Consider the following 97,608-nt stretch of genomic DNA (forward strand, 5'->3'; position numbering starts at 1 on the left):
CCTGTGCGGCGATTTTACCAATCGGGCCACGCTGGCCCGCATGGCCGATCCGGACAACCTCGATTCGGGCCGCGGTTTCAGCGACGCCAAGAGCGGGCCGGACTTCTTCCCCTCGGGCGCATTGCTTGTCATCCCGCGCGACTGGCGGGCATTCGTGGACCAGGAACGGTTCACCACCACGGTCAACGACCAGCCGCGGCAGGACGCACGCGGCCGCGAAATGACCCTCGATTTCCGCGCGCTCGCCGAAAAGGCGCTGAGTGAACCGGACCAAGCGCGCTTCGTCTACCGTGAGGCAATGCACCGGCTGGCACCAGCGGGCCGCATTATGCCGGATATGGTGCTGATGTCAGGCACGGCAGAGGGCGTCATCTTCACCCCGCCGAGCCGGGCCGACATGATCGAAGGCGTGCTCGACTGGGCGCTGGGCGGCGGGCGGCTGGCCCTTCGCCATGCGGTCATCGAGCGCTTCATCGCCAACGAACGCAAATCAGGCCACTTTCTCCAGCCGGGCGACAGGGTCGGGTTCGCGTCGACCCACCTCGGCACAATCCACGTCGATGTGACGGGGGATTGAACCACCGCGCCATTGCGCCGGCCGCAAGACGCGCTAGACCTCCTGTCCATGAGCGAGCGCAAGCTGCAGGCCTGGCAGGCCGCCGGGCTGATTGACCGGGAAACCGCAACCCGCATCCGCGCGTGGGAAGCAGCGCACAGCCGCCCGCTCGGCCTGTGGGCGGCGATCGGCATCGGCGCACTGGCAATTGGCCTCGGGATCATTTCCGTCGTCGCCGCCAATTGGGAAGAGGTGCCCGGGACGCTCCGCCTCGCGCTCCATCTGTTGCTGATGGCCGGGCTGGGCGGCTTCCTAGCCCTGCGCGGCGATGCGCTGGAGCGTGACCATCCCTGGGAGCTGGAAGCCGCACTGTTCGTGCTCGCCATCCTCGGCATGGCCTTCTTCGGGCACATCGGGCAGGTTTACCAGACCAGTTCCCCGCTGTGGCAGCCGCTCGCCACCTGGCTGGCCCTGTTCGGCCCCTTGCTGCTGCTTCGCGGCCAGAGCTGGGCGACTGCGGCGCTGCTGTTCGGCACGATCCTGTACACGGTGTGGGACTATGCCGTGGCGGCAGGCCCCCGGCTGTTCGACGCTCAGCAGGCTGACGTGCTGCTGGTCGCACGCGTCGCGCTGGTCACTGCCCTGCCCGTGCTGCTGGCACCGCTGGGTGGCTGGATGCGCGGGCGCAGCACCCGACAATCCTTCTGGAAGCGGCTCGAGCAGCTTGGCCTTGCCTATGCCGTGGGCGGTGCCTCGCTGGTGACGATCATCGCCGGGGTCGAGCACTTCGGGGGCGGCCTTCTGGGTATCGCCGCCCAGAGCGAGCGGGGCGGCATCGCCCTGGTGGCCGGTGCACTGGTGGCCTGGGCACGGCCGGGGCGTTCCGGGCAAGCCGCCGGGCTGGTGCTGGCAGGAGCAGGGATCGTGTGCTTTCTCGCCTTCCTCCTGTCCGGCAGCCAGGCTGGTGCCGGAATCCTGTTCATGGCCCTGTGGGTGGGAATCGCGGCAGCCGCGCTCCATGCGGGCTGGCGCGGCGTATTCCAGCTCGCGGTTGCGGTCATCGCCCTGCGCCTGATCGTCCTGAGCTTCGAACTGGCGAGCGACCTGCTGACCAGCGGCTTCGGGCTGATCATGGCCGGCTTGCTGATCCTGGCCATTGCCTTTGCCGCAGTGCGGATCTCGCGCACCTTCGCCCCGCCGAAGGAGGACGAACAATGAGCCGCCGCCTCGCGTCGCTGCTTGCCCTCGCCCTCCCTATGGTGGGGCTGGCCGGGCTGTGGGCCTCGACCGACTACTGGCACCGGAAGGGGACCGACTGGCTTGTGCCGGTCGAGGGTTACGACCCCCGTGACCTTTTGCGCGGGCATTATGTCGAGTTCCGCTATGCCTGGCCCGGAGCGGAGGCGGTTAACGCATGGGAAACCGGGAGTACTGCGGAAGGTCCCGCGCCCGCCGGTTATCCCTTCGGCGGCTGCATTGACGGCGAAGCTCCGGAAATCGACCGGGTCGTTCGGCTGGGCAGTGAGGCAGAGCGCGCCGCCTGCCCGCAGGTCCTGGCTCCCGATCCGGCCACGCTGAACGGCTATCCCGATCTGCCGCGCAACGGCAGGCTCTACATTCCGCAGACCGCCGGGGCGCGGCTGGAAGCGCAACTGCGCAATCCCGACCTGCAGGGAATGATGCGGGTTCGCCTGCGAACGGACGGAACGGTCACACCGCTGGAACTGACCTTCGGCCCGCGTTCAACCGAAACTGGAATGGGCGCGGACGCCGGGGACCGCTAGCCTGGGCTTGTCTTACCGGTGCCCCGGATCGCTGCCGGCCGCAACGTCGGGCAGCGCCGCCTGATCCGCCCCGTCAGCCGGGCCGCCACGCAGGACGAAGCGGCGATCACAATAGCCGCAGTCGACGTACCCGTGCTCGTCTATCTGCAGCCAGACCTTGGGATGGCCCAGCGCCGCCGGGCGGAACCGGGCACCGCCGCGAATGGCGCTTGCCCCGTCGCAGCTGACGCGGGTGTGATCGACGAGGATGGTTTCGGGCGGCGGGATGGTCATGGACAGCCCCGTTAATCGCTCGGCCCCGTCTGTGCAATGCGCCTGCGCAGCATCATGCGATCAGAAATACTGCACGTCGATGTCGAAGGTGCCCGTATAGGTGCCCACTGCCTGACTTGCCCCGACGTTGAGCCTGCCACCGACGCGGAAGTAGAACAACCCGCTGGGATTGAGAATGCGGAAGCGGAAGCTGCGGACATTCTCCCGCACCACCAGCGTATCGGGCGTGCCATTGATATCCATCTGGTCGATCCGCATGGTCGCGCCGGTGGCATTGGTCACGGTCATCCGGCCAGACGGGGGTATGCGCACCCGCACCAGGCGGTTGAAACGCCCTGCGCCGACAAATTCGGCCGGCTGGCAGGCCCCGCTGTGAACGAGCCCGCCGGTCACCGCGCAGGTCGGCGTGACGGTGGGGTTCATCACAATGGTCCCCCCGCCAGCCGCGACGATGATGTTGCCGAAATCCATGTCTTCCGATTTTACGACGCTGAGGTCCTCGACCAGCACGGTGGTTGCCCCGACGGTGGTGGTTTCGGCGGCCCGTACGGCGCCCGGCACCGCCAGCACAGCAGCCAGCAAGCTGGCCAGCAGCAAGCAGGCAAGCGCGCAAAGCCCCCGGATCGGGGTAGCAGCCAGAAGCGATTTCGGTCCCATCGTGGCATGGCCTAGCCGGAGACCCCTGAAGGCCATCTCCCCGGGTTTGGTTAACGCGCCGGTCATTGTCTCCGTCAAGCATGGCCCCTTTACGCCACCACCCCTGCGGGCCTAGGGCTGCCAGACATGAGCCAGCCGCCCGCCATCAGGATCGACAACCTCGTCAAGCGTTATGCCCCGACCAAGGGGGCGGAGGCGAAGCTGGCGCTCAAGGGCGTGACCTTCGATGTGCCACAAGGCGGCATCTTCGGTCTGCTTGGCCCCAACGGGGCGGGCAAGTCGACCCTGATCAATATCCTTGCCGGGCTGGTCACCAAGACCAGCGGCACGGCTGAGATCTGGGGCTTCGACATTGACCGCGATCACCGCAACGCCAAACGCTCGATCGGGATCGTGCCGCAGGAAATCGTATTCGACCCATTCTTCACCCCGTTCGAGGTGCTGGAGAACCAGGGCGGGTTCTACGGCATCCCCAAGGCGCTGCGCCGCAGCGAGGAGCTGCTGCGCGCGGTCCATCTGGCGAACAAGCGCAATGCCTATGCCCGGGCGCTGTCGGGGGGGATGAAGCGGCGGCTGCTGATCGCCAAGGCGATGGTTCACAGCCCGCCGATCCTGGTGCTGGACGAGCCGACGGCCGGCGTCGATGTCGAGCTGCGCCGCCAGCTGTGGGAACTGGTCACCGAACTCAACGGCGAGGGCGTGACCGTGGTGCTGACCACCCATTACCTCGAAGAAGCCGAGCAGCTGTGTGACCGGATCGCGATCATCAACCACGGCGAGCTGATCGCGAACAAGCCGACCCGCGACCTGATCGACATGGCGCGCGAAAAGATCGTCCGGGTCACGGTCGACAAGGATCTGGCCGGTCCGCCGATGGAGCCGGGTTTCATCAAGGCCGAAGTGACCGAGCCGCGCACCCTGGAGGTGACCTACAACCGCGATGCGATGAGCGCCGGGCAGGTGCTCGCGCTGGTCCAGAGCCACGGCTACACCGTGGAAGACGTGACCACGCGCGAAGCGGACCTTGAGGATGTGTTCGTGCAGCTGACCGGCGGAGGCTAGGAACCGCTCAGCGCGGCGGGTGGCCCAGACCCGCATCACGGGTCGGGACGACAATCCACAGCCCGGGATGCTCTTCCTCAAGCACCTTCCTGCACCTGCTGCAACGCCCGACCGGACGGCCGTACATCGGCCTGACAGTGCTGCGATCCACCTGGTGCCGGCCCAGGGTACAACGAATACGACCGATGATCATCGGTTGCGACCTCCCGCTGATATGCCCTGTTGTGCTGACCGCTACCGTCCGGCGCTGACAGGGAAAGTGGCAGTGCGGCAAGGCGTTCTCTGCTTGCCGCCATGCGTTTGCAGCGGCATGACCGCGCCATGACCGAAGCAAACCACGACGTGCTCATCATCGGCTCTGGCGCAGCCGGGCTCACCGCCGCGCTGGCGCTGGCAGAAACGAAGCGCGTGCTGGTGCTGGCCAAGGGCGATCTGCGCTCCGGCAGCACCGCCTGGGCGCAGGGCGGGATCGCGGCGGTGCTCGATGCGGGCGACACGTTCGAGAACCACGTGCGCGACACCATGGTGGCAGGCGCCGGGCTCAACCGGCGCGAAACGGTCGAATTCGTCATCGAACGCGCGCCCGCCGCTATTGCCCGGCTGGTCGATCTTGGCGTCCCGTTCAATGCCGAAGGTGCCGACCTGCACCTGACCCGCGAGGGCGGCCATTCGCACCGCCGGATCGTCCATGTCGACGATGCGACCGGTTGGGCCGTGCAGGCCGCCCTGCTCAAGGCGGCAGAGGAAAACCCCAACGTTACCCTGCTGCCGGGGCGCGCCTGCATTGATCTGATCACCGGGCGGCACGGCGAGAAGTTCTCCGGCGACGGGCGGGTCTGGGGTGCCTATGCGCTCGACGAGGCGACCGGTCGGGTCGAAAAGCACCTCGCCCGCGCCACCGTGCTGGCCAGCGGCGGAGCGGGCCGGGTCTACCTGTTTTCCACCGCCCCGCGCGGTGCGACAGGCGACGGGATTGCCATGGCCTGGCGCGCCGGGGCCCGCGTATCAAACATGGAGATGATGCAGTTCCACCCGACCTGCCTCTACAACCTCGAGGTCAAGAACTTCCTCATCACCGAGGCCGTGCGCGGCGAAGGCGGGCACCTGCTCCACCCGGAAACCGGCCACCGTTTCATGGCCGACTATGACCCGGAGCGGATGGAGCTGGCCCCGCGTGATGTGGTCGCCCGCGCGATCGACGACCAGATCAAGCGCTTCGGCCTCGACTGTGTCCACCTCGACATCAGCCATCAGCCGCCGGAATTCGTCCGCGGGCATTTCCCGACGATCTATGAAAAGCTCCTCGGGCTCGGCATCGACATGACCCGCCAGCCGATCCCGGTCGTGCCCGCGCAGCACTATACCTGCGGCGGGGTGCTGGTCGATCTCGACGCGCGGACCGATCTGCCGGGCCTGTGGGGCGCGGGCGAATGCACCGAAAGCGGTCTCCACGGGGCCAACCGGCTCGCCTCCAACTCCCTGCTTGAATGCTTCGTGTTCGGCGAAGCGGCAGCGAAGGATATCCTCGCCCGCTGGAATGAACTCGGTGCCCCGCCCCCGATCCGCGAGTGGGACGAAAGCCGGGTCACCGATTCCGACGAAGAGGTCGTGATCAAGCAGACCTGGACCGAGATCCGCCGCTTCATGTGGAACTATGTCGGGATTGTCCGCACCACCAAGCGGCTGGAACGCGCCGCCCACCGCATCGCCCTGCTGCGGCGCGAGGTGCACGACTATTACAGCGCCTTCCGCGTCACCACCGACCTGATCGAGCTCAGAAACCTGATCGAGGCGGCCGACCTGATCGTGCAGAGCGCGCTACGCCGCCACGAGAGCCGCGGCCTGCACTACACGCTCGACTATCCGGAGACGCGGCCAGAAGCGCGCGATACGGTGCTGGTCCCTTGAAAATCGGCGCCGCTCTGCTCGCGGCTTGCGCCTTGACGTCCGTAAGCCCGGCATGGGCGCAAGACGATGGGGCCAATGAAATCATCGTCACCGCGCAGCGTTCCGGCGCGCCCATGTGGACGATCGACACCCCCGGGGGCGCGATCGTGCTGGTGGGGGAAATCCGTGCTGTGCCCAAGGCGACACCCTGGTTCCCTGACCGGCTGGAGGAAGCGACCGCCGGGGCGGACCGGGTGATCCTCGGCCTCAAGCCCAAGGTTTCGCCGGGGGACGTGTTCCGGATCCTGTTTGCCGGGGGCAGGATCACCAGATTGCCCAAGGACACCACTGCGGCGGACTATCTCGACCCGGTGCAAGCGCAGCGGCTTGCCGCGCTGGAGGCGAAGTACGACCAGGACTATGCCCGCTCCAGCTTCCTGATCACCGCGTTCGACCTTCTGGCCCGCCGGCTCGGCTTCAGCCGCGACACCGGCAAGGACGCCTCCGACGTGGTCGAGAAGGCTGCGCGGCGGGCCAAGGTTCCGGCCGAACCGGTCGGCACGATCCGGGGCGAGGACATGCTCGACAGCCTAGCCGAAGCACCACCGCAAGCGCATATCGCTTGCCTCGATGCCGCCATGACCGCGACCGAGACCGGGCCTGAGCTGATTGCCCGGCGCGGGGCGGGCTGGCGCGCCTCCGATGTGCCCGCCGTGATGGCCAACCCGCTGGAGCAGGCGCTGGGCCAGTGCTGGCCCTGGGCCGACCAGTCGGTCGGGGGAGAGCTGCGCGGCCAGTGGCTCGCGGCGATCGACCGCGCTGCGCAGGAAAGCGGCGTGACCCTGGCCGTTGCTCCGCTGCGGGTGCTGGCGGAAGACCAGGGCGTGCTCGACCAGCTCGAGGCCAAGGGGTTCGAAATTCGCGGGCCGGACTGGCGGCCCGTGCCGCCGGCAAGACCATCCGGAGCGACTGCGGACGACCCGATCGAAAAATAAGCCCACACAAAGCCGACAGGGAGAGACCATGCCTACTGCGACCGCCAACGGGATTACCATTCATTACGAAGACCACGGCAAGGCCGGTGACCCGGCGATCCTGCTGATCATGGGTTTCGGCGCGCAGCTGACCCTGTGGCCGATCGAGCTGGTCGAGGCGCTGGTGGGTCACGGGTTCCGGGTGATCCGCTATGACAACCGCGATATCGGTCTCAGCCACAAGTTCCACGGGGTGCGCGCGCCCGGCATCGTCAAGCTGACCCTGCTCGGCAAGCTCGGGATCAGGCCGAAGGTGCCCTATACCCTGGCCGACATGGCCGATGACGGGGCGGGCCTGCTGGATGCGCTGGAGATCGAGACCGCACACATCGTCGGCGGCAGCATGGGCGGGATGATCGCCCAGCATGTGGCGGCGCGCCATCCGCACAAGACCCGCTCGCTCACCACGATCTTCTCGACCACCGGCAACCCGAGGCTGCCCCCTGCGAAAAAGGAAGCGCTTGAGGTGCTGGTCAAGCGCCCGGCCAGCATGGACGAGGCGGTGCTGGTGGAGCACGGGATGCTGCTCGCCCGCACCATCGGCTCGCCCGGCTACCCGGCCCCGGAAGAGCGCCTGCGCGCCAATGTCACCGCCTCGGTCCGCCGCAGCGTCTATCCAGAAGGGCCGACCCGGCACCTCGCCGCGATCCTCGCCGATGGCGACCGGCGGGCGATGCTGGCCGGGATCACCGCGCCGACCCTGGTGCTGCACGGCGAGGCCGACCCCCTCGTGCCGGTCGAGGGCGGCCGTGACACCGCCGCCAGTATCCCCGGCGCGCGCATCCGCACCATACCCGGCTGGGGCCACGACCTGCCGCTGGACCTGGTGGACGAGCTCGCCAGCGAGATCGCCAAGCATGCCATGGCCACCGAGGCGAAATAGGTCTTGCAAACTCCCTCTTGGTGTATCATTCACATAATACACCAAGAGGGAGAGAAACAGTGCCGTATCGTTTTTCCGCCGCCGTGCTGCTTGCAACAGCCGCACTGGTTCCCAATGCCGCGATGGCCGTGCCCGACGGGTTCGCGCAGGACGTCGATGCCCTGATCGCCGCGACCGTCGATCAGTCCGGCCCCGGCGTCTCGGTGGTTGTCACCGAAGATGGGCAGGTCGTCTATCAAGGCGCGCGCGGCATGGCCCGGATCGCGGAAGGCCGCCCGGTCGCACCGGATACCCTGTTCCGCCTGGGCTCCATCACCAAGCAGTTTGCCGCAGCTGTTGTCATGCAACTGGCCGAAGAAGGCCGCTTGTCGCTGGACGATCCGCTGTCGAAATTCGTGCCCGACTACCCGGCCAGCGGCGCGTCGGTCACCGTTCGGCAATTGCTCAATCACACATCGGGGATTCCATCCTACACCAGCATGCCGGGCTGGATGAACGAGGCCAATCTCACCCGCCGATGGACGACGCAGGACATGATCGGCGAGTTCAGGGACCGGCCCCGCGATTTCGCTCCGGGCGAACGCTATCTGTACAACAACAGCGGCTACATCCTGGTGGGTGCGGTGATCGAGGCAGTCACCGGCAAATCGTGGGACGAGGCGGTGGCGGAACGGATTGCGGCCCCGCTCGGTCTGTCCACGATCGCCAGCTTTGCCGATGAAGCGACCCTGCCGGACATGGCGACAGGCTATACGCGCAGCGGCGACGGCAAGGCTGAGATTGCCGGCCCGATCGACGCCACTGTCCCTGCGGCAGCCGGGGCGCTGCGCGGCAACGTACTCGACCTCGCCCGCTGGGCCGATGCCTTGCATGGCGGCAAGGTGGTGGGAGGCGATTATTATCGCCAGATGATCGCCCCGACGGTGCTTAACGACGGCACAGAGGCCAAATACGGACTCGGCCTGGGTGTCGAGCCGGTTCGCGGCCGGCCTGCGATCGGCCACGGCGGCGGCATAAATGGCTTCAACACCGCGAGCGTCTACCTTCCCGGCGACGGCATCTTCGTGGCCGTGTTCAACAACACGGATTCGCCTGAAATTTCGAGCGACACGCTGATGGCGCGGATCGCGGCCATGGCCATCGGCGATCCGTTCGAGGAATTCAAAGCGGTTGCGCTGGATCTGGCTGCGATAGCGCCGCTGCTGGGCGAATACCGGATCGACGAAGCGCAGGCCCGCAAATTCTACGAGCGCGATGGCAAGCTCTACACCTTGCGCACCGGCGGCCGGGAATCAGAAGTGTTTCCCGCAGGCGGTGACCGGTTCTTCTACGCCCCTTACAATCCGACCTGGTTTGCCATCACCCGCGCCGATGACGGAACGCTGCGGATGGAAATGCACCATAACGGGGCCAACGAACCGGAAATCGCCCAATGGGCCGGAAAGGTCGAAGCCGCACCAGCCGTAGCCATCGCGCCGGACGTGCTGCAGAGCTATGCAGGAACCTATACGGGGCCAATCGGGACGTTGATCCTGTCCCTGGACAACTCTGGTACGCTCATCGCCCGGCTTGGTGGGCAGCCTGCCCTGCCGCTGGTGGCGCAGGGCCCGGCGCGGTTCGCGGTCACCGGGGTCGATGCCTTCGTCGAAATCGTGCTGGAGGGCGGCAAGGTGACCGGCGCGGTGATCGGCCAGGGCGGGCAGACGATCCCGTTTGCCCGCACAGCGGATGCCGGCGAACAGCCTTCTGATTGACCCGCCTACCCGCCGGAGAGGCGGCTACGCGCGAACATCTGACCTGCCGCGCCGCGAGAGCTGGTGCGGCAGGTCCGCCACCTTGAGCGGCGCACAAAAATTACCCGGCCCGATTCGATTGATTCAAAGCCCCGCAATACCCACTTTGCCCATATAAATTTTTGCCGGTTTTCATTTTGGGGCTTGCGCGGCGCGCCAGTCCAGCAAATCCGCCGCGTCGCTGCGTTGCACACAGCTAACACACCCCGCGCAGCGCCGCCCGCAACATGGTTAAACGTGCTTTACCCTCTTGCGCCAGAGTCCCGCCTGATTCAGTATCTAGTGGTTCGGATCGCGGGTACACCCACAAGATCGTGTTTTCCAAGGCGTACGATGCAAATCGTGTGGGGCGGGTGATTCGGTCGGAAAGGCAAGGCCGGGCGATCGGGCTGTGGACAGGCGGGGGAGAACTAATCCGCCGCCCGGACACCAAAAGATGCTAGGCGGAACGCATCCGCCGAGTCGAACACATGCGGAACACCAGGCGCCGGACCGGCGTCGTTCCCACAGGGCAAACAGGCGGGGCTAGGCAGCAATGGAATTCAGGACCGGAGACGAATCAGCGATGGGTCTCGACCAGACACAGACGACGGGGATCGAGCCCGGTGAGACAGCCGGCAGGCAGAAGGCCGCAGTGAGCATGGACACGCAAGATATGGGCAGCGCAGAGCTGGTCGCAGGCAAGGCCGCCGAGGCGCTCGCCGTAGCCATGGCCCAGGCCGCCACCGCCGATGCTGCCGCCAGTGACCGGGCGGGCGATTCGAAGAAGGTGATGGACCGCCGGTTCACCATCGTGGTTGACCATGCGCGCGACGCGAACCTCACCGAATTCGGCAAGGATACGCTGACGGACCGCTACCTGCTCCCCGGCGAAAGCTACCAGGACCTGTTCGCCCGCGTGGCCGATGCCTATGCCGACGACCAGGAGCACGCCCAGCGGCTCTATGACTACATCTCCAACCTGTGGTTCATGCCGGCCACCCCGGTGCTGTCGAACGGCGGCACCAATCGCGGCCTGCCGATTTCGTGCTATCTCAACTCGGTCGAGGACAGCCTCGAAGGCATCGTCGGCACCTGGAACGAGAACGTCTGGCTGGCCAGCCGCGGCGGCGGGATCGGCACTTACTGGGGCAATGTGCGCGGGATTGGCGAGCCGGTCGGCCTCAATGGCAAGACCAGCGGCATCATCCCGTTCGTGCGGGTGATGGATTCGCTCACGCTCGCCATTTCGCAGGGCTCGCTGCGGCGCGGCTCGGCAGCGGTCTATCTCGACATCAGCCACCCGGAGATCGAGGAGTTCCTCGAAGTCCGCAAGCCGAGCGGGGACTTCAACCGCAAGGCGCTGAACCTGCACCACGGCGTGCTGGTGACCGACGCCTTCATGGAAGCCGTCCGCAACGGCGAGGAGTTCGAGCTCAAGAGCCCGCGGGACGGCAGCGTGCGCGGCAAGGTCGATGCGCGCAGTCTGTTCCAGAAGCTGGTCGAAACCCGCCTCGCCACCGGTGAGCCCTACATCGTGTTCAACGACACGGTGAACCGGATGATGCCCAAGCACCACCGCGACCTGGGCCTCAAGGTCTCGACTTCCAACCTGTGCTCGGAAATCACCCTGCCCACCGGCCGCGACCACCTCGGCAACGATCGCACGGCGGTGTGCTGCCTCAGCTCGCTCAACCTCGAAAAGTGGGACGAGTGGGAAGGCAACAAGCTGTTCATCGAAGACGTCATGCGCTGCCTCGACAACGTGCTGCAGGACTATATCGACCGTGCCCCGCCGGAAATGGCCCGGGCCAAGTATTCCGCCAGCCGCGAGCGTTCGGTGGGCCTGGGCGTGATGGGCTTCCACTCGTTCCTCCAGGCCAAGGGCATCGGCTTTGAAAGCCCGATGGCCAAGGTATGGAACCTCAAGATGTTCAAGCACATCGCGGCCCGGGCCGACGAGGCGAGCATGATGCTGGCGAACGAGCGCGGCCCCTGCCCCGATGCCGAGGACATGGGCGTGATGCAGCGCTTTTCGTGCAAGATGGCGATCGCGCCGACTGCCTCGATCAGCATCATCTGCGGCGGCACCAGCGCCTGCATCGAGCCGATCCCGGCCAATATCTACACCCACAAGACGCTCTCGGGCAGCTTCGTGGTTAAGAACCCGTATCTGGAAAAGCTGCTGCGCGAGAAGTCCAAGGATTCGACCAACGTGTGGAACTCGATCCTGGAGAAGGGCGGCTCGGTCCAGCACCTCGATTTCCTCAGCCCTGAGGAAAAGGCCGTGTTCAAGACCAGCTTCGAGCTCGATCAGCGCTGGCTGCTCGAATTCGCGGCCGACCGCACGCCCTATATCGACCAGGCGCAGAGCCTGAACCTGTTCATCCCGGCCGATGTCGACAAGTGGGACCTGGCCATGCTCCACTTCCAGGCATGGGAGAAGGGCATCAAGAGCCTCTACTACCTGCGCTCCAAGAGCGTGCAGCGCGCCGGGTTCGCCGGCGGGGTGGAGGCTGACAACACCTCGGAAGCACCCAAGTTCGAGATCGAACAGACCGACTACGAGGAATGTCTGGCCTGCCAATAGGGGCCTGCCAGTAATGGTGCGTCCGCAATCGCCCGCCAGCCGTATACATTTTGCCTGATTTACGCCCGGAGTACGCCCGATGTCCCTTCTCGAAGCCCGCAAGACCTACAAGCCGTTCGAATATCCGTGGGCTTACGAGTTCTGGAAGCGGCAGCAGCAGATCCACTGGATGCCGGAAGAAGTGCCGCTGGGAGAGGATTGCCGCGACTGGGCGCAGAAGATCACCGAGAACGAGCGCAACCTGCTCACCCAGATCTTCCGCTTCTTCACCCAGGCCGATGTCGAGGTGCAGAACTGCTATCACGAGCATTACGGGCGGGTGTTCAAGCCCACCGAAGTGAAGATGATGCTGGCCGCCTTCTCCAACATGGAGACGGTCCACATCGCGGCCTATTCGCACCTGCTCGACACCATCGGGATGCCCGAAAGCGAATACAGCGCCTTCCTCGAATACGAGGAGATGAAGGACAAGCACGATTTCCTCCAGCAGTTCGGGGTCGATTCCGACGAGGATATCGCCCGCACGCTGGCGGTGTTCGGCGGGTTCACCGAAGGGCTGCAGCTGTTCGCCAGCTTCGCCATGCTGATGAACTTCCCGCGCTTCAACAAGATGAAGGGCATGGGCCAGATCGTCAGCTGGAGCGTGCGCGACGAGAGCCTGCACTGCGAAGGCATCGTGCGCCTGTTCCACGAATTCGTGCGCGAGCGCGATTGCCTGACCAAGGCGGTCAAGGAAGACATCATCGACATCTGCCAGAAGACGGTGCGGCTGGAAGATGCCTTCATCGACCTCGCCTTCGAGATGGGCCCGGTCAGCGGCATGAGCGCGAAGGAAATCAAGCGCTACATCCGCTACATCGCCGACTGGCGGCTGGGCCAGCTCGGCTTCCAGCCGATCTACATGGTGGAAGACCACCCCCTCCCCTGGCTCGCCCCGCTGCTTAACGGGGTGGAACACGCCAACTTCTTCGAAACCCGCGCGACCGAGTATTCGAAGGGCGCGACCAAGGGCAACTGGCAGGACGTGTGGTCCAGCTTCGACAACCGCCAGAAGGCCAAGATCGGCTCAGCCGCGAACCAGGCGGACGACGGTGCGGGCGAGCCGGATATGTTCGGCAATGCCGGTTCCGGGAGCGTGGCGGCGGAGTAGCTTCTGCCATGCCCAAAGTCTTCGACTGGAATGGATTTCGCTTCCACTTCTATTCCGACGAAGGCGATCCGCGCGAACCGGTGCACATTCACGTCCGCAAAGGTGCCGACAACGCCAAGTTCTGGCTGCACCCGCAGGCAACCCTCGCTTATAATCGGGGGTTTCCGGCACACGTGCTTTCGCAGCTTATCGGTGTTATAGAACAGCGCTCAGACGTGATCGAAAGGGCATGGAATGACCACTTTGACTGACGTTCAGGCCGCCTCGCCTGAGCCGTTGGCGGTCCGGTTCGACCAGCACAGTTTTTGGGTCGATCTTGCCGATGGCCGGACCTTGGGCATTCCGCTCGCCTGGTTCCCGCGCTTGCTTCACGGGACGGCGCAACAACGCGCGAGGGTAAGTCTCAGCCGCGTGGGCCTGCATTGGGAGGAACTCGACGAAGACATTTCCGTTGCCGGCCTGCTGGCGGGGCGCGGAGACATGACCAAGGTGCGGCTGACAGCAGCTTAGGAGTCAGCCCCCGTCCACCAGTTTCGAGCCGAAGCTTGCTCTGTCCGGCCCGTCACCGCCACCGTCCTTTCGGCACGGCATAACTGTCCACCCGACGTTCCGGAAGTTCGTGCCAGCTCACATTCACGGCCCATAGCTTCGGAAAGAAAAACAGCGAGGAATAGGGCAGTTTTGTATCGACCCATTCCGCCAGCACTTGCCACCCTCCTTCCTCCGGATGGGCGTCGGCGTAGGCGGGGATGACGATGCAGGCGGTTGCGCCCTTGCAGCCCTTTGCATCGAGCATGTCCCAGATATGTCCCGCCGCATTGGCCTCATTACTGGCGCAGTTGTACCCAGCCTTCCCTTCCGACTGCATCTGGTTGCCCAGCGCATTGACCGCTCGGCTCCGATAAGCACTGCGGATGTTGATCCGTCCCCACCGCTCCTGAATTGGCTCCAGCAATTCCTCGCACAGACGCTCGCCCACCTCGATCGCAAGATCCGGATCGTCGGGTACATTCATCAGCCCATGAAACTGCGCAATCTCCGAATGCAGCATGTCGCGCATAAAGAAATGCTTTGATAACCGCACGCGACCAAGCGCGTCGAGCGTACTGACGCTGGTGGGCTTGCGCATGATCTTAACTCCAAAGCTGTGCTCTATCCGGAAATATTCACTCAACCGCTCCCCTCACGCAAAGGATTTTGCGCAACGCCCGCCCCCAAGCGCGCCCTCAGCACCAGTCAATCCGCGCGCCGTTCCATTCCTCGGCCAGACCCTCATCCATCAGCACCGCGCCGAGGCTGGCCCCGCCCCGGTGCAGTTCGCGCAAAGTCCGGCCGTACTTGTCCGTTTCCGGCGTTCCCGGCGGGCGGACCAGGGTAAAGCTTCCTTCATTGAGCAGTTCGGTCAGGCGTGCGGTGGCCTGGTCGCCCAGCCTCGCCTCGTGCGCGCAGCCGGGTCGGCTGACCTCGGGCGTGTTGATGTCGGCCACGCGGATCTTGGTGCCCTGATACCAGATGGTGTCACCATCGACGACGCAGGTGATCCGCATCGAACCGCTGCATGGGCCGAACCGGGCACTCTCAGGCTCGTGCTGGCGCTCACCCGCGCGGGGCCCTCCTGCGGCCGCCTCCACACCGGGCGGCCCGTCCATCATCCACACCGCCGTGAATGCGGCAATCGGCAGGACGAACAGCGCCGGCCCCAGCCCGCGCGCGGCGGACAGCCAGCCATCGCGGGCGCCCTTGCCCCTGGATTTCGGGCCGGTGCGCTTGCGGCGGAAGGGAACAGGCTTGCCCATCGCGCCACCGTGCGCCCCCGATGGTCACGCCCGGTTAAGACGCCCACCGCCCCACTGCCAATCGGCGCTTCGCAATTGTGCAACCCTAAGGCACTATCGGCCAAACTGGGAGGCGCACCACAATGGACGACATGACACTCTGGATCGCGCTCGGCGTGGTCTTTGCAGCATTGGTCTTCGTCAGCCTCGCGCGCGCGAGGCGGGCGCAAACCCGGCGCAAGCAGGGCGACGGGGGCGGTGACGGCTCCATCGGCATCTACGGCAGCGACAGCCGCAAATCGGCTGACCACGATTCCGATGGCTGGGGTGGTAGCGACGGAGGGGGCGACGGCGGCGGAGGCGACTAGCGCCCGGCGCGCTCGACCCGCACCACCGCCCACGGTGTCAGCGCGAACAGCACCTGCCCGGCAAGGCCCCAGAGGCTGGGTGGGCGGCTCAGGCTTTTGGACCGCCGGAAGCCGGGGCTATGGCAGCGTCAGACCCCGGCGTCAGCCAGCACGGCGGCGCGCAGGTCCTCGATACCCAGGCCCTTCTCGGCGCTGGTCACGTGGATCTCGGGGAAGGCGGCGACGTGCTTGCGCGCGGCTTCGGCCACGCTGGCGGTGACCGCTTCCAGCTCGCTCGCCTTGATCTTGTCGGCCTTGGTCAGGACGATGCGATAGGTGACCGCTGCCTCATCGAGCATGGTCAGCATCTCCTCGTCGACCGGCTTGATGCCGTGGCGCGCGTCGATCAGCACCAGCGTGCGGACCAGCACGGCGCGGCCGCGCAGGTAGGTCTTGACCAGCGCCTTCCACTTCTCGACCACCTTGAGCGGGGCCTTGGCGAAGCCGTAGCCGGGCATGTCGACCAGCCGGAACAGGGTCGGCTCGCCCACTTCGAAGAAGTTCAGCTCCTGCGTCCGCCCCGGGGTAACCGAGGCGCGCGCGATCGAACGGCGCCCGGTCAGCGCATTGAGCAGCGAGCTCTTGCCGACATTGGAGCGGCCGCAGAAGGCGATCTCCGGCACGTCCGGGTCGGGCAGGAACTTGAGCTGCGGAGCGGACAGGAGGAAGTCCACCCGGCCGGAAAACAGCTTGCCCGCGCGGCGGGCCAGGGCGGCGCGGACCGCCCGGTCCGCGACCACTTCGGCAGCGTCTGTTTCACCCGATGGCCCGGTTTCCTCAGGCGTCACGCGGTTTCGCCCGGTCCTGGTCGGCCTTGTCCTTCTCCGCCTGCGCCTTCAGCTGGGGATGGCGCGAGTAGAGATAGCTCTGCTGCGCCAGTGTCAGCACGTTGGAGGTGACCCAGTAGATCAGCAGGCCGGCGGCGAACGGGGCCATCACGAACATCAGGATCCACGGCATGATGTTGAAGATCTGCTGCTGGATCGGGTCCATCGCGGTGGGGTTCATCTTGAAGGTCAGCCACATCGTCACGCCCAGCAGCACCGCCAGAATGCCGATGCCGAGGAAGCCCGGCGGGTCGAACGGCAGCAGGCCGAACAGGTTGAGGATCTTGGCCGGATCGGGCGACGAGAGGTCAGCGATGTAGAGGAACTTCTCGTGCCGCATCTCGATCGCCAGGATCAGCACCTTGTAAAGCGCGAAGAAGATCGGGATCTGGATCAGCAGCGGCAGGCAGCCGGCCAGCGGGTTGACGCCCTCTTTCTTGTAGAGCGCCATGATCTCCTGCTGCTGCTTCTGCTTGTCATCCTTGTAGCGTTCCTGGATCGCCTTCATCTTGGGCTGGACCGCCTTCATCCCGGCCATGCTGGCAAACTGCTTCTGCGCAATCGGGAACATCAGCCCGCGCACGATCAGGGTCAGCAGGATGATGGCGACACCGAAGTTGCCGGCGAAATCGTTGAGGATCCGCAGCAAGGCCAGCATCGGCTTCTCGAACCAGCGGAACCAGCCCCAGCTGATCGCCAGGCCGAACTGCGAGATGCCGCTGTCCTGATAGGCGTCGAGCACCACGCTTTCCTTGGCCCCGGCATAGAGCCGGGTGGTGCGCGTGGCGCTTTGCCCGGCCGCAACGGTGACCGGCTGGTAGATCACGTCAGCCCGGAACAGGCTGTTGCCGAGCGAGCGGAATTCGCCCGTGGTCTGCGCACCTTCCTGCGGCACGAGGGCGGAGAGCCAGTAGATGTCGGTAAAGCCGATCCAGTCGACCTGGCCCTCACCGGTGGCACGGCCGGTTTCTTCGACGTCATCGTAGTTGTAGTCGTAATTCACCGTGTCCGCGAACCCGCCGATCGGGCCGGAGTGAGCGATCCACTGGCTCGGGCTGGCGTTGCGGCTGGTGCGGTTGACGAGGGCGAAAGGCTGAACCACCGCCCCGCCTTCACCGGTGTTGGCGACGGTCTGCTCGACCGAGAGCAGATAGTTCTCGTCGATGTTGAAGCGGATCGACAGGGCGTGTCCGCCCGCCGTGGTGTGCGACAGGGTGACCGGCTTGCCGGGGGCCAGCGGGCCGCCGCTGGCCTGCCACACGGTATTCAGGCCGGTTGCCCGCATTCCATCGATCAGGAAGCCGAACTCGGCGAAGTGCTGGGCATCGGTGCCTTCGGGCGCGAACAGGCGGACCGGGCCGCTCCCGTCGTTCACGGTCTCACGGTAATCGGTCAGGGTCACGTCATCGATCCGCGCACCGACCGGGTTGATCGATCCGGCCAGCCGAGGGGCCGCGATCTTCACCCGCTCCGCTGCAACAAGCGAGCGGGCAAGATCGACCGGGCGGGCGGCGGGTGCCGCACCGCCGATGTCGGCGGCCCCGGCAACCGGCGTAGCAGTCGCAGGCCCAAGCGCTGTGCCATTGGCCACAGGGGCAGTTTGCGCCGGCTTGTCAGGTTGCGGATAGAAGTAGTTCATTCCGGCGTCCCAGCCGAGAATCAGCAGGCCGCACAGCACCACGGCGAGCAGGAGATTGCGCTGGTTTTCCAAGATGTCGTTCCGTATCCGTCCAGATCAGGTGTCTTATATAGGCACTACGGCACCGGATCAAAGCCGTGCCCGCCCCATGGGTGGCAGCGCATTATACGTTTCGCTGCCATCCATCCACCCTTGATTGCCCCGTACTTGCCCAGCGCCTCGATGGCGTATTGCGAGCAGGAAGGCGCAAAGCGGCAGGTCGGCGGCAGAATGCGCGAGGGGCCCCATTGCCACAGGCGCGCCACGAAGATCAGAACCTGCTTCATGGCCTGGCCCTCCGGTCAGGCCTGCGGCGCCGCGGCGGGTCGACCTTGCCGCTGGCGACACGGGCCAGCGCCTCGTCCAGTTCGGCGCGCAGCCGGGCAAAATCGCGCTCCACCCCGCCTTCGCGCCCGATCAGCACGTGGTCATGGTCAGGCAGGCCCTGCGCAGGCAGTGCCGCGCGCAGCAGTTCGCGAAAGCGCCGTTTCATCCGGTTGCGGACCACGGCATTGCCGATCTTCTTGGTCACCGTCACGCCAAACCGGGTGCCGCGCCCGCCGTTGGGCTGGGCGAGCAGCACGAATCCGGGCCGCGCCACGCGCAAACCCCGGTTGGCCGCGAGGAAATCGGCGCGTTTGCGCATGATGGAAAGCGGTGCGGTCACTCCGGCCAGATAGCCGGTCAGTGGCAAGGGCCCAACCGAAAACAAAAAACCCCCGTGCCGGGGGCATTGGCACGAGGGTTTCCTTGTAAGCGTTCGTCACGCTGTTCACGAAGCGGCCTTCGCGGAAGAAAGGGCAACAGGGGGGAACCCGACCTCCAACCGCTCCGTGGCCTGCAGATTAGGCCGGCTGCGCTTTCGCGCCAATGAACAACTCGCAGCACCTCGTCGCATCAAGGGGGCGGCGCAGCGCCCTTCCGTTCAGCCCGGGCGACGAGACGTGCGACGCGGATCCTTGTAGCTGAACGCGCTCTCCGCCACGGCCATGCCATAACGGTGATTCCGCAGACGGACGGTGGTGCGGTGATTCTGCGAATCGAGCGCCACCCAGTTGGCCAGTTCCAGCCCGCCGGGCGCACCGGCCTTGCGGATGAACACCAGGGTGATCACGCCAAACTCGGGCTTCTTGGTATCGCGCACCTCGACCGCAATAACGTCGGCATTGCCGGTGGGCACCAGCTTGCCATAGCGCTTCACATCCCGGTTGGGATCGAGCAGCGCGCCCAGCGGCGAGTTCTGGATCGGCCAGCGCTGGACCTGGTTCACTTCGTAGTCGACCAGGGTCATCGACTTGCCGTTCGAAACCAGCAGCAGGGGCACGCCCTTTGCGTACTGGAAGCGGATCTTGCCCGGGCGTTTCAGCGTCATCACCCCGGCGACGGTTTGCCCGCGCCGGTCAGTCTGGGTGAAATCGGCCTTCATGGTCGAAATGCCGCGCAGCGAGGCAACGACACGGTCAAGATCGCCCTGCTGCTGCGCCGCTGCAGGTGCGGTCGCACCGAGCATGAGCACGGCCGGGGCGGACACGGCAAGCGCGCCGGCAAATGCGGCACGCAAGGGTGTGGCGATGAGGGATTTCAAGATAGTCATGCTCCTTGCCTTAATGCTGGAGCATTGAACCGTCACTGAACTTGTACGGTTCCCGCCGTTCACGTTCGGCCTGCCGGAAAAGGCAGCTTACTTGATCTTGGCTTCCTTGAACTCGACGTGCTTGCGCGCGACCGGGTCATACTTGCGGAAGCTCATCTTCTCGGTGATGTTGCGCGGGTTCTTCTTGGTGACGTAGAAGAAGCCGGTATCGGCGGTGGAGACCAGCCGGATCTTGACGGTTGCGGGCTTCGCCATGGCGTTTTCCTAAAGTCCTGATGCGGCCGTGGCGGCCGGAAATGCGATAAGGGCGGCACGCGCTGAATTGCACACGAGCCACCCGGTCGGCGCAGCCCTTGGGCGATTCACCAGTGGAAGTCAAGGTGGCTCGGTGGCAAGGAAAGCCAGATTGGCCGCCCTAGTTGCCCACCCCCTGCACCGCGGCGCCCCATGCACCGCCGATCCATGCGCTCATGTCGGGATCGTCGCTGACCTTCCACGGCACACCGCCGCTGGTCATGAACAGCCGCTCCATCTCGGGTCGGGTGAACGGGCGTGAACCGAGGCGGCCGAACACCGCCATCTGGCCGCCGGTCTCGTCCACCCCGCGATCCCGGTCGAGGCCCTTGCTTAGCGCAATCGCCGGTCCCCTGGTCTTCGACCAGGCGATCAGTTCCGGCTTGGGCGCAGGGCTGAAACCGTAGAAGTTGCGCTGGGTGTCAGGGCTGGTCAGCTGGAGTACTTTGAGCCCGTTCCGCCCGTCCGCGACATAGGCAAACAGGGTGGCGTTGGTGCTGGCCACCACCACGTCTTCGGCATCGTTGAGCTGCCCGCCAAGCGTGACCTTCTGGTAGATCTTCGGGCTCTCGGGCCGGGTCACGTCAAGGATCACCAGACCTTCTCCCTTGGCCGCGACATAGGCGTAGGTGCGCGCGATGTAGATGCGGCGGGCATCGGCCAGCGGCACACTGGCCTGGGGCAGCGGCACGGGGTTGCGCAGCTGGGTCACGTCGAACAGCTTCACCCCTTCGGCATCCGACACCCACAGGTAACGGAACTGGATTGCACTGGCTCGCGCATCGCGCAGTTCGCGCACCGCCGCCAGCTGGGGTTTGAGCGGATCGCTCAGATCGACCACCACCAGGCCGCGGGCTGCGGTGATGTAGGCCACTTCGCCTGCCAAGTGGATGTGGCGCGCCCCGTTCAGCACGCCGTCCGGATTCCAGGTCACCGCCCGGCTGATCCGGTTGTTGCGGAATTCGCCGTCGGCAAAGGTGTTGACGTTGACCAGGATCAGGCCCTCTTCGGCATCGGTGACGGCGGCATAGTTGTAGATCGGCAGGAACGGCTGTTCCTGATTGGCCTCCTGCATGTCCGGCGTGTTGCGCAACGGGTTGATCGGCTGGTTGGTCGGCAAAGCCATGCAGGTGGCGTTGGCGCTGGGCACGTGGGCATCATGGCCCAGCTTGCTGAACGGCGCGGTAATGATCCGCTCCGACACGCCCTTGTTGGCGATCGAGGCGACATCGTAGACCCGGAAGCCCCCGCGCCCTTCGGCTGCGAACATGTATTCGCCGCGCAGCTGGAGGCAGCCGACCCGGTCCCGCGTGCCTTCGTGGAAATTGAGGAATTCCTCGAACGGCTTGCTCTCGCCTTCCATGTTTTCATCGAAGGTCTGGCCCCGCACGAAGCTGCCGAGCTCGCGCCCGTGCTCTTCCACGAACGCCTTCCAGTAATCGGGATAGGCATACTTGTGCAGGTACGAGCCCATCACTGCCTGCGGCTCGTCCCACTCGGTCACACGGATCGCCTCGAAGCCGCCTTCCTGGCCGGTCCAGGCATTGTAGCCGAGGAAATTCACGAAGTTCGTACCGAGCAGCATGACCTGGGCCATGATCGCGTTGTTGTCGTCCTTGGCCGAAAGGTGACAATCGGAGCAGGTCTTGGTCTCGGTCAGGCGCACGGTGTGCGGGAAGTGCGGCGCGAAGGCCTGGCTGGAGAAGCCGATCGCGGAGACCGGCGGCTGCTGGATGTAGATCCGTTCGCGGTTGATGTTGGTCGAGGAAAGTACCAGCGCCGAGGTCGAACGGACCGGGGCAATCTGGTTGCCCTTGGTGGTCTGGTGGCGGCCGAGCTGGAACATTTCGTCGCGCGCGACCTGCGGGTTGTAGGTTGCAAAATTGCGCGTCTCGCCGCCTTCGAAGTGGTGCAGCTTGGTCTTCCAGTTGGCTTCGATGGGCAGATGACAGCCGCCGCACGAGGTGGTCCAGGAGAGGTGGCAAGTGAAGCACGCCATCTCCTCGTCCTTGTGCGCCCGCTCATCCGGCTTGACCCCGGTGCCGAACTCGAACGCGCCGGTTTCCGCACCATCCTTGCTCATCAGCTTGGCCCGGGCCGACCTGGCATTGAAGCACGGCAAACGAGTGGAACTTTCCTCGGTCACACAAGGCGGCAGGTCGGTGTCGACACTGTCCCTCGTCAGGCTGACCTGCCATTCAAGCTCCGGATCGACGATCGACCGCTGGATCAGCGTGCGCCGCCCGCCGATGCCATAGGTCCATTCGAAACGGCGCTTGCCATCGGGGTTGCGCAGCAACGCCAGGTTGTTGCCCTTGGGCGGTGCGGCCGGGCCGCTGGTCAGCAGGGTGGGATAGGCATCGGCCGTGCCGTGGCAGTCCTTGCACCCGATCTCGATCGCATTGGCCACCTCGCCGTAGATCAGGCCGTTGCCATGGCTGTCCTGCGCGAAATGGCAGTCAGCGCACTGCATCCCGACTTCGGCATGGATGTCCATCATGTGCACGGTCTTGCCCGGATTGGTCCCGGGCGGGACGAACTTGCCTTCACCCTTCTTGCGCCACTTCTCGGGATCGTCAGGATCGACGATCTTGCCATAGGCGTCGAGCAGATTGCCCTCCCGGTCACGCTTGAAGATGCCGCGGAAGTTCCAGCCGTGGCCATGATAGTCGGCGAACTGGGTTTCCTTGAGCTCGGGGTTGAGGTCGTAGACATTGCGCAGGAAATCGAGATCGCCCCACAGCCCGCGCGCGGCCGCGCCTTCGGGGTTGCGGTCCAGCACGGCGAACTGTTCCGCGGCGCTGGGATAGCGGTGCTGCTTGTAGAGCCGCTGGTAATCTTCGTCCGACATGCCCGGCGGCCTGGGCGCCAGATTGTTCGGGCCCGGCCACATGAAGGGCGCATCGCTCTCGTAATCCCACATCGTGTAGCCGAGGTAGGAATTCAGGAAGATGTTGGGCTGGTGCATGTGGCAGTTCATGCACTGGGCCGTCGGGATCGAGCGGGTGAAGATATGGCGCAGCGGGTGGCCCTTCTCCTTCACCGGAGCTTCGCCGCCATGGCTGTCGTCCGCCCCATGGCTGCTTTCGCCGTGAGCATCATCGCCCGGCTGCCTGACCGCGCCGTGGCCATCATCGTGCTTTGGTTCGAGCTTGCCCGAAATGGTCGGATCGACCGTCACCGTCTGCCCGTCGCGCCCGTACTTGGCATAGACCGAGGAATGGCGGGGTTCACGGTCGTTGGCATAGACCACGTGGCAGGCGGCGCAGCCGGAATGGCGATAATCGCCCGGCTGGTCATTGGTGCCCATGAACCACATGAACGGATCGTTGAGGCGGGTCTTGTGGATGTTGAGCACCGGGATCGCCACCCGCAGGCCGGTGGCCATGCCGCGGTTGGATTGCTTGAGGTCAGGGCGGCCCGGTTCCTCCAGCCGCTGGATCAGGCCGGTCGGATTGGGCAGGCCGATTTCGGGGAACTGGGTGGCGATGTTGCGGCCGCCGCGCTCGAACACCCGGAACACGTCGCCCGGCGGAATCACCTGCCAGGCTGGAAGTGGATAGAGCTCGGCCAGCGCACCGCGTGCTTTCTGCGCCTCGGTCACTGTGCCGGCGGGATTGCCGGGGCTGACCAGCTTGGCCGCCTTGCCATCGCGGGTATAGGCTTCCCCGAAGACGTAGTTTTTGAAGGGCGCGATTCCGTTGTTGTAGGCCGCCCCGCCCCACAGCATCGCACCGGTCGCCATGATCGAACGTTCCGCCGCCTCGATCACCGGCATGTGGCACGCACCGCAGGATTCGCGCGCCACCCGGTAGTCGCTCGGATTGACGAAGCGGACAAACTCCGGTGCTTCCTTGTTGAGCAGGGTATAGGTCCGCTTGGGGTTGGCGGACGAGGGGAAATGCCAGCTGTCGGGATACTTGGGCAGCACGTGCGCCGCATCGCGCGCAGCTACATAGGCCGGGTCATCGTGCTCCAGTTCACTGTTGCCACGCACCGCAGCATCGCCCCCGTGGCAATCGACGCAGCCGAGCCGCACGGCCGGCGTGGCGTGCATGGTCGGCGCATCGGTCTTGACGTGGCACGAATAGCACCCGTCGGACTTGGCCATCATCTCCGCGACGGACTGCTGGGCCGGGGCATCGCCCGCACGGACACGGGTGTAATCCCGCTCGACCGACTTTTCCTTTTCGGCAGCGCGGCCCGCGTCACCCATCATCATGGCCCCGCCCGCCAGGACCAGGGCCATCCAGAAAGCGAAAAGGCGGATCATGCGCATCAGTAAGCCAATGTTACGTTGGCGAGGACGGAGTAGTACGTCTTGTCCTGGCCAAGGTTGTCAAACAGGTCGCGGAAGCCCTTGCCCGAAACGAGGGCCGCGCCGCTGAGGCGCAAAACGATGTTCTGGGTGGCCTTGGGCCGCCAGATCGCGGCCGCCGACAGATCCCAGCCGATGTCCCTGGGAATGCTGCCCTCGTTGCGCAGCGCCTGCAGCGTGGCGGTGTTTTCGAACCACAGGTGGTTGGCGTTGGCCGAAAGGCGGAACTGGGGCGTCAGATCGAAATCGGCCCCGGCCCCGACCAGAATCAGGCCGGGGTTGTTGAAGTTCGACTGGCCCTGCTCTTTCGACGAACGCAGCGAATTGAGGAGGCCGTTGCGCCCATTGACGCTGATCGCCCGCCCACCCCCGGCAAAGGGGATGGTCTGGCGAATCCAGTAGCTGGTGTCAGCTCCGGCGAAGACAGGGTTTTCGAATACGGCGTCGAACCCGGTTTCGACATTGTCGTAAGGATCGCCGTCACCACTGCCATAGGCTGCCGAGAGGCGGAACCGCTTCCAGTCATGGTCATAGCTCAACTCCGCTGCGCCGAAGAAGGCGCGGATTTCGGCCTTCCGGCTGGTGAAGAAGCTGTTCCGGTCTTCCCCCAGCGCCCCGTAGAGACTGGCGGTCAGGTTGATCCGGCCAATCCGGCCATCGGCATTGTAGCCCAGATAGACCACATCGTATTCGCGCCCGCGCAAATCACCCAGCAGAGCGGGCCGGATCGGGAAGCCGTTATCGTCGATCGCGACGTCGTTTTTCTCCCGGTTCATGTTGTAGGCAACCGTGATCTGGCTGGTCAGCGCGCGGATCAGGAAATCCTGCCGATAGACATTGGCGACGAACAGGAAGTCGTTGCGCGGGGCCTGCACCACGCTGTTGAGCCCGCTGTTGGTGTCCTTCTCCAGCCGCCAGAAGGCCGCGAGATTATACTGGAAGCGGTTGCTGTCACGCGTGCCGAAGAAGCGGATGCCAAGCTGGTTGTCATTGAACAGGAAGCCGCGGAAATCGGCCTGGAACGGCTGGATCCCGATCCGCATCGAATCGAAATCATAGCGGTCCGACACGTTGCGGAAATGGTAATCGAAGAACGCTTCCTGCACGCCGAGGAAATGGTCGGTGCGGTGGGTCGGCCTGGTCGGCTCGACGAACAGCACGCGCCGCTCCGGCACGTCCACATGGTTGATATTAAGCGCCAGCGTGACACGGTATTCCACGTCTGGCGGCTTGAACGCGGTATTGCCCTTGAGCAGCGCCGCGCCCAGGATGAAGGTCTGCGCCGCGACAATGCTGGCCGTGTTGCCGAACACGTCGAGCCGGTCCGGATCGGCAGTGGTCTGCACCCCGACCGGGGTTGGAAAGGTGCGCGGTTCGAACACGGTGTCGCTGATCGCGTTGACGACAAAGAACCAGTCCTTGCCCTTGATCGGCAGCCAGGGAACCTTGTCCGGGTTGATCGGCCGATCACCCTTGTAGGTGTTCTGGTTGTACGGATCCCACCACCGTTCCTTGACCAGGCCCAGGCTTTCGATCAGCCGCCAGCGGTCTGGCACCGGGATCTGGTCGGTGGGGAAGGCTTCGGGCGGGGGCGCGCGCACCGCCCCTTCGTTGGTCTGGGTAACCCGGTCAGGCAGTTCCTCGACATATCCGGGCCTGCGGCGACCATCGATCAGTTCGTTGTCCACTGCGGGCGGCTCGGGCGGTTCGACCACGACCGGCGGCGCTTCCGAGGCTGCGGGCGATTCCACGGCTGGCGGCAGTTCCTGCGGGCCAGCCTGGCTGGTTGCCAGGGCGAGCGTACTGGTCGACGCGCCGTGGGCAGCACCACCGAACGGGCCGAAAGCTTCGGCAAAGGTGGCGACGGGCGCAAGGGCAGTGACATCGCCCGGCAGCGCGGGCGGGCGGGCGAACCCGGCAAAGGCATATTCGAACCGCTCAGCTTCGGGAATCACCGGCGGCGGCACATCCTCGGCCATGGCCACGACCGGCAGCACCAGTGGCAGGATAAACGGGGCGACCACCTACAGCCCTTCGCACACGTTCTGTGCCGGATCGCCCAGGAACGGAGCGAATGGGCAGCTGATGTAACGCAGGCGCACCGACCGGCCGCCGACATTGACCACGATCCGGTCAGCCCGGATCTCTCTGGGCGCATTGCCCAGGCCGCCCGCCCTCAGCCCGCCGTTGTGTGCCCCCAGGAAGCTGACCATATCGTCCTGGTCGATCCCGTCACCCGACACCCCGATCCCCCCGACCAGCTGGTTGCCGCGATAGATCGGCACTGAGCCGGGGAAAATCTGGATGCCGTTCGCAATCCGGTTGTTCTGCGCAATGCCGCTGCACCGCTGCGGCGTGTCCGCCGAACCGCCGCTGGTGACGATATGGACGACGTGCTGGACTATGTTGTCGACAATCAGGTCGCTCTGCAGGCCGACCGCAAAGGGGCTGAAACGGGCAGACTGCTCGACCGAGAGCGGACCCGGGGCCTGCCCCACCTCGCCATCGGGGAAATAGGGGCGCGACAGGTTGCCGCCCGAACGGTCGGCAAAGGCAAATCCGCCGGTCAGCGCGGCGGGATCGCCAAGGAAGGTCCGCACACGCTGCACATAGGGCGCACTGCGTCCGAACGTGCCCAGTTGCGCCGCCGCCGTGGCGCTGGACAGGAACGTGGCCGTGCGGGCCTTCTGCAGGGACACGTCAGTTCCGAACATCGGCCCGTCTGGCGAGCGGACGATTCCCAGGATCGTGCCCTGCGAATCGACCAGGCTGATGGTCGCCTGCATCCGACTGTCGAGGGGTCGGCGGATCTGCGCCCGGGCGCGCGAGAGGACGGTGAAGGCTTCTTCGAGGATCGCCCTTGCCTCGGCCTGGGTCAGCGGCTGTGCCACGAACGCCGCGTCGGCCCCGCCACGGACCGGATAACGCCCGGCACCGGCACCATTGGTCAGCACATAGGCATCGGGCAGCGCGAATTCCGCACTGGTGCTGCGCCGCACACCGGAAGCTTCGCTGCCGTAGACAGTGCCGGCCCGGATCGTGCCATCGGTATAGCTGGTTACGGCAATCAGGCTGCCCAGTGGGCCGTTGACCGCGCCGAAATTCGATTGCAGGGGCCCCAGGTCGGACGGCACCATGTCGCTGTAGCGCAAGGTCGTCCCGTCTACCGGGATCCGGTCCGCCAGTATTTCGCCGGGCGGGGCAAACCCCTGCGATCCGGCCAGTGCGATGGCCTCCTCGCTGTCGACCTCAACATCGAGGATATTGGGGTCAAAGCCGTAGTCGCCATCGCTGACCACGCCGACTCCGCCGACCACGACACCGTTCTTGTAGAGCGGGAAACCGCCCGGATCGGCGGACAAGCCAAGCGGCGAACGCTTCGGCCCGATCAATGCCCCGGTGCCGCCCCCGGCGCTGAACCGCGCAGAGAGATCGGAACAGGGAAGCTGACTGAACTGCACCCCGAACAGCGGACCGCTCTCCAGCCCGACCGTGGTGGGCGCGGGCGGGAAATGCTCCTGCACGATCTGGCTGGCCGTGCGGCTGGAGAAGGCGTTGCCACTGCTCGACAGGTAGGCACCGGTTATCGCCTTGGCGATGGCGGCCGCTGCTGCCGGAACGTCGACGCCCTGCAGGCCGATCGCCTGCCCGCCCTGCGCAAAGCCGCCGATCTGGCGGGTGCTGACCCGGGTCGTCTGGGGGGAGCCGTTCATCCGGAACACCGCCAGCACATTGCCGACCCGATCGACCACCGCGATGGTGGCCGGCTGACCGCGCGTCTGCGCTTCGCCTGCCGCCTGCGCCAGCACCCGCTGGACCTCCGCGACCGACAGCGATTCCGGTGCCGGGTCGGCAAACAGGCGGCTGCTGGACGGGGGCGGCGGCGGCGGTACAGGCGGGCCGCCGTTGGGCGGCGGGGCACTGCCGCCACCGCCGCACCCGGCAACCGCCAGCGCCGCGGCCAGGATGACGACAGGTGCAGGCCGGTAGCCCATTACCGAAGCGCCCCGATCGCGTTTGTCGCCGCGCCGAGCGCCGAACGGAACTGCGCCGGGTTGTAGCTTTCCGGTGTGCGGACCGCACCGTAGGCCCGGTTGATGTTGGCGCGGATGCCGGTGGCTGCACCGGTGGTCACACGGCCATCGCGGACCATCGCGTTGAGCAGGGTATCGACCGCCATCACCGCCTGGGCAGAACCGGTGTAGTCCGTGAAGCGGGCGGTCAGGGTCCGGTCGGCAATCGCCTGCACTGCGGCGAAGGCATCGCCGCTGCCGAAGCTGCGCGCCGCCAGCGCGTCGGACAGGGCGGCGGCCTCGCCGCGCAGACGCTGGGCGGCGGCAGTCGCCTCGCCCCGGCCCTGGCCCATGGCGCGGTGGAAGTCCTTGCTGGCGGTCTCGAACTGCGCCGCGCGGCCCGGCACGAAGGCCTTGGCAATGGCCGAGAGCATGATGATGTTCTCGTCATTGTAGGGCGCCTGACCGAACGGGATCGGGCGGCCCGGGTTGGTTTCGAAAGTCAGCTTGCGCTGCGGCCCGTCGTTGATCGAACGATGGCAGCTGTGGCAATCGTAGAAGTAGTACTGCGGGAACACGCCTTCGGCCCCGAACCCGGGGCGGGCGAACAGGTCGGTCGAGCGGGCGACCGCTTCTGCCTGGCCTACCGCCCACAGGCGGACATTGTCGGTCTTGCCCTTGCGCGCAGCATAGTCACCATCCTCGTCATGGTGTTGCTGGAGGGCGGAGAACAGGTCGAGCTCGAACGAAACCCGCGGATGACCGGCCGCCATCATCGAATGGGTGACGAACTGGCCTGCGCCGGTGCTGCCGAAGTGGCAATCGAGACAGACCTTGGCGCGCACCTGCGGGCGCTCGAGCGGGACGAGGCCCGCAGCTATGTTTGCGGCATGGGTCGCAGGTTTGGCATAGTGCGACGCGAGCCAGCCGGACGACGGGCCGTGGCAGCTTTCGCAGCCGACTCCGTCGGAAATCTGGAAACGCGCGCCCTTGGCGCTGCCGGGTTCATAGGTGGCATGGCAGCCGAGGCAGGCCGGTGCCGAAGTCGCCGGGCCAAGGCCGAGGCTGTCCGCAATCTGCTTCCCGCGCGGGCTGGCGAGGACGGCAAAAGCGCGGCTGTGCGCGCCTGCCACGGAGGATGGTTCCTGCCAGGTGGCGATCTCGTCCTGCCGGACGACCGCGCCGTTGCCCTCTGCCCGGCCGTGACAGGTGGAACCGGCACAGCTTGCCACGCCTTCATAGCGCGCACCGGCACCCTGGGCCTGAATGGGCGATCCGGGCTGCACCAGCAGCGCGATGGCCGCAGCCAGAAGAAGCAACCAGCCAAAGCGGCGCGATCCCCCGCCACTTATTCCCCGTCTGGCCCGGTCGAACCGAGTGACCATATGCCTTCCCCGTTTCGCAGCGATGCCTGGCATCGCCACCGATTCCCGCCCCGCGGTTGCGAGGCCCCCTTCAGTGCGCGAACTCCCTTTTGGGGTAGTCCGCAGTGCGACCCGGTCCGGCGTGACTGCCGGGCAGGTAGTTTCAGCTCAGCGCCGCAGTCAGCAGCTCCAGCTGGTTGGTGCACCCCTTGTCGATCAGGGTGGCTGCCAAGTCTTCGGGCTCTTCCGGCACGGCGTCAAGCATCACGAACCGGATTTCGCTGGTCGTGCCGCCCTGCGTTGGTACAATCGTGTAGGTGCTGCCATCGGCCAGCGGCAACTGCGCCCCGTCCCACGCGATGTCCCGCGTATTTTCTGCGAAGGCCACCTCGACCGCTGCCGCTCCGGCAGAACTGCCCACCGTGAAGGTCGCGGGCAGTTCACCGCCCGGCCGCCACAGGCGGACCGCATCGGGACTGGCGATGCACATCGCGCCGGAGCGCGACACGTCGACATACCACAGGTTCGGGCTGCGCTCGGCCGCTGCCGGCGTGCCGGTGCCGCGCACGGCCCCGGTCCGCACCCGTTGGGCAGAGCGCTGGCGGGTGAGCACGGCAAAGGTCGATCGTTTGCTTTCGCCGGTGGCCGCAACGCGGTGCACGCCGGCACCCTTGATCACGCGGGTGCCTCCACCGGTCAGCACGGTCACCGTATCGCCGGCACGCAAGGTAATGGAGGAATTGTCATCCAGCTTCTTGCCTGCCGGAAACTGCGCGGCCGACGGGCCGCTCGAGGAAACCACCACGCCAGCCTGCGCCGCGCCGGCCAGTCCTGCGCCCGCCAGAGCCATGCCGATGGTAAACGTCCTAACCGAGAACATATGCGCTCCCTCCTCGGGTATCCTGTACCCTATCAAGCAGATTTGCCAAAGCCTTGTCCTGCGGATGGCGCGCCACGACCCCGGCTATCACCTGTTCCGCCTGCGGGCGGTCGTGATCCATCAGGATCGAAGCCTGGATCAAGGCTTTGCGATCCTCATCCGGAAAATCGGGGGCCGGTTCGAACAGATCGACCGGCTTTGCCCGCCCGCGCAGAATCACTGTACCCATCGGGCGCCACCAGTCCAAGGAACTTTTCTCCACGAACTCGCGGCTCGCCATCACGCTCGACTGGAGCGGCTTGTTGGCGGACTCGAGCCGGGCCGCCGTATTCATCGAATCGCCCAGCGCGGTGTACTGGATGCGGTTGTCCCCGCCGAAGTTCCCGACCACCGCCTCGCCGAAATGCAGCCCCACCCGGGTCTTGCCGATTTTCGGCAGGTTCGGGTCCATTGCCGCCACTTCGGCCCGAAAGGCTTCGCCTGCCTGCCACATTGCATAGCCGCAGCGGGCCGCACGCTCTCCATCGTCGGGCCTGGCGATCGGCGCGCCCCAGAACGCCACCACCGCATCGCCGATGAACTTGTCAATCACCCCGCCGTGATCGAGCACCACCTGGCTGAGCATTTCAAGATAGCGGTTGATCAGCAGCGCGACCATTTCCGGCTCGACTGCGTGGCTCATCTTGGTGAACCCTTCCAGATCGGAAAAGAGCACGAAGATCTGCTTCTTCTCCCCATGCAGAGCCAGCAGCTTGGGGTTGTCGATGATTTCCTGCGCCATTTCGCGCGGCAGGTACTTGCCCAGCGCCCCTTGCGCGAAATTGCGCTGCACCGCGCCTGACGCACGCGCCGCCGAAGTTACCGCCATGAAGGCGGCAATCCAGCCGAGCAGCCAGCCGACCGCCGGCACGCCATAGGTATCGGTTTGCTGGAACTGCATCACGAACGGCACCCCCAGCATGACCACGAACTGGACCGCCAGGAGCAGGTAAATCCGCCAGTTACCCCATTCGAGCAGACCGGTCAGGACCGCCATGACCACCACCAGCGCCGAAAGAACCCACAAGACCAGGGGCATTGGCCTGGGCAAGGCCTTGCCATCGAGCATCTGGGCAATGCTGGTGGCATGAAACTCGATCCCCGGGGGCAGGCTGGTGCCCATGGCCTGGGTCAGGGGCGTCGTCAGGCGATCAACGTCCACGATATCGCCGCCGATCAGGACATACCGACCCTCCACCTGCTCGGCGAGGGCCGCCGACAGTTCGGGAATGGCGGTGAGTTCAGGATCGGAGAAAGTGTCGATCGGCAGATAGGTGAACACCGGACGGGAGGGGTCTTCCGGCAGGCGGTAGCGCACCGCGCCCTGGTAGCCCGGCAAAGTCCGCGCGCCCTCGCCCGCAGCCTTGAGCATGGCCCGGCCAAGCAGGTCGGGCTGGCCCGCCACCTGCTCCGGCCAAAGGCGGGTGACGCCGAAGGAATCGCTCAATTTCACACTGCCGGGCACGGCCCTGCTGCCTTCCAGCTGCGCCAGGAAGGCCTTGAGATACTGCTCCTGCTCGTACTTGATATTGTCTTCGTTGGTGGCCGTATCGACATATCCCACCACCACCGGGGTCTGCATCGCGCGCAAGGTCGCGATCAGCTCCTCGTCCTCGGCCTGGGGCTGGTCGAACAGGATATCGATCCCGATGGCCTTGGCGCCCATCCCGTCAAGCGACTGGAGCGCCCGCGCGATAATGCCCCGATCCAGCGGCGACCGCTTGCCCGCATTGATCAAGGTCTGATCGGTGAAGACGACCATCACCACCCGGTTGTCCTGCGGCACATCGTTGCGATCCGCCTCGACGTAGCTGCGCGAATCGTACATCGCCCGCTCGGCATCGGCCACCCCGGGGATCACCCAGCCGAACCGGGCGATGGCCAGTGCCACCAGCACCAGCACGCCGGTGAGCGCCAGACGACGCGGCCCGGCCTCGCGCACATTGCGCCAGCCACGGACGATGAAATTCGGTGTGCGCTCGTCGCTCAATATCCGCTCTCCCAGCGGTTGCTGCGCGACCCGTCGTTATTTTTTCCCGCTGGCCGGACCTTGCGGAAAGCACCGCCTACAAGCAAGGGCAAAGGGCTATTGGCCCAGCTGTTGCTGCCGGGTCAGTCCCCCCGGTCCTGCCATGCCAGTACCGGCTTGCGGGCTGCCTGGGTCTCGTCCAGCCGCCGCCGCGGGGCGTAGACCGGCGCCTGCTTCAGCGCCATATCGCCCGCCCGTGCCCGCTCTGCCACATGCCGGAACGCGCCGATGAACTGATCGAGGCTGGCCTTGCTCTCGGTCTCGGTCGGCTCGACCAGCATTGCGCCATGAACCACCAGCGGAAAATAGACCGTCATCGGGTGATAGCCTTCGTCAATCAGGCCCTTGGCGATGTCGAGGGTGGACAGGCCGTCGGGCAGGCCGTTGTCGCTGAACAGCGCCTCGTGCATGCACGGCCCGCTGGCGGCGAAGGGTGCCTCGAGCAGGTCCTCCAGGCTGCGCAGCACGTAATTGGCGTTGAGCACGGCGTCTTCCGCCACCTGTTTCAGCCCGTCCGCCCCGTGGCTGAGGATATAGGTCAGCGCACGGGTGAACATGCCCATCTGGCCGTGGAAGGCGGTCATCCGCCCGAACGCCTGGACATGATCATACTCGGCGGCGTTGTCCTCCTCCACCAGATGGACCACGCCATCGGCGGTGCGGGCGGTAAACGGCAGCGGGCCGAACGGGCTCAGCGCCTCGCTCAGCACGACCGGGCCGGAGCCGGGGCCGCCGCCACCGTGCGGGGTGGAGAAGGTCTTGTGCAGGTTGATGTGCATGGCATCGACGCCCAGGTCGCCCGGGCGGACCTTGCCGACGATGGCGTTGAAGTTGGCCCCGTCGCAATAGACGAACCCGCCGGCGGCATGGACCGCATCGGCGATCTCGCGGAAATCCCGCTCGAACAGCCCGCAGGTGTTGGGGTTGGTGATCATCACCGCCGCCACATCCGGCCCGAGGCGGGCTTTCAGCGCCGCGACATCGACCCGGCCTTCGGGCGTCGCCGGAATGTCTTCCACCCGGTAGCCGGCAAAGGCGGCGGTCGCGGGGTTGGTGCCATGGGCGCTTTCCGGCACCAGCACCACCTCGCGCGCATCGCCGCGCGCTTCCAGCGCAGCGCGGATGCACAGGATGCCGCACAGCTCGCCATGCGCGCCCGCCTTGGGGCTCATCGCCACGCCGTGCATTCCCGTAAGCTCGATCAGCCAGTGGGCGAGCTCGTTCATCACCTCCAGCGCGCCCTGCACGGTGGAGGCGGGCTGCATCGGGTGGATGTCGGCGAACCCGGGCAGCCGCGCCATTTTCTCGTTGAGGCGCGGGTTGTGCTTCATCGTGCAGCTGCCGAGCGGGAACAGGCCGAGGTCGATGGCATAATTCTGGCGGCTGAGGCGGGTGTAGTGGCGCACCGTTTGCGGCTCGCTCAGCCCGACCAGGCCAATCGGGCTGGTCCGACCGAGCCCGCCAAGCCGGCTGGTGGCGGGCGGATCGAAGGCCGGGAAATCGACCCCGGTGGTCTCGGCCTGGCCGATCTCGAAGATCAGCGGCTCTTCCAGCATCAGTGCGCGGTTGCCGGTGGAGGTGGCGGGTGCACCGCCATCGTCCGGGGTCATTTCGGGCTTCCAGCCGGATGCATTAGGCGCGTTCATGCCAGCAGCTCCTCAAGCGCGGAGGCCAGCGTCTCGATGTCCTCCGGGGTGGTGGTTTCGGTTACGGCGACCAGGAGGCCGTCGTCCAGGTTGGCGACGCCGGGATAGAGCCGGGCCAGCGAGACGCCCGCCAGGATGCCGCGATCGGCCAGCTCGCGGACCAGCTCACGCCCGTTGCGCCCGACCTTGAGGGTGAATTCGTTGAAGAAGGTCTGGTTGACCAGGGTCACGCCCGGCACCTGCGCCAGCCGGTCCGCGGCATGGCAGGCGCGGGCATGGTTAAGCGCAGCAAGCTGGCGCAGCCCCGCCTCGCCCAGCAAGGTCATGTGGACCGAGAACGCCAGCGCGCACAGGCCCGAATTGGTGCAGATGTTGCTGGTCGCTTTCTCCCGCCGGATATGCTGTTCGCGGGTGGACAGCGTCAGCACGAAACCGCGCTTGCCGGTCGCATCGACAGTCTCGCCGCACAGCCGCCCGGGCATCTGGCGCACATGCTTGGGATCGCGCACCGCAAACAGGCCGAGGTAGGGCCCGCCGAACTGCAGGCCGACGCCGAGCGACTGCCCCTCGCCCACCACGATGTCGGCACCCAGCTCACCCGGCGACTGGATCGCCCCCAGCGCAACCGGCTCGGTGTTGACCACGATCAGCAGCGCGCCCCGGGCGTGGGCGGCCTCGGCGATTTCGGCGAGGTTGGAAATGCGGCCGAGGATGTCGGGATACTGCACCACTACGCAGCTGGTGGTCTCGTCGATCCGGCCGATCAGCCCGGCATGGTCCGGCTCCGGTTGCACCGTCGGCAGGGCGTCGGCGATCTCGTCTTCGGTGAACTTGGCCATCGTCCGCACCACTTCGGCATAGTGCGGGTGGAGCGCGCCCGACAGGACCACGCGCTTGCGCCGGGTGATCCGCGCCGCCATCGAAACCGCTTCCCAGCAGGCGGTGGACCCATCGTACATCGAGGCATTGGCCACCGCGCAGCCATAGAGCCGCGCGACCTGGGTCTGGAACTCGAACAACATCTGCAGCGTGCCCTGGGCGATTTCCGGCTGGTAGGGCGTGTAGGCGGTCAGGAACTCGCCGCGCTGGATGATATGGTCAACCGTGGCCGGCACGTGGTGGCGATAGGCCCCTGCGCCGAGGAAGAACGGCACGCTGCCCGCCGCCATGTTCTTGGCCGCCAGCCGGGTCATGTGCCGCTCCACCGCCATCTCGCTGGCGTGCATCGGCAAGCCCCTGATCGGCCCGTCCAGCCGCGCCGCTTCGGGCACGTCGACGAACAGGTCATCAATGGTGGCAGCGCCGACCCTGGCCAGCATGGCGCTGCGGTCGGTATCGGTCAGGGGAAGGTAGCGCATCATTCTCTACTTTCGTGATCCCCAGCGAAGGCGGGGGCCTCAGTCGGAAAAGGACTGCCTCGGGGACTGCCTCGGGCATGAGGTCCCCGCCTTCGCGGGGACTCAGGCGTTACAGGCTGTCGCAGAAGCTCTTGTAGGCGGCTGCATCCATCAGCCCGTCGAGCTCGGCCTTGTCGGCCACGGTCATCTTGAAGAACCAGCCGTCTTCTTCCGGCGAGGTGTTGACCAGCGCCGGATCGTCTTCCAGCGCGGAATTGGCTTCCATCACTTCCCCGCTGATCGGGGCATAGACGTCGCTCGCCGCCTTGACGCTTTCCACCACGGCAGCGTCCTTGCCCTTCTCGATCACGGTGCCGACTTCGGGCAGTTCGACGAACACGATATCGCCCAGCTGCCCCTGCGCGTAATCGGTGATGCCGACGGTGGCGAGATCGCCTTCGAGGTCGATCCATTCGTGTTCATCGGTGAAGTAACGGGCCATGACTACTTGCTCCCTCGATAGTAGCGGTGGGGTACGAACGGCGTCGCTGCCACCACGGCGGCGAGGCGCTTGTTTCTGACTTCGATCTCCAGCGCGGTGCCTTCATCGGCATGCGCGGAAACGACATAGGCCATGGCGATGGGCTGGCCGAGCGTGGGCGAAAAGCCGCCGCTGGTGACGGTCCCGACCTTCGCGGACCCCGCGAACACCTCCGCGCCTTCACGCGCGGGCAAACGGCCGTCGAGCTTGAGGCCGACCCACTTGCGCGCCGTCCCTTCCACGATCTCGCGGTTGATCCGTTCCGCGCCCGGATAGCCGCCATCCGTGCGGCGGCGCTTGTTGATCCCGAACACGAGGCCCGCCTCGATCGGGCTGGTATCGGGCGACAGGTCGTGCCCATAGAGCGGCAGGCCCGCCTCCAGACGCAGGCTGTCGCGTGCGCCAAGGCCGATCGGCTTCACCTCTGGTTCGCCGCACAGCAGCGTGGCGGCTTCTTCGGCGGCGCTGGCGGGGAGCGAGATTTCGAACCCGTCCTCGCCGGTATAGCCCGCGCGCGCAATGGTCACCTCATGGCCCGCCAGGGTGAAGCGCCCGAACTTCATGAAAGTCAGTGCAGACAGCGGGTATTCGCCGGTGGCGTGCCGCGCCAGGGCATCGGCTGCCTTGGGGCCCTGAAGCGCCAGCAGCGCCTGCTCGTCGAGATGGTTGAGGGTGATGTCATCTGGCAGCGCTTCGCGCAGGGTGCCGATATCGTCCCACTTGGTCGCCCCGTTGACGACCAGATAGAGGCTGTCGGGCCAGCGCGAGACCATCAGGTCATCCAGCACCCCGCCCTCCTCGTCCAGCAGCAGCGAATAGCGTTGCTGCCCCAGCTTCAGGGTGGAAAGGTCAATCGGCAGCACCGCTTCGACCGCTTCGTCAAGGCCCGGCCCTGACAGGATCAGCTGGCCCATGTGGCTGACATCGAACAGTCCCGCGTTGGTGCGGGTCCATTCGTGTTCCGACACGATGCCCTCATACTGGATCGGCATCCAGTAGCCCGCGAAGGGTACCATCCGCGCGCCTTGCGCCCGATGCCAGGCATCGAGCGGCAGGGTGCCGGTTTCCGGTTCGACGAAGTCTTGGTTATCGCTCATCAAAAATCCCGACGGCATGGCGCACACCGGAGCGATGCGACCTTCTCCATGCCCCCTCTGTCGGGAAACCTGAGAGACTGGCCCGGCGCAGACATGCGCGGGCTTACCCCTTCGGTGGTCGCCGCCCGCAAGGGCTGCGACGCTTTCCAGAGTGTCAGACAGGCGAGCGGTCCGTTGGCCTGAGAGTTTCCGGGGCGGTTGCTCCTTCGGCGCCGCGCCCCCGAAAGGACAACGGGCTCTCCCGCTCGTCCGCCCGCACGGGAATCACTTCCCGTGCAGAAGACCCATTCGCCCTGCGCGATTCGCGGCGGGGCGTCAATCGCCACCGGCCGCCTTTCACAACAATCGCGTTTGCGGGTGACAGCCATGCCGCTAAAGGCAGGGCCGCGACAAACAGGGGCCGTCCGTGAATCTCACCGAAATCTACCTGATTGCGCTGCTGATCATCTTCACCGTACCGTGGCTGGTGTGGCGCGTGTTCCGCACCGATTACTGGGCCCCGCTGGTGGTGGTGCAGATTGTCGGCGGGATCCTGCTCGGCCCGGGCGTCCTCGGCGCGGCCTTTCCCGATTATTACGCCTTCGTGTTCCAGCCAGACGTCATCATCGCCCTCAACGGGGTGGCGTGGTGGGCGGTAATGCTGTTCGTGTGGATCGCCGGGATCGAGCTCGACCTCAGCCAGGCGTGGAAGCACCGGCGCGAGACCGGTCTGACGGCGGGCCTTGCGCTGGGAATGCCCTTGCTGGCGGGCACGGCGGCGGCGGCGGTAATCCTGCAATTTCCGGGCTGGCGCGGCGCGCAGGGCGAATACTGGCAGGCGCTGCTCGGCATCGGCATGGCCTGCGCAGTGACGGCGCTGCCCATTCTGGTGCTGCTGATGGAGAAACTCGGCATCCTGCGCGAGGCGATCGGCCAGCGCATCCTGCGCTATGCCAGCCTTGACGATATCGCCATCTGGGGCGTGCTGGCGCTGATCCTGCTCGATTGGGAGCGGATCGGCCGGCAGGCGGTGTTCCTCGTCGGCTTTACCCTGGCCGCCCTTGCAGTCCGGTGGCTGATGGCGCGGCTCAGCGAGGCGGACCGCTGGCCAGTGGGCCTGATCTGGCTGGCGCTGTGCGGTTTGGCGGGAGACTGGTCGGGCCTGCACTACATGGTCGGTGCATTTCTGGCGGGCGTGGTGCTGGACGCCAAATGGTTCGGGCACGATGCGATGGACCGGTTCCGCGGCGTGGTGCTGCTCACGGTGATGCCGGTGTTTTTCCTTTCGACCGGGCTGCGCACCCAGTGGGAAGGCGGCGGACTGGCGGTCTTCGGCGCAGCGGCCCTGCTGCTGGTGGCGGCGGTAGGCGGCAAACTGCTGGGCGTCCACATCGCCGGGCGGATGCTGGGGTGGAGCCGCACCGAGGCGAGCCTGATCGGCTGGCTGCTCCAGACCAAGGCGCTGATCATGATCATCTTTGCGAACATCCTGCTCGACAAGCAGGTCATCACGCCCACCACCTTCACCGCGCTACTGCTGATGGCGGTGGCCAGCACGATGCTGACGACGCCGATTGCCGCGCCGCTGCTGAAGAAGCTGGGTGATCGGGTGAAGGCGGAAGTTTAGGCAGGAACCCCCATTCCGTTCGCATCGAACGGGATTATTGGTCGCTCGCCAACTTCAACGCCCGCGCCAGCAATTCTACTTCGCGCGGGTCACTGCCTCCGGTGTCCTCGCCGCCCGGCGGGGGCGCGATCTCGGTGATGAAATAGGCAAAGCCCTGCTCCGCCTCGAGCGTGAACCACAGGCCCGAGCGCAGGCCATAGGCCTCGCCCCCGTGCCCGATGCGTTCACGCCCATCCATGAACAGGTCGTCCGAACAAGGCCCCTCGCCCGTCAGCGTGTAGGCTCCGAGCCCGTAGGCACAGAAGGTCGGCGCCGCGTCGGCCGGAGCCTGTCGGTTCGCCGCCTCGATCAACGCACCGAGCCAGAGCCGCATCGCGTTGTCGGACAGGAATTCATTGTGCTCCATCCAGAGCAGCGCCTGCCCGATCTTCGCCAGGTCCATCATCCCGATCCGCACCCCGCCCTGCGGCGAGAAGACAGAGGCGTTGGTGCCGGGAACGTAGGTATCGAGATTGCATGCTACCCCGTCGGCCACCGGGATCGTGCAATTGGGCGGGAGGTCGGCCGGATCGTCGCGCGCGATCTCGCCGGTGTGGCGGTAGAGCGTCACCGCGCGATCCTGCATCCCGGCGTCGCAGCCCAGCCAGTTGAGGCAGGCCTTCACCCCCAGCGGAGCAAACACCAGCCGTTCGACCAGCCGGTCATACCGCTCGCCGCTCGCCGCTTCGAGCGCCGTGGCCACCAGCGGCGAACCCAGGTTGGCATATTCGAACGCCGCCTCACCCGGCGGGCCGGTGTCACGCCATGCGGCGGGGTCGGCGAGCCTGGCTCCAAGGCTCTCGCCCAGCGGGATGACGTAACCCGCCTTGTCCGACAGTCCTGCGCGGTGCGATAGCAGGTGTGCGATCGACACCGGCGCTTGCGGGTGATGGGGAGAGCGCAGGCTCCACCCGAGGTAATCCGACACGTCCCGGCTCAGATCGACTTTGCCCTCGTCCATCAGCCTGAGGGCGGTGAGCGCCATGATCAGCTTGGAGATCGAGGCAATCCGCACCGGGTCGTTGGCTTCCACCGCGCGGCCGGTTTCCCTGTTCGCCTGCCCCTCGACGATCAGCGGGCGGACAGATTCGCGGTCAAACGCCACCACAACGCTTGCCGGCGGAGGCGAGCCTGCCGTGGCCGGAGTTAGCGGGACGGACAGCGCAAAGGCGGCGAGAAGGCGGCGCAGCATGGTTCGCATCATTGCCGCGAACCGGCGCGCAATCAATCGAGATTGGGCCGCAGCCAGCGTTCGGCCTGTTCCACACTCACCCCCCGGCGGCGGGCATAGTCTTCCACCTGGTCACGGCCGATGCGGGCCACGCCGAAATACTGGCTTTCCGGATGGCCGAAGTAGAAGCCGCTCACTGCAGCAGTGGGCCACATGGCGAAGTTCTCGGTCAGGGTCAGCCCGGCATTGGCCGGCGCATCAAGCAGGTCGAACAGGATCGGCTTCAGGCTATGGTCGGGGCAGGCGGGGTAGCCCGGCGCCGGGCGAATGCCGCGGTACTCTTCCTTGATCAGCGCCTCGTTGGTCAGCTGCTCGCCCGGGGCATAGCCCCACAGGTCGGTGCGGACATGCTGGTGCAGCCGTTCGGCAAAGGCTTCGGCAAACCGGTCGGCCAGCGCCTTCAGCAGGATGTCGGAGTAATCGTCCTTGTCGGCCCGGAAGCCTTCCGAATAGGGGTCCAGCCCGTGGATGCCCACCGCGAAGCCGCCGATCCAGTCGCCCGCCGGGTCGATGAAGTCGGCCAGGCACATGTTGGCCCTCTCGCGGCTTTTCTTCACCTGCTGGCGCAGGAACGGAAGCGTGACGTGGCGCTCTTCCTCGGCCAGGTGCAGCGTCACATCGTCGCCATCCCGTGCGCAGGGCCAGAACCCGCACACGCCGCGCGCGGTCAGCCACTTTTCGCCGATGATCCGGTCGAGCATGGCGTTGGCATCGGCAAACAGCTGGGTCGCGGTTTCGCCGACCACCTCGTCGGTCAGGATCGCCGGGTAATTGCCATGCAGTTCCCAGGCGCGGAAGAACGGGGTCCAGTCGATCACCTGGCGCAGGTCCGCCAGGTCCCATTCGTCGAACACATGGACACCGGGCTTCAGTGGCGGCGCAGGCTTGTCGCTGAGGAAGGCATCGTAGAAATTGGCGCGGGCTTCCTCCAGCGTCAGCAGCACGCTCTGCGCCTTGCCTGAACGGGCATCGCGGATGTGCTGATATTCATCAGCGGTGCCGATGACGAATTCATCACGTTGCGTATCGGACAGGAGGCGGCTTGCCACCCCGACCGCGCGGCTGGCATCCAGCACGTGGATCACGGGCCCGTCGTAAGCCGGATCGATCCGCAGCGCGGTGTGAACCTTGCTGGTGGTGGCCCCGCCGATCAGCAGCGGCATGGTCAGCCCGGCACGCTGCATTTCCTCCGCCACCGTCACCATCTCGTCGAGCGAGGGCGTGATCAGACCGGAGAGGCCGATCATGTCCGCCTGATGTTCGGCGGCAGCCTCGAGAATGCGCGACCAGGGCACCATCACGCCCAGGTCGAACACCTCGTAGCCGTTGCACTGGAGGACGACGCCGACGATGTTCTTGCCGATATCGTGCACATCGCCTTTGACCGTAGCCATGATGATCCGGCCCTTGGACTGGTCCGCAAGGCCGCTGGCCTCCTTCTCCGCTTCGATGAACGGGATCAGGTGGGCGACCGCCTTCTTCATCACGCGGGCCGATTTGACCACCTGCGGCAGGAACATCTTGCCGCTGCCGAACAGGTTACCGACGACGTTCATCCCGTCCATCAGCGGGCCTTCGATCACCTCGATCGGGCGGGCGAAAAGCTGGCGCGCTTCCTCGGTATCATCGACCACGTGGGCATCGATGCCCTTGACCAGGGCGTGCTCGATCCGCCGCGCCACCGGCCAGCTGCGCCACTCCTCGGCTTCCTTCTCGGCCTTGACGTCGGTGCCCTTGTAGCTCTCGGCCAGGGCAATCAGGCGCTCGGTCGAATCCGGCCTGCGCATCAGGATCACATCCTCGCACGCCTCACGCAGCACCGGGTCGATCTGGTCATAGACATCGAGCTGGCCGGCGTTGACGATCGCCATGTCGAGCCCGGCGGGGATCGCGTGATACAGGAACACCGAATGCATCGCCCGGCGCACGGTCTCGTTGCCGCGAAAACTGAACGAGAGGTTGGAGAGCCCGCCACTGGTTTTCGCATGGGGACAGGCGGCCTTGATTTCCTTCACCGCTTCGATGAAGTCGAGGCCATAGCGGTCATGCTCCTCGATCCCCGTGGCGACGGCGAACACGTTGGGATCGAAGATGATATCCTCGGGCGGGAAGCCGATCCCGGTGAGCAGGTTATAGGCGCGGGTGCAGATCTCGACCTTGCGTGCTTTGGTATCGGCCTGGCCCTGCTCGTCGAACGCCATCACCACCACTGCCGCGCCATAGTCCATGCACAGCCGCGCCTGTTCCAGGAACTGCGCCTCGCCTTCCTTCATGCTGATCGAATTGACGATCGGCTTGCCTGATACGCATTTCAGCCCCGCCTCGATCACAGCCCACTTGGAGCTGTCGACCATCACCGGCACGCGGGCGATATCGGGCTCGGCGGAGATCAGCTTGAGGAAGGTGGTCATGGCGTGGACCGCATCGAGCAGCCCTTCGTCCATGTTGACGTCGATCACCTGCGCCCCGTTTTCGACCTGCTCGCGTGCCACCTCGACCGCGGCGGTATAGTCGCCCGCCATGATCAGCTTCTTGAACCGGGCAGAACCAGTCACATTGGTGCGCTCGCCGATGTTGACGAACCGGGCAGTGGAAGGAGTGGTGGTATCAGTCATATGATCTCCCTCTCCCCTGGAGGGGAGAGGGCCGGGGAGAGGGGGCGTCCGCTCCATCGGCCATTTGTTGAAACTTCGAGAGACTTCCCCTCTCCCAACCCTCTCCCCTCAAGGGGAGTGGGCTTCAGGCAGCCAACGTAAACGGTTCCAGCCCGGCCAGCCGCATCGCCGGGGCGACCTGCGGCAGCTGGCGCGGGGGAAGGCCCGCCACGGCGCGCGCCATTTCGGCGATGTGGGCCGGCGTCGAACCACAACAGCCGCCGAGCACGTTGACCTGCCCGGCGGCCGCCCATTCGCGCACCAGCGAGGCGGTCGTCTCGGGTTCCTCGTCATAGGCACCCAGCTCGTTGGGCAGACCGGCGTTGGGATAGACCATGATCAGGGCTTCCGCGATTTCGCTCAGGGAGCGCACATGGGGCCGCAGCTGGGCCGCGCCGAACGAGCAGTTCAGCCCCACCGTGAGCGGTTTTGCATGGCGCACCGCATACCAGAACGCCTCGACGGTGTGGCCCGACAGGTTGCGGCCCGACAGGTCGGTCAGCGTCATCGACAGCATCAGCGGCACGTCGCGCCCCAGTTCGCGCTCCAGCCGCTTCACCGCCATGATCGCGGCCTTGCAGTTGAGCGTGTCGAACACGGTTTCGACGAGGATGAAATCGGCACCGCCCTCGATCAGTGCGCCAGCCTGTTCGTGATAGACATCGACCAGGAAATCCCAGTCGATCTCGCGGAAACCTGGGTCGTTGACGTCAGGGCTCAAGGACAGGGTCTTGTTGGTCGGCCCGATCGAGCCGGCCACGAACCGCGGGCGTCCGTCGCGGGCAGCGAACTCGTCCGCCACCTTGCGCGCGATGGCGGCGCTGGACAGGTTGATGTCGCGCACCAGGTGCTCCGCGCCGTAATCCGCCTGGCTGATCCGGTTGGCCGAAAAGGTGTTGACCGAGGCGATATCCGCCCCGGCTTCGAAATAGGCGCGGTGGATGCCTTCGGGCACATCGGGCCGGGTCAGGGCAAGGATATCATTGTTGCCCTTCTGGTCGTGCGACAGGCCAAGGTTGCCGGCAAAGTCCTCTGCCGTCAGGCGCAAGGCCTGGATCTCGGTTCCGAACCCGCCGTCGTTGAGCAGGATTCGTCTGGCCGCTTCGGCCATGAACTGTTCGCGCGGGGTCATTGGCTGGCTTCCTTCGGGCGCAGGCCGAGCAGGTGGCAGATGGCATAGGCCAGCTCGGCGCGGTTGAGGGTGTAGAAGTGGAAGTCGCGCACGCCGCCCGCATAAAGGCGGCGGCACAGCTCTGCGGCGACCGTGGCGGCGACCAGCTGGCGCGTGGCCGGCCGTTCGTCGAGCCCCTCGAACAGCCCGTCCATCCATTCCGGGATCGCCGCGCCGCAGGCCCCGGCAAACTTTCGCGCTTGCGCCACGTTGGTCACCGGCAGGATACCGGGCAGGATCGGCGCGGTAATCCCCGCAGCCGCTGCCGCATCCCGGAAGCGGAAAAAGGTGTCAGCGGAAAAGAAGAACTGGCTGATCGCCTGGCTCGCCCCGGCATCCAGCTTGCGCTTCAGGTTGTCGAGATCGGCTTGCGGGCAGTCGGCATCGGGATGGGTCTCGGGATAGGCGGCCACGGAAATCCGGAAATCCGCCACCTCTTTCAGTCCTGCGACGAGCTCTGCTGCACTGGCATAGCCATCGGGATGGGGCACGAAAGCCGCACCGGGCTGGCCCGCATCGCCGCGCAGGGCCACGATATGTCGCACGCCAGCTTCCCAGTACTGTTCGGCAATGGCCCGGGTTTCGGCCTTGCTGGCATCGACGCAGGTCAGGTGCGCCGCTGCCGGGACGCTGGTTTCGCGGATGATCCGCGCCACGGTCGCGTGGGTCCGCTCGCGGGTCGACCCGCCCGCGCCGTAGGTGACCGAGACGAACTGGGGATGCAGCGGCAGCAACTCCTGCAGCGCGGCCCAGAGTTGCTCTTCCATCCGCGCGGATTTGGGCGGGAAGAATTCGAACGAAACGGCAATGTCCCCCGGCAGGCCGGAGAAGAGCGAGGTATCGTGCGCAGTGCGCGCTTCACTGGACTGATCAAGCATATCGGTTATCCGCCCCACCATTTCCGCTGGCCTTCCTGCCCGCCGGCACGGCGGCGCCGCGCCGCTGGCCCAGCCAGATCTTCACCACCAGTTCGCCCCCGTCCAGCGCGACCGGCGGCGCGGCGTCGAACCCGGCCTCGCCAAGCAGGGTAGCCATTGCTCCGTCGGTAAAGCCGAGCCGGGCATGGGCGTGGCGCTCGCGCAGTTCGTCATGCTCGTGCGCGGCAAAATCGACGATCGCGATCCGCCCGCCGGGCCGGGTCACCCGCGCCGCCTCGGTCAGCGCGGCCGAGGGATCGGGCGCGAAATGGAGAACCTGATGCAGCAGGACCGTATCGAAGCTCTGCGCCGGGAACGGCAGGGCAGCAAAGTCACCCTGGACCAGTTCGACCGTGTCAGCCGGCAACCGCTGCAACTTGGCCCGCGCCACCCGCAGCATGTCGAGGCTCTTGTCGAGTGCCACCATCCGGTCAGCCTGCTCGGCAAACAGCTCGGCCATGCGCCCGGTCCCGGTGCCGATGTCGAGCATGGCCCCGAGCGGTTCGCTGGCAAGCAAGGTCAGCAGCCGCTCTTCAACCAGGCTGTCGGGGCTGTGGAGCTGACGAAGCTCGTCCCATTCTTCGGCATGGCGGGCGAAATAGGCTTCGGCACTGCGCTGGCGGGCGGCGCGGATCACTGCCAGCTGGTGCCGGTCATCCTGGCACAGGGCAGCAAAACCGGGATCTTCGGCCTCGGCCGTGGCCAGCAGACGCGCCACCGCAGCGCCGACCGGGTCCTGCCGCGCCTCGCCGATGGCGCTGCGCAGGAACACCCAGCTGCCCTCGCGGTGCCGCTCCGCCAGACCGGCATCGCACAGGATGCCGACATGACGCGACACCCGCGGCTGGCTTTGGCCCAGCACCTGCGCCAGTTCGCCCACCGCCAGTTCCATGGCAGAGAGCAGCCGCATGATCCGCAGCCTGGTCGGGTCGCCGAGCGCCCGCATGATCGTTTCGATCCGCATGAATGGTGCATATAAAGATATTTTTATATGTGCAAGCGTCGTTCATTCACGGCGTGGCCGGGGCTGCTGCTGCGCGGCCGGGAGCGCACGCTTGCTTTTGGCTTGCTTGCACCTTAAATGCGCCGGTGTCTTCCGACATTGGAAAGCCACCCAGCCCCTCCCGGACCTAGACCGGGGCGGCGATGGCCCCATCCCGGAAGCGACGGCAAATTCTAGAAGGCAAGGGGTCATCACATGGCCGAAGAGAGCAAGAGCAAAACCTCCCCGGCGGAATTTCTCCGGCAGGTGCAGGCCGAAGGCCGCAAGGTCGTCTGGCCGACGCGCGAGGAAACCGTGCGCACTTCGATCTTCGTGTTCATCATGATGATCGTCCTCTCGCTGTTTTTCCTCGGAGTCGATTCGGCTTTCGGCGCGGTCGTGCGCTGGCTGATCTCGCTCGCCTGACAACAACATTCCGGACACGGGACTATCCATGGCACGCTGGTACATCATCCACGCCTACTCGGGCTTCGAAAACAAGGTCCGCGAATCGATCATGAGCGAGGCCGAACGGCTCGGCCTGAGCGAGGCGATCGAGGACGTGCAGGTCCCGACCGAGACCGTGACCGAGGTCAAGCGCGGCAAGAAGGTCCAGGTCGAACGCAAGTTCATGCCGGGCTACGTGCTGGCCAAGCTGAAGCTGACTGACGATGTCTATCACCTGGTCAAGAACACCCCCAAGGTGACCGGCTTCCTCGGCGCGGGGAACAAGCCTCAGCCGATTTCCGACCGCGAGGCGGCCCGCTACTTCGGCGGCGTCGAAGAAGCCAAGTCGGCCCCCAAGCGCGAAGTGCAGGTGGAGTACGACATCGGCGACCAGGTCAAGGTCAACGCCGGACCGTTTGCCAGCTTCAACGGCGTGGTCGAGGAACTCGACTTCGACAAGCAGCGGGTCAAGGTCAGCGTCTCGATCTTCGGCCGCGCCACCCCGGTGGAACTCGGCTTCGAGGAAGTCGAACTGGTCAAATAAGGCACCCGGCGCTGCTGCCCGGCGTCAGTGCGCCAGCAGCAGCGGGATGCTTGCCGTATTCAGCAGGTCGTGGGTGGCTCCGCCAAACACCGTCTCGCGCAGGCGGCTGCGGCCATAGGCACCCATCACCACCATCGCGGCCTGCATCCGCTCGGCTTCCCGTGCAATGATCACGGCGGCCGATTCGCGGGAATCGACCGTTTCCAGCCTAGCCGTGATGCCGTGGCGGGCCAGGTAGTCCAGCGCCGCATCATCGGGCAGCCGCCCTTCGTCCGGCCCCACGCGCAGCACCATGACCTGCCGCCCCGCCAGCAGGGGCGTGGCCGAGCGCAGCGCAGCGGCAGCTTCGTCGCTGCCATTCCACGCCACCAGCACCGGACCGGACAGATCAAGCTCCCCGCCATCCTCAGGCAGCGCCAGCACCGGCACCCGGGCGGCCAGAGCCACGTCGCCGGCCAGCATGGCATCGGGCATGACACCGCCCTTGCCCGGCAAGCCAACCAGCACGACATCGGCCAGCGCGGCAGCGTCGGCAAGCGCGCCGGCCGCCTCATTCTGCACCGTGACCAGATCCCACGGAACATCGCTTGCCGCCATGTTCTCCGCCAGTCTTGCTGCCAGCGCTGCATCGCGTGTCTTGGCTTCGGCGAAGGCCTCGGCAGCCAGATAAGTACCGCCGAACGGGTCCATCGCCACAAAGCGCTGGAACGGCGAGTTGACGAGGACCGTGACATGGCCGCCGCAGCGCCGGGCGAGACCCCGGGCCGCCGCCAGCCGCCCCTCTGCGCCCGGACCGTGATCGGCGTGAACCAGTATGACCTTCATCGCATCTCTCCCTGCTGATCGAAGCGGGGAGAGTTTCGGACGGCACGCCGCGCGCCGCAATGACATGGATCAAACTTCAGGGTCGGGAAATGACGGCCCAATCTAACGATGTTTGCAGCTTGACGAGCGCGCAAGAAAAAATTCCAGTCTATTTGGGCAAAGAGATGCCGGAACGCCAAGCTAAAGTTCGCTCATTGTGAGGCAGGTGCAAATGAATCCGTAAAATACGACTTCACGCTCCCGCTCTCTCCCTCAGCTACACCATAAACAATGCCGTGCCGCCTACTTGCCTAGCCGCATCCATTTGTTAGGCTATCACTCAGGCTTAAGGATCGGAATTAGGGCGGCGATATGGAATGGGAGAAGCTGCTTTGCGGCGAACGACTCGGTGATAGCAGGTACGAGCAAAAGCCTGACCGCTCGATCTTCGTCCAGGACCATGACCGCATCGTCTTTTCGGCGCCTTTCCGCCGCCTCGCCAACAAAACGCAGGTCCAGCCCCTCTACGAACACGACCATGTCCACCATCGACTGATCCACTCCGTAGAGGTCAGTAGCGTCGGCCGTTCGCTGGCAATGCGGATCGGCGCCTGGCTCGAAGAGACCGGCCGGATCGAGCCCGGAGTGTCGAGCGACCTCGCAAGCATCGTCCAAGCGGCGTGCGCTGCCCACGACATCGGCAATCCGCCGTTCGGCCATTCGGGTGAGAAGGCTATGGGCGACTGGTTCGCCGAGCGCTTCGCCAATCCGAAAGGAATCATGGCGGACGTCGAGGAACCACATAGGGCCGAGTTCATCGAATTCGAGGGGAACGCGCAGGGCTTCCGCATCATCACTCGGCTGGAGATGTACCGCAATCAGGGCGGCATGCGGCTCTCAAAGGCTATGCTAGGCGCTTTCACAAAGTACCCCGTCTCCGCGGCGGTCCAGGCAGCCATCGTGGGCAGCGGAAAGGCCCCTTACATCGGATTGAAGAAGTTCGGCCTATTCCGCTCCGAGGTCGACCTGTTCCTCGACGCGGCCACCACGCTTGGCCTTCCCCGCCAGACCCACGAGTCCGGGACTTGGTGGAAGCGGCATCCGTTGGTGTTCATCGTCGAGGCCGCGGACGACATCTGCTACAACATTGTCGATCTGGAGGACGCGTTCACCACCGGGGAGCTCCCCTTTGAGACCGTCAAGCTGCTTCTCCTTAAAGCAACGGGTAATTCCAACAAGGATGCCTCCGGTCTGAACCAGGCGGAGCACATAGCCATGTTGCGAGCCGTGAGCATCGGTGCGGCCGTCAACAGCTGCCTCGAGGCATTCAAGACCAACTACGATGCGATCATGAAAGGCGAATTCTCGGGCTCGCTGTGCGGATCCGGTCTAATGGGCTCCGTCTTTGACGAAATGAAGACGCTCTCGAGGGACGAAGTGTTCACGGCTCGCCGGAAGACTGAGCTAGAGGTGTCGGGCCGCCGCGTGATCCAGAACGTAATGTCCGGCGTCATTCCAGTCTTCGAGGATCTAGCGAGTGCTGACTGGAGGGTCGAAAAGCTCAAGCCCCATAACGTCCAACTAATGCGGGCGCTTGATCTGGACATCAGGCACGTCGGCGACGCCGATCGGCCCACACTCGCCCCTTCATGATCAGACGATGGACAGCAGCGCGCGCGCGACAGGTGTTAACCGGATCGAGCGCGCGGATGAGCTCGCCGTAGGTAGTTTCGGCGGTCTCGGTAGCGAGCTCCTCGAAACGCGGCATCAAATCGTCAATATGAGCGGCGCGATCGAAATAAATGTTTGCGACATTGACCTGCCGCTCGCCTGATCCCTTAATCTGATCGAGCGTCCATGGGCTAAACTGCCAACCAAGGCGCGACAGCGTCAATTTTACGGCTTGCAGCTTGGCTTGGTAATCCGATTTTGCGAAATCGGCCGATGAGCGTTTAATTTCGCGGATGTGGACTGATCCGTCCCGCGTTACGTACACCACGTCGCAGATCCAAGATGCGAGCTTGCCTGCCACAGGCAACTCGATTCGGAACGGCTGAAACTGGTAAAAGTTGATATCGGGGTCGGTGGCGCAACGCATCATCGCGGGGCCTTCGGCAATGCCTTCAGTGGGCTGCCCGAACCGCATCTGTGGGTCGCGCCGCATCGCAATGACGTGACGGTGCACCGAGCCAATCAATCGCCGGACCGCCCCACCACGGCTCGAAACGAACATGTTGGCAATCGGCTCGCCATCATGTGACCGCCGCTCTTGCGGGCGCAAAAGGCGCGCGTCGACGGCTCCGGTGCCACGGTTTGCAGGGCAGGATGAGACGGCGAGCATCTATCAGCCCACCAGGCTGCGAATGCTTGTCGCAAACTGGCTATTCAGGATCCAAGCGAATCCAGCCCGAGCGGCAATACCCACGTAGCAGACGTCGCACGACAGCGTAGCATCGGGTGAGAGCGCGGATTTTCCTTGGTGCCACGCCCAGAGACGCAGCATGTGATGCTTAAACCGTTCCATAAACCGGGTCACTACACACGTTTTGATAAAGGTGTCAATACGGTATTGCATAACTGTGCCGACCCGACTATATCAAGCTCCTAATGGAGTCTTAAGCATGGGTCGCTTCACGGTTTACTTGATGGGGTGCGCGGAGGGCCTGCCGGTGGAGCTCGATGCCACGTCGGTGCACGATATCGAACAAGGTATCAGGGGGAGCCGCTTCATCGCAGGTGAACTCATCGATGTTCCCAATAGCGATGGGGTATTCGTCAATAGGGCTGCACTGATCCCCATCTCACGCCTACGAATGATATTGGAGGACGACTGATGACGCCGTTAGAGGATTGGCTTCAACCAGCTAGCATTGAGTTCGCCGTCTACACTCCGGGCGATCTAGAACGGGTAAGTGGCCTCAGCGGGGAAATGCAGCGTGTGTGGAGACGTCGAGGCCATCTTCCGTCTCCGGACAGCGGACACGCTCGGTTCACAGGTCTCGAGGTGCTCGAGATCACAATACGGACTGCTCTAAGTAAGGCGGGCATACCCCCAAGCGAAACAGAAATCGACCTTACATCCGCCACCAAAGCGGCCATGTACTATGCAGTGTTCAGCCACGGAGCAGTTGAAGTCATTGGTCCGACATCAAAAGTGGACCATTTTTTGAACGTATTCGAAGAAAATGGCGAACTCGGCCTGCGACTTGTCGGCAATCCGCCAGCGTCACCATTTTTTGTAATGAACGATAAACGAGAATCGCGAATCGTAGATAACGCTGACGACTTGATTCTCGATCACGAAGAACTGAACCTCGTCTATAACTTACGAAGTCTTGGAGAAAGATTGGTTGAGCGAGGCCGCAAACCGATTATCGTCGTTACATGGCCGAACGAATCAAATGAACGCTTCAAGCGGCGACTCACAAATCTGATTTAAAAATATCATCTTCAACCTTTAGGGCATTGACTTTTCCGATAAGTTTCTTTATAATAGTAGGCCTATCCAGTCATCAAACCTCGCCTATGTGCAGTTTGTACTTCGGATTGTGGCGCGGAAGCTATGTTTCGTTGCCTGGCTCCATCCAATTTTTCTTTGGGAATCTTCCATGACAAAGTTTGTCGTCCAGCAGCAATTGCTGGGTCTATCCGCTTGTCAGCGCTTGTGCGGGACCTCGTCGGCCGAAACCGAAAAGTTGGCCTGGCAGGCGGGCTGGCGCGGCTTACCGGGACAATCGATGCAGCCCCCCCTCGGCACCGTGATCAACATGATGGTGCTGTCCATCGGCAGGAGCAACGGCGTTGAACTAGATGCAATGGGTGCTTGGCTGCCGCGCTTGCGAGATGAAGCAGTATTGAAATTGGCGGCGGAAGCCACCAATTGGTCATTTAACGGATCTGACGACGACCAGCGAGATTTTTGGCCTTTGCTGTACGGGGATGATAAACTGATTCGTTCTAGAATTGGCTCACTTCTCGGTTGTTACTCGGACAACCCAACTCGGCAATTGCGCGTCCACTCCCAGCGAGACGTAGAACATCTTTCATATCTTCAGGTGGAACGAGGGCTGAACTCTGGGCGGCCTCCGCTTTTCACGATTGACGCACACGATATTGCTCGGCAGGTTACGTGTAACAGTAGTGCACCGTTCTTTACCGCCAAGTCCGTACAGATCTAAGCGCAGCACTCTATGTACTAGCCACACGACGCTTCGCCTCCATGCAGCACCACGGCGCTCCATGGCGGGAGGTCTAAAAGACGCGTGCCCCCGGCATTGACCCGAATCCTCCGGTCGTCCCACCGCAATGCTGATTCAGCGCAGTCAGTGCCACCACTTACATACCCTCAGCTCCCATTTAATGGCCGACAATAACCGTGAGGGTTCCGCCACATCAGTGAGGATTGCATTAGCGACGAGAATGCAATGGCTCGCCCTTTCTCAACTGCAATCGCACCAGCATGGCTCTAGCCAGGCTAGGTGATATGCGGCGATGCAGGGACCAAAGTTCCTCTGTGTGGCAATTGCCCACGCGCCGCCCGCTGCCACACGGGCAGGGCCAATGTCCTTTTGGCCAGGGCTGACGCAGCAACCGCAAATAATAGAGAATGTCCTTCCGCCGGTTGGCGATGCCCAAGGCATCGGCATAGGCTTCTTCCATGCCCGCCATTCCATGTGCACGCTCACCAAACGGCCAGCTGCCGGTCTTCTCGAACCAGAACTGACCGAGGAAATACTCGCGCAAGGGACCGGCTAGATAAGCCGCAAATCCGGTATTGTCGGCTGTAGCCAACCAGTTTTCCCAGACCGTCACGCAGCAATCGCCTTCACCGTTGATATGGTGGTCGAGATCTCGGGTGACACGCCCGCCGGTCTCGAAAACGCGCGGTTCGACGCGCGGGTAGGTCACCGACCATTCCGGGTGAGCAGGCACCTGCGCCTGCTACCCCCACACCTTCCGAGCGCAATCCGACCCGGTTCAGTGGCGTAGTGGCAATTTCGGCCGACCGTCCAGCTCGCGACATGCATCAGATTGTCGAGGCGATTGTTGAGCAACTGACCACGCTTCCCGGTAGCAAGGTAACTTTGCGTCTCGAGATCGATGCTGAAGTGCCGAGCGGATTGGACCGCGCTAAAGTCCGCACCCTCATTGAAAATGCGAACACTCTGGGGTTCTCCGAAAGGTCAGTAGAATGACGAGGTGCACGCAGGCAGCCGAAAGTCAGCCCAGATTGACTTTCAGAAACCATCCGATGGTCGTCATTGCCAAGGGACCAAAATCTTTGAGGCTAGCATAGCTTGCACTAGGTCACGTCCATCGGCAGAGATGGCGTATCGATGCACGGAAGCGATTGTTCCGCTTTCCGCCGCTGTTGCCCTAGACCCCATAGCCCAGCGAATATCGGATTTTTGCGTCGGCGCTGGCCTATTTGCACAGCAAACGCGGGACAAGGTTGATACCGCATTCGCCTCTATCGGACGCAGTTAAAGCCTAAGGGAGGCCCAGCAGGGCTATTCTGCCCTGAAGTGAGCGCCGCTGCGGCAATTGCAGAATTAACTTGTGCCGGCCCATACAGTTAACTTGGGCCGTCAGGAAAATGGATGCCCCGCAAGGATTCGAACCTTGATTGACGGAGTCAGAGTCCGCTCTCTTACCATTAGAGGACGGGGCACCAGGCAGCGGGCATGGCCCGGCTGCGAGCGGCGCACATAGGTTTGCCGCGGCATGAGGTCAAGGCTTGCGATGGCTGCAGCACTTGCTCCTTTGCCGGTCCATCGCTAGCATCGCTGCCAGGTCCTCGCGGTATCATCTGCGAGAGGATAGGAAAATATTGATATGGCGGATACTTTTCCGCCGGACAGAAACACAAGGGCTGGCCACACCCGGGGCGACAAGTCCGGCAAAGTAGCCGATTTTCGCTACAAGCGCCCTGCGCAGCCCGAACGACGCAATGGCAAAGGTCCGCTTGCGGACGCCAGCAATGGTGGCCCGGGCAAGCGCGGCTGGGATGCCCCTGCCAACGGCGATCAACGCTATCACCAGGCCTATGCGGCGCTCGATCTGGGCACCAACAACTGCCGCCTGCTGATCGCCCGCCCTTCCGGCGAACATTTTACCGTGATTGACGCGTTCAGCCGGGTCGTCCGGCTCGGCGAAGGCCTGGCCCAGTCAGGCCGGCTCAGCGACGAGGCAATGGAGCGGGCAATGGGCGCGCTGCATATCTGCGCCGAGAAGTTGCGGCGGCGCAATGTCCGCCTCGCCCGCTCGGTCGCCACCGAGGCCTGCCGCAGGGCGGTCAATGGCGCCGAATTCATCGACCGCGTGCGGCGCGAGACCGGGCTGGTGCTCGACATTATCAGCGCCGAGGAAGAAGCGCGGCTGGCGGTGCTCGGCTGCCATATCCTGCTGGAAGAGGGCGAAGGACCGGCGCTGATCTTCGACATCGGCGGAGGCTCGACCGAACTGGTGCTGGTCGAACCCGAAGGGCGTGTGCCGCGCATCCTCGACTGGCAGAGCGTGCCCTGGGGCGTGGTCTCGCTGACCGATACCGTCGGCCGGGTGGAAGGCCCGCGCGAACGCCGCACTGCTGTCTACGCCGAGATGCGGCGGGTCGTCAGCGAAAGCTTCGCCCCCTTTGCTGCCCGCATCGCCGGGACGGCACGACACGCCGCCACCAAGCGTCTGCTCGGCACCAGCGGCACGGTCACCACTCTGGCCAGCCTGCACCTCGAACTGCCGCACTATGACCGGCGCGCGGTCGATGGCCTGATCCTGCCGGCATCCGCCATGCGCACGGTCAGCGCCCGGCTTGCCGAGCTTTCGCATGATGACCGCAGCAAGCTGCCCTGCATCGGCAGCGATCGCGCCGAACTGGTGGTGGCTGGCTGCGCCATCCTCGAATCGATCATGGACGTGTGGCCGGCCGACCGCCTGGGCGTGGCCGACCGGGGCATCCGCGAAGGCATCCTGCGCAGCCTGATCGCCACTGATATAGCGGGCGAGGAAAGCCGCCGCGCCCTGATCGAACGAAGGCCAGTCCAATGATCTGCACCCAATGATCTGCATCCTATCCGCCAAGGCCCGTTCATGACCCGCGCAGGCCGCGACCCCGGCAAACGGGTCAAGACCGCGCGCGGGCGGACTGCGTCATCGGTCCGCTGGCTGGAGCGACAGCTCAACGACCCCTACGTCAAGCAGGCCAAGGCGGACGGGTATCGCAGCCGCGCCGCCTACAAGCTGATCGAGCTCGACGAGAAGTTCAACCTGCTCAAGGGTGCCCTGCGGGTGGTCGATCTGGGCGTGGCGCCGGGCGGCTGGGCCCAGGTGGTGCGCAAGCTGGCTCCGCGCGCGGCCGTGGTCGGGATCGACCTGCTACCGGTCGAGCCGATTGACGGCGTGACGTTGCTCGAAATGGATTTCATGGCCGATGCCGCGCCCGCTGCGCTGACCTCTGCACTTGACGGGCCGCCCGACCTGATCCTGTCGGACATGGCGGCCAATACCGTCGGCCACAAGCAGACAGACCATCTGCGGACGATGGGTCTGGTCGAAGCCGCCGCCTGGTTCGCGGTCGAGAATCTCGAGGCGGGCGGCGCATTCGTCGCCAAGGTGCTGGCAGGCGGGACCGATGCCGACCTGCTTGCCCTGCTGAAGCGGCACTTCCGCACCGTCAAGCACGCCAAGCCGCCCGCGAGCCGCAAGGGTTCGTCCGAATGGTACGTGATCGCTCAGGGGTTCAAGGGGCTCCAGGAACCCCCGGCCTGACCTTTATCCCGGCCCGGATTACTCGGCCGCAGGCGCCTCTTCGGCAGCCGGGGCCACTTCGGCAGCGACGGCATCAGCGCCTTCGGCTGGCGTGCCTTCGGCCGGCGCCTCGCCCTCGAGTGCCGGCTCGGCGGCCGCTGCTGCGGGAGCGGGCAGCGGCAGGTTGGAGCCAAGGCTGTTGAGGTAAAGGATGATGCTGGCGCGGGCGTTGTCGTCCTTCAGGCCGGCAAAGCCCATCGTGGTGCCGGCAGCAAACTGCTTGGGGGCCAGCAGCCAGGAATTCATCGCTTCCCAGGTCCAGTTGCCGCCCTTGCCGGAAAGATCGGCGCTGTAGTTGAAGCCGGCCGCGTGCTTGCCGATCGGCAGGCCCATCACGCCGTAGAGATTCGGGCCGGTGCCATTGGCCCCGCCCTGATTGAAGGTGTGGCAATTGCCGCAACGCGCCGCAGCCTGCTGCTCGCCCAGGGCAACATCGGCGCTGGCGAGGATCGTGCCGAGATCGACCACGGCCTCGCCCGCATCGGCGCCGCCGTCAACATCCTCGATCGGGTAACCGCCAGCTTCCACCGAGTGCGGATTGCCCGCTTCGAAGTACATCCCGCTGGCAATCGAGGCACCAAGCCCCACGATCCCGGCAAAAAGGGCCCAGCCGGCGGCGGTGTTGAAGCGGTCGTCCATGCGTCGAAATCCGGATATAGCTAGCGGTTGATTTTCGCGCGTCGCTTTAGGGGGGCAAGGGCGCGGGTGCAATAGCCGCAATTGCATCGCGCGTTGACAGCAATGCACCATTGCCGCGCGCGCGGCAGACGGTTAGGCGCTCTGACCAGTTAGGCGCTCTGGCCAGATAGACATCGACTGGATGACAATGAGCTTTCCCGGACCCGCGCTCGCCATGGTCGAACGGATGCAGGCCGCCGCCGCCGCCGACCCTGCGCGCGCCATTGCCTTCCAGGGCTCGCCCGGTGCCAATTCGCACCGAGCCGCGACCGAGGCCGCGCCCGATTACCTGCCCCTGCCCTGCTTCAGCTTCGAAGACGCGCTGGAAGCGGTCAAGGATGGCCGGGCCAGCTGCGCCATCATCCCGATCGAGAACAGCCAGCATGGCCGGGTGGCCGACATCCATTTCCTCCTCCCCGAAAGCGGCCTGTCAATCGTGGGCGAGCATTTCATGCCAATCAGCCATGCGCTGATGGCCCTGCCCCATCCGGACGGCAGCTTCGGGCCGTTCTCGGCTGCCTACAGCCACCCGCAGGCGCTGGGCCAGTCACGCCATTTCCTGCGCGAGCGGGGCATCGTCCCGCTCAGCCATGCCGACACCGCCGGGGCCGCCGCCTATGTCGCCGAGCGGGGCGATCCGGGCGTAGCAGCCATCGCCCCGCCCCTCGCCGCCGACCTCTATGGCCTGACAATCGTCGAGGACCGGGTGGAGGATGCGGCCGACAACATGACCCGCTTCGTCATCCTCGCGCGCGAACCACGCGAGCCCGCCTCACTCGGCAGCGAAGCGGCGATGACCACCTTCGTGTTCGAAGTGAAGAACATCCCGGCCGCGCTCTACAAGGCGCTGGGCGGGTTCGCGACCAACGGGGTCAACATGACCAAGCTGGAAAGCTATCAGAAGGGTGCCAGCTTCTCGGCCACCATGTTCTACGCCGATATCGTCGGCAGTCCGGGCGATCCGGCGATTGACCGGGCGCTGGAAGAGCTGGCCTTCCATTGCAAGGAACTGCGGGTGCTCGGCACCTACCGCCAGGCCCGCCAGCGGGGATAGACCAGCGCGGCTGGAAAAGTCCTGCCGCTTGCGCCAGTTGGCGCGCTCTGTCACCAGTGCAGTCGTGACGAGGGGCGCAGCGCAACCGGCGGTCGAAACCGCAGAGGCACCGGCGGAAGGCTGGAGCGCGATCCGCGCCGACGATTCGATCCAGTTCGCCCCGGTCGAAATGCCGCAGCAGCCCGCGCCGCAAACGCCGGACTGGCTGGACACACTGTTCCGCTGGCTGGGCGACTTGCTGGCGCCGCTGGGGCAAATGCTCGGCCTGTCGTGGCCGACGCTCAAATGGATCCTGATCGGGCTGGCGGTGGCAGGGGTTCTGCTGCTGCTCTGGCGCCTGCTTGCCCCGGTGCTGCAACGTCCCGCGCGAGCAGCGGGGGATGACGAGGCCTGGACGCCCAGCCGCAGCGATGCATTGGCACTGCTCGAAGAAGCGGACCGGCTGGCGGCGGAAGGCCAGTTTGACGAGGCCACCCACCTGCTGCTGCGCCGCAGCGTGGGGCAGATTGCCGCCGCCCGCCCGGACTGGGTCGAGCCGTCCAGCACGGCGCGCGAACTGGCCGCCCTGCCCGCCCTGCCCGATGCCGCACGCGCTGCCTTCCGGGTGATTGCGGAACGGGTCGAGCGCAGCCTGTTCGCGCTGCGCCACCTGAGGCGGGAAGACTGGGAAACGGCGCGCGCCGCCTATGCCGAATTTGCGCTGCAGAGACTGCCGGGGCGCGGCCAATGAACGCCGCGAACGCCCGCACCTTCGATCCGAAAGTCGTGCTCGGGATGGTGCTGTTCGGCGCGCTCGCCTTTCTCGCCATGCTCTGGTTCATTGGCGCGGGCGAGACCGGTCGCGGCGACAACAATGGCGGCGGCCATGCTGCGGCCCGTGGCCTGAACGGCTTTGCAGCGCTGGCGGGGCTGGTGGAGGATGAAGGCATCACCGTCACGCTGGGCCGCAACACCGGCAAGCATGAAACGGCCGACCTGCTGGTCCTGACGCCGCCGCACGCGCTCGATCCGGAAGACTTGCGGGCGATCCTTGATGCCCGGCGATACGCCGGGCCGACCATGGTCGTGCTGCCCAAGTGGTACGCATCGGAGGTTCCGCCCGAGGCCAATGCGGATGCCGAGCCGGGCTGGGTGGTCCTGGCCGGAGCGAGCGAACCGACGTGGCTGGCCGAGCTTGGCGATCCCTACCCGAAGGTGGCGGAAGTCGGGGAGATCAGCGGCAGCGGCCCCCACTGGAGGGGCCTGGGCTATTCAGGCCGCCTGCCGGACCCGGGGTCGGTGCAGTCATTGGGCAGCGGCGCGCTGGTGCCGCTGGTGCTGGATCGCAATGGCCGCATCCTGGCCGGATACCTGGCCGATGACGGCTATTACCCCGTGCTCGACCAGGCTGCCGGGCGGAGCCCGCCCGATACCGAATCGCTCGACGAAGAGAAATGGGGGGTGATCGTGGTGGCCGAACCCGATCTCCTGAACAACTGGGGCATGGCTGACCGGACCCGTGCCAATCTCGCGCGCGACCTTGTCTGGCTGGCGATGGAGGGGGAGGAACTGGGCGTCACCTTTGACCTGACGCTCAATGGCATCGGCCAGACCCGCAACCTGCTGACCCTGGCCTTTACCCCGCCCTTCCTGGCCGCCACACTGTGCCTGCTGCTGGCCATGCTGGTGGTCGGCTGGCGCGCCTTCCGGCGGTTCGGCCCCCCGATCGCAGAGGACCGTGCGATTGCATTCGGCAAGGCGCGGCTGGTTGCCAACAGCGCCGGGTTCATCCAGCGGGCCGGCCGGGTCCATCTGCTTGGCCCGCCCTTCGCCGCGCTGGTGGCGGCACGGATCGCGCGCCTGCTGCGGCTGCGCCAGGCCGACGAGCGGAGCATCGACGAGGCCCTCGAGCGCCGCCAGCGGGGCGGCCCTACGTTCAGCGCCAGCGCCGACCGGCTGCGGGCCGCCCGATCCCGGCACGAACTCCTGCGCGCGGCGCGCGCCCTGAAAGACATCGAAAGGAACCTCACCCCATGACCATGACCCTCGACGACGTTCGCGCAATGGCCGGCGCGATCCGCGCCGAAGTCGGCAAGGCGATCGTCGGCCAGGATGGAATCGTCGATCACCTGCTGGTGGCCCTGCTGGCTGAAGGCCACGTGCTGCTGGAAGGCCCGCCGGGCACCGCCAAGACATTCCTGGCGCAGTGCTTCGCCACCACTCTGGGGCTCGATTTCGGGCGGATCCAGTTCACGCCCGACCTGCTCCCGGGGGATATCCTCGGCTCCAACCTGTTCAATTTCCAGACCAGCCAGTTCACCCTGACCCGCGGGCCGATTTTCTGCGACCTGCTGCTGGCGGACGAGATCAACCGCACCCCGCCCAAGACCCAGGCCGCGCTGCTCGAGGCAATGCAGGAACGCCGGGTCACGCTCGATGGCGAAACCCATGCCCTGCCTTCGCGCTTCATGGTGGTGGCGACCCAGAACCCGATCGAGAACCAGGGCGTCTATCCCCTGCCCGAAGCCCAGCTGGACCGGTTCCTGTTCAAGCTGCTGGTCCAGTATCCCAGCCTCGAGGAGGAGGCGAAAATCGTCACCCGCTTCGGCCAGCGGCACGGGCCTTCACGCGCCGCCGATCTGGGCGTGGGCGCGGTGGTCAATGCTGCCCGGCTGGAGGCCGCCAGCGCCGCGCTGGGCCAGGTGACCGTAGCGCAGGAAATCGTCGACTATGTCGTGCGGCTGGTGCGGGCCACGCGCGAACATGGCGAAATCGCCAGCGGCGCCAGCCCGCGCGCGGCCGTGCTGCTGGCCGGGGCCGCCCGCGCCCGGGCGGCGCTGGAAGGGCGCGACTACGTGATCCCTGACGACGTCAAGGCGCTCGCCACCTCCGTCCTGCGCCACCGCCTGACCCTGAGCCCGGCGGCCGAGATCGAAGGCCGCGCGATCGAGGCGCTGGTGGCCGAGCTGGTCGACAGCACCGAAGCCCCCCGATAGCACGCTGGTGAGGATGCAGGCTTGACCTTTCCCGTCGTCCCCACTGGCCGGGCCGCATGGCTGGTCGCGCTGGCCGCGCCGGTGGCGCTGGTCATTGCGGCGGCGGTGCCGGGGGCATGGATCGTGGCCCCGGCAGCGGGCGCGGCCCTGCTGGTGCTGGTGCTGCTTGATGGCCTGCTGGCAGGACGGCTTGACGATTGGCAGTTGATCGCACCCGCCGATGCGGAAGTGGGCGAGCCGGTGACGATCCGCATCCTGACCGGGATTGCCGCACGCGCCGGCACCAGCCCGGTCGAGGCCGCGCTGGCCTGCGACCCGCGCCTGGCCGAGGGCGGGGCGTTGTCCTTCACCCTGAGCCCGGATGACGCCGGCACCGCCTGGCAGGGCGAGGTCGCAACCCGGCCCAGGCGGCGCGGCACTGGGGCGATCTCAGGCCTGTGGCTGCGCTGGAGCGGGCCGCTGGGGCTGGGTGCGCGGCAGGTCAGCCTGGGCGTAGACCACAGCGTGCGGATCTGGCCCGATCTTGCTCCGGTCCGCAGCCCGGAGCTGCAGTTTTTCCTGCGCGATGCCCAGTTCGGCCTGATCGCCCGCCGCATCCGCGGGGAAGGCACCCAGTTCGAAGCGCTGGCCGAATACGAAGCCGGGATGGACCGGCGCCGGATCGACTGGAAGGCCAGCGCGCGCCACACCCGGCTCTATGCCCGCGAAAACGAGAGCGAGCGCAACAACCAGATCGTGTTCGCGTTCGACTGCGGGCAGGCGATGTGCGAGCCGGTGGACGGTCTGCCCCGGATTGACCGGGCGGTTACCGCCGCGCTGACCGCCGCCTATGTCGCACTCAAGGGCGGTGACCGGGTGGCCCTGTTCGGATTTGCCCGCAAACCCGAAGTGATGACGCCGTTCGTGGCCGATGCACGCGCATTCCACCAGCTCCAGTCCGCCGCGGCCGGGCTCGACTATCATGCCGAGGAAGCCAATTTCGTGCTCGCCCTCGCCACTCTGGCAGCCCGCTTGCAGCGCCGCTCGCTGGTGGTGCTGTTTTCCGATTTTACCGACCCGACCGGGGCGGAGCTGATGATCGAGAGCGTCGGGCGGCTGGTGGAGCGGCACCTGGTGCTGGTGGTGACGATGGAAGACACCGAGCTGGCCCAGCTCCAGTCGGCCGAGCCCGAGACGGTGGGTGATATCGCCATAGCTGTCACTGCCGACACGCTGGCCCGCCAGCGCGCGCTGGTGCTGCAGCGGCTGCGCGCACTCGGGGTCGATGTGCTCGAAGCGCCATACCAGCAGATCGGCTACCGGCTGATCGACCGTTACCTCGAAATCAAGCGCAAGGGGGCGATCGGATGAAGACGCCCGTGCTCGGATCGCTGCTCGGCCGCAAGGAACTGGCCGCCGCGCCGCCCGATGTCGCGGCGGCGGCCCTGCGGTCCGACCGCTTCCGGCTGGAGCGCGAGCAGGACTGGGCGCGGCTCGAAGCCATGCTGACCCGGATCGAGAAGGGGCGCCTGCGCGGCCTGTCGGACGAAGACGTGCTGGCCCTGCCCACGCTCTATCGCACCGCCGCCTCCAGCCTCGCCGTAGCGCGCGAGACCTCGCTCGACGCGGCGACGCTCGCCTATCTGGAGGCGCTGGTCCAGCGCGCGTGGTTCCAGGTCTATGGCCCGCGCGAAGGCGTGACCGCCTGGCTACGCCGGTTCCTGGGCGGCGACCTGAGCAAGGCGGTGCGCGAAATCTGGCTCGACAGCTGCATCGCGCTGTTCGTGATGGTGATGGGAACGGTGGCTGGGTGGCTGCTCGTGGCGCGCGATCAGGAATGGTATTTCTCGCTGGTGCCGACCCAGTTTGCCGACACCCGCGTGCCCGGTGCCAGCCGCGAGGTGCTGCTCGAAACGCTCAAGGTGGAGGACAGCACCGGCGGGCTGACCGCGTTTGCCGCGCAGCTGTTCCAGAACAACGCGGGCGTTTCGATCCTCGCCTTCGCGCTTGGCTTTGCCTTCGGGGTGCCGACCCTGCTGCTGCTGGTCCACAACATGGCGGTGCTGGGGGCGATGCTGTGGCTCTATCACGATGCCGGGCTGCTGCTGCCGTTCCTCGCCTGGCTGGGCGTGCATGGCACGACCGAGCTGTTCGCCATCCTGCTGGCCGGGGCAGCGGGCCTGCACATCGGGCGCAGGATGGCCTTTCCGGGCCGGCGCAGCGTCATGGCAGCAGCAGCCGAGGCAGGCCGGCGCGGGGCGCAGGTCATGGTCGGCGTGGTGCTGATGCTGGTGTTCGCCGCCCTGCTCGAAGCCTTTCCGCGCCAGCTGGCCGGAACCGAGACCCGCGCCATCGTGGGCCTGTTCATGCTGGTGTTCTGGCTGGTCTATTTCTACGCCTTCCACGGCCGCGACCGTCAGGCCATCCGCGCCCAGGGCACCGCGCCATGAGCGCCGCTTACGTCGACAAGCGCCAGCGTGAGCTGGTCACCCCTGAAGGGATCGCACTGCCGTTCCGGATCGCCAGCCGGGGGGCCCGGGCCGGGGCGCTGATCCTCGACATGGTGATCCTGTTCATGTCAGCATTGCTGGTGACCCTGCTGCTGATCTACCTCGCCAGCGGGCTGTTCAGCCTCGACGCTGAGATCGACCAGGCCGGCGCGGGCGAATTCCTGCTGGTGATCTGGACCCTGTTCTGGTTCTTCCTGTGGAACGGCTATTTCATCGTCATGGAACTGGGCCCGCGCGGCGCAACCTTCGGCAAGCGCGCGGTCGGCATCCGGGTCGCCGCGCGTGACGGCGGACGGCTGACTGCCGAAGCCGTGCTGGCGCGCAACCTGCTGCGCGATATCGAACTGTTCCTGCCGCTGGTGCTGCTGATGGTCGCGCCGAGCGGCGACGCGGGCAACGCCGGGATGGCGGCAACGCTGTGGTTCCTCGTCTTCATGCTGTTCCCCTTCTTCAACCGCGACGCGTTGCGCGCTGGCGATCTAGTGGCGGGCACCTGGGTGGTCGATGCCCCGCGCACCCGGCTGGCCGATGCCCTGTCCACCCAGGGGGCCATGCGGGACCACGCCAGCGCCGTCACCGGCGCCGCCTACCGCTTCGGAGCCGAAGAGCTTTCGATCTACGGCGAGTACGAATTGCAGACGCTGGAGCGGGTCCTGCGCGAAGGCCGGCCGGAAGCCATGGCGGCAGTGCATCAGGCAATCTGCCGCAAGATCGGCTGGGAACCGGGCGCAGGCGACGAGCGTGCCTTCCTCGAGGCGTTCTACGCCCAGTTGCGCGCCCGGCTGGAAGGCGGCATGCGGTTCGGCAAGCGCAAGAAGGACAAGCACGATGACCAATGACGAGGTCTTGCTCGGCCGGCGCCAGTTGCTGGCGGGTGCGGGGGCATTCAGCCTCGCCGCCTGCGTGCCGGTGTCGCCCACGATCGCCAACCGCTATGCCCTGCGCCTGCGGATCATCGAGGCAGGCGCGAACGGCGTGCTGGGGGCGAGCTTCCATGACACCGGCACCGGCGAGACGGTGAGCCACAATGGTTTTGCCCGGTTTCCCCATGCGTCTTCGTTCAAGCTCTCACTGGCGGCCATGGTGCTGGCCCGCGACCGGGCCGGGGTGATCGACGCTGACCGGCTGGTGCGCTGGACCCGGGCCGACCTGATGTCATACTCGCCCTTCACCACCGAGAGGCTGGAGCAAGGGGCGACCTTGCGCGAACTGGCGCGGGCGACCCAGACGACCAGCGACAATGCCGCTGCCAACGCCCTGCTGCGCGAACTGGGCGGGCCGGAAGCGCTGACCGCGTTCTGGCGCAGCCTGGGTGACGAGACCAGCCGCCTCGACCGGATCGAGCCCGAGCTCAACCTGGTCCCGCCCGGCGATCTGCGCGACACGACCACGCCCGATGCCATGGCCCGCACCGTGGCCGCGCTGCTCTATGGCCCGGTGCTCGACGCCCCGCGCAAGGCGGAGCTGCGCCAGTGGCTGATCGAGACCCGCACTGGTCTGGACCGGGTCCGGGCAGGCCTGCCGCCGGAATGGCCCGCGGGCGACAAGACCGGCACCTCGCTCGCGCCGGGCATGGGCAGCGTCTATGTCGACGTCGGCTTCGTCGAACCGGCGGGCCGCGCACCGATTACCTTCGCGGTCTATTTCCGCGCGGCGCAGCAGCACCTGCGGATGGACCCGGCCGCGCTGGCGGCGATGGCGGAAACGGGCCGGGTGCTGGCGCAGTTCGCGCGGGGCTAGAAGGTCCGGCGAATACCGGAACAAGGCTCAGTGATCGGGTGTGGCCGAAGGCTTGCCCTCACCGCCGAAGATCGCCACTTCGTTCACGCCGGCGCTGGTCGCCCGCCCGCGATACATCCCGCTGGTGTTGAAGCTGAAGATCGCATAGCCTTCCGGCGTGACGAGGATCACCCCGCCGTCGCCGCCCAGTTGCTTCACATCGGCCATGACAGCATCGGCGAAGTACTGGGCTTCAACCGTCTTGACGACCGGATCGGTTTCCATCCCTGCCGCCAGGACATCCAGCACTTCCTGCCGGGCACGCAGCCGCGCGCAGATTTCGTGCGCCACGCCCACGCGGATGAAGTACTCGCCCCACCCCGTAGCCGAAACTGCGCAGCTGCGGTTGTCGGCATAAGTGCCAGCTCCAATGATCGGCGCATCGCCCACCCGGCCCCAGCGCTTGCCGGTCATCCCGCCGGTCGAGGTCGCCGCCGCAAGATTGCCTTGTCTGTCCAGCGCCACCGCACCGACCGTGCCGAACTTGTGATCGACATCGAGCGCGGAGAGCTGCTTCGCCTTCATCCGCTCCAGCGCCTCGCGCCGCGCCGGGGTGGCGAAGTATTCGGGCGGGGTCACGGCAAAGCCCTTCTCCACCGCGAAGGCCTCAGCGCCTGCACCCATCAGCATCACGTGCTCGCTCTGGGTGCGGACCGTGTCGGCGAGCAGGATCGGATTCTTCACCGTCTTCACCCCCGCCACCGCGCCCGCACTCCGGTCGCGCCCGTCCATGATCGAGGCGTCGAGTTCGTTCGTCCCCTCCCAGGTAAACACCGCGCCCTTGCCGGCGTTGAACAGCGGCGAATCCTCCATGATGATGACCGCCGCCTTGACCGCATCGATCGCGCTGCCACCTTCAGCCAGCACCCTGGCCCCGGCATCGAGCGCGGCCTGCAGCGCAGCCTCGTATTCGGCCCGGCGTTCCGGCGTCATCGCCGTCTTGTCGAGCGTGCCCGCCCCGCCGTGGATGGCGAGCGACCACCTGGGCATTTCAGGGGCGGCCTCCTCGGCCATGGCCGGCGCAGCGAACAGGGCAAGGATGGTGGCGAGCAGCGTGCGGCCGGTATTCATGGTCTTGTTCATGGCCTTGGGCTAGCATGCCTGCCTGCCCATGCGAAGCGGGCTTGCGCATGGCGCGCACCGGTTTACGACTGCGTCCCGATGAACCTGCGCCCTGTTACCTCCGCCGACGTTCCCGCGCTCGCCCTGCTCGGGCGGGAGAGCTTCGTCGCCGCCTTCGGCCACCTCTATTCCGAGGCGAACCTCCAGACCTTCCTCGACATGGTCTATTCCGACGAGGCCGTGCGGGGCGAGGTGGAAGGCGGCGAATGCATCCATCAGCTGGCCGATGACGGCACCCGCCTGCTGGGTTTCGTCAAGCTGCGCTACCCGAGCTGGTATGCGGACGATTCGCCCACGGGCGTGCGCGATCCGATCGCGCTCGGCCAGCTCTACACCCAGCCTGATGTGACCGGGCAGGGCATCGGCGCCGCCCTGATGGACTGGGCCATTGCCGAGGCACGGGCGCGCGGTCATGATGCGATCCAGCTCTCGGTCTGGGCCGAGAACTTCGGCGGCCAGCGCTTCTACGAGCGTTACGGCTTTGCCAAAGTGGCCGAGATCGACTTCTGGGTCGGCGACCACCGCGATGACGAATTCCTCTACGAGCTGCGGCTCGGCTGAGGTCACCCAAGGGAGAGAATGCATGGCCGGATACGGAGCAACCACCACTGCCGACGAAGTGCTGGCAGGCATCGACCTTGCCGGGCAGACCGTGTTCGTGACCGGCGGCGCCTCCGGCATCGGGCAGGAGGCGGCCCGCGCCATGGCAGCGCGCGGGGCACGGGTGGTGCTGGCGGCACGCGATCAGGCCAAGCTCGATGCCGCAGCGGACTCGATCCGCGCGGCGGTTCCGGGGGCCAGCGTGGAAACGATCGTGGTCGATCTCGCCTCGCTCGCCAGCGTGCGCGCCTGCGGGGCCGAAGCGGCACAGCGTTTTCCCGTGATTGACCTGCTGATCAACAATGCCGGGGTGATGGCCTGCCCCCACGGCGAGACGGCCGACGGCTTCGAGCTGCAGTTCGGCACCAATCACCTGGGCCATTTCCTGCTGACGAAATACCTGGCGCCGCTGGTCGAAGCGGGCCGGGGCAAGCGGATCGTGAATCTCTCCAGCCTCGCCCACCACTATGACCGGGTCCATTTCGACGATCCCAATTACCGCGCACGGCCCTACGACAAATGGGAAAGCTACGGCCAGTCGAAGACAGCCAACGTGCTGTTCTCGGTTGGCCTGCAGCAGCGGCTTGCAGCGCGCGGGTTCGATATCTTTGCGGTCCACCCGGGCGGAATCGCCACCAATCTCGGTCGCCACCTGACCGAACAGGATGTGGCGGAGATGATGGCCCGGATCCAGGACCGGGCCGGTGGCAGCTTCAGCTTCAAGACCATCGAGCAAGGCGCTGCCACGACCTGCTGGGCAGCAACAGCGCCGGACCTGACGGGCAACGGCGGGGTCTATTGCGAGGACTGCCACGTTGCGCCGGTTGACGATGTCGACCCGCGGGGCGGCGTCCGTTCCTACGCGGTAGATCCGGACGCGGCGGAGCAGCTCTGGACCCTGTCGGAAGAGCTGGTGGGCGAGGCGTTCAGCGTCTGAACGCCAGCGTCACCGCCGCCTTTGCAGCAGCGGCGCAGGCGCATTTCCTACCGCGCGCGGCGGTGCTAAGGGGGGGCGATGCACGCGCCCCTCGCCAAACCCCGCCATGCTCGCCACATAAGCCCGGCAGGCGCGCTGGCGCGCTGCAACTTTTTTGACACAGGACAGTGTAACATGTGGTCCATGTCTCTCGTGAAGTCCCCCTTGAACACCCTATCAGGAAGCCGGTCAGTCCGATGAGCGAAATCCGCCCCTGGCGCACGATCATGCGCCGCCAGTCGCGCCAGATCATGGTCGGCAACGTGCCAGTGGGCGGCGACGCGCCGATCACGGTCCAGACCATGACCAACACCCCGACCGAAGACGCGGTGGCGACGATCGACCAGATCCGCCGCTGCGAGGAAGCCGGGGCGGACATCATCCGCGTCTCCTGCCCGACCGAGGAATCGACTGCCAGCTTCCGCAAGATCGCCAAGGCAGCGCAGGTGCCGCTCGTCGCCGACATCCACTTCCACTACAAGCGCGCGCTCGAAGCGGCTGACGCCGGTGCCGCCTGCCTGCGCATCAACCCGGGCAACATCGGCTCCTCGCAGCGGGTGGCGGAGGTCGTCCGCGCAGCCAAGGCCAACGGCTGCGCGATCCGCATCGGGGTCAATGCCGGCAGCCTCGAGAAGGACCTGCTGGAGAAGTACGGCGAGCCTTGCCCCGAGGCGCTGATCGAAAGTGCGCTCGACCACATCAAGCTGCTGCAGGACCACGACTTCCACGAGTACAAGGTGGCGGTGAAGGCGAGCGACGTGTTCCTCGCCGTCGCCGCCTATCATGGCCTCGCCGAAACCGTCGACTGCCCGCTGCACCTCGGCATCACCGAAGCGGGCGGGCTGATCGGCGGCACGGTCAAGTCGAGCATCGGCATCGGCAGCCTGCTGTGGGCGGGCATTGGCGATACCATCCGCGTCAGCCTCTCCGCCGAGCCGGAGCAGGAGGTCAAGGTCGGCTTCGAGATGCTGAAGGCCCTGGGCCTGCGCACCCGGGGGGTGCGGATTGTCTCCTGCCCCAGCTGCTCGCGCCAGGGCTTCGACGTGATCCGCACGGTCGAGGCGCTGGAGAAGCGGCTCGAGCACATCAAGACGCCGATGAGCCTCTCGGTGCTCGGCTGCGTGGTCAATGGCCCCGGCGAAGCGCGCGAGACCGACATCGGCCTGACCGGCGGCGGCGCGGGCAAGCACATGGTCTACCTTCGCGGAGTGACCGACCACCACGTGCAGAGCGAGGCCATGCTCGACCACATCGTCAGGCTGGTGGAGGACAAGGCCGCCGAGATCGAGCGCGGCGAAGCAACCGCCTTCGACCCCCATGCAGCGCCAGCACCTGCGGTAGCGGCTGAATGATTCGCGACACGTTCGCCCTGTTCGGGCAAACCTTGCGTGATGGCATTCGCATCTGGTGGCTCGCACCACTCATTCCCGCGCTGGTGGTGGTGCCGGAGTTCTTGCAACACGTCGCCGAGATCCGCATCGGGATGTTCGACAGCCGCGAGGCGGCACGCACGCTGTCTGACGATCCCCGGCGTATGGTGTGGGGCTATCTCAAGATCGCCGGACTCGTGCTGGCGTTTCTCGCGTCCATCCGGTTCTGGGGCGCGTGGGAGCGAGGCCAGCGATGGTGGGATGTGCGCGGCGTGGCATGGAAGGGTTTCCTGGTTGCCATCGCGCTGCTGGCGGCCACAAGCCTTCCGGGTACGCTGGTTGAACCAAGCATTGGGGCTGAGAGAGCCGGATACATCGATATCGCGCTGGCTCTGGCGACACTGCCCCTGATGGTCATGCTGGTTGCTGCCCTTGGCGGAGCAAGGGAGGCAAGCCTGCGCGACTACTTCCGCCACGGCTGGTGGCCGGCGGTGCGCATGCTGCTGTTCGCTGCGGCGACATGGGCTCCGCTGCAATGGCTGCATGTGCAAAACCACATGTGGGCCATGGGGCAACACGATGCGGTGGTCTGGGCATTGATGGTGTTCGATTCGCTGGTTGTCGGTTTGCTTGCGACCATGGCGGGCACGGCGTTCCATCACGGAGGCCAGATCGAGCCGGTCGTTCGCTGACGATGTTCGCTGTTTTCCTGCTTGCCCTCGCGCTGGCGATGGATGCCTTTGCCGTCGCCCTGACCCAGGGCGCGCGGTTCCGGCCGGGCTGGCGCGGCGGGGCGGCCATCGCGGGCACTTTCGGGCTGTTCCAGGGGATCATGCCGCTGATCGGCTGGGGGATCGGGGCCTTTGCGCTGGCCTATGTCGCGGCGGTGGACCACTGGATCGCGTTTGGGCTGCTCGCCTTCCTCGGGGTGCGGATGCTGCGGGGTTCAGGCAGCGATGACGCGGAGGGCGCGGCCCTGACCGGCTTGGCTCTGCTGGTTGCCGGCATTGCTACCAGCATCGACGCGCTGGCGGCGGGTGTGACCCTGCCCACCCTCGATGTCGCCCCGCTCACAGCCGGGCTGGTGATCGGGCTGGTCACGCTGGTGCTGAGCGGCCTCGGCGTCATGTTGGGGCGCAGGGCAGGCGACCGGTTCGGGGCGTGGGCAGAGCGGCTTGGCGGAGTGATCCTGATCGCGCTCGGCGTGAAGATCCTCGCCGAACACACCGGATACCTGTGAGCGCCATGTTGCACGTCGTCCACCATGTCGATTACGCCCCGCCCGCACCTGCACGCGGCACCTTCCGGTTCGACAAGTACCGGCTGGTAATGGAGGAACTGCGCAGCAGCGGCATCCCGCTGACCGAACACGCGCCTGAGCCAATGCCGCGCCGCTGGCTGGAGGCAGTCCATTGCCCCATCTACGTGGATGAGGTGTTCCGCGCTGCCGTGCCGCCGGACAAGGAACGCCGGATCGGCTTTCCGGTGACAGAGCGGATCGCGGCGCGGGTGCAGCACACCAACGGCGGGACATACCTCGCCGCGCGCCTCGCCATGGCGCACGGCTATGCCGCCAACAGCGCGGCGGGCAGCCACCATGCGCTGCACGATACCGGCGCGGGCTATTGCGTGCTCAACGATCTGGCCGTCGCCGCCAACCGTCTGCTCGCTGAAGGCCACGCGCGGCGCGTGCTGGTGGTCGATCTCGACGTCCACCAGGGTGACGGGACCGCCAGCCTGCTCGCGGGGCGGGAGGACGTGTTCACCTTCTCGATGCACGCGGACAAGAACTTCCCCGTGCGCAAGGCCCGCTCCAGCCTCGATGTCGCCCTGCCCGACGGCATGGATGACGCGGCTTACCTCGCGGAACTGGCGCGGCACCTGCCCGCGCTGCTTGACCGGTTTGCGCCCGACATGGTGCTCTACCAGGCCGGGGTTGACCCCCATGCCGACGACAAGCTGGGCCGCCTCGCGCTCAGTGGCAGCGGGCTGGCAACGCGCGATTGCATGGTGCTAGGCGAGGCCCGCGGGCGCGGCATTCCGGTCGCCAGCGCCCTCGGCGGCGGCTATGGCGCAGACGTCCGCGCGGTCGCGGCCCGCCACGCCGCCTCGATGATTGCCATGGCCCGCGAGAACGCCCGCCACCCTGCCCCCACGTTCAAGGACACTGCATGACCCGCCTGCTCCTGCTGCTCGGCGCTCTGGCGCTGGCCGGATGTGCCACCACCGGCGCACCCAAAACCGGTCATCCGGAAGCCCGATCCTACAATGCCGCACCTGATGCCGTGGCGGCGGTCGATGCCGCGCTTGTCCGCGCAGCCGAGCGCGGCACGCGGGTGCTGGTCGTGTTCGGCGCGAACTGGTGCCATGACAGCCGCGCGCTGGCCGGATGGCTGGAAACGCCGCGCTTTGCCGCGCTGGTGGCGGAGCGGTACGAGCTGGTGTTCGTCAATGTCGGGATGCCGCAGACGGGCGACGGGCATAACCTTGGCCTGGCACGCCGGTTCGGGCTGGATGCCGTGCCCGGAACCCCTGCAGTGCTGGTGCTGCGGAGCGATGGCCGCGCGCTCAACCTGGATAGCGCCGCTTCATGGCGCAACGCCGCCAGCCGCAGCGAAGAGGCGATCTTCGCCGAGCTCCTGGCGCTGGCAGACCAGGTCTGATCAGTCGAGCTGTCCGGCGCCACGCCGGCGGAACAGCGCGGCGTCTGGACCTCCCCGCCATTTGGGGTATGCTCCGTTCACCTGTCCGTCACCGATTCCCGTGCTACAATGGCCTGCATGAACAGACGCGATCTCCTCAAGGGCACCCTTGCCACCGGCGCAGCACTGACGCTGCCTGCCGCCGTGCCTGCCATGGCGCGCGGCGGGCTGGCGCGGGATGCAAAGCTGGTCGAGATCGCAAAACAGGCGCAGCAGCGGGCGGGCGACCTGGTGTGGCGGCATGACGTGGTCGGCATTGCCGACTTCGGCCTCGCCAGTACCGAGCCTCGGATGCACCTGGTCTATCTCGACGCGGGGCGGATCGATTCCTACCTTGTCAGCCATGGTGACGGGTCGGACCCGGAGCATGACGGCTGGCTCAACTGGTTCTCCAACGACCACGATTCGCACTGTACCAGCGAAGGCACCTACATGACCTACAGCTGGTATGTCGGGCGGTTCGGCACCTCGATGCGTCTGGAAGGGCTCGATCCCACCAACAACAATGCGCTCGACCGGGCCATCGTGATGCACCCGGCGCGCTATTCGGAGCGTTCGCACCTCGACAAATGGGGCAAGCTCGGGCGCTCCAACGGCTGCTTCGCCATGGGCTTCGATGACTTCCAGCGCGCACTGGTCGACCTCGGCGGCGGGCGCGTGCTCCATGCAGGCCGGTTCGGGCTTACCCCCGATGGTTCGATAGCGGCCCGCCCGGTCCAGCAGCTGGGCGAATTGCGAGCGCTGATGCCCAATCCTGCGCGCGGGGGCGATATCCTCCAGGCAGGGTCTTACTGAGCGGCGCTTCAGGCGCGGGGATCGTCCAGGATCTCGATCACTTCTTCGTCGGTCACTCGCGGGCGGTCAGCCACCCGCGGCGCGTCGAGCGAGGCGAGCACCGGCGCATCGCGCCCGTAGATGTCGCCGAAGCTGCGCAAGGTCCCGTCAATGTCGGTGCCGTAGGTGAAATAGGTGATGTAGACCGGCATCTTCTTGGTGAAGGGAACGCGGGTGTACTTGCCCGATTTCAGCGTGGCGACGCCTTCGTCCGCCGTCAGCCCGGCCTGCAGGATCGAGAGCGTGATCGCCAGCTCGGTCGCCCGCTCGGTCCGCACGCAGCCATGGCTCAATGCCCGGTTGGCGGACGCGAACAGGTTGCGGTTGGGCGTGTCGTGCAGGAAGATCGCGTGCCGGTTGGGCATGTCGAGCTTCATGAAGCCCAGTGAATTGCCCGGGCCCGGCTGCTGGACCACGGTGACAAAACCGTTAGCGCCCCGGGTAGCGGTATATCCGGCTCTTTTCGCCCAGGCTGGGTTGCCCAGCACGCGCGCGCCCAGCCCTTCGCCCTTCACGATGGACTGCGGCACGGTCCAGGTGGGGTTGAAGATCACGCCCTCTACCGATTCGGCCAGCTGCGGCGTTGCCTGCCGCCCCGGCTTGCCGACGATGGTGCGATAGGTCCGCACGATCTTGTCTTTGACCGTCAGGCGCAGCTGGAACTCCGGCACGTTGGTCATCAGGTACTGCGAGCCGAGATCGCGCGCCAGCCAGCGCCAGCGGTCCATGTTGGCGCGGATCAGCTTGCGCTTGGCACCGTCACTGGCCGGAGTGGCGGCAAGCGCTTCGCGCAGGCGCGCGTAGTCAGGATGGACCGGCGCAACCGACTGCAGCACGGCGGCAAAATCGCCCGAGGCAAGCGCTTCGGCCATCAGGCGCCCGGTCGGCATCCGGTCCGCATCCGGGTCCATCACGAACCATTGCTTGCGGTGCGACATCGGCGTGCGACCGTCTCGCATGTCCTCGATCAGCCAGGCGAATACCCTGGCCGCCTCGCGGTCAAGCGCGATGCCCTGCCCGGCCGCCATTGCGGCGCGCAGGGCGGGCAGGTTGTAGTCGGCCGGGTCCAGCCCTTCAGCCTTGATGCCTTCGGCAAGGGCGAGCAGGGCAGCCGCCTGTTCGGCCGTCCAGCTTTGCAGCACCGGTTCCGGCGCCGGTGCGGGCAGTGGCTGGACCTGGGTGGGCTGAACCTGCGGCTGTTGGGGCGCCGCCACCGCGTCGCTGTCTGCCTCCACCGGCTGCTGCACGATCGCCCGCTCGGGCGGCAGGAGGTTGGTCGGTACGCTTTGAGCCAGCGCAGCCGCAGGCACGGCGAGCGCGGCCGTCCACATCAGGGAAAGGCGGATAGGTGCGGCGAAAGACATTGAAAACCCCTGCGACCGGGCCAGACAAGGCGCGGGTCATGTGACCGGATACGCCAAGGCTTGCCCCAATTCGTGCCCCTCATCAAGCATCGTCCCTTGCTCTATCGTGAATTGCCGCTTCGCGCGTGACGTGTTGGCGCGTGACCTGGCCGGTCCGTCTGCCTAAGGGGCAAACCGATGAACAGCCGCAGCGCATTGGCCCCGGTCCTGGCGACCGTGATCGGTATCGGCCTGTTCTCGGCGATGGACGCCTACATGAAGGGCGCCGCGCTGGCGGTCGGTGCCTACAGCGCCGTTCTGCTGCGCAATGTGGCCGGTACCCTGCTGGTGCTGCCCTGGTGGCTGTGGAACGGGCGGCAGATACCGGCGCGCGCCACCTTGCGGGTCCATGTGAAGCGGAGCGCGGTTGTCGCCGTCATGGCGCTGGCCTTCTTCTTCTCGCTGACCCGCCTGCCGCTGGCCGAAGCCATCGCCCTGTCGTTCATCGCCCCGCTGATCGCGCTTTACCTCGCCGCGCTGCTGCTGGGCGAGACCGTCGAGCGCAAGGCGGTGATCGGCGCCGTTCTCGGGCTGGGCGGGGTGGTGGTGATCGTCGGCAGCAAGCTGGGGCGCGAGACCCTGACCGAAGACATGCTGGTCGGCCTTGCCGCCCTGCTGTTTTCCGCCCTGCTCTATGCCTGGAACCTGGTGATCCAGCGCGAGCAGGCGCTGATTGCCGGACCGGGCGAGGTGGCCTTCTTTCAGAGCGGACTGGTGGCCCTTGCCCTGCTGCCGGGGGCGCCATTCCTGCTGCAATGGCCGGATCAGGCGGCGCTGGTGCAGATCGGGACCGGGGCCGTGCTGGCAGTCGGCGCGCTGCTGACCCTGACCTGGGCCTATGCGCGGGCCGAGGCGCAAGTGCTGGTTCCGGTCGAATACACCGGCTTCCTGTGGGCCGCGCTGTTCGGCTGGCTGATGTTCGCCGAGCCGCTGACCGGCGGCACAGTGGCCGGGACCGTCCTGATCGTGATTGGCTGCTGGATCGCCACCCGCAAGCGCCCGGAACAGAGCGCGCTCTAGCCCCGCCTGCCGAAAGCCTGCACTTTGCCCGACGATAGTCGTAATTGACCCCGCCCAAGGCGGCCCGCCCTTGATTTTACCGCCGTGAAAGCGCAGGGCCGCGCCAGAGACGAGCCACCCATTTTCCGGCCCTGCCGCGCGGGTGGCGCACTGATGTAGACATCGCACGAAAGGACACTTCAGCGCATGACCCAGGTCGGCAAGGACACGCTCGGAACCCGCTCCACCCTCACCGTCGGCGGCAAGGACTACGTCTATTATTCGCTGAAGAAGGCGGCGGAGAAAGTGGGCGACGTTTCGCGCCTGCCGTTCTCGATGAAGGTCCTGCTGGAAAACATGCTGCGGTTCGAGGACGGTGGCTTCACCGTTTCCACTGCCGACGTGCAAGCGATTGCCGACTGGCAGAAGAACCCGGCAACGGGCGCGGAAATCCAGTATCGCCCGGCCCGCGTGCTGCTGCAGGACTTCACCGGCGTGCCCTGTGTGGTCGACCTTGCCGCGATGCGCGATGCGATCGCCAAGCTGGGCGGTGACACCAGCAAGATCAACCCGCTGGTGCCGGTCAACCTGGTGATCGACCACTCGGTCATGGTTGACGAGTTCGGCCACCCCAAGGCGTTCGAGGAGAACGTCGAGATCGAATACCACCGCAACATGGAGCGGTACGACTTCCTCAAGTGGGGTTCCAAGTCGCTCAACAACTTCTACGCCGTGCCGCCGGGCACCGGCATCTGCCACCAGGTCAACCTGGAACACATCGCCCAGGCCGTCTGGACCAGCCAGGACGAGAGCGGTGCGACCGTGGCCTATCCCGATACCTGCGTCGGAACCGACAGTCACACCACCATGATCAACGGCCTCGGCGTTCTGGGCTGGGGTGTTGGCGGGATCGAGGCGGAAGCCGCCATGCTGGGCCAGCCGGTTTCCATGCTCATCCCCGAAGTGGTCGGCTTCAAGCTGACCGGCGCGCTCAAGGAAGGCGTGACCGCAACCGACCTGGTGCTGACCTGCACCAACATGCTGCGCAAGCACGGCGTGGTCGGCCGGTTCGTCGAATACTACGGCCCCGGCCTTGCCTCGCTCAGCCTCGCTGACCGGGCGACGCTGGCCAACATGGCGCCGGAATATGGCGCGACCTGCGGCTTCTTCGGGATCGACGACAAGACGCTCGACTACCTGCGCCTGACGGGCCGCGAGGAAAGCCAGATCGCCCTGGTCGAAGCCTATGCCCGCGAGCAGGGTTTCTGGATCGAGCCGGGTGCAGCCGATCCCGTCTTCACCAGCACGCTGGAGCTCGACATGAGCACCGTGGTTCCCTCGCTCGCCGGGCCGAAGCGCCCGCAGGACCGAGTCGCCCTGACCGAAGTCGACGAGGTGTTCGCCAAGGACATGGCGGAGACATACAAGAAGACCAACGCCCGGGTTGCGGTGGACGGCAAGGACTTCGATGTCGGCGACGGCGACGTGATGATCGCTGCCATCACCAGCTGTACCAACACCAGCAACCCCGGCGTCATGGTCGCCGCCGGCCTCGTCGCCAAGAAGGCCGACGAGCTGGGCCTCAAGCCCAAGCCCTGGGTCAAGACCTCACTCGCACCGGGCTCGCAGGTGGTGACCGACTACCTCAACAAGGCCGGTCTCCAGTCGCACCTCGACAACATCGGGTTCAACCTGGTGGGCTACGGCTGCACCACCTGCATCGGCAACTCCGGCCCGCTGGCCGAGCCGATCAGCAAGGCAATCAATGAAAACGGGCTGGTCGCGGCTGCCGTAATCTCGGGCAACCGCAATTTCGAAGGCCGCGTCTCGCCTGATGTGCGCGCCAACTTCCTCGCCAGCCCGCCGCTGGTGGTCGCCTACGCGCTCAAGGGCACGGTGATCGAAGACTTCACCACCACCCCGATCGGGACCGGCACCAATGGCCAGGACGTGTTCCTGAAGGACATCTGGCCGACCAACGACGAAGTCACCACCACCATGAATGCGTGCATGGACCGCGCCATGTTCCAGGCGCGCTATGCCGATGTCTACAAGGGCGACGCGCACTGGCAGGCGATCAACGTCACCGGCAGCGAAACCTACCAGTGGCGCGCGGGCAGCACCTATGTCGCCAACCCGCCGTACTTCGATGGCATGTCCATGACCCCCGAGCCGGTGACCGACGTGATCGAGGCCAAGCCCCTGCTGATCCTGGGCGATTCGATCACCACCGACCACATCAGCCCGGCCGGCAGCATCAAGGCCGACAGCCCGGCCGGCCAGTGGCTGATCGAGCACCAGGTCGCCAAGGCCGACTTCAACTCCTACGGCGCGCGGCGCGGGCACCATGACGTGATGATGCGCGGCACCTTTGCCAACATCCGCATCCGCAACGAAATGGTCCCTGGCACCGAGGGCGGCTTCTCCAGCTACAAGGGCGAGACCATGCCGGTCTATGACGCGGCGATGAAGCACAAGGCCGATGGCACCGCGCTGGTGGTGATCGCGGGCAAGGAATATGGCACCGGCTCCAGCCGTGACTGGGCGGCCAAGGGCACCAACCTGCTGGGCGTGCGCGCGGTGATCGTGGAAAGCTTCGAGCGCATTCACCGGTCCAACCTGGTCGGGATGGGCGTGCTGCCGCTGCAGTTCAAGGATGGTGACACGCGCGAAACGCTCGGCCTGACCGGGGATGACAGCTTCACCATCAGGGGCCTGGCCGAGATCCAGCCGCAGCAGGACGTGACCGTGGAAGTGACCCGCGCTGACGGGTCCAGCTTCACCTTCACCGCGCTGTGCCGGATCGATACCGCCAACGAGCTGGAGTATTTCCGCAACGGCGGCATCCTCCACTACGTACTGCGCAAGCTGGCTGCATGATGCGGCGCACTCTTGCCGCACCGGCGCTCGCCGTCCTGCTGCTGGCGGGGGCCTGTTCCCCTGCCGTCGGGGCGGCGGACGATGCGGCAGTCGTGCCCGATTCGGGGGCCGGCGTGGTAACAGTGGGCACTGCGGAACTCGCGGCTCTCGTCGCTTCAGGCAAAGTCCGGCTGATCGACGTGCGCACACCCGAAGAGTTCGCCGAAGGCAGCATCCCCGGTGCGGTCAACGTTCCGCTCGACCGGTTCGACCCGGCTGCGATCGTGGATGAACCGGGCAGGGAAACCGTCCTGTTCTGCCGCTCCGACCGCCGTTCCGGCGTGGCAGCCGAACAGCTTGCGGCGCACCGCGATGCCACCGTGCGCCATCTGGATGGCGGGATCCTCGACTGGATCGCGCAGGGCCAGGAGGTCACCCCCGCGCAGTAGCGCGCCTCAGGCCCGGAGACAGAAAAAGGGCGGCTCCTTCGCAGGGGCCGCCCTTTTTCTGTATGCTCCGAAGCCCGTGCGGATCAACCGCCGCGGATCACCTTGAACTTGCGCCGCCCCAGGATCGCCGCTGCCGCAGCGCCGAACAGGATCATCATCGGCGGGGCCGGGACCGGGGTACCGCCCGTAGTGTTCCCGGAGGTGTTACCCGAAGTATTGCCGGACGTGTTGCCCGAGGTGTTTCCGGACGTATTGCCCGAGGTGCTGCTGACATTGCCGGACGAGCTCGTGCTGCTGGTAATGTTGCCCGACGAGCTGGTGCTGGTCGACACGTTGCCCGATGTTGAGCTGGAACTGGTCACATTCCCCGAGGTCGAGCTGGAGGTGGAAGATGACGTCGAGGACGAGCTGGACACGTTGCCCGACGAACTGGAGCTGACGTTGCCGGACGAGCTTGAGCTGACATTGCCCGACGAGCTGGAACTGGCGTTGTTGCCCGAGCTGGACGAAACATTCCCGGAGCTGGACGAGACACTGCCCGAGCTTGAGGATACGTTGCCCGAGCTCGACGAGACATTGCCCGAGCTCGAGGATACGTTGCCGGAGCTGGTGCTCGTGCTGCTGGTCACGCCGCCGGTCGAGGTCGAGACGCCACCGGTCGAGGTCGACACCCCGCCAGTGCTGGTGGAGGTCGAAACGCCGCCGGTCGAGGTCGACACCCCGCCGGTGGTCGAACTGCTGCCGCCCGTCGAGCTGGTGGTGGTCGAACTCAGGCCGCCCGTCGTAGTGGTCGACGTAAGCCCGCCGGTCGAGGTCGAGGTCGACGTGCCACCGCTGGTGTTGTTGTTGTCGATAATGATGTTGATGCCGCTGGTGCTGCCGCTGGTCGTGCCATTGCTCGTGCCGCCGGAGGTGGTGGTGGTCGAAGTAATGGCCACGGACCCGCCCGATCCGCCGCTGCCGCCCACGAAGCCGCCGAAGAAGCCGCCGCCGAAACCGCCACCGAAACCGCCGCCGCCGCCAACCACGGTGACCCCGCTGCCGCCGCCACCGCTCACCGGAGGAAGCGCGGGCAGGGGAAGCGGCATCGGCATCGGCGTCGGCATGGCTGCCATGGCATACTGGTAGGCCGGCGCGCATTCTCCGTATGGGTTGGCGCCATATGCATTGGCGCTGCCGGGAATGGTGCGCGATCCGTCCGTGTAGCCGAGGGGCTGCGGAACGATCGTGCCCGGGCCTGCCGGAACGCATTCGACAGTCGGCCGGACGACGCGCCGCTTGCGCTGCACGGTCTTGGGCACCTGCCGCTTGGCGGTCTTCTGCTTGACATAGCGCGGCTGGCTCTTGACCGACTTGTACGACGGCCGTTCCGTCGCCATCGGTTCAGCGACGTGAACCGCGCCTCCTGCTAGCAGCGCTGTGCCCGCGGCAGTCGCGGACAGTTTCGCCAGGGCCAATTTTACCGACAAGGGCAAGCTCTCTTGTTGCATCCGGGTCGTGGGTGGAAACGGCGGCTCCGCCCCCATGAACACGCCCTGTGGCAGCAAGAAGCGACCAAGTCCTTAAACGGGCAATCACATTAACCATGAATTGGCAGCCCGGCGGCAAAAAAGCGCGCCGATTTCCGGCCCTTCGCCGGGACTGTCCCGTTATGGAACCGAACTGGCGGCAAAACCCAACGAAATCATTAATCTTCCGGGCCGAACAGCGGGGTCTGGCTCCCGGCCGGGGGGCGCATGTCGAGGTGATTCCATCCCGCATCGTTGAGGCAGCGGCCGCGCGCGGTGCGGGCAATCAGGCCCAGCTGGATGAGGTAAGGCTCGATCACTTCCTCCACCGTATCACGCGGCTCGGCGAGGCCGGCGGCCAGCGTTTCCACTCCCACCGGGCCGCCTTTGTAGACCCCTGCGATCATGGTGAGATAACGCCGGTCCATCGCATCGAGGCCAAGCCGGTCGATCTCCAGCCGGGTCAGCGCGGCATCGGCAATCGCGCGGGTGACGAGGCCGTCCCCCGCAACATGGGCGAAGTCGCGCACCCGGCGCAGCAGCCGCCCGGCCACCCGGGGCGTGCCCCGGCTGCGCCGCGCAATCTCGCGCGCGCCCGCGGGATCAATCTCCATGCCGAGCAGCCGCGCGCCGCGCGTCACCACCAGGTCAAGCTCCTCGTGGGTGTAGAAATTGAGCCGCACCGGGATGCCGAACCGGTCCCGCAAGGGCGTGGTCAGCAGCCCCTGCCGGGTGGTCGCGCCGACCAGGGTGAACGGCGGCAGGTCGATCCGCACGCTGCGCGCCGAGGGCCCTTCGCCGATGATCAGGTCGAGCGCGCGGTCCTCCATTGCCGGGTAGAGCACTTCCTCGACCACCGGATTGAGCCGGTGGATCTCGTCGATGAACAGCACGTCGTGCGGTTCCAGATTGGTCAGCAGCGCGGCCAGATCGCCCGCCTTGGCGATCACCGGGCCGGAGGTGGCGCGGAAACCGACCCCCAGTTCCTTGGCGACGATCTGCGCCAGCGTGGTCTTGCCCAGCCCCGGCGGGCCGAAGAACAGCACATGGTCCATCGCCTCGCCCCGCCCGCGCGCGGCTTCGATGAACACGCGCAAGTTATCCCGCGCCGCCTCCTGCCCGATGAACTCGCCGAGCGATTTGGGCCGCAGCGCAGCGTCCGGGTCCTCCGGCTGGCGAGCGGGGGAATGGAGGGGTTGGTCGGTCATTTTCCTACCTCCGGTTGCGCCACACTTTCATGCTGCTCAGATTCGAACTGAACCATTCCAACGCCGCCGCAGATCAAGCCAACGAAAAAGCATGCTGCAGACGCCCAACCTCCAATCCGTCCCAGCTTTTCAAGCCGGGAGGACTTTCCCAGCTCAGACGCTAATTCAGCTTCAAACTGTTCATTTCTCACTCCGTCGTCGACAACCGACATCCAGTACCCAATTTGCCGCTGTAGGGGCATCAAAGAAGCCATGATTGCATGCTGCGCAAAGACCGCAACCAGAAGTGCGCAGGCAATCCCGAGGGCAAAGGCCGCCCCTCCGAAAAGACGCTCAATCAACGCAATTCCTGTAGCTTGAACAATTGCGAGCAAACCTCCCCCATTCAGCGCAAGCAGCGATCCAACCAGCCACTTAAATGAGTGCGAGTGCTGCTCCCATGCGACTGCTCGCATGAACTTTAGACTTTCGATTTCTTCTTTTGCGGCCTCTTTGATCCACGATACGGAATCGACCGCAGAACTACCGTTCTCAATTCCTTGGGCATCGGGAGGATTTGATACGGAAAACTGAGAGCTCACCCCGCCGCCCTCTTCAACGCAACCCTTATCAACTCGCTCTCACTCGCGCCTTCGCCCAGTTCGCCTTGCGCCAGGGCTACGGCGCGGGCGGCGGTGGCGGGTTTGAAGCCGAGGTTTTCCAGCGCGCTGACCGCGTCGGCACTGGCGGCTCCGGCTTGCGAGACGGCGCTCACCGGCACTCCGGCCATGCCGCCACCCGGCATCCCGCCCGCCTTGTCCTTCAGCTCGTTGACGATCCGGCCGGCCAGCTTCGGCCCGACCCCGTTGGCGCGGGCGACCATCGCCGCGTCGCCTTGCGAGCAGGCCGCCTGCAATTCACCCGCCGACAGGGCGGAGAGGATCGCCAGCGCGACCTTGCTGCCCACCCCCTGCACCTGGGTAAGCAGGCGGAACCAGTCCCGCTCACCGCTGTCAGCAAAGCCGAGCAGGCGCATGTCGTTCTCGGAAACCTGCAGGTCGGTGTAGAGCGTGCAGGCCTCGCCCCGTTCGCCCAGCGCGCTCAATGTCTTGGCCGAGCAGTGGACGAGGTAGCCCACGCCCGCCACGTCGATCACCGCCCAGTCGGTGCCGGTTTCGTCGAGCAGGCCCTTCAGCTTCGCAATCATCGCTATCTTTCTGCGCTACCGCTTCGCTGCTTGAGCGCGTTTTGTTCCTGCCGCAAAGCACGCGGTTTGGCCAGTGCGGCGGGCGCATTATCGTCAACCGCAGCCAGACGGCGCGGGCCGCCTGACACCTGCTTGACGAAGTTGACGCCTTGTCAAGCGAGTCCAACATTTATAACTGACTGGTTTATCGTATTTATTTTCCAAACACCATCCCGAATGCTGCGAGGGGAGCCCCCCGCCCCCTCTCCGTCATTGCGACGTGCTGCAGGCGGGCCATCGGGCTACGGTGCCAGATCGCGCGCTTGTAGGAAAACGGTTCTTCGCCCCTCCTTTGCGTCTTGGTGCGCACGAAATAATCCTATGCGCTGACAGATTGGACAGCCGCCCGAAGTTGCGCCAAATGCCTGCCATGAGCTGGAACACTTTCGGGCGGGTTTTCCGCATGACGACCTGGGGCGAAAGCCATGGCCCCGCATTGGGGGCGGTGGTGGACGGGTGCCCGCCGGGGCTCGTCCTCGATGAAGCCGCGATCCAGCCGTTTCTGGACGCGCGCCGCCCGGGGCAGAACAAGTTCACCACCCAGCGCAACGAGCCGGACCAGGTCCGCATCCTGTCCGGCGTGTTCGAAGGGCGCACCACCGGCACGCCGATCAGCCTGATGATCGAGAACACCGACCAGCGCAGCAAGGACTATTCGGAGATCGCCCAGGCCTATCGCCCGGGCCATGCCGATTATGCCTATGATGCCAAATATGGCCTGCGCGATTATCGCGGCGGCGGGCGTTCCAGCGCGCGCGAAACCGCGGCGCGGGTGGCAGCAGGCGCAGTGGCGCGGCTGGTGATCCCGGAGGTCTCCCTGCTCGCCTATGTGGCCGAGATCGGCGGCGATGCGGTCAACCCGGCCAATTTCGATGCCGGTGAAATCGGCAACAACCCGTTCTGGTGCCCCGATGCCGCTGCAGCGCAGCGGTGGGAGAAGCTGGTGGACGAGGCCCGGCTGGCAGGCTCCTCGCTCGGCGCAGTGGTCGAATGCGTCGCCACCGGGGTGCCCGCCGGATGGGGCGCGCCGATCTATGCCAAGCTCGATGCCGATCTGGCCGCCGCGATGATGGGGATCAATGCGGTGAAGGGCGTGGAAATCGGCGACGGCTTCGGCGCCGCGCGCCTCTCGGGCGAGCAGAACGCCGATCCGATGCGCGCGGGAGAGAATGGCCCCGAGTTCGCGGCCAACCATGCGGGCGGGATCGCGGGCGGGATCAGCACCGGGCAGCCGGTGGTTTGCCGGGTCGCGTTCAAGCCAACCAGCTCGATCCTCACCCCGGTACCCTCGATCACCCGCGATGGCGCAGAAACCGAGGTCCGCACCAAGGGGCGGCACGATCCCTGCGTGGGCATTCGCGGCACCCCGGTGGTGGAGGCGATGATGGCGCTGGTGCTGGCCGACCACAAGCTGCTGCACCGGGCGCAGTGCGGATAAGATAACACGCCCGGGCGGTGCCCTACCGCCTCCGTTTGAGCACCAGGTAGAGCGCGCCTTCGCCCCCGTGGCGGCGGTGGGCCTTGCGGATCGCGGCAATGTCGCTCCCGTGCGGCCCGGCGGCGAGCCAGTCGAGCAGCTTGGCCCGGATCGCCCCGCGCCGATCCCCCCGGTCCGCCGCTTCGACCGGGCGCGGCTTGCCCGCGATCACCAGCACCACCCGCGCGCCCAGGGCCTTGGCCTGCATGAGACCGTCATCGAGCCGGTCATGCGCCGAATCAAGCGTATGGCCATGCAGGTCGAGGGTGAAATCGGGATCGATCGACCCGGCTTTGAATCGCCGCTCCCAATGGGAATCGAGACCGGTATCGGCGCGCACGGGAGCCGGGGCCAGAGCCGGGACCCGAGCCGGGGCCCGAGCAGGAGCAGGCGCGACAGACGCCTTGACCGGGCGGCTCGCGGGCCGGGGCACGGGCGCGGCAACGAGCGGCTTGCTCTCCACCCGGATGGCCTTGGCAGGCTGCGCCGCCGCCTTGGCCTTTCGCACCGGGTGGAGCGGCTTGACCGTTGCCGCCACCTTGTCCCAGGCCGAAGCTTCTTCCGGGGTCAGGCCGCGCGGATGGCTCATTCGCCGTTGAGGCGCGCGACCGTGCCCTTGGGCAGCAGCACCAGCGCCGTACCGCGCGCGCTCATTCCGCCGGCGATCACCCGGGCATCCTCCCCCGCGCCCCAGAACGTGTCGAACCGGTTGGGGCCCTTGATCGCGCCGCCGGTATCTTGTGCCACCCACAGCCCGTTCGCTTCGGGCCGGTCGACCTCCAGCCAGACCGGGGCGCCATAGGGCACGAAGGCCGGATCCACCGCCACCGAGGCTTCCCGCCGCACCGGCACACCGATCGAGCCCACGGGTCCGTCGCCGGTGAGCTCGCGGAAGAACACGTAGCTGCGGTTCTGGTGCATGACCTTGCGGCCTTCTTCCGGGTTGTCCCGGATCCAGGCCATCAGCCCCTGCATCGAGCCGGGATATTGCCCCGGCCCGCTGCCGAGCACCCCGCGTTCGCGCAGGATCCGCCCGATCGCGACATATTCGCGCCCGTTCTGCCCGGCGTAGCCAATGCGAATTACCTGCCCTTCAGGGGTGATCAGCCGCCCGGAGCCCTGGATCTGGAGGAAGAACAGCTCGACCGGGTCAGCCGCCCAGGCCAGCTCCAGCCCGCGCCCGGCAAGCGCGCCGGCGTCGATCTCCGCCCGTTCATAATAGGGGACGAATTGTCCCGACGGCAGCTTGCGCCCCAGCGGCGGGCGGCCGGTCCGCTCACTGACAGGGATTTCTTCGTGCCAGCCGCGTTCAAGGTCAGCCGGCAGGGCATAGACCGGCACTTCGTAGCCCGGCCTGCGGGTGCGGCTGCCAGCGATTTCAGGCTCGTAATAGCCGGTGGCAAAGGCTTCCCCGCTGCCGACCCGGGCAGTCTCGAAATGCTCGATGAAGAACTGGCTGGCCCGCGTGACGGGCCAGGTACGCGCCGCCTCGCAGGCTGGCATCCAGTCGGCAGGGTAGGTCAAGCCGCTGGCATCAGGCCGTTTGGTCAGCACCGGACAGGATTCGGCAAAGGCGGCCAGCGCAGTCCCGGCATCGTCGCGGCCGGGTGCCAGGGCACCAATGCTCGGGCCGCGCACGACACCGGCGAATGCGGCGCTCGACACGGCTCCGGCAGGCGGCTGGGCCGGGCCGACCGGGCGCGGCGCTTCTCCTCCGGGGACAAGGCGGCAGCCCGCCAGCAGAAATGCCGCTGCCAGACCCGCCGCAATCCGTCTCACCGGAAACGCCCCCCGTTTCGTTGCCTGCTGCTGCCTCAGCCTTCGTCGGTCTCGTCCAGCACCCAGTCAGGCGCGGACGAAGTCACGTCGCGGCGGAAGGTCCAGACATCGCGGCTGACGATGGCATCGTCCAGCGAACCGGCAATGATCGTGCCATCACGGTCACGGGTGACCGCAGCGATATCCGCCACGAAGCGCACCGCGACCCGCGCCACCTTGCCATCCAGCGTGGCCGAGTGGATGGTTGCTTCCTCGATCCGGATCAGCGCGTTCTGCATCGTTTCGCCCGCTTCATCACGGGCGGTGATGGCGGCATCGAAACCGGCGTAGACATCGTCATCGCACAGCTCGCGCAAGGTCGCGCGGTCACCGGTCCAGAAGGCTTCCAGCACCATCCCGTAGGCACCCTTGGCGCCTTCGAGGAACCCGGTGATGTCAAACTGGCGGTCCGCCGCCGCGATGGCGCGGACGCCGCGTTCCACTGCGGGCAAGACGGCATCGGCCTGCTCGCCCTGCGCGGCAGCCACCGGCGTCAGCGCCGGGCGCGGCATGGCGGCGGGCGGAGGTGCGCCATCGGGCCCTTCGAACCGGTTGGGCACATGTTCTTCCTCGTGGTCAGCGCGCTGGCCCAGCACCGAATAGAGGCGCAGGCCCAGAAAGGCGGCTATCGCAGCGAGGATGACGATCTCGTAGATCACAGTCAAAATCCGTTCATCAATGTGGAGCAGCGCCGCTCCCACGCGCTCCGGTCCAGTCCCCTTCGTGCCCTATATGGCGCGGGTTTTCAAATGAACAACGCGGAGCGGCGGGAAAATGTCCTGCGTTGCGGCACGGCGCACACAGTGCTAGGCGGCCCGCCGAACCACCGCTGCCCCCACCGGGCAGCGCCCGCAAGACTGGCACGAAAGCATCCCAGACCATGGCCGACGAAGGCGATATCCTGACCGACATCAATCCCGATCCGCTGCCCAACGGCGCCGACACGACCCCGGCAGCCGGCCTGATCTCGCAGTACATCAAGGATCTCTCGGTCGAGAATCCGAACGCGCCGCAGGCGTACCAGTGGACCGAAGCGCCGCAGATCGACCTGCAGCTCAACATCGGCGCCCAGCCGGTCAGCGACGAAGTGCACGAAGTCGAGCTGAAGATCACCGTCACAGCAAAGGCCCAGCAGGGCAATTTCTACATCGTCGAGCTGGCCTATTGCGGCCTGGTCGGGATGCGCAACCTGCCCGACGAGCAGGCCCATGCCTTCCTCTATGCCGAAGCGCCGCGCATCCTGTTCCCGTTCGCCCGCCGCATCGTGGCCGACGCCACGCGCGATCTCGGCTACCAGCCGCTGCTGCTCGACCCGATCGACTTCAACGGCCTCTATTTCCAGCGCATCCAGGAACAGGCTGCGGCTGCCGGCGGAGCCGGTGCCCCTGCGGCAGAAGCCTGAGCGCACCCGGCAAGCGCGGGCCTGATCAATGAGCCTGCTCCGTAACGTCGGCACGATCGGCGGGCTGACTCTGGTCAGCCGCGTATTTGGTTTCGTGCGCGACATGATGCTGGCCCGGGTGCTCGGGGCGGGCGGCGTGGCCGATGCCTGGCAACTGGCCTTCCAGCTGCCCAACATCTTCCGCCGCCTGTTTGCCGAAGGGGCCTTCGCCAGCGCCTTCGTGCCGCTGTTCAACCGGCGGATGACGCGGGACGACGACATATCCGAAGCGCGGCGCTTCGCCGAGGACGTGCTGGCGGTGCTGATCCCGATCCTGATCGCCTTCGGCGGGATCGCGCTGCTGGTCATGCCGTGGATTGCCGGGCTGTTCGCCAACCAAGGCACCACGGGCGATCCGGCCCTGTTCGATCATGCCGTGCTGATGGCGCGGATTGCCTTTCCCTATCTGGTGTTCATGAGCCTGGCGACGCTGTTTGCCGCCGTGCTCAATTCGCTGTCGCGCTTTGCGGCAGCGGCGGCGGCACCGATCCTGCTCAACATCTGCCTGATCACGGCGCTGACCTGGGGCGCGTTTCAGCCCGGCGGCGAAGCGACCCGGATGGCGGTCGGGTTCTGGCTGGCGGTGGCAGTATCGGTTTCCGGGCTGCTGCAACTGCTGTGGCTGTGGTTCTGGATGCGTCGCTCCGGCTTCCGGCTGGCATTGCGCCGCCCGCGCCTGACCGCGCAGGTCCGGGAACTGGGCGTGCTGATCGTGCCGGCCGTGTTCGGCGCGGGCGTGTACCAGATCGCCCGTTTCATTGACCTGTTCTTCCTCTCCAACCTGCCAGACGGCAGCTACACCTATCTCGCCATGGCGGACCGGTGGAACCAGCTCCCGCTCGGCATTATCGGCATTGCCCTGGGCACCGCGATCCTGCCGGCCCTGTCGCGCCATCTGGGGCGGGGCGAGCCGGAGGAAGCCTCGCGCCTGCAATCGAACGCGATCGAGCTCGCCATGCTGCTGACCATCCCGGCTGCGGTGGCGCTGTTCGTTACCGGCAGCGCCTTTACCCGGGTGTTCTTCGTCGGCGGGGCGTTCACCCTGGAGGATGCGCTGGTGACCGGCACCGTGGTCGGCGGGCTGGTGATCGGCTTGCCCGCCTATGTGCTGGTCAAGGTGCTGACCCCCAACTTTTTCGCCCGCAAGGATACCCGCACTCCGGTCTATACCGCCGCCGCCAGCCTGACGGTCACGGTCTTGCTCAACTTCTTGCTGGTGCCGCGGCTGGGCGTGCTGGGGCTGGCGATCGCCGGCTCGATCGGGGCGTGGTGCAACGTGGCGCTGCTCTATGCCCTGCTGGCGCACAAGGGGCATTTCCACCTGCCCGGCCGGATCATGGGGCGGATTGCCCGGATCGTGCTGGCCGCAGCTGTGATGGGGGCAGCCTTGTGGTTCCTGATGGCCCCGCTCGACCCGATGTTCAGCGGCACCGCGCTGGAGCGGGCAACCGCCATCCTCGCCATCGCCGGCGCGGGCCTTGCCAGTTTCGCCGCTGCCGGTTTCCTGCTCGGCATCCTCGACAAGGCGACCGTGCAGCGCCTAATGCGCCGCCAGAGCTAACCCACAGGACAGATCATGCGCGTCGTTTCCGGCATCCAGCCCACGGGCAACCTGCATCTCGGCAATTACCTGGGCGCGATCCGCAACTGGGTGCGGATGCAGGATTCGATGCCTGAAGGGGGGCAGTGTCTTTACTTCCTCGCCGACCTCCATGCCATCAGCCAGCCGCACAATCCGGCCGAGCTGCGCGCCGCGACGCTGGAGATGACCGCCGCACTGGTCGCCTGCGGGATAGACCCGGATCGCTCCATCCTGTTCAACCAGGCGCAGGTTCCCGCCCATGCCGAGCTGCAATGGCTGCTCAACGGCACCGCCCGGATGGGCTGGCTCAACCGGATGACCCAGTGGAAGGACAAGGCCGGCAAGAACCGCGAAGGCCAGTCGGTCGCCCTGTTCACCTATCCCGTGCTGCAGGCGGCCGACGTGCTGCTCTATCAGGCCACCCAGGTGCCGGTGGGCGAAGACCAGAAGCAGCACCTGGAGCTGGCGCGCGACATCGCGCAGAAGTTCAACAACGATTTCTGCGCCGACGATGCACCGGTGTTCACCCTGCCCGAGCCGATCGTGCCGCTCGAAGCCGCGCGGATCATGAGCCTGCGCGATGGCAGCGCCAAGATGTCCAAATCCGATCCGAGCGAGATGAGCCGGATCAACCTGATCGATGATGCCGACACGATCATGCAGAAGGTCCGCAAGGCCAAGACCGACCCCCAGCCGCTGCCCGGCGAAGCAGCCGGGCTGGCCGGGCGGGCGGAGGCGCTCAACCTCGTGACGATCTTCGGCGCGGTGACCGGGCAGCCGGTTGACCAGGTGCTCAGCCAGTTTGCCGGACAGGGGTTCGGCGCGTTCAAGCCCGCCCTGGCCGAGGCGCTGGTGGAAACGCTTGGCCCGATCAACACCCGGTTCCGCGCCCTCCGGGATGATCGCGAAGCGCTGGACGCGATCCTCGCGCGCGGCGCGGCACGGGCACGGGACATGGGCGGCGCAACCCTGACGGCCACCTATCAGGCGCTGGGGCTGGTCCGCGGCTGAGGCTTTTGCCCCGTATTCAAACCCGGTTCAGGCCATCTGCTTTACAGCACGCCTCAACGATGACAGCGTGCGACCGGGAAATGGCTGGTCGCGACAGACGTTGCTGTTTTCCGAAGAGGAAAGTCTCATGAACACTACCAGAAACACCCGGGTCCGCTTGATGAAGCTGGCCGCCGTGCCGCTGCTGCTGGCCGGGCTGGCTGCCTGCGCCACACCGTTCAAGGCCGATGTCTCACGCTTCCAGACCCAGCTTCCCGCGCCGCAGGGCCAGAGTTTTGCAGTGGTTGCCGATGATCCGGCGCTGGCAGGCGGGCTCGAGTTCTCCCGCTATGCCGATCTGGTCGAGGCGCAGATGGCGCGGCTGGGCTATGCCCAGGCCGCCTCGCCGGAACAGGCCAGCCTGCTGGTGCGCTTCGATTACGGGGTCGATAACGGCCGCGAGCGGGTGCGCAGCACCGGTTTCGCGGATCCGTTCTGGGGCAGCTGGCATAGCTATCGCCCGGTCTATTACCGGACCCGTTCGGGCTATATCCGCCGGATCCACCCATCCTCGGCGTGGGGTTACGGCTTCCACGATCCGTGGTTCGGCGGGGGCGAGGTGGAAAGCTACACCGTGTTCACCAGCGGCATTGACCTGAAGATCGACAATGTGGCCAGCGGCCAGCGCCTGTTCGAAGGCAAGGCCGAAGCCGTGTCGACCTCCAACCGCCTGCCGCACCTGGTGCCCAACCTGGTCGAGGCGATGTTCACCGATTTCCCTGGCAATTCCGGCGAAACCGTGCGGATTACCATCGCACCTGACAAGAAGACGGTGCGCCGGATCGACTGAGCCATTCGGGGGGTGCGCTGCGGCGCGCCCCCTACAGGCTTAATCCGGTATTTACCCTGTTCTGGCATTGATCGGTCTTTCTCAGGGGGAAGACCGGCCGATGGGCGAGATGACCAGAATCGAAGCAGCTGCATCGGCGGACAAGGCCGCTGCGGCCCGGCTCAGCGCCAATGGCGCAGACTTCGCGGCCGGCGAACACCCCGATACCGCCCGGCACCGCATCCAGCACGCTTTCATCATGCAGGTTTCCAGCCTCTCGCGCGAGGCCGCTGATCGCCGTTACGCCCATCTCATGCGCCTGATCGATCGCGCCAAGGAAGAGCTCGGCCACGCCCGCTCCGCCTCCAACGAGATGCGCATGGCTGCAATGCAACAGAACATCGATGAACTGGTGGCCTATGTGGCAGGCCACGGCATCCGCGCGAAGTTGCCCAACCGCCACGGCGAATCGGCCTCACCCAGCATGGCCAACCTCTACGTGCTGGACGAAATCCCGACCTTCCTCGGCGAAATCGGCTTCCTGATCGACCTGTGGTACGAAAAGGAGCTGGAGAAAGTGCACGCCGAGCTGCTCAAGCTGACCGGACTGGCCGCCCGACTGGCCTGAGCCACCGCGGGCGGTGCCGGGCTAAAGGCGCTCGTGCCCCCCGGTCGATCCGAAGCCGCCCGAGCCGCGCGCGGTATCATCCAACTCCGCGACCTCGTGCCATGTCGCCTGCGTCACCGGGGCCAGCACCAGCTGCGCCACCCGGTCTCCGCGCACGATGGCGAAAGGTTCGCTGCCGTGGTTGATCAGGATGACCTTCAGCTCCCCCCGGTAGTCCGAATCAATCGTGCCGGGCGTGTTGGGCACGGTGATCCCGTGTTTCAGCGCCAGGCCGGAGCGCGGGCGGACCTGGATTTCGTAGCCCGGCGGGATCGCCAGCGCCAGGCCGGTCGCCACGGCATGGCGCGCGCCGGGGGCCAGCGTCACGTCCTCGGCCGCAAGCACGTCCATGCCCGCCGCGCCGGCCGTGGCATAGTGCGGCAGGGCAAGGCCTTCGCCATGCGGCAGGCGCTTCAGCGCCACGGCGACCGGACCCTGTGTCATTGCGGCCACCCTTGTTCCAGCTCAGCCACGATCCGCTCGACCAGCGCCCGCGCCACCTCGCCCTTGGGCATCTCGTCCAGGTGCTCGACCCCGCTTTCACGCACGATATGGACCCGGTTCATTTCGCCGCCCATGACATCGCCCGAGACATCGTTGGCGACGATCCAGTCGGCCCCCTTGCGCTTGCGCTTGACCTGGGCGTGCTCGACCACTTCCTCGGTCTCGGCCGCAAAGCCGATCAGCAGGCCCGGCCTGGACCTGCCCGAAGCAACCGTGGCGAGAATGTCAGGGTTCTCGGTCAGCAGCAGCGCGGGCGGGGCCGAGCCGCGCTTCTTCATCTTCTGGGCCGCGAAATCCTTGCTGCGCCAGTCAGCCACGGCAGCGACCATGATGGCGACATCGGCAGGCAATGCCTGCTTGACCGCCTCGGCCATCTCACGCGCGGATTCGACGTCGATCCGGTCAACCCCGTGCGGCGTATCGAGGTGGACCGGCCCGGCCACCAGCGTGACCCTGGCCCCGGCAGCGGCGGCGGCGGCCGCGATCTCGAAGCCCTGCTTCCCGCTGGACCGGTTGGCGATATAGCGGACCGGATCGATCGGCTCGTGGGTCGGCCCGGCGGTGACCAGCACGTGGCGCCCGTAGAGCGGGCGGTGGGCCGGGTCCTCGTCAAAGTCGGGCTGCCCGTCGAGCGGATCGGTCATCTCCACTTCGGGCGGACCAGCGGGGCCGCCGACCATGTGATTGATGGCAGCAGGATCGGTGGGCGGCGCGGCCACCGCGCGTCCCTTGGAGGCCAGCAGTCCGCCGCCGAAACCCGGCGAAGAGGGCGGCGGGGGCATCGGCGCGTCTCCGGCAGGATCTTCGGGGGCAGGGTCTTGGGGGGCAGGGTCTTCGGGGACCGCGCCTTCGGGGGCCGCGTCTTCGGGCACTTCGGCTTCAGGCGTGTCCTGCCATTCTGTCTCGATCACCTCGGCGCTGCGGCGCGGGGTCGAGCGGGGGATGAGGGACGACAGCAGCCCGCCCAATCCGCCACGCGGCCGCACTTCTGGCTCAGGCTCCAGCGCTTCGAGCAAGTCGGGCTGCTGCCGGGGCTCGCAATCAGCGACAAGGCCGAAGCGGGCGGCAATCTCGGCCCAGATCACTTCAGGCTCGGGCAGGCGGCCCGGGCCGAACTCCCCGCAGGCCATCGGGCCTTCGTCGGGATCGATCACGTCGACCCCGGCCTGGCGCAGCCAGGCAAGGTTGCGCTGAGTCGCCTCGTGCTGCCACATCCGCACGTTCATCGCCGGGACAACCATCACCGGCTTGTCGGTCGCCAGGATCAGCGTGGTGGCCAGATCGTCGGCAATACCGGCTGCCATCTTGGCCAGAAGATCGGCTGTGGCCGGGCAGACGACCACCAGATCAGCCTCGCGGCTGAGCTGGATATGGCCCATCTCGGCCTCGTTCTTGAGATCCCACAGGGTGGTGTAGACCGGGTTTTCGCTGAGCGCGGCGAGCGCCATCGGGGTGACGAATTGCTGGCCGCCCTGAGTCACGACACAGGTCACCGCCCCGCCGCCCTTGCGGATCAGGCGCACGAGCTCGCACGATTTGTAGGCGGCAATCCCGCCGCCAACCACCAGCAGGATGCGCGGATAACCCGTTCCGGTCACCCGCCTGCTCCTGCCCTGGCCACTGCCATGCCCGCCGTGGGCGCCATCCTGACCCGTCCCCTCATTGCCCGATGTTGAGCAGGGGCATGGTTAACCGCGCACACCCGTTCGCGCCAGCCCCGTCGGCCATCCCTTGCCGGGCACAGGGATAATTTTGTCTGGCGACTTATCCCTATCGTCTTGGTAACCTGCCCGCGAAATGGGGAGACTACGGATGCGTTTGGTGCTGACCGGGCTGATTTTCGCCGCAGGGTTGCTGTTCCTGTTCATTGGCCTGGGCTTCCTGCTCGATCCCGTGGCCGCAGGCACGGACTTCGGCCTCACCCCCACTACCGCTCAGGGTCTGGCCTCGATCAGGGCCGACATGACCGCGTTCTTCGTGGTGGGGTCCGTTTGCATGATGGTGGGCGCCTGGCGCCGCAACGGGGACCTGCTGCTGGTTCCGGCCGGCCTGTTCGGCGTGGCGCTGGTGGGCCGGTTCGTCGGGCTGGCCGTGGACGGCCCGTGGGACGGTTACTGGCAGCCGATGCTGGTGGAGGCGGTCATGGTCATCCTGCTGCTGATCGCCAGCCGGGTGCTGCCCCACCCGCAGACCTGAGGCCGGCTCAGCCTGCCAGGCTGACTAGGCCCCCCAGCCTGACCAGAGCGCCGCCGCCACTGTCGCGCCGCCGATAGCGGCGGCCAGCAGATAACCCGGCCAGCGCCGTTCGGTCCGCGCGCGCTTGTCCCACATCAGTTCGATGTCCGGCAAAGGCGGCGGTTCGGGCGCGCCGCCCTTGGGCGGATACTGTTCCTCCAGCCGGCGGACCAGCGCGGGGATGCGCAGCAGGGTTTCGGTATCCTCCCGAATACGGTCGGCCAGCGCGGATTCGGGGCCGAGTTCGTCACGGATCCAGTTGCGCACGAACGGGGCGGCCACATCCCACATGTTGATCTGCGGATCGAGCTGGGTCGCAATCCCTTCGACCATGACCATCGTCTTCTGCAGCAGCAGCAGGTGCGGCTGGGTCTTCATGTCGAAATCGCGGGTGATCGCGAACAGCCCGTCGAGCATCTGGCCGACACTCAGTTCGCTGACCGGCTTGCCCCGCATCGGCTCGCCCACGGCGCGCAGCGCGGTCGCGAACTCGTCGACATTGTGATAGCTGGGCACATATTGCGCCTCGAAGTGGATCTCGGCCACGCGGCGATAATTGCCGGTGGTGAGGCCATAGAGGATCTCCGCCAGCCACATCCGCGCGCGCCGGTCAATCCGGCCCATGATCCCGAAGTCGATCGCGACAATGGTGCCGTCGGCCCGCACGAACAGGTTGCCCTGGTGCATGTCGGCATGGAAGAATCCGGCGCTGATCGCCTGGGTCAGGAACGCAAGCACCAGCCGCTGGGCCAGATCGGGCAGGTCATGGCCTGCCGCCACCAGCTCCTCGCGCCGGGAAATCTTCACCCCGTCGACCCACTCGATCGTCATCACCCGGCCATTGGTCCGGTCCCAGTCGATCTCGGGGATATGGTAGCCGGGGATGGCCCGCATCGCCTGCGCCAGCTCGCTGGCCGAAGCCGCTTCGCGCCGCAGGTCCAGCTCGCGCAAGGTCCAGCGCTTGAAGTTGGCGATGGTCAGGCGCGGGCGCAGCCGCTGTGCCTCCCCGCCCAATGCCTCGAGATGGGCGGCGGCCCATTCGTAGGTATCGATATCGCGGGCGAACTTTTCGCGGATGCCGGGGCGCAGCACCTTGATCGCAACCTGGCGGCCCTCGATCGTCACGCCCTTGTGGACCTGGGCGATGGACGCCGCGCCGACCGGCTCCTCCTCAACATGGCTGTAAAGCGCCTCGAGCGGCTGGCCGAAGCTCGACTCAATCGCGGCGCGAATCTCGGCAAACGGCACGGGCGGCAGGCTGTCCTGCAGGCCCAGCAGGTTGTGCACCGCTTCCTCGCCCACCAGATCGGGGCGGGTGGCCAGCGTCTGCCCCAGCTTGATCGCGGCCGGGCCGATATCCTGGAACGCGCCGGCATAGTCGGGCACGCGCGGCTGGACCGTGCCGAACCGGGCGATCCGGGCCAGCCGCTTGACCGGCGCTGGGGTATTGGGATCGTTCTCGATTCCGCGCAGGGCCCCGTGCCGGGCAAGGGTGCGGCCCCACGTGAGCAGGCGGAACAGATGGGTCCTTGGGCTTGTCACGCGCTCAGATCTTCCAACCCGAATGGATCGCGACCGCGCCGCCAAGAATGGGCTCCACCCGGGTCTGCTCGAACCCGGCAGCGCGGATCATGCCCTCGAATTCCGGCATCCTGGGGAACCGCCGGATCGATTCGGCGAGATAGCGATAGCTGTCCTCGTCGCCCGCGATCATCTTGCCCATCTTCGGCATGATCTTGTGCGAATAGACGTCATAAGCCTGCTTGAACCCAGGCCAGTCAGTGGTGGAGAATTCCATGCAGAAGAAGCGCCCGCCGTGGCGCAGCACCCGGTATGCCTCGGCCAAGGCCCGGTCGATATGGGTCACATTGCGGATGCCGAATACGATCGTATAGGCGTCGAAAGTGCGCGCAGGATACGTCAGTTGCTCGGCATTCTGACACGACCAGGTGAGCCCGGTCAGTCCGCGCTCCACCGCCCGCTCAACCCCGACATCGAGCATGTCCTGGTTGATATCGGCCACGGTCACGTCCGCGCCACGCCCGACCATCCGGAAGGCAATGTCCCCGGTGCCGCCGGCCATGTCGAGAATCGCCTCGCCCGGCTGCGGTTTGACCCGGCGCACGAAGCGGTCCTTCCACAAGCGGTGCATCCCGCCCGACATCGCATCGTTCATCACATCGTAGCTGGCCGCCACGCTGGAAAAGACCGCGCCGACGCGGGCGGTCTTCTCGTCGGGGGTCACTTCCTCGTAACCGAAGGATACTGTTTCGCTCATGATGTCGCCTGTCTGGGGATTGCGTGGCCTTAGGGGCAATTGCGGCGGCGGCAAAGGGTGTTAAGGCACCTACCATGCCGGAACTCCCCGAAGTCGAAACCACCGTGCGCGGGCTGGCGCGGTTCCTCGAAGGCGAGCGGATCGTTGCCGCGCGCACCAACCGGACGGACCTGCGCCGGCCCTTCCCGGCCGATCTGGTCCAGACGCTGACCGGGGCCACCGTCACCGGGCTGGGCCGGCGGGCCAAGTACGGCCTGATCCACACCGACCGGGACCGGACGCTGATCTTCCATCTCGGCATGAGCGGGCGCTGGCGAATCGATCCGGCTGAACCGGACAAGCACGACCATTTCGTGATCGAGACCGCCGATCACCGCTTTGCCCTGTGCGATCCGCGCCGGTTCGGCTGGGTTGACCTGGTCGATACCGGCGCGCTCAGCGCCTGGCCCAGCTTTGCCGCGATGGGGCCGGAGCCGCTCGGACCTGACCTCGATGCCGCCTATCTGAAAGGCGCGCTGGCAGGGCGCAAGCAGGCGATCAAGCTGTGCCTGCTCGACCAGCGGATCGTCGCCGGGCTCGGCAATATCTATGTTTGCGAAGCGCTGTTCCGCGCACACATCGACCCGCGCAAGGCAGGCGGCAAAGTATCACGCGCCGCGCTCGACCGGCTTGTGCCGGCCATCCGCGCGGTGCTCAACCAGTCCATCGAAGATGGCGGGTCGACTTTGCGCGACTATGCCCGCCCCGACGGGGAGCTGGGCTATTTCGCGACCCGTTTCGCCGTCTACGGCCGCGAGGGGGAGCCCTGCACCAGCGGCGATGGCGGCGTGATCCAGCGCCTGGCGCAAGGCGGGCGCAGCACCTGGTTCTGCCCCAGATGCCAGCGCTAAAGCGCGGGCCCCGCACCGGAGCCGGCCTGGCCGCCATCAGGGGCGCCAGCAGAGGCGCCAGCAATGGGTTGACGATTCGCAGTCCGGCCACTAAGTGCGCCGCTTTCCGGCGGAGCTTTCCGCCTTTTTTCGGAAACGATCTGCAAGGATATCCGGCTGCATAGTGCGGCCCGAGACAAGGACGAACATGGCCAATACGCCGCAAGCCAAGAAGCGCATCCGTCGCAACGCCAACCGGGCCGAAATCAACGGTGCCCGCATGAGCCGCATTCGCAGCTTCGTGAAGAAGGTCGAAACCGCCCTGGCTGGCGGCGACAAGCAGGAAGCCGCCGAAGCACTCAAGGCCGCTCAGCCGGAACTGGCGCGCGGCGTGGCCCGCGGCGTGATCCACAAGAACACCGCATCGCGCAAGATGTCGCGCCTGTCGAAGCGGGTTGCCGCTCTCTGATTCGGCGGGGCTCCGGCCGGAGCCCTGACTTCTGACCGGCACCGCTCTGCTTGCGCACCGGCCCGATCACCTCCCGACTTGCTTACAAAAGGGTCGTCGCTGCTGCGCCGGCCCTTTTTGCCGTGCGCTGTCTCTCTGAAGCGTGTGCTGAAAGCCGGCTTTCCGGTGGTGGCCGGGTGCTGCGGCGCAGCATGTCATGTTCGGCCGCGTCGCCGCTGCAGAAAAACCTAGGTTCCGCCGCGATTCGCGTCCGTGGTTACTGCAAAATTCAGCGTTAACAGCGCCTTGAATGGAGCCCTGCGGGTCGCACTGAGTCAATCGTTTTATTTCAGTTTTTTTGCGGTTTCCCCACTTGCGACTCAGCCTCCAGGGGCCCTAACAACTGAAGTGCACCGGGCAGGACAGCTGGTGAATCACATTGCAGGCACATGGGGTCAGGCCCCGGAACAGCGTTTCCGGGAACGGACAACTGCGTCTGGCGTCAATGTGTGGACGTGACCGGCCTGAGCCGGGCAATCGGGGGCGGGCAAGGGC

General features: G+C 66.1%; 93 protein-coding genes, 1 tRNA gene and 1 riboswitch (1 of these 95 running past the window's edge). Of the genes, 52 read left to right on the forward strand and 42 right to left on the reverse strand.

The genetic code is table 11. The annotated features are described in order from the left end of the window. The 3 genes in view from U4960_RS15555 to U4960_RS15565 are tightly spaced (at most 48 nt apart) and all read left to right on the forward strand, a layout consistent with a single transcriptional unit that may run on beyond the window. Positions 1–577: the final stretch of a fumarylacetoacetate hydrolase family protein gene (locus U4960_RS15555; RefSeq protein WP_324261515.1), read on the forward strand. It extends 614 nt beyond the left edge of the window; 577 of the gene's 1,191 nt are visible here — the last part of the coding sequence; its start codon lies beyond the left edge, outside the window; it ends in the stop codon at positions 575–577. 48 nt (positions 578–625) lie between these two features. Beyond that, entirely contained in the window at positions 626–1,774 is a 1,149-nt protein-coding gene (locus U4960_RS15560) for a DUF2157 domain-containing protein (protein WP_324261516.1), read from the forward strand. Then, positions 1,771–2,340, forward strand: coding sequence for a GDYXXLXY domain-containing protein (locus U4960_RS15565; protein ID WP_324261517.1), 570 nt, complete (start codon positions 1,771–1,773; stop codon positions 2,338–2,340). Before U4960_RS15560 ends, U4960_RS15565 begins: the two co-directional genes overlap by 4 nt. 12 nt (positions 2,341–2,352) lie before the next feature. On the opposite strand, the gene U4960_RS15570 is transcribed toward U4960_RS15565, so the two are convergent. Together U4960_RS15570 and U4960_RS15575 are read right to left on the reverse strand one after the other, a co-directional pair. Next, on the reverse strand, positions 2,353–2,613 hold the full coding sequence (locus tag U4960_RS15570; protein ID WP_324261518.1) for a zinc-finger domain-containing protein: 261 nt from the start codon (positions 2,611–2,613) through the stop codon (positions 2,353–2,355). Positions 2,614–2,673: 60 nt separating this feature from the next. Then, on the reverse strand, positions 2,674–3,270 hold the full coding sequence (locus U4960_RS15575) for a DUF4402 domain-containing protein (protein ID WP_324261519.1): 597 nt from the start codon (positions 3,268–3,270) through the stop codon (positions 2,674–2,676). Positions 3,271–3,396: 126 nt separating this feature from the next. Here U4960_RS15575 and U4960_RS15580 point away from each other — a divergent pair, with 126 nt between their 5' ends. The 9 genes from U4960_RS15580 to U4960_RS15620 all read left to right on the forward strand — a co-directional run bounded on the left by U4960_RS15580 (position 3,397) and on the right by U4960_RS15620 (position 14,158). Then, complete coding sequence (locus U4960_RS15580; protein WP_324261520.1) at positions 3,397–4,332, forward strand: ABC transporter ATP-binding protein; 936 nt, start codon at positions 3,397–3,399, stop codon at positions 4,330–4,332. Between the two features lie 321 nt (positions 4,333–4,653). Next, complete coding sequence (gene nadB / locus U4960_RS15585; RefSeq protein WP_324261521.1) at positions 4,654–6,240, forward strand: L-aspartate oxidase; 1,587 nt, start codon at positions 4,654–4,656, stop codon at positions 6,238–6,240. Between the two features lie 32 nt (positions 6,241–6,272). Beyond that, a complete protein-coding gene (locus U4960_RS15590) occupies positions 6,273–7,214 on the forward strand; it encodes a TraB/GumN family protein (protein WP_324261522.1) in 942 nt (313 codons plus the stop codon). Between the two features lie 28 nt (positions 7,215–7,242). Then, entirely contained in the window at positions 7,243–8,136 is an 894-nt protein-coding gene (locus U4960_RS15595) for an alpha/beta fold hydrolase (RefSeq protein ID WP_324261523.1), read from the forward strand. Positions 8,137–8,195: 59 nt separating this feature from the next. Next, the gene (locus U4960_RS15600; protein ID WP_324261524.1) at positions 8,196–9,890 is read left to right on the forward strand and encodes a serine hydrolase domain-containing protein; all 1,695 of its coding nucleotides are present in this window, start codon (positions 8,196–8,198) and stop codon (positions 9,888–9,890) included. A 679-nt stretch (positions 9,891–10,569) separates the two neighbouring features. Beyond that, the gene (locus U4960_RS15605) at positions 10,570–12,498 is read left to right on the forward strand and encodes a ribonucleoside-diphosphate reductase subunit alpha (RefSeq protein ID WP_416379078.1); all 1,929 of its coding nucleotides are present in this window, start codon (positions 10,570–10,572) and stop codon (positions 12,496–12,498) included. Between the two features lie 79 nt (positions 12,499–12,577). Further along, positions 12,578–13,648 carry a ribonucleotide-diphosphate reductase subunit beta gene (locus tag U4960_RS15610; RefSeq protein ID WP_324261526.1) on the forward strand — a complete coding sequence of 357 codons (1,071 nt, stop codon included), beginning with the start codon at positions 12,578–12,580 and terminating at the stop codon, positions 13,646–13,648. A gap of 8 nt (positions 13,649–13,656) precedes the next feature. Continuing rightward, positions 13,657–13,899, forward strand: coding sequence for a DUF4160 domain-containing protein (locus U4960_RS15615; protein ID WP_324261527.1), 243 nt, complete (start codon positions 13,657–13,659; stop codon positions 13,897–13,899). Next, positions 13,883–14,158, forward strand: a complete 276-nt coding sequence (locus U4960_RS15620; protein WP_324261528.1) for a DUF2442 domain-containing protein — start codon at positions 13,883–13,885, stop codon at positions 14,156–14,158. Before U4960_RS15615 ends, U4960_RS15620 begins: the two co-directional genes overlap by 17 nt. A 52-nt stretch (positions 14,159–14,210) precedes the next feature. On the opposite strand, the gene U4960_RS15625 is transcribed toward U4960_RS15620, so the two are convergent. Both U4960_RS15625 and U4960_RS15630 read right to left on the reverse strand, forming a co-directional pair. After that, a complete protein-coding gene (locus U4960_RS15625) occupies positions 14,211–14,777 on the reverse strand; it encodes a hypothetical protein (protein WP_324261529.1) in 567 nt (188 codons plus the stop codon). Positions 14,778–14,874: 97 nt separating this feature from the next. Beyond that, positions 14,875–15,444 carry a thermonuclease family protein gene (locus U4960_RS15630; protein WP_324261530.1) on the reverse strand — a complete coding sequence of 190 codons (570 nt, stop codon included), beginning with the start codon at positions 15,442–15,444 and terminating at the stop codon, positions 14,875–14,877. 122 nt (positions 15,445–15,566) lie between these two features. Here U4960_RS15630 and U4960_RS15635 point away from each other — a divergent pair, with 122 nt between their 5' ends. Continuing rightward, positions 15,567–15,791 (forward strand): hypothetical protein, encoded by a 225-nt coding sequence (locus U4960_RS15635; protein WP_324261531.1) that lies wholly within the window; start codon positions 15,567–15,569, stop codon positions 15,789–15,791. Between the two features lie 128 nt (positions 15,792–15,919). On the opposite strand, the gene yihA is transcribed toward U4960_RS15635, so the two are convergent. From yihA to gcvT, 16 genes are all read right to left on the reverse strand, one after another. Continuing rightward, entirely contained in the window at positions 15,920–16,570 is a 651-nt protein-coding gene (gene yihA, locus U4960_RS15640) for a ribosome biogenesis GTP-binding protein YihA/YsxC (RefSeq protein WP_324263133.1), read from the reverse strand. Between the two features lie 37 nt (positions 16,571–16,607). Beyond that, a complete protein-coding gene (yidC, locus tag U4960_RS15645; RefSeq protein ID WP_324261532.1) occupies positions 16,608–18,368 on the reverse strand; it encodes a membrane protein insertase YidC in 1,761 nt (586 codons plus the stop codon). Between the two features lie 44 nt (positions 18,369–18,412). Further along, positions 18,413–18,622, reverse strand: coding sequence for a membrane protein insertion efficiency factor YidD (gene yidD, locus U4960_RS15650; RefSeq protein WP_324261533.1), 210 nt, complete (start codon positions 18,620–18,622; stop codon positions 18,413–18,415). Continuing rightward, entirely contained in the window at positions 18,619–18,981 is a 363-nt protein-coding gene (gene rnpA / locus U4960_RS15655) for a ribonuclease P protein component (RefSeq protein WP_416379126.1), read from the reverse strand. Before rnpA ends, yidD begins: the two co-directional genes overlap by 4 nt. 279 nt (positions 18,982–19,260) lie before the next feature. Then, entirely contained in the window at positions 19,261–19,929 is a 669-nt protein-coding gene (locus U4960_RS15660; RefSeq protein ID WP_324261535.1) for a LolA family protein, read from the reverse strand. An 87-nt stretch (positions 19,930–20,016) separates the two neighbouring features. Further along, positions 20,017–20,184, reverse strand: coding sequence for a 50S ribosomal protein L33 (gene rpmG, locus U4960_RS15665; protein ID WP_324261536.1), 168 nt, complete (start codon positions 20,182–20,184; stop codon positions 20,017–20,019). Positions 20,185–20,344: 160 nt separating this feature from the next. Next, positions 20,345–24,502 carry an LVIVD repeat-containing protein gene (locus U4960_RS15670; RefSeq protein ID WP_324261537.1) on the reverse strand — a complete coding sequence of 1,386 codons (4,158 nt, stop codon included), beginning with the start codon at positions 24,500–24,502 and terminating at the stop codon, positions 20,345–20,347. Then, entirely contained in the window at positions 24,502–26,565 is a 2,064-nt protein-coding gene (locus tag U4960_RS15675; protein WP_324261538.1) for a hypothetical protein, read from the reverse strand. The genes U4960_RS15670 and U4960_RS15675 overlap by 1 nt, the downstream gene beginning before the upstream one ends. Continuing rightward, entirely contained in the window at positions 26,566–28,536 is a 1,971-nt protein-coding gene (locus U4960_RS15680) for a heme-binding protein (RefSeq protein WP_324261539.1), read from the reverse strand. Then, positions 28,536–29,939 carry a multiheme c-type cytochrome gene (locus tag U4960_RS15685; protein WP_324261540.1) on the reverse strand — a complete coding sequence of 468 codons (1,404 nt, stop codon included), beginning with the start codon at positions 29,937–29,939 and terminating at the stop codon, positions 28,536–28,538. The genes U4960_RS15680 and U4960_RS15685 overlap by 1 nt, the downstream gene beginning before the upstream one ends. Positions 29,940–30,081: 142 nt before the next feature. Next, positions 30,082–30,798, reverse strand: coding sequence for a hypothetical protein (locus U4960_RS15690; RefSeq protein WP_324261541.1), 717 nt, complete (start codon positions 30,796–30,798; stop codon positions 30,082–30,084). Further along, on the reverse strand, positions 30,785–32,827 hold the full coding sequence (locus U4960_RS15695; RefSeq protein WP_324261542.1) for an adenylate/guanylate cyclase domain-containing protein: 2,043 nt from the start codon (positions 32,825–32,827) through the stop codon (positions 30,785–30,787). The genes U4960_RS15690 and U4960_RS15695 overlap by 14 nt, the downstream gene beginning before the upstream one ends. Positions 32,828–32,949: 122 nt before the next feature. Continuing rightward, positions 32,950–34,512, reverse strand: coding sequence for an aminomethyl-transferring glycine dehydrogenase subunit GcvPB (gene gcvPB / locus U4960_RS15700; protein WP_324261543.1), 1,563 nt, complete (start codon positions 34,510–34,512; stop codon positions 32,950–32,952). Continuing rightward, the gene (gene gcvPA, locus U4960_RS15705; RefSeq protein WP_324263134.1) at positions 34,509–35,870 is read right to left on the reverse strand and encodes an aminomethyl-transferring glycine dehydrogenase subunit GcvPA; all 1,362 of its coding nucleotides are present in this window, start codon (positions 35,868–35,870) and stop codon (positions 34,509–34,511) included. Before gcvPA ends, gcvPB begins: the two co-directional genes overlap by 4 nt. Before the next feature lie 109 nt (positions 35,871–35,979). After that, positions 35,980–36,351, reverse strand: coding sequence for a glycine cleavage system protein GcvH (gene gcvH / locus U4960_RS15710; RefSeq protein WP_324261544.1), 372 nt, complete (start codon positions 36,349–36,351; stop codon positions 35,980–35,982). 2 nt (positions 36,352–36,353) lie between these two features. Next, complete coding sequence (gene gcvT / locus U4960_RS15715; RefSeq protein WP_324261545.1) at positions 36,354–37,487, reverse strand: glycine cleavage system aminomethyltransferase GcvT; 1,134 nt, start codon at positions 37,485–37,487, stop codon at positions 36,354–36,356. A 157-nt stretch (positions 37,488–37,644) separates the two neighbouring features. Continuing rightward, positions 37,645–37,741: riboswitch (glycine riboswitch) on the reverse strand. 152 nt (positions 37,742–37,893) lie between these two features. Between gcvT and U4960_RS15720 the strand changes: the two genes are divergently transcribed. Continuing rightward, entirely contained in the window at positions 37,894–39,093 is a 1,200-nt protein-coding gene (locus tag U4960_RS15720) for a cation:proton antiporter (RefSeq protein ID WP_324261546.1), read from the forward strand. A 34-nt stretch (positions 39,094–39,127) separates the two neighbouring features. Here the strand turns inward: U4960_RS15720 and U4960_RS15725 are convergent, their stop codons facing one another. The 5 genes from U4960_RS15725 to U4960_RS15745 all read right to left on the reverse strand — a co-directional run bounded on the left by U4960_RS15725 (position 39,128) and on the right by U4960_RS15745 (position 46,069). After that, positions 39,128–40,324, reverse strand: a complete 1,197-nt coding sequence (locus tag U4960_RS15725; protein ID WP_324261547.1) for a serine hydrolase domain-containing protein — start codon at positions 40,322–40,324, stop codon at positions 39,128–39,130. A 32-nt stretch (positions 40,325–40,356) separates the two neighbouring features. Next, positions 40,357–42,978 (reverse strand): methionine synthase, encoded by a 2,622-nt coding sequence (gene metH / locus U4960_RS15730; RefSeq protein WP_324261548.1) that lies wholly within the window; start codon positions 42,976–42,978, stop codon positions 40,357–40,359. A gap of 124 nt (positions 42,979–43,102) precedes the next feature. Next, on the reverse strand, positions 43,103–44,149 hold the full coding sequence (locus U4960_RS15735) for a homocysteine S-methyltransferase family protein (RefSeq protein WP_324261549.1): 1,047 nt from the start codon (positions 44,147–44,149) through the stop codon (positions 43,103–43,105). Then, positions 44,146–45,066 (reverse strand): methylenetetrahydrofolate reductase [NAD(P)H], encoded by a 921-nt coding sequence (gene metF, locus U4960_RS15740; protein WP_324261550.1) that lies wholly within the window; start codon positions 45,064–45,066, stop codon positions 44,146–44,148. Before metF ends, U4960_RS15735 begins: the two co-directional genes overlap by 4 nt. Then, positions 45,059–46,069 carry an ArsR/SmtB family transcription factor gene (locus U4960_RS15745; protein WP_324261551.1) on the reverse strand — a complete coding sequence of 337 codons (1,011 nt, stop codon included), beginning with the start codon at positions 46,067–46,069 and terminating at the stop codon, positions 45,059–45,061. The genes metF and U4960_RS15745 overlap by 8 nt, the downstream gene beginning before the upstream one ends. A gap of 234 nt (positions 46,070–46,303) precedes the next feature. Here U4960_RS15745 and secE point away from each other — a divergent pair, with 234 nt between their 5' ends. Further along, on the forward strand, positions 46,304–46,513 hold the full coding sequence (secE, locus tag U4960_RS15750; protein WP_324261552.1) for a preprotein translocase subunit SecE: 210 nt from the start codon (positions 46,304–46,306) through the stop codon (positions 46,511–46,513). 28 nt (positions 46,514–46,541) lie between these two features. Beyond that, positions 46,542–47,078 carry a transcription termination/antitermination protein NusG gene (gene nusG, locus U4960_RS15755; protein ID WP_324261553.1) on the forward strand — a complete coding sequence of 179 codons (537 nt, stop codon included), beginning with the start codon at positions 46,542–46,544 and terminating at the stop codon, positions 47,076–47,078. A 24-nt stretch (positions 47,079–47,102) separates the two neighbouring features. Here the strand turns inward: nusG and U4960_RS15760 are convergent, their stop codons facing one another. Next, complete coding sequence (locus tag U4960_RS15760; protein ID WP_324261554.1) at positions 47,103–47,903, reverse strand: universal stress protein; 801 nt, start codon at positions 47,901–47,903, stop codon at positions 47,103–47,105. A 351-nt stretch (positions 47,904–48,254) separates the two neighbouring features. Between U4960_RS15760 and dgt the strand changes: the two genes are divergently transcribed. Beyond that, positions 48,255–49,535 (forward strand): dGTP triphosphohydrolase, encoded by a 1,281-nt coding sequence (gene dgt, locus U4960_RS15765; protein ID WP_324261555.1) that lies wholly within the window; start codon positions 48,255–48,257, stop codon positions 49,533–49,535. Here the strand turns inward: dgt and U4960_RS15770 are convergent. Continuing rightward, entirely contained in the window at positions 49,489–50,223 is a 735-nt protein-coding gene (locus U4960_RS15770; protein WP_324261556.1) for a hypothetical protein, read from the reverse strand. The genes dgt and U4960_RS15770 overlap by 47 nt on opposite strands. A gap of 280 nt (positions 50,224–50,503) precedes the next feature. Here U4960_RS15770 and U4960_RS15775 point away from each other — a divergent pair, with 280 nt between their 5' ends. From U4960_RS15775 to U4960_RS15785, 3 genes are all read left to right on the forward strand, one after another. Further along, positions 50,504–50,716 carry a hypothetical protein gene (locus U4960_RS15775; RefSeq protein WP_324261557.1) on the forward strand — a complete coding sequence of 71 codons (213 nt, stop codon included), beginning with the start codon at positions 50,504–50,506 and terminating at the stop codon, positions 50,714–50,716. Next, a complete protein-coding gene (locus tag U4960_RS15780; protein WP_324261558.1) occupies positions 50,716–51,321 on the forward strand; it encodes a hypothetical protein in 606 nt (201 codons plus the stop codon). Before U4960_RS15775 ends, U4960_RS15780 begins: the two co-directional genes overlap by 1 nt. Positions 51,322–51,490: 169 nt before the next feature. After that, on the forward strand, positions 51,491–52,060 hold the full coding sequence (locus U4960_RS15785; RefSeq protein WP_324261559.1) for a hypothetical protein: 570 nt from the start codon (positions 51,491–51,493) through the stop codon (positions 52,058–52,060). A 229-nt stretch (positions 52,061–52,289) separates the two neighbouring features. Here the strand turns inward: U4960_RS15785 and U4960_RS15790 are convergent, their stop codons facing one another. Further along, positions 52,290–52,790 carry a hypothetical protein gene (locus U4960_RS15790; protein ID WP_324261560.1) on the reverse strand — a complete coding sequence of 167 codons (501 nt, stop codon included), beginning with the start codon at positions 52,788–52,790 and terminating at the stop codon, positions 52,290–52,292. Positions 52,791–52,903: 113 nt separating this feature from the next. Here U4960_RS15790 and U4960_RS15795 point away from each other — a divergent pair, with 113 nt between their 5' ends. Further along, the gene (locus U4960_RS15795; RefSeq protein ID WP_416379079.1) at positions 52,904–53,077 is read left to right on the forward strand and encodes a hypothetical protein; all 174 of its coding nucleotides are present in this window, start codon (positions 52,904–52,906) and stop codon (positions 53,075–53,077) included. A gap of 402 nt (positions 53,078–53,479) precedes the next feature. On the opposite strand, the gene U4960_RS15800 is transcribed toward U4960_RS15795, so the two are convergent. Continuing rightward, positions 53,480–53,553, reverse strand: a tRNA-Gln gene (locus U4960_RS15800). Between the two features lie 164 nt (positions 53,554–53,717). On the opposite strand from U4960_RS15800, the gene U4960_RS15805 reads away from it, so the two are divergent. Then, complete coding sequence (locus tag U4960_RS15805; protein WP_324261561.1) at positions 53,718–54,926, forward strand: Ppx/GppA phosphatase family protein; 1,209 nt, start codon at positions 53,718–53,720, stop codon at positions 54,924–54,926. A 42-nt stretch (positions 54,927–54,968) separates the two neighbouring features. Then, positions 54,969–55,646: an RlmE family RNA methyltransferase gene (locus U4960_RS15810; RefSeq protein ID WP_324261562.1), complete on the forward strand. Its 678-nt coding sequence runs from the start codon at positions 54,969–54,971 to the stop codon at positions 55,644–55,646. Positions 55,647–55,664: 18 nt separating this feature from the next. Here the strand turns inward: U4960_RS15810 and U4960_RS15815 are convergent, their stop codons facing one another. Next, complete coding sequence (locus U4960_RS15815; RefSeq protein WP_324261563.1) at positions 55,665–56,324, reverse strand: c-type cytochrome; 660 nt, start codon at positions 56,322–56,324, stop codon at positions 55,665–55,667. 187 nt (positions 56,325–56,511) lie between these two features. Here U4960_RS15815 and U4960_RS15820 point away from each other — a divergent pair, with 187 nt between their 5' ends. The 8 genes from U4960_RS15820 (at position 56,512) to bla (ending at position 64,621) form a co-directional block, all read left to right on the forward strand. After that, positions 56,512–57,417 carry a prephenate dehydratase gene (locus tag U4960_RS15820; protein ID WP_324261564.1) on the forward strand — a complete coding sequence of 302 codons (906 nt, stop codon included), beginning with the start codon at positions 56,512–56,514 and terminating at the stop codon, positions 57,415–57,417. Between the two features lie 64 nt (positions 57,418–57,481). Next, positions 57,482–58,147: a hypothetical protein gene (locus U4960_RS15825; RefSeq protein ID WP_324261565.1), complete on the forward strand. Its 666-nt coding sequence runs from the start codon at positions 57,482–57,484 to the stop codon at positions 58,145–58,147. Next, positions 58,144–59,433 (forward strand): DUF4350 domain-containing protein, encoded by a 1,290-nt coding sequence (locus U4960_RS15830; RefSeq protein ID WP_324261566.1) that lies wholly within the window; start codon positions 58,144–58,146, stop codon positions 59,431–59,433. The genes U4960_RS15825 and U4960_RS15830 overlap by 4 nt, the downstream gene beginning before the upstream one ends. 2 nt (positions 59,434–59,435) lie before the next feature. Continuing rightward, complete coding sequence (locus U4960_RS15835) at positions 59,436–60,392, forward strand: AAA family ATPase (protein ID WP_416379127.1); 957 nt, start codon at positions 59,436–59,438, stop codon at positions 60,390–60,392. 21 nt (positions 60,393–60,413) lie between these two features. Next, complete coding sequence (locus U4960_RS15840; protein WP_324261568.1) at positions 60,414–61,742, forward strand: DUF58 domain-containing protein; 1,329 nt, start codon at positions 60,414–60,416, stop codon at positions 61,740–61,742. Beyond that, entirely contained in the window at positions 61,739–62,821 is a 1,083-nt protein-coding gene (locus U4960_RS15845; protein ID WP_324261569.1) for a stage II sporulation protein M, read from the forward strand. The genes U4960_RS15840 and U4960_RS15845 overlap by 4 nt, the downstream gene beginning before the upstream one ends. After that, on the forward strand, positions 62,818–63,720 hold the full coding sequence (locus U4960_RS15850; protein ID WP_324261570.1) for an RDD family protein: 903 nt from the start codon (positions 62,818–62,820) through the stop codon (positions 63,718–63,720). Before U4960_RS15845 ends, U4960_RS15850 begins: the two co-directional genes overlap by 4 nt. Next, positions 63,710–64,621 carry a class A beta-lactamase gene (bla, locus tag U4960_RS15855; protein ID WP_324261571.1) on the forward strand — a complete coding sequence of 304 codons (912 nt, stop codon included), beginning with the start codon at positions 63,710–63,712 and terminating at the stop codon, positions 64,619–64,621. Before U4960_RS15850 ends, bla begins: the two co-directional genes overlap by 11 nt. Before the next feature lie 27 nt (positions 64,622–64,648). Here bla and U4960_RS15860 read toward each other — a convergent pair whose 3' ends face one another. After that, positions 64,649–65,743 (reverse strand): isoaspartyl peptidase/L-asparaginase family protein, encoded by a 1,095-nt coding sequence (locus tag U4960_RS15860; protein ID WP_324261572.1) that lies wholly within the window; start codon positions 65,741–65,743, stop codon positions 64,649–64,651. Between the two features lie 78 nt (positions 65,744–65,821). Between U4960_RS15860 and U4960_RS15865 the strand changes: the two genes are divergently transcribed. The 8 genes from U4960_RS15865 (at position 65,822) to U4960_RS15900 (ending at position 72,225) form a co-directional block, all read left to right on the forward strand. After that, a complete protein-coding gene (locus tag U4960_RS15865; protein WP_324261573.1) occupies positions 65,822–66,343 on the forward strand; it encodes a GNAT family N-acetyltransferase in 522 nt (173 codons plus the stop codon). A 22-nt stretch (positions 66,344–66,365) separates the two neighbouring features. Then, positions 66,366–67,319, forward strand: coding sequence for an SDR family NAD(P)-dependent oxidoreductase (locus tag U4960_RS15870; RefSeq protein WP_324261574.1), 954 nt, complete (start codon positions 66,366–66,368; stop codon positions 67,317–67,319). Positions 67,320–67,555: 236 nt separating this feature from the next. Beyond that, entirely contained in the window at positions 67,556–68,710 is a 1,155-nt protein-coding gene (gene ispG, locus U4960_RS15875) for a flavodoxin-dependent (E)-4-hydroxy-3-methylbut-2-enyl-diphosphate synthase (protein WP_324261575.1), read from the forward strand. Next, positions 68,707–69,420 carry a hypothetical protein gene (locus tag U4960_RS15880; protein ID WP_324261576.1) on the forward strand — a complete coding sequence of 238 codons (714 nt, stop codon included), beginning with the start codon at positions 68,707–68,709 and terminating at the stop codon, positions 69,418–69,420. The genes ispG and U4960_RS15880 overlap by 4 nt, the downstream gene beginning before the upstream one ends. A 2-nt stretch (positions 69,421–69,422) precedes the next feature. Continuing rightward, positions 69,423–69,968: a manganese efflux pump MntP gene (locus tag U4960_RS15885; protein WP_324261577.1), complete on the forward strand. Its 546-nt coding sequence runs from the start codon at positions 69,423–69,425 to the stop codon at positions 69,966–69,968. 5 nt (positions 69,969–69,973) lie between these two features. Beyond that, a complete protein-coding gene (locus U4960_RS15890; RefSeq protein WP_324263135.1) occupies positions 69,974–70,903 on the forward strand; it encodes a histone deacetylase family protein in 930 nt (309 codons plus the stop codon). Beyond that, positions 70,900–71,391 carry a thioredoxin family protein gene (locus U4960_RS15895; RefSeq protein WP_324261578.1) on the forward strand — a complete coding sequence of 164 codons (492 nt, stop codon included), beginning with the start codon at positions 70,900–70,902 and terminating at the stop codon, positions 71,389–71,391. The genes U4960_RS15890 and U4960_RS15895 overlap by 4 nt, the downstream gene beginning before the upstream one ends. A 117-nt stretch (positions 71,392–71,508) precedes the next feature. Further along, a complete protein-coding gene (locus U4960_RS15900; protein WP_324261579.1) occupies positions 71,509–72,225 on the forward strand; it encodes a murein L,D-transpeptidase catalytic domain-containing protein in 717 nt (238 codons plus the stop codon). A gap of 8 nt (positions 72,226–72,233) precedes the next feature. Here U4960_RS15900 and U4960_RS15905 read toward each other — a convergent pair whose 3' ends face one another. Beyond that, complete coding sequence (locus U4960_RS15905) at positions 72,234–73,628, reverse strand: L,D-transpeptidase family protein (protein WP_324261580.1); 1,395 nt, start codon at positions 73,626–73,628, stop codon at positions 72,234–72,236. Positions 73,629–73,805: 177 nt separating this feature from the next. Between U4960_RS15905 and U4960_RS15910 the strand changes: the two genes are divergently transcribed. The 4 genes from U4960_RS15910 to U4960_RS15925 all read left to right on the forward strand — a co-directional run bounded on the left by U4960_RS15910 (position 73,806) and on the right by U4960_RS15925 (position 79,102). Continuing rightward, positions 73,806–74,687, forward strand: coding sequence for a DMT family transporter (locus tag U4960_RS15910; protein WP_324261581.1), 882 nt, complete (start codon positions 73,806–73,808; stop codon positions 74,685–74,687). Between the two features lie 186 nt (positions 74,688–74,873). Continuing rightward, a complete protein-coding gene (acnA, locus tag U4960_RS15915; protein ID WP_324261582.1) occupies positions 74,874–77,546 on the forward strand; it encodes an aconitate hydratase AcnA in 2,673 nt (890 codons plus the stop codon). Beyond that, positions 77,543–77,974 (forward strand): rhodanese-like domain-containing protein, encoded by a 432-nt coding sequence (locus U4960_RS15920; protein ID WP_324261583.1) that lies wholly within the window; start codon positions 77,543–77,545, stop codon positions 77,972–77,974. The genes acnA and U4960_RS15920 overlap by 4 nt, the downstream gene beginning before the upstream one ends. A gap of 102 nt (positions 77,975–78,076) precedes the next feature. Continuing rightward, a complete protein-coding gene (locus tag U4960_RS15925; protein ID WP_324261584.1) occupies positions 78,077–79,102 on the forward strand; it encodes a hypothetical protein in 1,026 nt (341 codons plus the stop codon). A gap of 559 nt (positions 79,103–79,661) precedes the next feature. On the opposite strand, the gene ruvB is transcribed toward U4960_RS15925, so the two are convergent. The 3 genes from ruvB to ruvA are packed head-to-tail and all read right to left on the reverse strand — an operon-like array spanning position 79,662 to position 81,876. Then, positions 79,662–80,690: a Holliday junction branch migration DNA helicase RuvB gene (ruvB, locus tag U4960_RS15930; RefSeq protein WP_324261585.1), complete on the reverse strand. Its 1,029-nt coding sequence runs from the start codon at positions 80,688–80,690 to the stop codon at positions 79,662–79,664. Further along, on the reverse strand, positions 80,687–81,271 hold the full coding sequence (locus U4960_RS15935) for a hypothetical protein (protein WP_324261586.1): 585 nt from the start codon (positions 81,269–81,271) through the stop codon (positions 80,687–80,689). Before U4960_RS15935 ends, ruvB begins: the two co-directional genes overlap by 4 nt. Next, a complete protein-coding gene (gene ruvA / locus U4960_RS15940; protein ID WP_324261587.1) occupies positions 81,268–81,876 on the reverse strand; it encodes a Holliday junction branch migration protein RuvA in 609 nt (202 codons plus the stop codon). Before ruvA ends, U4960_RS15935 begins: the two co-directional genes overlap by 4 nt. Before the next feature lie 409 nt (positions 81,877–82,285). On the opposite strand from ruvA, the gene aroC reads away from it, so the two are divergent. Continuing rightward, the gene (gene aroC, locus U4960_RS15945) at positions 82,286–83,353 is read left to right on the forward strand and encodes a chorismate synthase (RefSeq protein WP_324261588.1); all 1,068 of its coding nucleotides are present in this window, start codon (positions 82,286–82,288) and stop codon (positions 83,351–83,353) included. A gap of 22 nt (positions 83,354–83,375) precedes the next feature. Here the strand turns inward: aroC and U4960_RS15950 are convergent, their stop codons facing one another. The 3 genes from U4960_RS15950 to U4960_RS15960 are packed head-to-tail and all read right to left on the reverse strand — an operon-like array spanning position 83,376 to position 85,869. Beyond that, the gene (locus U4960_RS15950; protein ID WP_324261589.1) at positions 83,376–83,981 is read right to left on the reverse strand and encodes a Smr/MutS family protein; all 606 of its coding nucleotides are present in this window, start codon (positions 83,979–83,981) and stop codon (positions 83,376–83,378) included. Continuing rightward, the gene (gene mltA, locus U4960_RS15955) at positions 83,978–85,171 is read right to left on the reverse strand and encodes a murein transglycosylase A (RefSeq protein ID WP_324261590.1); all 1,194 of its coding nucleotides are present in this window, start codon (positions 85,169–85,171) and stop codon (positions 83,978–83,980) included. Before mltA ends, U4960_RS15950 begins: the two co-directional genes overlap by 4 nt. A gap of 35 nt (positions 85,172–85,206) precedes the next feature. Continuing rightward, the gene (locus U4960_RS15960) at positions 85,207–85,869 is read right to left on the reverse strand and encodes a Tim44/TimA family putative adaptor protein (RefSeq protein ID WP_324263136.1); all 663 of its coding nucleotides are present in this window, start codon (positions 85,867–85,869) and stop codon (positions 85,207–85,209) included. 221 nt (positions 85,870–86,090) lie between these two features. On the opposite strand from U4960_RS15960, the gene secB reads away from it, so the two are divergent. The 5 genes from secB (at position 86,091) to U4960_RS15985 (ending at position 90,680) form a co-directional block, all read left to right on the forward strand. Next, a complete protein-coding gene (gene secB / locus U4960_RS15965) occupies positions 86,091–86,612 on the forward strand; it encodes a protein-export chaperone SecB (protein WP_324261591.1) in 522 nt (173 codons plus the stop codon). 28 nt (positions 86,613–86,640) lie between these two features. Further along, on the forward strand, positions 86,641–88,212 hold the full coding sequence (murJ, locus tag U4960_RS15970; RefSeq protein ID WP_324261592.1) for a murein biosynthesis integral membrane protein MurJ: 1,572 nt from the start codon (positions 86,641–86,643) through the stop codon (positions 88,210–88,212). A 15-nt stretch (positions 88,213–88,227) separates the two neighbouring features. Then, a complete protein-coding gene (gene trpS, locus U4960_RS15975) occupies positions 88,228–89,244 on the forward strand; it encodes a tryptophan--tRNA ligase (protein ID WP_324261593.1) in 1,017 nt (338 codons plus the stop codon). Positions 89,245–89,371: 127 nt separating this feature from the next. Next, a complete protein-coding gene (locus tag U4960_RS15980) occupies positions 89,372–90,073 on the forward strand; it encodes a DUF4136 domain-containing protein (RefSeq protein WP_324261594.1) in 702 nt (233 codons plus the stop codon). A 109-nt stretch (positions 90,074–90,182) separates the two neighbouring features. Next, positions 90,183–90,680: a hypothetical protein gene (locus U4960_RS15985; RefSeq protein WP_324261595.1), complete on the forward strand. Its 498-nt coding sequence runs from the start codon at positions 90,183–90,185 to the stop codon at positions 90,678–90,680. Positions 90,681–90,701: 21 nt separating this feature from the next. On the opposite strand, the gene dut is transcribed toward U4960_RS15985, so the two are convergent. Both dut and U4960_RS15995 read right to left on the reverse strand, forming a co-directional pair. Continuing rightward, entirely contained in the window at positions 90,702–91,163 is a 462-nt protein-coding gene (gene dut, locus U4960_RS15990; protein ID WP_324261596.1) for a dUTP diphosphatase, read from the reverse strand. Continuing rightward, on the reverse strand, positions 91,160–92,821 hold the full coding sequence (locus U4960_RS15995; RefSeq protein WP_324261597.1) for a bifunctional phosphopantothenoylcysteine decarboxylase/phosphopantothenate synthase: 1,662 nt from the start codon (positions 92,819–92,821) through the stop codon (positions 91,160–91,162). Before U4960_RS15995 ends, dut begins: the two co-directional genes overlap by 4 nt. Before the next feature lie 214 nt (positions 92,822–93,035). On the opposite strand from U4960_RS15995, the gene U4960_RS16000 reads away from it, so the two are divergent. Next, positions 93,036–93,419, forward strand: coding sequence for a DUF4345 family protein (locus tag U4960_RS16000; RefSeq protein ID WP_324261598.1), 384 nt, complete (start codon positions 93,036–93,038; stop codon positions 93,417–93,419). A gap of 24 nt (positions 93,420–93,443) precedes the next feature. Here U4960_RS16000 and ubiB read toward each other — a convergent pair whose 3' ends face one another. Together ubiB and U4960_RS16010 are read right to left on the reverse strand one after the other, a co-directional pair. Next, positions 93,444–95,000 (reverse strand): 2-polyprenylphenol 6-hydroxylase, encoded by a 1,557-nt coding sequence (gene ubiB, locus U4960_RS16005; protein WP_324261599.1) that lies wholly within the window; start codon positions 94,998–95,000, stop codon positions 93,444–93,446. Between the two features lie 4 nt (positions 95,001–95,004). Beyond that, positions 95,005–95,736 carry a class I SAM-dependent methyltransferase gene (locus U4960_RS16010; RefSeq protein ID WP_324261600.1) on the reverse strand — a complete coding sequence of 244 codons (732 nt, stop codon included), beginning with the start codon at positions 95,734–95,736 and terminating at the stop codon, positions 95,005–95,007. Between the two features lie 74 nt (positions 95,737–95,810). On the opposite strand from U4960_RS16010, the gene mutM reads away from it, so the two are divergent. Both mutM and rpsT read left to right on the forward strand, forming a co-directional pair. Next, positions 95,811–96,626, forward strand: coding sequence for a bifunctional DNA-formamidopyrimidine glycosylase/DNA-(apurinic or apyrimidinic site) lyase (mutM, locus tag U4960_RS16015; RefSeq protein ID WP_324261601.1), 816 nt, complete (start codon positions 95,811–95,813; stop codon positions 96,624–96,626). A gap of 187 nt (positions 96,627–96,813) precedes the next feature. Beyond that, positions 96,814–97,074 carry a 30S ribosomal protein S20 gene (gene rpsT, locus U4960_RS16020; RefSeq protein ID WP_324261602.1) on the forward strand — a complete coding sequence of 87 codons (261 nt, stop codon included), beginning with the start codon at positions 96,814–96,816 and terminating at the stop codon, positions 97,072–97,074. Positions 97,075–97,608 lie beyond the last annotated feature (534 nt).

The sequence above is a fragment of the Altererythrobacter sp. H2 genome, assembly GCF_035319885.1.
Classification (GTDB): Bacteria; Pseudomonadota; Alphaproteobacteria; order Sphingomonadales; family Sphingomonadaceae; genus 34-65-8.

Bases quoted from the DNA above. Each gene is read 5' to 3' on its own strand.
- U4960_RS15560 (WP_324261516.1), top strand. From the start codon at position 626: ATGAGCGAGCGCAAGCTGCAGGCCTGGCAGGCCGCCGGGCTGATTGAC.
- U4960_RS15565 (WP_324261517.1), top strand. From the start codon at position 1,771: ATGAGCCGCCGCCTCGCGTCGCTGCTTGCCCTCGCCCTCCCTATGGTG.
- U4960_RS15570 (WP_324261518.1), bottom strand. From the start codon at position 2,613: ATGACCATCCCGCCGCCCGAAACCATCCTCGTCGATCACACCCGCGTC.
- U4960_RS15575 (WP_324261519.1), bottom strand. From the start codon at position 3,270: ATGGGACCGAAATCGCTTCTGGCTGCTACCCCGATCCGGGGGCTTTGC.
- U4960_RS15580 (WP_324261520.1), top strand. From the start codon at position 3,397: ATGAGCCAGCCGCCCGCCATCAGGATCGACAACCTCGTCAAGCGTTAT.
- nadB (WP_324261521.1), top strand. From the start codon at position 4,654: ATGACCGAAGCAAACCACGACGTGCTCATCATCGGCTCTGGCGCAGCC.
- U4960_RS15595 (WP_324261523.1), top strand. From the start codon at position 7,243: ATGCCTACTGCGACCGCCAACGGGATTACCATTCATTACGAAGACCAC.
- U4960_RS15605 (WP_416379078.1), top strand. From the start codon at position 10,570: ATGGACACGCAAGATATGGGCAGCGCAGAGCTGGTCGCAGGCAAGGCC.
- U4960_RS15610 (WP_324261526.1), top strand. From the start codon at position 12,578: ATGTCCCTTCTCGAAGCCCGCAAGACCTACAAGCCGTTCGAATATCCG.
- U4960_RS15615 (WP_324261527.1), top strand. From the start codon at position 13,657: ATGCCCAAAGTCTTCGACTGGAATGGATTTCGCTTCCACTTCTATTCC.
- U4960_RS15620 (WP_324261528.1), top strand. From the start codon at position 13,883: ATGACCACTTTGACTGACGTTCAGGCCGCCTCGCCTGAGCCGTTGGCG.
- U4960_RS15625 (WP_324261529.1), bottom strand. From the start codon at position 14,777: ATGCGCAAGCCCACCAGCGTCAGTACGCTCGACGCGCTTGGTCGCGTG.
- U4960_RS15630 (WP_324261530.1), bottom strand. From the start codon at position 15,444: ATGGGCAAGCCTGTTCCCTTCCGCCGCAAGCGCACCGGCCCGAAATCC.
- U4960_RS15635 (WP_324261531.1), top strand. From the start codon at position 15,567: ATGGACGACATGACACTCTGGATCGCGCTCGGCGTGGTCTTTGCAGCA.
- yidD (WP_324261533.1), bottom strand. From the start codon at position 18,622: ATGAAGCAGGTTCTGATCTTCGTGGCGCGCCTGTGGCAATGGGGCCCC.
- rnpA (WP_416379126.1), bottom strand. From the start codon at position 18,981: ATGCGCAAACGCGCCGATTTCCTCGCGGCCAACCGGGGTTTGCGCGTG.
- U4960_RS15660 (WP_324261535.1), bottom strand. From the start codon at position 19,929: ATGACTATCTTGAAATCCCTCATCGCCACACCCTTGCGTGCCGCATTT.
- rpmG (WP_324261536.1), bottom strand. From the start codon at position 20,184: ATGGCGAAGCCCGCAACCGTCAAGATCCGGCTGGTCTCCACCGCCGAT.
- U4960_RS15670 (WP_324261537.1), bottom strand. From the start codon at position 24,502: ATGCGCATGATCCGCCTTTTCGCTTTCTGGATGGCCCTGGTCCTGGCG.
- U4960_RS15680 (WP_324261539.1), bottom strand. From the start codon at position 28,536: ATGGGCTACCGGCCTGCACCTGTCGTCATCCTGGCCGCGGCGCTGGCG.
- U4960_RS15685 (WP_324261540.1), bottom strand. From the start codon at position 29,939: ATGGTCACTCGGTTCGACCGGGCCAGACGGGGAATAAGTGGCGGGGGA.
- U4960_RS15690 (WP_324261541.1), bottom strand. From the start codon at position 30,798: ATGTTCTCGGTTAGGACGTTTACCATCGGCATGGCTCTGGCGGGCGCA.
- gcvPB (WP_324261543.1), bottom strand. From the start codon at position 34,512: ATGAACGCGCCTAATGCATCCGGCTGGAAGCCCGAAATGACCCCGGAC.
- gcvPA (WP_324263134.1), bottom strand. From the start codon at position 35,870: ATGCGCTACCTTCCCCTGACCGATACCGACCGCAGCGCCATGCTGGCC.
- gcvH (WP_324261544.1), bottom strand. From the start codon at position 36,351: ATGGCCCGTTACTTCACCGATGAACACGAATGGATCGACCTCGAAGGC.
- gcvT (WP_324261545.1), bottom strand. From the start codon at position 37,487: ATGAGCGATAACCAAGACTTCGTCGAACCGGAAACCGGCACCCTGCCG.
- U4960_RS15725 (WP_324261547.1), bottom strand. From the start codon at position 40,324: ATGCTGCGCCGCCTTCTCGCCGCCTTTGCGCTGTCCGTCCCGCTAACT.
- metH (WP_324261548.1), bottom strand. From the start codon at position 42,978: ATGACTGATACCACCACTCCTTCCACTGCCCGGTTCGTCAACATCGGC.
- U4960_RS15735 (WP_324261549.1), bottom strand. From the start codon at position 44,149: ATGACCCCGCGCGAACAGTTCATGGCCGAAGCGGCCAGACGAATCCTG.
- metF (WP_324261550.1), bottom strand. From the start codon at position 45,066: ATGCTTGATCAGTCCAGTGAAGCGCGCACTGCGCACGATACCTCGCTC.
- U4960_RS15745 (WP_324261551.1), bottom strand. From the start codon at position 46,069: ATGCGGATCGAAACGATCATGCGGGCGCTCGGCGACCCGACCAGGCTG.
- secE (WP_324261552.1), top strand. From the start codon at position 46,304: ATGGCCGAAGAGAGCAAGAGCAAAACCTCCCCGGCGGAATTTCTCCGG.
- nusG (WP_324261553.1), top strand. From the start codon at position 46,542: ATGGCACGCTGGTACATCATCCACGCCTACTCGGGCTTCGAAAACAAG.
- U4960_RS15760 (WP_324261554.1), bottom strand. From the start codon at position 47,903: ATGAAGGTCATACTGGTTCACGCCGATCACGGTCCGGGCGCAGAGGGG.
- dgt (WP_324261555.1), top strand. From the start codon at position 48,255: ATGGAATGGGAGAAGCTGCTTTGCGGCGAACGACTCGGTGATAGCAGG.
- U4960_RS15770 (WP_324261556.1), bottom strand. From the start codon at position 50,223: ATGCTCGCCGTCTCATCCTGCCCTGCAAACCGTGGCACCGGAGCCGTC.
- U4960_RS15775 (WP_324261557.1), top strand. From the start codon at position 50,504: ATGGGTCGCTTCACGGTTTACTTGATGGGGTGCGCGGAGGGCCTGCCG.
- U4960_RS15780 (WP_324261558.1), top strand. From the start codon at position 50,716: ATGACGCCGTTAGAGGATTGGCTTCAACCAGCTAGCATTGAGTTCGCC.
- U4960_RS15785 (WP_324261559.1), top strand. From the start codon at position 51,491: ATGACAAAGTTTGTCGTCCAGCAGCAATTGCTGGGTCTATCCGCTTGT.
- U4960_RS15795 (WP_416379079.1), top strand. From the start codon at position 52,904: ATGCATCAGATTGTCGAGGCGATTGTTGAGCAACTGACCACGCTTCCC.
- U4960_RS15805 (WP_324261561.1), top strand. From the start codon at position 53,718: ATGGCGGATACTTTTCCGCCGGACAGAAACACAAGGGCTGGCCACACC.
- U4960_RS15810 (WP_324261562.1), top strand. From the start codon at position 54,969: ATGACCCGCGCAGGCCGCGACCCCGGCAAACGGGTCAAGACCGCGCGC.
- U4960_RS15815 (WP_324261563.1), bottom strand. From the start codon at position 56,324: ATGGACGACCGCTTCAACACCGCCGCCGGCTGGGCCCTTTTTGCCGGG.
- U4960_RS15820 (WP_324261564.1), top strand. From the start codon at position 56,512: ATGAGCTTTCCCGGACCCGCGCTCGCCATGGTCGAACGGATGCAGGCC.
- U4960_RS15830 (WP_324261566.1), top strand. From the start codon at position 58,144: ATGAACGCCGCGAACGCCCGCACCTTCGATCCGAAAGTCGTGCTCGGG.
- U4960_RS15835 (WP_416379127.1), top strand. From the start codon at position 59,436: ATGACCCTCGACGACGTTCGCGCAATGGCCGGCGCGATCCGCGCCGAA.
- U4960_RS15845 (WP_324261569.1), top strand. From the start codon at position 61,739: ATGAAGACGCCCGTGCTCGGATCGCTGCTCGGCCGCAAGGAACTGGCC.
- U4960_RS15850 (WP_324261570.1), top strand. From the start codon at position 62,818: ATGAGCGCCGCTTACGTCGACAAGCGCCAGCGTGAGCTGGTCACCCCT.
- bla (WP_324261571.1), top strand. From the start codon at position 63,710: ATGACCAATGACGAGGTCTTGCTCGGCCGGCGCCAGTTGCTGGCGGGT.
- U4960_RS15860 (WP_324261572.1), bottom strand. From the start codon at position 65,743: ATGAACAAGACCATGAATACCGGCCGCACGCTGCTCGCCACCATCCTT.
- U4960_RS15865 (WP_324261573.1), top strand. From the start codon at position 65,822: ATGAACCTGCGCCCTGTTACCTCCGCCGACGTTCCCGCGCTCGCCCTG.
- U4960_RS15870 (WP_324261574.1), top strand. From the start codon at position 66,366: ATGGCCGGATACGGAGCAACCACCACTGCCGACGAAGTGCTGGCAGGC.
- ispG (WP_324261575.1), top strand. From the start codon at position 67,556: ATGAGCGAAATCCGCCCCTGGCGCACGATCATGCGCCGCCAGTCGCGC.
- U4960_RS15880 (WP_324261576.1), top strand. From the start codon at position 68,707: ATGATTCGCGACACGTTCGCCCTGTTCGGGCAAACCTTGCGTGATGGC.
- U4960_RS15885 (WP_324261577.1), top strand. From the start codon at position 69,423: ATGTTCGCTGTTTTCCTGCTTGCCCTCGCGCTGGCGATGGATGCCTTT.
- U4960_RS15890 (WP_324263135.1), top strand. From the start codon at position 69,974: ATGTTGCACGTCGTCCACCATGTCGATTACGCCCCGCCCGCACCTGCA.
- U4960_RS15895 (WP_324261578.1), top strand. From the start codon at position 70,900: ATGACCCGCCTGCTCCTGCTGCTCGGCGCTCTGGCGCTGGCCGGATGT.
- U4960_RS15900 (WP_324261579.1), top strand. From the start codon at position 71,509: ATGAACAGACGCGATCTCCTCAAGGGCACCCTTGCCACCGGCGCAGCA.
- U4960_RS15905 (WP_324261580.1), bottom strand. From the start codon at position 73,628: ATGTCTTTCGCCGCACCTATCCGCCTTTCCCTGATGTGGACGGCCGCG.
- U4960_RS15910 (WP_324261581.1), top strand. From the start codon at position 73,806: ATGAACAGCCGCAGCGCATTGGCCCCGGTCCTGGCGACCGTGATCGGT.
- acnA (WP_324261582.1), top strand. From the start codon at position 74,874: ATGACCCAGGTCGGCAAGGACACGCTCGGAACCCGCTCCACCCTCACC.
- U4960_RS15920 (WP_324261583.1), top strand. From the start codon at position 77,543: ATGATGCGGCGCACTCTTGCCGCACCGGCGCTCGCCGTCCTGCTGCTG.
- ruvB (WP_324261585.1), bottom strand. From the start codon at position 80,690: ATGACCGACCAACCCCTCCATTCCCCCGCTCGCCAGCCGGAGGACCCG.
- ruvA (WP_324261587.1), bottom strand. From the start codon at position 81,876: ATGATTGCGAAGCTGAAGGGCCTGCTCGACGAAACCGGCACCGACTGG.
- aroC (WP_324261588.1), top strand. From the start codon at position 82,286: ATGAGCTGGAACACTTTCGGGCGGGTTTTCCGCATGACGACCTGGGGC.
- U4960_RS15950 (WP_324261589.1), bottom strand. From the start codon at position 83,981: ATGAGCCATCCGCGCGGCCTGACCCCGGAAGAAGCTTCGGCCTGGGAC.
- secB (WP_324261591.1), top strand. From the start codon at position 86,091: ATGGCCGACGAAGGCGATATCCTGACCGACATCAATCCCGATCCGCTG.
- murJ (WP_324261592.1), top strand. From the start codon at position 86,641: ATGAGCCTGCTCCGTAACGTCGGCACGATCGGCGGGCTGACTCTGGTC.
- trpS (WP_324261593.1), top strand. From the start codon at position 88,228: ATGCGCGTCGTTTCCGGCATCCAGCCCACGGGCAACCTGCATCTCGGC.
- U4960_RS15980 (WP_324261594.1), top strand. From the start codon at position 89,372: ATGAACACTACCAGAAACACCCGGGTCCGCTTGATGAAGCTGGCCGCC.
- U4960_RS15985 (WP_324261595.1), top strand. From the start codon at position 90,183: ATGACCAGAATCGAAGCAGCTGCATCGGCGGACAAGGCCGCTGCGGCC.
- dut (WP_324261596.1), bottom strand. From the start codon at position 91,163: ATGACACAGGGTCCGGTCGCCGTGGCGCTGAAGCGCCTGCCGCATGGC.
- U4960_RS16000 (WP_324261598.1), top strand. From the start codon at position 93,036: ATGCGTTTGGTGCTGACCGGGCTGATTTTCGCCGCAGGGTTGCTGTTC.
- U4960_RS16010 (WP_324261600.1), bottom strand. From the start codon at position 95,736: ATGAGCGAAACAGTATCCTTCGGTTACGAGGAAGTGACCCCCGACGAG.
- mutM (WP_324261601.1), top strand. From the start codon at position 95,811: ATGCCGGAACTCCCCGAAGTCGAAACCACCGTGCGCGGGCTGGCGCGG.
- rpsT (WP_324261602.1), top strand. From the start codon at position 96,814: ATGGCCAATACGCCGCAAGCCAAGAAGCGCATCCGTCGCAACGCCAAC.